We start from the raw sequence: 114,109 nt of genomic DNA on the forward strand, positions 1-114,109 counted from the left end.
CTTCTTTGCACACATGGCTGCTTCTCCTTGATGCGCGGTTGATCCCAGTTAAGGATAACACAACGGTGGGGAAGCAGCCGACACATCCCATTAGCCGTCCTTCATGCAATTTGCGCCGTTGTTCCGCTCCCAGCCCAGTCTTGCCGTCAACCGCTGAGCCACCTACTGCAAGCGGTGCGAATGACCGGTCCATCGCCATGGGCCGACAAGAGTTTACAACTTTGCAAAGTCCGCAGTCTGCGCATAGCCGACCATGATGCGAGACGCCGCGAAGTTCCGTAAACCGCCCACAATGGCTGCTCCGTCACAGCATCTCCTGTTCCGCCTTTCGATACAGCCCCGCCAACGCCTGATGCCGCACCCGAAACTGGCTCCGCCGCTTGAGCGCGGGACCGGCCGACGTTGCGCTCTCGAGCTTCAGCGCCGGATCATAGTAGACGATACCCGTTGAAATCGCCCTAAGAAACAGAAAGAAATCAGTCCCCTCACACATCTCAATGCGGCCGCCATACTGGCATTCGAAAGGAGGCCCCTGCCGGATCGATGGCACGTAGCATGCGCGCGCGTGCTTTCTGTTGCAGTGTGAAATCAGTCCTTCAAAGGCCCATGTCGCCGCTCGCGTTCCGTCAGCATCGATGAGATGAATGCCCCCGTCCATATCGGTAATCTTGCTCTGGGTGGCATCATAGCCGCTGAGAAGAAGGCTCAGCCCGGTCAGCCCGTTCGCCTCTTTTCTGATTGCGCAGGCGCCACCAAAGTTGATCCGGTCGACTTTCCCGGACTGATCAGGGCATTAGGTCGTGCCGCATGCGCTGAGACCAAACATCAGCCCGCTCGACAGCCGGAGTTTTTTCTTTGTGGCTTGCTTTCTTTATGGTTGTCTTACCGCCCTGACATTCATGCATGACGAAAAGGTGAAGAACTCGGGGAATGACTGAGGCGGTCACCGGGACAAAGTCCACATCACCCAATGGGCCAAACCCTCTGTCCGGGCAGCCCCGTAAAACCACAGGTCGGCCACTTTCTCGCCAAATTGGAGCCGCGCCGACAGGGTATTTATCTAAAAAACGTCCGACTGCGCCGTTCAATTACAAACAGGCCGATCAGATCAGGGTATCAATTGGGGTTGCCATGCTTACAGCAAACGAACAGTTATTTCTCGAACTCGTGAATGCCGCCCGGCTCGACCCTCTGGGCGAGGCCGCACGTCAGGGCATCGACCTCAACGAGGGGCTCGCGCCCGGCACCATCGCGCAAACCCCGGTGCAGGCCCTCGCCCCCAATGCGCAGATTCAGCAGGCTGCGACGGATCACGGGCAATGGATGCTCGATACCGATACCTTCTCGCATGACGGCGCAGGCGGCAGCAGCCCGGGCCAGCGGATGGCGGCAGCGGGCTATACCTTCGAAGGATCCTGGAGCTGGGGAGAGAATCTGGCCTTGCTTCGCAGCACCGGCACGATTGATCTGGAGAGCGCGATACGCTCCCAACATGACGGGCTCTACGCAAGCCCCGGCCATCGCGGGAATCTCTTTGCCGAGCATTTTCGCGAAACCGGCGTATCGCAGAAAAGCGGCATCTTCACTCAGGATGGAGAAGACAGAAACGCCTCCGTCATCACCCACAAGTTCGGACTGTCGGGCAGCGACGTCTTCCTCACCGGGGTCATCTATAACGACATCAATTTCGACGCGTTCTACTCCGTCGGCGAAGGACGAGAGGCGTTTCAGGTCTCGGCGGCGGGCACGTCGACCGCCACCTGGGCGGCCGGTGGATACAGCCTCGCCCTTGAGGGCAGCCCCGCCGTCTCTGTGACCCTCGGCAATCCTGGCAACGGCATATCGCTGACGGTCGACATGTCGCAAGGCAACGTGAAGCTTGATCTGGTCAACGGCGAACGCATCCTGACATCGGGAAACGTGGTTCTCGGCGAGGGCGCCCTCGACGTCGAGATGCTGGGCGCGGTTGACAATTCCGTGACCGGCAACGTGCTCGACAACCTGTTTTATGTTGGGCGCGGGGACAATGTGCTGAGCGGCGGTGGCGGCACCGACCGGGTCGTCTTCACTGGCCAACGCTCGGATTTCGACATCACCGAAACGGGCAACGGACAGGTCATCGTCACCGACCTGCGCAGCGGCCCCGAGGGCGACGGCATCAACACGCTGACCGATATCGCATTCCTGGACTTCACCGACCTGACACTGTCGCTCCTGCCCGACCCGGCCGACATCTTGCTGAGCGGGCAACTGATCGCCGGAAACGCTCCCCTGCCCGCCGATATCATGCTGCTTTTCACGCTCTCGGATGGCAGCGAGCAGACCATCGGCACCAATGCGAATGGCGCGTTCGACCTTACACTTCCAGCGGGGCTGACCGGTCATATCGACCTCGCCCCCGGCGCGGCCAGCCCGCAGGCCGCCGATGTGGGCGATGCGCTCGATATACTGCGGCTCGCGGTTGGGCTCGAGCCTTCCTTCGGCCCGGCCACGCCACATGACCTGATCGCGGCGGATGTCGATCTTTCGGGACAGGTCTCGGTCAATGACGCGCTCAGCGTGCTGCGCGCTGCGGTCGGCCTGGAGGTTCAGGGGGCATCGCCAGGCGATTACGTGCTGCTTGATCCGAACCAGTCGTTCGACGGGCTGAATGTGGGCGCTGTCACCTATGATCAGGGCGTCGATCTCAACCATTTTCTGGCCGGGGGCACACTCGACCTGCAGGTTATCACGCTCGGAGATCTGGGCGCGACCAACGCGGTCTGATCCGTCTCCTGCTCAAAGCACCCCGTCGAGATTGCCCGGCAGGATTGCCGTCACCAGGAATTCAAGCGCACCATCGAGTGGCACAGTCAGGTTCACCCCATCCGGCAGCGGCATGCCCCCCGTGACGACCGCCGCAAGATCTGCCTGCGGATCGAGAAACAGCCATTCCGGCGCGGTGTCGACGGGCAGGCCAATGCCCAGCCGCAACACGTCGAGCGCGTCACTCACGCTCGCCACCCCGTCACGATCAAAATCCGCGGCAATCCTGTCGGTCGCCGTCGTCGGCCCGAACCCCGGCTCAAGACCAACCGCGATCCGCAGGATGTTCAACGCATCATCGACACCAAAGGCCGGATCGCCCGTGCTATAGCTGCGCAGAATCTGCAAATGCCCGGTCTCGCCAGCGATCGGCCCAAGATCAAAGCGCCCCGCGCCATCCGCCCGAAACGTAACCGTGTCACCCCCCGCAGGCGTAAACCGGATATCCGCGTCGGCGAGCAGGGGATTGGCCTCTTGCGCGCGCACCGACAGCAGATTCGCCCCGTCAGCCGGGGGGGGCGGATCGGGAACGGGCGCAGGATCGGGTGGGGGTGCGCTCTCGAACAGAAACAGCGGAATCCGGTCCGGCCCCTCAAAGGCAAAGCCAAAGAGGTCCTCTTGCCCGAGCGACGCCCCGTCATGGCTGTCGATCAGCAGGACTTCGTCGCGGAACGTGATCCGTGCGCCCCCCGTGACGCGCGTGACGCTCAACTGATCGGGATTGCGCAACAGCGTGTAATCCGACAGGTCCAGCCGGTCCTGCGACAGGTCGAAATCAGTGATCCGAACCACGCCTCCGCCGGATTGCATGACAAAGAGATCGGCCCCGACCCCGCCGGTCAATGTGCTGCCAGCGGGTCCTGCCACAAGGATGTCATCGCCCGCGCCCCCCGTCAGGGTGGCAGCTGCGCCTTCGGCCACCAGCAGGTCATCGCCCGCCCCGGCAACGAGGGCCCCCGTACCGCGCAGAACCTGCCCGATATTGCCCATCGGCACGCTAAGGTGCGCCAGCCCGGCATCGCCCTGCGTCGCCGCAAAGATCTGAAGAGCGTCCTGCGCATGCACCGCCGTCAGCCGCGTGATCCCGTCAAGCCGGGCGCCATCGGTGCTCGCGATGCTGTCGAGATAGATCAGTCGACCATCCGGCAAGAGCGTCAGCAGGCTCAGCCCGTCATCGCTGCCCCCGGCCACAACAAAGACCTGGCCAGCGACCTGCGTAACCGCGATGTCCTGAAGATCGGCAAACCGGCTGAAACGGCTGTCGATCAGGTGATCGCGGATCTGAAACGCGCCATCCCCCTGCAGTTCCAGCACGCTTAGGGATTGGCTGCCCGCGGCCCCAAGGATGGTGAACTGTGCGCCATGCGCCGCAATCGTCTCGACCGCGGTCGGCGTCGCCACGCCGAAACCCTCCGAGGCCCCGACCGAATCGAGTGACGCAAGGCCGCCGCCTGTTCCGACCCATGCGCTCTCGACGCCATCGGGCGTGGCCCGCGTCAGCATCACGCCCCCCGCGCCCTGCACGAGGCTCAGCGCAAGGTCCTGATCATCAAGTCCGCCCAACTGCGTCAGCCCGGCACCTGCATCCATCTGGTAGAGCCCGCCCCCGGCCAGCGCCAGAACGCCGCCGCCGACCGCATCGGGCAGGTAATCCAGCCGGTCGACCGTCGCCAGTGCGGGATCAACAAGCACGGGCGCGCGCATCGCCTGCAGTGTCCCGTCCGCCGCCAGACCATAAGAAATCAGCCGCCCATCGCCGACGCCAAGCACCAGCATGCCCTGATCCTGCGCCCAGGCAACGGCAATGTCGCGGCTCAGCGTTGCGGTCAGAGACGGCGCAAAGAGCGCGGTGTCGTGCAGGCTCAAGGCCCCTGACGCCCCCAGACGGAAGACACTGAGCCCGCCAGCCGAACCGGTCGCGGCATAGATCAGCGTCTCGCCGTTCACCTCCGCGACCGTCACGGCGCGGATCGCGGTATCCAGCGGCAGCTGGCCCGTAATCACGCGCGCATCGAACTGAAGACGCATCTTGCCCTCCGTACCCAACTAAGACCTGTACCTTGGCCATGGGGGACGGCGCGCAGGGGACGCAAACCTTGTCCAAAGAATGTTTTTTCCCAAAGGATTTAGAAAAATTCGAACGACGGCGGAAAAGCCATAAGGTGCAAGAAAAAAGATTTTTCTCTTGTCAAAGGATCGCTCAGACCCGACAAATGAGCAAAATATCCATCACCCATTCTTCTGCGAGGTTGACGTGACAAATAATTTCCCCAAACCGATTGACGAGCGTTCCACTGTTTCGACCGAGCTTGATAGAAAGGCCTTTGTCCGCGATTGGATCGCGCGACGCCTTAAGGCGGGAAAAATCGCGGGGTCGGGGTTTGTTGGCACGCTCCTGACACTTCCGGTGCTGGCTGCGGCGGAAGCCGGTGATGCGTTCGTCACCGCCTCGCAGATCGAGGGCGTTACCGATGTGGAGGCGATGCCGGATGGCTCTGCCCAACTCAGAATGAGCAATGGCACCACGATCTCGGTGCCCGCCTCCGATGTGCAAGTCGCCGCCAGCGGCGAGGTCCTCGTGAGTGACCGGATCGTGGAAATCGCCGCCGAGGTCATGGCAGGCGGCGGCGGGCTGGGCGGCGGCGCATTGGCCGCAGGTCTGGGCGGCGGCGTCGGACTCGCCGCCGCAGCGCTCGGCGGCGGCGGCGGTGATGGTGGGCCCGCGCCACTGCCGGTGCTCAACAGCGATAGCTTCCAGTCCGAGGTCCTCGGCGTCATCGGTGGCTTCAACAGCGACAACACCGGGATCACCATTCCCGAAGGTGCGGCATCGGTTCAGGTCACGATTACCGATGCGGATGGCAACGAAACCACCCTGCCCGCCGATAGCTTCGACGCGAACGGGAATTGGACCTTCACCCCGCCCGGCAACCTCCCGCAGGGCACCGTCACCGTGACCGTCACATCCCTTGATGGCGCTGGTGAGGAACTGGGCAGCACTTCGCAACAGTTCAACGTCGATACGGTGCCGCCCACCATCGCGATCACCGATGACGGCACCGGCCCGGATGGCGTGCTCAACATCGCCGAACAGGATGCGGGCATCACCATCAGCGGCACCACTGATGCCGAGGATGGGCAGACCGTGACCGTCATGGTCGGCACAGAGGAATTCACCGGAACGGCCTCGGGCGGGACATGGAGCGTCACCGTTCCCGCCGCCAGCCTCGCCGCTCTCGCCGACGGTGCCACCGTGAGCGTCACTGCGAATGTCAACGACGCCGCGGGCAATCCTGCGCCCGAAGCGACCGACAGCTTCAGCACCGATCTGAGCGCCGCGATCACCATCGCCCAGATCAACGGCGAGGATGTCGCCACGGCAGATATCAGCGCCGCCGACCGCGTGGGCGGCTTCGACGTGACCGGTACGGTCACGGGCGTGGAGGACGGCCAGACCGTTACCGTCACGCTCAACGGTCAGGATTTCACCGGCCCGGTCACGGGCGGGGCCTTCACCGTGCCGATCACCGAGGCCTTCCTCGCCACCCTCGGCAACGGCCCGACGACTCTGACCCTATCGGCAAGCGTGACCGACGTGGCGGGCAACACCGCCACCGACACGCCCGCCAATGTTCCCGCCGATTTCACCGGCCCGTCGATCACCATCGACCCGATCGGCACCGCAGATGGCGATGGCGTGCTCAACATCGCCGAGAGCGGCGGATCACTCGAAATCACCGGTTCGACCAACCTCGTGGAGGCGGGCCAGCCGGTCACCGTCACCGTCAACGGCGTCACGCTCGCGGGTCCCGTCACGGTTGGCGTGGGCGGCACATGGACGGCCACGGCGACATCGGGCGAGCTTTCCGGTCTTCCGCTCAACGGCACCGTCGATGTGACGGCCAACGTGTCTGATCTGGTTGGCCTCGCGGCACCAGAGGCGACCGCGCAGGTCGACACCGATCTTGAGGCGCCTACGATAAGCATCGACACCCCGATTGCCGGCGATGACGTGATAAACATCGTCGAGAAGGGCGCGGCGCTTCAGATCTCTGGTACGACGACCGGGGTCGAGGATGGTCAGGAGGTGACGGTCACCCTCGTAAATGGAGCGACAACCGTCACGACGGCAACGGCCACGGTGACCGGTGGCACCTGGTCAACCGATATCCCTGCCTCCGCTCTCAGCGGGTTGAGCGGTGATCTGGCGCTTGATGTGACCGCCGATGTTTCAGACGCGGCTCTCAACCCGGCGCCGCAGGCAAGCGAGCCGCTGGCCACGGACCTTACCCCGCCCACCATCGCCTTCGACGCGATCTCGGGCGATAACCAAATCGGGCTGCTCGACGTGCAGGGCGATCTCGAAATCACCGGCACCACCGACGCCGAGGTGGGCCAGGCAGTCACACTGACCTTCGATGGCGAGGAACTCACCGGCTCCGTAACCGGCCCCGGCGTCTGGTCCGTGACCGTGCCGCAAGCCAACATTCAGGCGATTCAAACCGCTGCGGGTGCGGGTGGGGTTCTCGACAACATTCCCGTCACCGCTACTGTCAGCGATGCCGCCGGCAACCCGGCAACGACCCCGGCCAGCACGACCATCGACGCCGATTTCAACGGGCCGTCGATTGTCATCGACGACATTACCGGCGACAATATCATCAACGCCGCCGAAGCGGGCGGCGACATCACCATCTCGGGCTCAACCAACAACGTGCCCGACGGTCAGACGGTCACGCTCGATGTGGGCGGTGTGCCTCTGAGCGCCACTGTAGCCGGCGGCGTCTGGCAGGTATCGCTGACCCCGGCACAGGCGGCAACCGCGGGCCTCACGGATGGTGCGACGGTCAGCGTCACAGCGGATGTCACCGACGGAGACAGCGTGCCAGCCCCGCAGGCGACGGCACAAGTCATTGCCGATTTCACCGCGCCCACCGTTGCCATAAACGCGATTTCTGGCGATGACATCATCAACATCGCCGACAGCACGCAGCTCCTGACGATCTCGGGCACGACCACGGGCGTGGAAGCCGGTCGGTCGGTTTCAGTGAATGTTCCGAGTCTTGGTGGAGCCTCCGCAGAAGTCGGGGCAGACGGCACATGGAGTGTGAGTTTCGCGGCGACCCTTACCGAACAGTGGGTCACGGCCGTGGGCGACGGGGCAACGCCCGCCATCACCGCCAACGTCACCGATCTGGCCGGCAACCCGGCCCCAGAGGCCTCGCGCCCGGTCACCATCGACGTGAGCGCGCCGACCGTCAGCATCAACCCTCTGCCCCTGGGCATGGATGACGTGATGAACATCGTCGAGCAGGGCACAGATCTCGTGATCTCGGGCACCGCCAGCGACACCGCTGTCGTCAACCTATCCTTCAACGGTTCCGCAATCGCCCCGGTCGCGGTGGTCGGCGGCATCTGGACGACCACCATCGCGGCGGCCGATCTGGCCGGGCTGGCCGATGGCGCGACCATCGACGTAGAGGCGGATGTGACCGACAGTTCGGGCAACACCGCGCAGGATACCGCCTCTTTCGACACAGATTTCACGGCCCCGACCATCGCCATTTCCGATACCGGCGTAGGCCCGGACGACATCCTCAATATCGCCGAGCAGGGCGCCGGGATCACCGTTTCCGGCACCACGACCGGCGTCGAGGACAACCAGACTGTGACCGTGACGCTCAGCGGCACGGCCATGGCACCGCCAATCGTCGGAACGGCCACCGTCACCGGCAATGCCTTTACCGTGACCTTTTCCTCGGGTGCCCTTTCCACCATCGGCGGCTGGCCCTCGGCCACTGTCACCGCAGAGGTGTCGGACGCGGCAGGCAACCCGGCCACCCCGGCAACCGACAGCTTCGCCATTGATGTCGTCGCACCCACCATCGCCTTTGACGATCCGCCGCCGGGAGGCTTCGTCCTCGATGCGGCAGAGCGCGAGACGACGGATGGCGTTGACTTTACCACCTCCGAAACTGCGGATGCGAGTGTCACGCTGACCTTCACCCATAGCGACGGCACCGCCGATATTAACAAGACCGTCGCGCTCAACACGCTCACGCCGGATGCGGGCGTGTTCACACTTCCGCTGACCGCGCAGGAGGTGGACGGGCTGCGCGACCTGAGCGACTATACCGTCGCAATCACCATCACCGACGCGGCGGGCAACCCCACGGCGGCCCCCGACAGCTTTACCTTTTCGACCGATTTCGAGCCGATCATTGCGCTCGACCCGATTGGTGAGGATGGGGCGGTCGATCTGTCCGATACCCTAGGGGCCAGTATCACCGGCACGACCATCGGCGTCGAGACCGGGCAGTTGGTGACCGTGGTCGTCACCGGGACGAATGGTCAAATCCTCAATGACACAGCAACGGTCGGTGCCAATGGCACATGGTCTCTGGCGGTCGATCAGGCAGTTTTTGATCAATTGGAGCCGGGCGAGACCTTTACCGTCAACGCGACCGTGGACAACGCGGCAGGCCGCGCTGCGGTTCCCGCGACGGCCGGTATCGACGCCTATCTGGCAGCGGTCTTCGCCGTCGCAAATACGGCCGAAAGCGGCGCGACACTAACGATGAGCGCCATCGCAGATACCAGTTTGAATTCCAACGATGGCATCACGACGACGATGTCTTTCGACCCGGCACAAGCCGCATACATCACGGGAAGCGACGCCGACAATCTCGACCTCTTCCTCGTAAACGACACGAATGCCGCGACGGGCAGCGTGATTTTCACCGGGGGCACGCTGGCCACGCCCTTAGTCGACGGCGACGTCATTTACAGCTTCGACATGACGGACCAGGGCGCAGGGCCGATTACGCTGAGCTTTGTTGACGAAAACCAAGGCGGCCCGACCGAACTCCTGATCGGCACCGCCGGTGGCGACACTCTGACCGCCGCCAACACCGATTCGGTGATTCAGGCCAAGGGCGGAGATGACAGCATTGATGTCTCGGCCACCGGCACCAATAGCATCGTCTTCGAGTTGGATCAGGCCAGCAACGGCACCGATACCATTACCGGCTTCACCACCGGCGACACATTCCAGGCCGATCAGATCGTTTTCCTCGGTGAGGCCGATTTGCGCGGGGCCGGAGATTTTGTCGAAACCCTCGGGGCGGGTGAAGCACTTGGCGTCAACACCGGATTCGTGATCTTCACGACGGCTCTTGGCGGCACCGACGCGGCCACGATTGAAACCGCCTTCGAGGGCCTTCTCAATGAGACCGCGGGTGATGTTGTGTACTTCCTCGCCGGTGATGGCACGAACGCAGCACTCGCACGGGCGACGGTCAACGGAACGGACGACGCCACGGTCGAAATCCTCTCAAATTTCAACGACATCGGAGATCTGAGCGCGCTCAACGCCGACAATATCATTCTGCCCGATCCGGTCACGTCATCGGTGTGATCAAGCCGCCGGAGGATCGTGTGAAAACAGTAGCGGGCCGGATTGCGCATGCACCGGCCCGTCAGATATTCGCAACCGCCGATATTTGCGGATTGGTAACAAACGAGGGATAAATCGGCAGTCATGAACGCGGTGACACAAACGGGGCAGGTCGCAATCAGCAAAGAGCGCCATGGCGGGCGCTTCTGGAAGCGCTTTGCGTCCTACGCTTTTGCACGCTCGCGGCAGAGCGTGCCCATCGTCCTGGCCGAGCTTGAACCGGCGGCCAGCGCCTTTCCCCTCGTCTTTCGCAGCACCGCAACCGGCCCTGTCGAGCCGCACGCCCTGCTACACCTGACCGCAGGCGAGGCGTCTCCCTTCGTGACACCAGAGGGCTCATGGCGCGGCACCTATGTGCCCTCGGCCCTGCGCGCGCATCCCTTTGCCGCGACGCCGACCGGCGCAGGCGGCGAAATGGCCCTTCTCGTCGATGAGGCCAGCGGGCTGGTCACCGACGACCCCAAAAATGAGCCGTTTTTCGACGAGACCGGCGTGCCCTCGGCGGCGCTCGAACAGGTCATCGCCTTCTTTCGCACCCGCGCGCAATCCGAACTGGCGACGCAGACCGCCTGCGCGGCGCTGCAAACGGCAGGGCTTTTTCGCCCGCTCGATCCGCTGCCCGGCATGACCGAGGCTGACGCCGCCGGGTTTCTCACCATCGACAGCGCTGCGCTCGACGCGATAGACAGCGCCGCCCTGCCCAAACTCTGGCACTCTGGCGCGCTGCGGCTTGCACAGGCGCATCGCGTGTCGCTCTGCCACGCCGGATGGATGGCGCGGGCCTTGCGCGCCGGGGCCGATTTCACGCCGCGCACGACAGGCCCGGCCGCCTCCTCTGGCGCCGATGCCGGTCTCTCCGGGTTTCTCGACGCGCTTGCAGATGCGCAAGATCACGATAGGGAAACACCGTGACCGGACTCCGCAAAACCGCCCTCGTGACCGCGCTCTGCCTGTCACTCGCCGCCTGCGCCGAGCAGCCCGACCTCGCGCCGGTCGCGGCTAGCCTCGAGAGCGGCACGGCCGGGCTTGGCGCGGACCGGGTGCCCAACACCGTGGCACGCGGGGCGTTTGGCCAGCATATCGCCCGCGCGGTCCTGGCCGAGCCCGCGATCACCCGCAGCACCGCCAACATTCGCGCCGCCCGCGCCGAAAAAAGCGCCGCCGATGGTGCCTTCCGCCCCGATTTCAGCGTCGGGGCAAACGCTCAGACCCGGCTGATCCGCAGCAATTCCAGCAGCGACGTCGGGCCGTTCGCGCGCGTGTCGCAACTGGTCTATGACGCCGGCGCAGCGCGCTCAGATCAGACGGCGGCCGAGGCCCGCGTGCTGCAAAGCCGCGCGCAACAGCTCGAAACCGGCGCGCGCGTAACGCTCGATGCGGTCGAGGTCTATAATGGCCTGCTCACCAGCCGTCGCCTGCTCGCCATCGCCGAGAGCAACCTGCGCGTGCTGCGCGATTTTGCCGACCAGATCGAAGAACGCGTGGTGCGCGGCGCGGGCTCAACTGCCGATAGCCTGATCGCGCGCAGCCGCGTCGCCGATGCCGAAACACAGCGCGCCGATGCCCAGGCCCAGCTTGAGCGGGCCGAAGCGGCGTTCCGCCGCCTCTTTGTCAAAATTCCCGCCAAACTGCCGCCGCAGGTGAAGGCCCCGCCCTTGCCCGCAGGCGAGGCCGACGTGCTTGAACAGAGCCCGCGCCTGCGCGCGGCAAACGCTACGCTCAGGGCTGCCGAGGCCGATCTTCTGGCTGCCCGCGCCCGCCGCCAGCCGGGAGTGGAACTGGGGGCCACAGGGCGGCGCGCCTCGGGTGGCGGCAGCGATCTGGCGCTCGACCTCACACTCAATTACAGCCTCGACACCCGTGGCGCACGCCGCGCCGCGATTGAGACGGCGCAGGCCCGCCTTGAGGCCGCACAGGCCGAACGCGACACCTTGTTGCGTGATGTCCGCGAGGCGTTGGCCTTTGTGCGCACCGATCAGACCGCAGGCGAGGCGCGCGTTATTGCCGCCCGACAGGCCGTGGCCAGCAACGCCGCGAGCGTCGATGCCGCGCGCGAGCAGTTCAGCATCGGACGCCGCAGCATGGTCGATCTGCTGGACGCGCAGCGCGACTTTGTGCGTGCCGAGCAAACCCTTATTCGCGCCGAACAGGAACGCTTCCTCACCGATTACGCGGCTCTTGCCCTCACTGGCGACATTCTTGACGTGTTCGACATCACCCTGCCCGAGGTGGCGCAATGAACACACCCACCTCCAGCCCCACGGTGGTCCCGCTTGACCGCGAGGCCCGCAGCCGCCCTGACGAGACTTCCCCGCTCGAGGCCTGCCTGTTGCATGCGGCGGCTGCGCTTGATCGACCGATGACCCTCGCGGCACTACACGCCGTGCAATCGTCCGAGGCGACCGGCACGCTTGGCGTGCGCGAGGCCATCACGGCGGCCGAACGTGCGGGCATACAGGCGGCCTTCGGCGCACGAAAACTGCGCGATTTCGATACCACGCTGACCCCCGCGATCCTGCTGCTGGAGGGCGAGCGCGCGGTCGTGCTGCACGGGGTGGCCAAGGACGGGCAACTCGCCATTCACGATCCCATCCTCGGTGAGGGCATCGGCGAAGTAGCCCGCGACGAGCTGGAAAAGCTTTATACCGGCCACGCGATCCTGCTGCGCCGTGAACACCGAGAGGACATTCTTGCAACCTCTGAGGGGCGGCGCGGCCATTGGTTCTGGTCGGCGCTTGCGGCCAATCGCTGGTCCTATACGCAGGTGCTCCTGGCCGCGGTTCTGGCCAATTTTCTCGGCCTGACCACCTCGATCTTTATCATGGTCGTCTATGACCGTGTGCTGCCCAACGAGGCCACGGAATCGCTGATCGCGCTCACCATCGGGGTGGGCATCGCGCTTTTGTTCGATTTTCTCATCAAGAATCTGCGCGCAGGGTTTATTGACCGGGCCGGGCAACACGCCGACATGGCCATGGGGCGGCGGATCTTCGACCAGCTCCTCGACATGCAGATGCGCGCGCGCAAGGGGTCGGTCGGGGCCCTCGCCAGCACCCTGCGCGAGTTCGAGTCGCTGCGCGATTTCTTCACCTCCGCGACGCTCGTGGCGGTGGTCGATCTGCCCTTCATCCTGCTCTTCATCGGGGTGATCTCGCTTATCGGCGGTCCGCTCGCAATCGTGCCGGCCATCGCCGTGCCAGTGGTGCTGATCGTCGGGCTTGCGGTGCAGCCGATCCTCGCCCGGCTCGCCGAGCAGAGCTTCAAGGACGGACAGTCGAAACAGGGCGTTCTGGTCGAGACCGTCTCGGGGCTGGAAACCATCAAGGCGACCGGGGCCGCGCGCCGCATGCGCGCCCGCTGGGAAGACGCGATCACCCGGCAATCCGAGCATGGCGCGCGCGCCCGCGCGGTCACCCAACTGGCGATGAACGCCACCAGCTTCACCCAGCAAACCGCCCAGGTGATGATCGTTTTCTATGGCGTTTTCCTGATCACGGCCGGAGAGGCGAGCATGGGCGCGCTCATCGCCAGCGTGATCCTGACCGGGCGCGCGCTCGCGCCGCTGGCACAGCTTGCCCAGACCCTCACCCGGCTCAATCAGGCGCGTAGTTCCTATCGCAGCCTCGACGCGCTTATGCGCGCAGACAGCGAACGCCCCGAGGGCCGCCATTGGCTCAGCCGATCAATACTCGACGGGCGCATCCGCTTTGACGATGTGCATTTCAGCTATCCCGATCAGACCGTCGCCGCCCTCAAGGGCGTCAGCTTTACCATCGAGCCGGGCGAAAAGGTTGCCATCCTCGGGCGCATCGGCTCTGGCAAAAGCACCATCGCGCGGCTCCTGCTCGGGCTCTATTCCCCCGACAAGGGCGCGGTGCTGGTGGATGACACCGATATCCGCCAGATCGACCCCGGCGATCTGCGGCGCAATATCGGCTCGGTGCTGCAGGATGTATGGCTGTTCTCCGGCACGGTACGCGAAAACATCGCCATTGGCGCGCGCCGCCCGCGCGACGCCGATATCCTTGAGGCCGCGCGCATCGCGGGCGTTGAGGATTTCGTCGCCCGCCACCCTTCGGGCTATGATCTTATGCTGGCCGAACGCGGCGAGGGGCTCTCGGGCGGGCAGAAACAGGCGATCACGCTGGCGCGCGCATTGGTCGGTCAGCCCCCCGTTCTGCTGCTGGATGAACCCACAAGCGCGATGGATGTGCAGAACGAGCGCGACGTGATCGCCCGCCTCAAGGACGAGGCGCAGGATCGCACGCTGATCGTGATCACGCACCGAACCAGCCTGCTGGATCTCGTGGACCGGGTCATCGTGATCGAGGATGGTCGTGTCGGGGCCGATGGCGACAAGTCGATCCTGAGCCGCGGCGCGCGACAGGCAGCGGGGGCCAAGGATGGCGCGTAACCACGATCTCGACAGGCTGGCACGCGAGATGCGCGGGCGCTCTGCGCTGCGCGGCTCGCTGCTGCTGCTGACCATCCTGGCCTTTCTCACCACGGCGGTGATCTGGGCCGCAAACACCGAGATAGACGACGTCACCCGCGCCGACGGGCGCATCGTGCCCTCGGCCTCGGTGCAGGTCATCGAGGCCGCCGAGCCGGGCGTGCTCAAGGCACTGCACGTCAAGGAGGGCGAGATCGTCGAAAAGGGCGATTTGCTTATGGAGCTTGACGGCTCCCTTCTCGACAGTCAGTTCGATCAGGAGCAGCAGCGCGCCTATGGCCTGATGGCTCGAATAGAGCGTTTGCAGACCGAAATCGACGGGGCCGATCTGGCCTTCAGCCCCGATCTGGTGGCCCGCGCGGTGGATGTCGTCAAATCCGAGACCGCGCTTTATCGCGGGCGGCAGGTCGAGTTGGGCGCCGAGATCGACATTCTTGAACGCCAGCGCTTGCAGCGTCGTCAGGAATACGAGGAAGGGCTGGTTGATCGCCAGACCGCAAAGGAAACGCTGGCCGTGCTGACCGAGGAACGCGACATGATGGAGCCGCTGGTCGAACGCGGCATGGAGCCCGCCACCACGCTTCTGTCACTGCGGCGCTCCGAGGCGGAATGGCGCGGGCGCGAGGTGCGCGCACGAGCCTCACTGACGCGGCTGCAATCGGCACTGGACGAAATCGACGACCGGATCGCCGCCCTGCGCAGCCGCTTTCGCAGCGCGGCCCTGACCGATCTGGCGACCGCGACAGCCGAACTGGCGGCGCTCAAACCCGCCCTGCCCGCGCTTGAGAGCCGGGCGGCGCGCTCGCGCCTCTACGCGCCGGTGCGCGGCATCGTCAACCGCATTCACAGCCCCACCGTCGGCGCCATGGCTCGCCCCGGCGAAGAGCTGATCGAGATCGTGCCGCTTGACGACACGCTGCTCGTCGAGGCCTATGTGCGCCCCGACGACATTGCATTTCTCTATCCTGGCCAGCCCGTCAAGGTGACGATCACCGCCTATGACGCCTCACGCTATGGCAGTCTGTCGGGCGAAGTTCTGCGCATCGGCGCCGATACGGTCACGCGGACTGAGCGCAGCGAGGAAGAGGTCTTTGTCGTGGAAATCCGAACCACCGACACCATCCTTGATGCCGATGGCGTCGAGGTCGAAATCATGCCGGGCATGGTCGCTCAGGCCAATATCCTTGCAGGGCGCAAGACCGTGCTCGACTATATCCTCAAGCCCATCGTCCGGATCAAGGACCGCGCCTTGCGCGACTGAGACCACAGCGCAGGCGGCTCGCCGGTAAACCGCTGTGACTGCGCCACTAAACAGGTGGCGGCGCGAGCGTGCCGCGCAAACACAGGTTGGTTTCGAGCAGAACACTTTCGCTGGCCGGATGACCCGCGACCATATCCACCAAAAGCCGCGCCGCCTGACGGCCCATGTCGCGATGTGGCACATGAACCGTGGTCAGCGGCGGATCGACCACCCGCGCCAACTCGATGTCATCAAACCCGGTGATCGAGACATCGCCGGGCACTGCAAGGCCAAGCTCGCGTGCCATCTGGACCGCGCCAACCGCAAGGACGTCATTGCCGCAAATCACTGCTGTTGGGCGCGGGGTAAGGTCCATCAGACGACGCATGGCCCTCGCGCCGTTTTCAATGCTGTAATGGGTCTCGATCAGATGCGCCGTGGCCGGGTCAAGACCCTGCGCCCGCATCGCATCATGCACCCCGTCCACCCGTGCGCGTGCGCGGTCATTGCCAACGCAATCGGCCGAAATGATCCCGATCTGCTGGTGCCCCTGACGCAAGACCTCTGTCGCCAGCCCCGCCATGGCGCGGCGGTTGTCAAAGCCGATCGACAGACGCGCAACCTCCGGATCATAGGCCCAGGAAATCAAAACCGGAATGCCGCGGTTTTCCAGAAACTGATAGATCGCCGGGCTTCGGTCATGCCCGATCAGCAAAAGCGCATCCGCGCCGCGCGCCACCAGGGTGCGAATCTGTTCTTCCTCGATTTCGGCGCGATAGGATGAACTTGAAACCAAAAGCGTCACGCCGCTTGCGTGCAGCTCTTCCTGAAATGCCTGAATGGCGCGGGCGAAAATAGCGTTTTCCATTGTCGGGATAATCGCCCCGATGGTATTGGTACGCCGCGCCGCAAGGGCGCGCGCGCCGAAATTGGGCGAATAGCCAAGCTCCTGAACCGCCGTCATAACCCGGTCGCGCGTGCTCTCCTGCACCTGATCCGGCGAATTCAGACAGCGCGACACTGTCGCAGTCGACACGCCCGCACGCGTCGCCACATCGGCCAATGTCGGCAGGTTATGTTCACTTTCCTTGGTCTTACGACTCATACGCTCGATCCGTTCTGACGCACCCCATTGACCCGCCCAGTGACGCGGCGGATTATTTCACAATCACGTTGACGACAACATAACAGCTTGCGTGAAATTATGTAAGCGCTTACATTGATATCGAATCGACGGTGGAGCGTCGATGACGGGAGGAATTTTATGTATCTGCTCGTAAGCGCGGCCCTGTTCGCGATTTTCGCACTGAATGTTGCAATCGGTTCGTTCGGCGGCAAGCCGTTCCTTGGCGATGTTGGTGAAATGCTTTTGCTTTTCGCAACATCGCTGACGTTTGTGGCCGCAATACTGAAAAGTGAATCAGTAAGGCGTCAGGGCAAGAAATAATCAAACTACCAATGGGAGGACGATCAATGAAAAAAGAACGCAACGAGCTTGCGTCGGCTGAGCGCCGCAATTTTCTGAAACTGGCCGGAACCGGCAGCTTTACCGCTGCAATGGTTGCCGGGGCGGGCGGTATGCTGTGGTCAACTGAGGCCGTTGCTCAGACCGCCGCCGAAGAAAAAGAGCGGGAACGCGCCGCTGAACACTCGATGACAATTGCCACGGCCTATGTGCTTGGCGCCTCGCGCAGCTATCCGATCATGCAGCTCGACCTGAAAGAGAACATCCAGAACGCCACCAACGGCAAGGTCTATGTCAAACTTGCCCCCGGCGGTCAGCTTGGCGCAGGTGGCGCGCTTGTGCAAAAGGTTCAGGGCGGCACCATTCAGGCGGCCCAGCATTCGCTGTCTAACTTCGCGCCTTTCGCCTCGACCGTTGACCTGATCAACATGCCCTATCTTTGTGGGTCGAACCAGCGTTTCACCAATCTGGTAAACTCGAATTTCTGGAACACCGAAGTGCACCCCAAGGTCGAAGCCGCAGGCTTCAAGGCGCTGTTTTACGTCAACATTGACCCGCGTGTTGTTGCCGTGCGCAAGGGTGGTGCGGGCGCAGTCCTGTCACCGTCAGACCTGAACGGTGTCAAGTTCCGCGTTCCGGGCTCCAAGATGCTGCAGCAATATTACCGCATGGTCGGCGCCAACCCGACACCCGTGGCATGGGGCGAGACGCCTTCGGCGATCAAACAGGGTGTTGCGGATGCGCTGGATCCGTCGGTCGGCGCGCTTTATGTCTTTGGTTTCAAAGATATTCTTAGCCATGTGACCTTTACACAAGCGGTGCCGGACAGCCAGGTCTATTCCTGTAATCTGGAATGGTTCAACTCGATGCCGGCAGACGTGCAAGAGGGGATCATGTGGGGTTCAGAGATGACCGCACACCAGAACCTGTCAAAAGTGCCGTCGGCGCGGGCATATGCCATGGCCGAGCTGGCCAAGGCGGGTGTCGAATTCCACTCGCTGAGCGATGATCAGCTTGCGGAATGGAAAGAGGCTGGTGGTTTCCAGCGGCCTGAATGGGATGAGTACAAAACCGAGCTTGCCGGTTCGATGGATGCCTTCAACAAGATGGTAGAAGCCGCCGGAACCCAAGGCAAATATTACGTCCACGACGCCTGATGTAGAGCGTCTGAAAAGCGACGGTATTGCGTCGGCGCCACATCGGTGCCGACGCTCCCGGACCCAGAAAAAATCGAGACCGGTTTACCTGGCCCGAATATCCCTTCGGCGAACGAAAGGTCATCATGATGAGACTGATAAGAGCCATAGACAAAAACGCTGAACGATGGGCGCTGTTGGTCTTTTACGTGATGTTGGTCGTCACCATGGCGGTCGAGGTGCTCAGGCGCGAGATCTTTTCCTATTCCTCGATCTGGGGCGAAGAGGTGGTGCGCTATTCCTTCATCTACCTCGTCTGGATCGGGGCCTCCATCGCCGTCAAGGACCGCGCGCACATCCGCATTGACGTCCTGCTGCACTACCTTGGGCCGCGGATGAAGGCGCTGGTCTATATCTTTGGCGATCTGGTGATGTTCGGGGTCGCCGTGATCGCGCTTTATTGGTCCCTTGAAACGGTTCATGTCTCGGCCAAGTTCGGCTCGGTCAGCCATGGTTTGCGCGTTTCAATGGTGTGGTTCCTGATGGCGGTACCGGTGGGTTTCGCCCTGATGGTCCTGCGACTGATCCAATCCTTCCTGCGCGACCTGCGCGCCCTTCGAGACGGCAAAGACGTCTACGAAGGTGAAAAAATGTTTGATTGAGGGAAAACTGATGCTCTGGAATACACTCAATCAGACGGTCGAACTGGGCTGGGATTTCTATCTTCCTGTCATCCTTTTCGTGGGCCTTATCGCCCTTGCAGTACCGGTCTGGGCCGCCATCGGCACAGCCGCGATCACCATGCTGGTCATGTCGGGCGACATGCCGCTCAGTGCGGTTGGAGAAAGCCTTTTCACGGGCATTGATGCCTTTGCCCTGACCGCGGTGCCGTTGTTCATCCTGACCGGTGACGTATTGGTGCGCACCGGGCTGTCGCGCAAATTCCTTGATGTGGCCGAGGCGCTTACGCAATTCGCCAAGGGTGGCTTTGGCTCGGCGACCGTTCTCGTCTGCGGCATGTTCGCGGCGATCTCGGGGTCGGACGCGGCAGGGGCCGCCGCCGTGGGCCGGATGACCATCGACCGTCTGGTCGAAAGCGGCTATCCGCGCCCCTATGCCTGTGCGCTGGTGGCGGCAGGGGCCTGTACCGGCATCCTCATTCCGCCCTCGATTGCCTATATCATCATCGGCCTGGTTCTGGGTATTTCCGCCTCGACCCTGTTTCTCGCGGCCCTGATCCCCGGCATTTGCATTCTGGTGTCGATCCTTGTCACCAACATCGTGGTCAACCGTATTTACGGCTATGAGGGCGGCGGCAACGTGTCGATGGGCGAGTATTTCGCCAATCTCGGGCGGTCACTCAAATCCGGCTGGTATGCGTTCATCGTGCCCGGCATCATCTTTTACGGCATCTTCTCGGGCCGCATGACCCCGACCGAGGCAGGCGCAACCGCCGTGGTTGTCACCATCGCGATGGGGCTGATCATGCGGACGCTGAAACTTGCGGATTTTCCCTCGATGCTGTTGAGCTCGGCCAAGGTAAACGGTGTGATCCTTCCGATCATCGCCTTTTCCGCGCCGCTGGCCGAGGCCCTCGCGATCATGGGCGTGCCACAGGGCTTTGTGACCTCGGTTACATCCCTCACGGATGATCCACAAATGCTCATCCTGTTGATGATCCTGATCCTGATCGCCGCAGGCTGCGTTATGGAAACCACACCCAATATCGTGATCCTCGCGCCGATCCTGAAACCGCTGGCCGACAATATCGGCATGAACGAAATTCAGTTCTGCATCATGATGATCACGGCGCTTGGTGTGGGCTTTATCACCCCGCCGCTCGGCCTGAACCTGTTCGTGGTGGCAGGCATAACCGGCGAGTCGATCCTGAAGATCGCGGCCCGCGCCATCCCCTTCGTTTTCTTCATGCTGCTTGTGACCCTGATGATCGCCTATATCCCGGCGATTTCCACAACGCTTCTGCCAGACATCTACAAATAGGACCTGACCAATGACACGAGAATATCTGAAAAAAGCAACGCTCACCTCGAAATCCGATGCCTCGGATGTGAAGGCCACCGTGCGCGCCATTCTGGATGATATCGAGGCGGGCGGCGACAAGACGGCGATGGAATATGCCGCCAAGTTTGACCAATACGACGGCAATGTCGTAATCACCCGCGAAGAGATCGAGGCGGCGGCGGCGCTGGTGCCGGAAAAGCTCAAGCGCGATATCCAGTTTGCCCATAACAACGTGCGCCGCTTTGCCGAAGCGCAGAAAGAGACCCTCAAGGATATCGAGGTCGAAGTGGTTCCCGGCCTGATCGCCGGCCAAAAGAGCATCCCCGTCACCGGTGCCGGCTGTTACGTGCCCGGCGGGCGCTATAGCCATATCGCCAGTGCGATCATGACCGTCACCACCGCAAGCGTCGCCGGGTGCAAGCATATCGTTGCCTGTTCTCCGCCGCGCCCCGGCGTCGGGGTCGCCCCGGCGATCATCTATGCCGCCGATCTTTGCGGTGCGGACACGATTTTGGCCATGGGCGGCGTGCAGGGCGTAGCGGCCATGACCTTCGGCCTGTTCGGCCTGCCCAAGGCGAACATTCTGGTGGGTCCGGGCAATCAGTTCGTCGCCGAGGCCAAGCGCATGTTGTTTGGCCGTGTCGGTATCGACATGATCGCCGGCCCGACGGATAGCCTTATCCTCGCCGATGCGACCGCCGATCCGATGGTCGTGGCCACCGATCTGGTGGGTCAGGCCGAGCATGGCTATAACTCGCCGGTCTGGCTTGTCACCGACAACCGCCCGCTGGCCGAAGAGGTGATGCGCATTATTCCGGGCCTGATCGACGATCTGCCCGAGGTGAACCGCGACAACGCCTTTGCCGCCTGGCGCGATTATGCCGAGGTGATCGTTTGTGCCGACCGCGAAGAGATGGCCGCCACCTCCGACGATTACGCGCCCGAGCACCTGACCGTGCAGGCCGAGGATCTGGAGTGGTGGCTGGAGCGGCTTTCTTGCTACGGCTCGCTGTTTCTGGGCGAAGAGACCACCGTGGCCTTTGGCGACAAGGCCGCAGGCACCAACCACGTTCTGCCCACCTCGGGCGCGGCAAGCTATACCGGCGGTCTGAGCGTGCATAAATACATGAAGATCGTCACCTGGCAGCGCGCCACCCGCGAGGGCGCCAAGCCGGTGGCCGAAGCAACCGCGCGGATTTCGCGGCTGGAAGGCATGGAAGGGCATGCGCGCACGGCGGATATCCGTCTGCACAAATACTTCCCCGGTGAAACCTTTGATCTGACGCCCAATGGCTGAGAATGGCCTTCTTGATGTGACGGGTCGCGTCGCTTTGGTCACGGGCGCAAGCTCGGGGCTGGGGCGGCGCGCGGCCAGCGTGCTTGCGGCCAGCGGCGCCCGCGTCGTCGGCGTGGCACGCCGCGCCGAGGCGCTTGTCGAATGGCAGGCCGAGGTCGGCGACAACGGTGCCGTCATTGCCCATGACCTTGCCGATCGTGACGGGCTGGCCGATCTGGCCCGCGCCGCCGCGCTGCCCTTTGGGGCGCCCGATATCGTGGTGCATGCGGCGGGTATCAACACGCGTCAGGCCGCCGATGATGTCACGCCCGAGGGCTGGGATATGACCCTGTCGCTGAACCTGAGCGCGCCGTTTTTCCTGAGCCAGCATCTTGTGCCCGCGATGAAGCAAAAAGGCTGGGGCCGGATCGTGAACTTTGCCTCGCTGCAATCGTTTCGCGCCTTTCCCGGCGGCATTGCTTACGGCGCAAGCAAGGGCGGCGTCGCCCAGATGACCCGCGCCATGGCCGAGGCCTGGTCGCGCGACGGGATTGTCGTCAACGCCCTCGCCCCCGGCTTTATCCGCACCGAGCTTACGGCGGCGGTGTTCGATGACCCCGAGCGCGCGGCGCGCAACGCGGCGCAAACAGCAATCGGGCGCAATGGCGAGGTGGACGATCTTGACGGGCCTTTGATGTTCTTTTGCTCAGAGGCGTCGAAATACGTGACCGGACAGATCATGATGGTAGACGGAGGTTTTACCGCGAAATGAAGGCTTTGGTTTATACCGCCCCCGAGGGGCTTGAGTATCGCGACATGCAAGACCCCGCGCCGCAAACGGGCGAGGCCTTGATCCGGGTGGATAGCGTCGGCATCTGCGGCTCGGACATGCATGCCTACCTCGGTCATGACGACCGCCGCCCCGCCCCGCTTGTGCTTGGCCACGAGGCGGCGGGCACCGTGTTAAGCGGCGCGATGAGCGGCAAGCGCGTGACCGTGAACCCGCTTGTCACCTGCGGCACCTGTCCGGCCTGTACATCCGGTCGCGACAACCTGTGCAGCACCCGCCAGATCATCTCGATGCCGCCGCGCGAAGGCGCCTTTGCCGCGCTTTTGGCCATGCCGGAACGCAATCTTGTGGTCATGCCCGATCACATCACCACCGATCAGGCCGCTTTGGCCGAACCGATTGCCTGTGGCTGGCATGCGGTGCGTCTTGGGCGGGCCGCTTTGGGCGAGGGCACGCATCGCGCGCTTGTGCTTGGCGGCGGGGCCATCGGGCTTGGTGCGGCGCTTAGCCTTGCCGCGCAGGGCATCACCGACATCACCATGATCGAACCGCACCCGGCGCGGCGCGCCTATCTCAGCATGCAATGCGACCAAAATGTTCTCGCGCCCGACGGGCTTGGTCCGGCGGATCAGTTCGATCTTGTCGTCGACGGGGTCGGCTTTGACGCCACTCGCGCGCAGGCCTCGGCCCACGTGCGACCGGGCGGTGTGATCGTGCATATCGGGCTCGGCTCGGCCACCGGCGGGCTTGATATCCGGCGCATCACCTTGCAGGAAATCACCTTTATCGGCACCTATACCTATACCGCGCAGGATTTCCGCGACACCGCGCAGGCGATGTTCGAGGGCCGCATGGGCGCGCTTGACTGGACCGAAAAGCGCCCGCTCTCTGACGGGGCCGCCGCCTTTGCCGATATTCGCAACGGGCGCACGACGGCCCCGAAAACCATCCTCGTGCCCGAGGCCGCAAAGTAACACCAAGGGCGGAAAAGCCCGGGACGAAAAGGAAGATGTGATGTACAAGAAAATCATCGTCTCACTCTCGCTCGATCACGGGATCAGCGAACCGGCCCTTGAGGCCGCCCAAAAACTGCTCGACGAGGGCGGAGAGATCATCGCCATCCACATTCACGAGCCGCTTAACCCGTCGGTGCGGTCCTATGTCGATGAAGACACCGTCAACGCCGCACTTGAGGCGGCCAAGGGGCGCCTTGCCAAACGGGTTGCAAACTTTCCGGGGGTTGGCACACGCCTTATCACCGGGCATTCGGGCCGCGCGATCACCGATTTCGCCCGCGAGTGGGGGGCTGATTGCATCGTCATCGGCTCTCACAAACCGGGGATAAGCGACTTTCTTCTTGGCTCCACGGCGGCACGCGTTGTGCGCCATGCGCCTTGCTCTGTCCACGTCCTGCGTTAGAAAAGCCTGCCTACCTGTCATCAAAATCCTGAACCCAAGGAGTAACCCCCGTGTCCATCCACACGAAAATCGTCGACGATCTGGTCGCCAATGACATCAGTTTCGTCACCACCGTGCCCTGCAAGCAGCTGGCCGGTGTGATTGATGAAATCGAGCAAAGGTCCGAAATTTACCACATCCCCTCGAACAAAGAGGATGAGGGCATGGGCCTTTGCGCCGGTGCCTTCATGGGTGGCAAACGCCCCGCGATCATCATGCAGAACACCGCGATCGGTGTGACCATCAACACGCTGGCCACCCTGACCCAGTTCTACCGCATGCCCCTGCCGATGCTGATCAGCTATCGCGGTGAATTGCGCGAGCCGGTGGCCTGTCAGGTGGAAATGGCGGTGCATACCAAGGCGCTGCTGAATCAACTCAACATCCCGACCTATCATTTCCACAAGGAATCGGACGCGAACGAATTGGACGCGATCCTGAAATACACATTCATGTGCAACAAACCTGTCGCGATCCTGACCGACGCGTCTTTCTGGGGAGGCTACGGAGACCAATGATCCGCTCTGACGTTCTGCGCGATATCGCGCCTGTAATCCGCGACCATCTTGTTGTCTGCAACATCGGCCTGCCGAGTCAGGAATTGCACCTTCTGGATGATCAGCCGACCAATTTCTACATGCTCGGCACTATGGGCCTCTCGTCCTCGATCGGGCTTGGGCTGGCTCTGGCACAGGATAAAAAGGTCATCTCGATTGATGGTGACGGCTCTGTCCTGACCAACTTTGGCACCCTGCCGACCATCGCCAACAACGTGGCCGACAACTATATCCTGCTGATCATCGACAACGGCAGCTATGGCTCGACCGGCGATCAGCCGACCTATGCCGGCAAGAAGACCTCGCTGACGGCTGTGGCCAAGGCCTGCGGCTGTGAGAACGTGGTCGAATGTCAGGCCAGCGAGACAAAACAGGTGCTGCAAGATGCGCTTGCCTCGAACAAGATGACGGTCATCGTGTGCAAATGCGAAAGCGGCAATATCAAGGTTCCGGTCATCACCATGGACCCGGTCGTGATCCGTGACCGCTTTATGAAGGCCGTTCAGGCCTAGGGCCGCAACACTGAAAGGATCGTTGATGCTGCCCTCTCGCGACATCCATTGTGCCGAAGACGCCCGCCAGATGGCGCGGCGTCGGCTGCCGTGGATGGTGTTTGACTATATCGACGGGGCAGCGGGCGAAGGTCACGGCGAGGCCCTGAACCGGGCCGCGCTGCGCGACCTGCGGCTCAAGCCGCGGGTCCTGTGCAACGTGACCCATCGCGACCTTTCCATGCCGGTGTTCGATCACCCGGCCAAGGTGCCCTTCGGGATCACCCCGATGGGCATGTGCAACCTCTCGACCCCCGGTGCCGATCTGATGCTGGCGCGGATCGCGGCGCGCGACCGGGTGCCCTTGGGGGTCTCGACCGTGGCCTCGACCGCGCTTGAAAAGATGCTTGAGGCCGCCGAGGGCCACGCCTGGTTTCAGCTTTACTTCAGCGGCGACGGCAGCGGCACGATGCAGCTTGTCGAGCGCGCCCGCGCCGCCGGATACGAAACCCTTGTCGTGACCCTCGATGTGCCCGAAGTGGGCCGTCGCCCGCGCGAATTGCGTCATGGGTTCAAGATGCCGTTTCGCATCGGCCCAAGGCAGTTTGTCGATTTCGCCCTGCACCCGCGATGGTCGCTGACCTCGCTGGTCAAGGGGCGGCCGCAGATGGCGAATTTCACCGATGGCGGGTTTGATCGCGCCGCAAGCCGCGCCGCCGCCGATTGGTCCTATCTGCAACGGCTGCGCGCGGCCTGGCCCGGCAAGCTTGTCATCAAGGGCGTTTTGGATGTCGACGACGCCCTGCGCCTGCGCAAGGAGGGGGTGGATGCCATTCAGGTTTCAAGCCATGGTGGCCGCCAGCTTGACGGCGCACCGCCGCCCATTCTGATGCTGGCCAAGATGCGCGCCGCGCTTGGGCCGGACTATCCGCTGTTTTACGATTCCGGCCTGCGCTCGGGCGAGGATATCGTCAAGGCCTATGCCATGGGCGCCAATTTTGCCTTTCTCGGTCGCCCCCTGCTTTATGCGATGGCCGGGCGCGGCGAGCGCGGCTTGAACCAGCTCTGGCAGGTGATGTCTGAGGAAATCAGCCTGACGCTGGCGCAGCTTGGCAAGACCGACATGACCGGGCTAAGAGACTGTGTGGCGCGCTAGACGACAACGCCAAACCGCTTGCATGACGCCCCGAACCGCCCGATACCTTGGCGATGCGATTTTCTTCTTCTGCCCTTGCTGCCGCCTCTGCGCTTTGCGCGGCAATCGGGGTATTCTGGCTTTCGCTCAGCTTTTTTCAATCCGAAGAAGAGGCCAAGGCGCGCGGCCGCCTGTCGCTTTATCGAAGCACTGTTCTGGCCGAGTTGGAGCGGTTTTCGCATCTGACCTATGTGCTTGCGCGCGATACCTATGTGATCGAGACCGGTCTTGGCGCGCCCACTTCGGTGCTTGATAAGCGCCTTGCCGCCTTTGCCGTGCAATCCGGGCTTGATGCGATCTATCTGATGCAGGCCGACGGGACGACCATCTCGGCCTCGAATGCCGACGAGCCGGAAACCTTCGTCGGACAGGATTATTCCTTCCGCCCCTATTATCAGGCGGCGATCACCGGCGTGCAGGGGCGGTTTTACGGGATTGGCGCGACCACCGGATTGCCCGGCTATTTCATTGCCGATGCGGTACGCACCCCTGATGGCGACCTCTCCGGTGTCATCGCGATCAAGCTTGACCTGACCGACCTAGAAGAGGCCTGGCGCGCGGCGGGCGAACAGGTGTTTCTGGCCAATAGCGACGGGGTTGTGTTGCTCTCGTCCAATCCCGACTGGCGCTATCGCACGCTTGGCGACCTCTCCGAGGCTCAGCGCGCCCGGATCGCCGCCAACCGACAATTCCCCGGTCAGCCGCTTGATCCGCTGAACTGGCACCCACGGGGCGATGCGCGCGCGATGATCGACGGCGCCAAACGCATTCACCTTGCCGCCAGCGTGCCGCAGCATGACTGGAAGCTGCATTATTTCGCCGATGACAGCGCCGCTGTCACCCGAAGCTGGCTTGTGACGGGGATGGTGATGATCCTTGCCGGGGCCGGTTTCATGGTCTCACAGGTGCGGCGCACGCAGCGCATTGGCGCCGCCCTGCGCCGGTCCGAGGCCGAAGAGGCGCAGCTGCGCCTTGCCAATGACCGGCTTGCGGTCGAGATCGAGGATCGCCGCACCGCCGAACGCCGCCTCAAGCGCACCCAGGACGAGCTTGAGCGCGCCAGCCGTCTAGCCGCCCTTGGCCAGTTGGCGGCCTCGGTCACCCACGAGCTTGGCCAGCCGATTGCGGCGATGCGCAACCATCTGGCCGCCGCCGAAATCGGCGGCAAGCCCGCACAAAAGGTGATCCCGCAGATTGCCGGCATCGTGGACCGGATGGAAGGCATCACCCGCCAGCTCAAGTTCTTTGCGCGCAGCGATCACGAGGTCTTTCGCGAGGTTGACCTGCGCGATGTCGTCAACGCCGCCCTGTCGCTTTTGACGCCCAATATCGAGGCCACAGAAGTCACGCTTGATCCGCGCCAGCCGCCGGGGCCGATCATGGTGCGCGGCCATCAATTGCGCCTTGAACAGGTGATGACCAACGTCCTGCGCAACGCGGTGGATGCGCTTGAGGAATGCGACGAGCGGGTGTTGCATGTGCGCATGGGCACGACCGAAAATGCCGGCTGGGTCGAGGTGCGCGATACCGGCCACGGCCTTGGCGCGGCCTCGCTTTCGGACCTTCAGGAACCCTTTGTCACCACCCGCGAGAGCGGGCGGGGCATGGGGCTTGGGCTGGCGATATCGGCCAATATCGTCAAGGAACATCACGGCCGGATCAGCGCGCGCAATGCCGAAGGGCGCGGCGCGGTGTTCCGGGTCGAAATACCGATGGCGGACGGCGAAGAGGACAAAGACCAAACATGACACCCCCGGCCCATCCCCGCATCATGATTGTTGAGGACGACAAGGCCATGCGCCTGTCGCTGATTGACCTGCTTGAGGCCGCCGACTGGCAGGTCGAGGCCCTGCCCCGCGCCGCCCGCGTCGCCGAGCGCCTGGCCGAGTTTCAGCCTGATGTGATCCTGTCGGATGTGCGCATGCCGGGGCTTTCGGGGCTTGATTTGCTGGCGAGCCTTGACCCGGAATTGTCTCCGCCGCTGGTTCTGATCTCGGCGCATGGCGATATTGCCATGGCGGTCGAGGCGATGCAGGGCGGCGCCTATAGCTTTGTTGAAAAACCCTACGAGCCGCGCCGTCTTTTGACCATCCTGCAACACGCGCTTGAGCAGCACCGCATGAAGCGCACCACGCAGCGGCTCAAGGAACGGCTGGTCAAGCTGTCTGGGCTGGATCGGGTGTTGCTCGGGCAAACGCCCGAAACCGTGGCCCTGCGCGAAGAGGTGCTTGACCTCGCCCAAAGCGGCGCGGCGGTTCTGTTGCAGGGCGAAACCGGCACCGGCAAGGAGCTTGTGGCGCGCGCGCTCCACGATCTGGGCCCGAATGCCGAGGGGCCGTTTCTTGCGCTCAACTGTGCGGCGCTGTCGCCGGAGGGCTTCGAGGCGGAAATGTTTGGCGTGCATGACGGCGCCAAGGGGCGTCTGCCGGGCGTCGATGGCGGCACGGTCTTTCTTGACGAGGTGTGTTCCTGTCCGCCTGCGGTGCAAGCCAAGCTGTTGCGGGTGATCGAGGATAAAGAGGTCTTGCCGCTTGGCGCCGCGCGGCCCGTGCCGCTAAGCTTTCGGGTGATTTCGGCCACCAATGAAGACCCGGACGAGGCGGTGGCCACCGGGCGGCTGCGTCAGGATCTCTTGTATCGGCTTAACACGACGGTGATCAAACCGCCCACCCTGCGCCAGCGGCGCGACGATGTGATGTTATTGGCGGCGCGGTTTCTGGATGAATTCGCCCGCGTCTATGAAACCCGCGCGCCTGATCTTACGCCCGAGGACACCGCCGCGCTTTTGGCGCATGACTGGCCCGGCAATGTGCGCGAGCTGCGCAATGTTTGTGAACGCCGGGTTCTGGCGGCGCGGCGCGGGGCCGGGTCGATGGCGCAGGCGTTGCACACCGACGCGCTTGGCGACGATGTGCCCGATACCCTGCGCGAGGCGGTCGCCGCCTTTGAGCGCGAATTGATCGGCAAGGCCATCACCGCCCATCAGGGCCGGATGGAGGCCGTGGCAGAGGCGCTTGGCATCGGTCGGCGCACGCTGAATGAGAAGATCGTCAAGCTTGGGCTGGACAAAGAGGCGCTGCTGTAGTGTCTTTGCGGAATTCCGCAGGGTTCGCGCGGGGGGCTGCGCGCTTTTCTTCATAGGCAGGCGCGCGCCGATACAAGATGGTGAGCCCGACAAATTCGCATGCAATCTGGGAGGAATATCATGCACAAACTTCTAAGCCATACCGCCGTGGCCGCGCTTACACTTGCCTTTGCCGGCGAGGCAATGGCGACCGAATGGAACGTTTCGCTCTGGGGCAAGCGCCGTGCCTTTACCGAGCACGTGCACAAGCTGGCCGAGCTGGTCGAGCAAAAGACCAATGGCGAGTTCACCATGAACATCAGCTATGGCGGCCTGTCCAAGAACCGCGAAAACCTTGACGGGATCAGCATCGGCGCCTTCGAGATGGCGCAGTTCTGTGCCGGTTATCACCCCGACAAGAACCGCGCGATCACCGTGCTTGAGCTGCCGTTCCTTGGCGTGCGCAACCTTGCCGAAGAAGTCGCCGTCAGCAACGCCGTGTACGCCCACCCGGCCGTGACCGAGGAAATGGCACAGTGGAACGCCAAGATGCTGATGACAAGCCCGATGCCGCAGTACAACATCGCCGGCACCGGCGAGCCGCGCGATACGCTGGCTGATTTCGACGGGATGCGGGTGCGCGCGACCGGCGGTCTTGGCAAGGCCTTTGCCGCCGTTGGCGCCGTGCCGACATCTGTGACCTCGTCCGAGGCCTATCAGGCGATGCAATCCGGCGTTGTCGACACCGTCGCCTTTGCCCAGCACGCCCACCTGTCGTTTGGCACCATCAACGAGGCGACCTGGTGGACAGAGAACCTCAACCCCGGCACCGTGAACTGCCCGGTGGTTGTGAACATCGACGCCTATGAAGGCCTGTCGGACGCCGAGCGCGAAGCGCTTGACGGCTCGGTTGGCGAAGCGATCGACTATTACCTCGCCAACTATGGTGAGCTGCTCAAGAAATGGGACACTATTCTTGAAGAAAAGAACGTGACCAAGGTCACCATTTCCGACGAGCAGCTCTCTGAGTTCAAAAAGGTTGCCGCTGATCCGATCGCGGCCGCCTGGATTGAGGAAATGAGCGCACAGGGCATGCCCGCCCAAGAGCTTTATGACCTTGTTGGTGCGACGCTTGAAAAGACGCGGGCCAGCAACTGATCTGACCCAAGGCCCCGGAACACCAGTCCGGGGCCTGCTTTTTCCGACGTTTTGACGCCCCCACAACAGGAGCTTAACCGCCATGGCCGGCTCTTTTGCCGTAATGCGCGATTCCAGCCTGCTTAGCCGCCTCGATCGGGCGCTTTATGGATTGGAACGCTTTTTCGCTTTGATCGCCGGCATCTTTGCCTTCGGGCTTATGGTGATTGCCGTTGTTTCGGTGACGGGGCGCAATGGTTTCAATGAACCCCTGCCCGGCTATGTCGACTGGATCGAGGCCTTCATGCCGCTGATCGCCATTCTTGGCGTGTCGTATGTCCAGCGGGACGGAGGCCATATCCGCATGGATATCGTTGTTGCCCAGCTCAAAGGGCGCGCGCTCTGGCTGGCGGAATTCCTGACCACCTTTGCCATTCTCATCCTCATTCTGGCTCTTGTCTGGGGGTCGTGGGCGCATTTTGATCGCAGCTTTGACATGACAAAACCGCTCTGGAGCCGTGACAGCTCGATCGACATCGGCCTGCCGATCTGGCCCTCCAAGCTTGTGGTGCCGGTGGCGTTCTCGGTGATGTCCCTGCGTCTCGTGCTTCAGCTCTGGGGCTTTGGCCGCGCCTTTGTCAGGGGCGACGAAACACCAGTGGCGGTGCCGCTTATCATGTCTGTTGCAGAACAGGCGGCGGCCGAGGCCGAACATATCCAGGGGCGCGACTGATGACACCGATTGAAATTGGCCTTTGGGTCACCGCCGGAATGCTGGTCATGGTCGTGCTCGGCATGCGCGTGGCGTTTGCTGCGGGTCTTGCGGGCGTCGTTGGCCTCGTCTGGATTTTTTGGGACAAGAAGGATTATGAATTTGCACAGCTCGCCTGGGCGCTGACGGTTGGCATCAAGACCGCCGGACAGGTGCCGCATGGCAAGGTTTCGTCACAGGCGCTGTCGCTTATTCCGACCTTTATCCTGATCGGCTATCTCGCCTATTACGCGGGCCTTACCCGTGCGCTGTTCGAGGCCGCCAAACGCTGGATCGCCTGGGTGCCTGGTGGCCTTGCCGTTGCCACGGTCTTTGCCACCGCAGGGTTTGCGGCCGTATCTGGCGCATCGGTGGCAACGGCAGCGGTCTTTGCCCGAATTGCGATCCCGGAAATGCTTGCCGTCGGTTATGACAAGCGTTTCGCCGCAGGCGTCGTGGCGGCAGCCGGTACATTGGCAAGCCTCATTCCGCCCTCGGCAATCCTGGTGATCTACGCCATCATCGTGGAACAGGACGTGGGGATGCTCTTGCTCGCCGGGTTTATTCCGGGGATGTTTTCCGCCTTGGTCTACACGCTTTTGATCATTGGTCTCGCCCTGACGGTCAAAGGTTTTGGCCCGCCGGTTGGCGGCTTTACCTGGCGCCAGCGGTTCGCGTCGCTTCCGCCCGCCTTGCCGATTGTTGCGGTGGTCGTGATCATCATTTTCTTTGTCTACAACCCCTTTGGCGGTGACGCCTGGGGCACACCGACCGAAGGCGGGGCAATCGGTGCCTTCATCGTCTTCGTAATTGCCGCCTATCGCGGCATGCGGTGGCCCGAGCTCAAGGATGCGCTGCTGGAAACCGCCAAGCTATCGGTGATGATCTTTTCGATCATCTGGGGCGTTTTGATCTATGTGCGGTTCCTGGGCTTTGCCGATCTGCCGTCGGCGTTTTCCGACTGGATCACCTCGCTGCATTATTCGCCGATGATGATTCTGATCTGTATCCTGCTGGCCTATGCGGTGCTTGGCATGTTCATGGATGCCATCGGGATGCTGTTGCTGACGCTGCCCGTGGTTTATCCGGCGGTCATGGCGCTGAACGGGGGCGAAGCGGTCACTGCGGCTGACAGTGCCTTTGGCATGAACGGAACGATGTGCGCGGTCTGGTTCGGCATCCTGGTGGTCAAGATGGCAGAGTTCTGCCTGATCACGCCGCCTATCGGCCTCAACTGCTTCGTGGTGGCCGGTGTGCGCGACGATATCAGCGTGCAGGACGTGTTCCGGGGTGTCACGCCGTTCTTTATCGCGGATGCCGTTACCATCGGATTGCTTGTCGCCTTTCCGTGGATCGTTCTATGGCTCCCGTCACAGGCATAATGCTCAGAAATCCTTAAAATTCTAAGTGTTAACAGCCAGGTAACATCCTTTGTGCTAAACCTTAACACGGGTGAGTAACAAAGGTGGTGGATATGAGCGCGCATAGCAATGTGGCGCCAGTCATCATCAAACGGAAAAAGGTCGTCGCTGGCGGCGGGCACCATGGTGGCGCCTGGAAAGTTGCCATAGCATTTTCCTTATAGATTGGCGGTTTCCGCCAGTTTCATGTCCCGCTCCCGTCGTGGAAGCGGCCTAAGCTGTCTTTCTGACACATGCAGCAATCGGTAGGTTTCCGGGCTGCGCCATCCGTTTTTGGATGCACGCTCAGGATGACCTTGAATCCCCTAACGGAACGCTAAAAACCACCCCCTATAAATCCGGCATTTTAGTCAAAAGCGGATCATGCCCGCTTTTCAACCTTGCGCTCGACTTCGCCCAGAATGGTCTGTTTATGGCCAAATTCATCATAGGTTTCCATCGACCGACGCATCCGCCGAAACGCCGCCATACGCGCCGCAACATTGCGAATTCCCTGCAACGCGCCGTCAAGCAACGCCTGATTGCGCGTGACCTTGGCCTGCAATCCCTTGAGGTCGGATGGCACACTGTCGGTCATCGCATTGAGCGCATCAATCAGGCTTTCCTTTTCATCGACAAGCGTCGATATCGCCTGCAGGTCGCCCTTTAACAGGGCCTCGCGTTCGATCTCTAAAAGTTTATCGAGACGATTGGTGATTCGTTGTTCCGCATCATGTGTCATTGGTCTTCTCCATCAGGGATTGATAAAAAACTTCGGCAAGTCCGATTCCCCCATTCCGCACCATTTGCAGGGCAAGCGCCTCGCGGTGAAACGAGGCAAACTGATCCTCGCCCGCGCTGCCGCTAAAGGAATTTTCCTGTTCGCCAAACCCCGCAGATTTAAGCATTTCCGCCAGAAAACTTGCCTCCAGACGTTCTGCGGCGTCTCGCATTGGCGTGCTCTGACCGGGGGCAAACACCGGACGGTTGATTGGCGGGATTGGTAAAGAATCTGTCACGGGATTACCTCGAATTGCGCAAACTAATTCCAATAAGAGCCCAAAGCGGTAAAGAAGCAGTAACCAGCTTTTGACATGCTCGGCACAACGCGGAAGAAATCCCGGAGCCTCAACATGCTGATACCACTGATTGCCAATGGCCCCCTCCAAGGCCCGCCTCCCACGCCAATCGCTGGTCATGGCGCGGCCCAAGACCCTGCCAGCCAAACGGCAAAACAAGACACCAAAGATACCTTTGGCGCGCTCTTTAGCGAAGGTGACATGGCAAAGAAGCCCTCGGCAGTGGCGCAAGAGACGGGCATACCCGTTGATGGCGAAACCCCGGAGGATGAAATCGGACTCGAGGGTAGTGCGGATCAAGACACCGACTTCGAAACCGAGCCTGACGTGGCCCCTGGCCTGATCACAAGCGATCAGGACGACGCCCCAGACCGCACCGAGACCGCCACTTTGGTGGCCCCAAATCGGTTTGATCCAGACACCCAGAACGATCTGGGCAAACAGGTCTCGCAAAACCCAGAGCTCCGAAACGTCAAAGCCAACCAAGATACGAATCTGGAGACTGTGGAAAACATGGTGCCGGATCAGGAAGGGCCCGCGACCCCGGCCGCCCCTGCGGCCAATAGAAATGTGGCCGTTCCAACGACGGGTCCAGCGGAACAGACGCCGATTGAGGGGGCAAAGGCACAGCCTTTGGCCGCAAGCGCCGCGGCAATCATCGCCAAAACCGCAGAAAACAGCACAAACCTGTCCAAACGCGGTCAGGCAAGCGCGCTTGCCGAGATTGCTTCTGCCGAGCGCTCGCTGGATCAAACCGCCAAAACCGACCGCCTGACCATGCCCAGCGCACCGGTACATGCGGCGAATGCTCCGCCCGTCTTGCCCCCGCAACATGCCAAACCGGCGCCATTTCCCAAAAGCCTGACCACCGAGGTCGAGGTCTCAGCTCTGGATGACAAACCTATTGCTTTCGAGGCACGCACCTTGGGGGCAAGCAGCGCCGCAATGGCGGTTCCCACCCAGGCACTTGCCCAACGCGCCGACCTGCCGCAACACATCGCGATGCAGATCGCCGCCGCCGCACAGCGCGGTGGGGCCGGTCGCCCGATCGACATTGTCCTGAATCCCGCAGAACTTGGGCCGGTACGCCTTAGTCTTGCGTCGGCCGACGGGGTGATGAGCGTGACGGTGATCGCCGAGCGCCCGGAAACGCTCGACCTGATGCGCCGACATATTGATACGCTGGCGCAGGAATTCCTGAATATCGGCTATGGAAAAGCGCAGTTTTCCTTTGGCGGCGGCCAGTCCGGCCAAACCGGGCAGAAGCACAGCGATACCAGTCATTCGCCAGCAGGCGGCTCAGGCCCCCAAGCGCCAATTACCGAAACGCCAAATCTTCACCACACCCCGATCCTGATCTCGGATCGCCTTGATATCAGACTTTAGAAAGGGCTCCTTATGGATGTCACCTCTGCCACTCAATCCGCCGCAACCGGCACGGCAAACACCGCACCCAATGCCAACGCCAATGGCCAGAGCGGTGGTGCGCTCAATTCGGATTTCGAAACTTTCCTGAAAATGCTGACCACCCAAATGCGCAATCAGGATCCGCTCAACCCCGTCGACTCTGCGGATTTCGCGGTGCAACTGGCCACCTTTTCGACGGTAGAACAGCAGGTGCAAACCAATGACCTTCTTGGCGGTCTGGGCGCACGCCTGGACACGCTCGGCATGGGACAGCTTTCCGGCTGGATCGGGATGGAGGCGCGCGCCGACGTGCCGGTCAACTTCAAGGGTTCTCCCGTCACCCTCAACGCCGAGGTGGACCCGGCAGCGGATGCCGCCGAACTCGTTGTGACCGACGCGCAGGGCGTGATCGTTCAGCGCCTGGATATCCCGGCGCAAAGCGGGCGCGTTGAATGGTCCGGCCTTGATCCGGCGGGTATTCCGCTGCGCAACGGGACGTATAACGTCTCTGTCCATTCCATGTCACAGGATGCAACCATCGCGCGCCACGATGCCCAGGTCAGCGGCCGCATCACCGAGGCCCGGCTTGACGGGGGCGAAATCAACCTTGTAATGGAAAACGGCCAGACCGTCGCCGCCTCGCAGGTTCTTGGCCTTCGACCGCCCGAATCCTGATCTGTGACTTGCCTGCCGGGGCCGGAGCGCATAGCGTCTGGCAACCTTCGGCCCAAGCAGCAGGATCAGGCAATTGCAGGCCACCCTTTCAGATTGCGCACGTGACGGGCTGGCCGAACTGGTCGCGGCACGCGGCCTGAGCGCCGCAGCGGCACGTTGGGTTGCACTTGACGGCGGGCGCACCAACCAAACCTGGCGCGTGGCGGACGGTACACGCCAAATTGTTGTGAAGCTCTTTGCAAAAGACAGCCAAAACCCACTTTTTCCTAACGATCCAGCACGCGAAATCCGGGCGTTGCGCCACCTTGCGCACCACAACCTTGCGCCACGGCTTGTTGATCACTTTGCTACCCCATTTGGCCAATGCGTCATCTATGAACACCTCAGGGGCCAGACCTGGGAGACCGACCCGGCGCCGGTGGCAAGACTACTGAAACGACTGCATCGTCTTGATGCGCCGACGGGCCTGCGCGCGGCCCCCGATGGCAGTCTCGCCTTGCGCCGTCATGGCGATATGATTCTTGAATTATGTCCAAGATCAGCAGCAGATTGGGCCCGCGACCTCATGCCGAGAACAAAAATTCCACCAATTGGCACCACCTGCCTGTTGCATGGTGATCCGGTCCCCGGAAATATAGTCGGTGAGGGATCTGACTGGCGCTTGATTGACTGGCAATGCCCGGCGGCGGGCGACCCCTGCGAGGATATTGCAATCTTTCTGTCCCCGGCGATGCAATTGGCCTATCGCGGCACAGCCCTTTGCGAGGCTGAGAAAACCGCCTTTCTGGATGCTTATGATGACGTTGATATCATGAAACGGTACAACACTGTTGCCCCTTGGTATCACTGGCGCATGCTGGCCTATTGCCTGTGGCAACAGGCCAAGGGTGACCCAGAGGCAGAGAACCGCGCCATGGCCGAAGCCGAGACCCTTGAGCGTCTCTTAACAGGATCAGACGGATCGGGTTCCCGCTGATTTGTTTGTGGTGGATCAACCGCTGCTGCCCATGGGCAGCAGCGCGCACATTCTACGTATAGAGTGTCAGAGCGAACATCGCTGCGGCCCCGGCAACAGCCCCCAAAAGCGCCCAAAGACCGTTTCGCGGCCAGCCAGAGCTCGCGGACTGCGCATCCGGCATGGATTGGCGAATCAGGGCGTCTTCCACAAGCTTGGGCAGGCGCGGGCCATAGCGCGACAAAACCGCTGCCGTGCGCCCAAGATCGCGCAACACAGCGCGCGGGCCGATGGTGGACTTGACGTAATCCTCGACTACCGGCTTGGCGACCTGCCAGATGTTGATCTGCGGATAAAGCGAGCGGGCAACGCCCTCGACCACAACCATCGTGCGTTGCAGCAGGATAAGCTCGGTCCGGGTTTCCATGCCAAACCGCTCTGTCACTTCAAATAGATAGCTCAGCAGGCTTCCCATAGAAATCTTGCTGGCATCCATGCCGAAGATCGGCTCGCCCACGGCCCGCAACGCGCGTGCAAAGGCATCGACATCGCGATCGGCGGGCACATAACCAGCCTCGAAATGCACCTCGGCGACCCGGCGATAATCGCGGCGGATAAATCCGTAAAGGATCTCGGCATAAACCCGGCGGGTATATTCGTCGATATGCCCCATGATGCCGAAATCATAGGCGATGATATCGCCATTGGCCGCCACCTTAAGGTTGCCCTGATGCATATCGGCGTGAAAATACCCGTCGCGCAGCGCGTGATTGAGGAAAAGCTGAAGCACCCGCTCGCCAAGAACGGCCCGGTCATGCCCGGCCTCATCAAGCGCCGCATTATCCCCAAGCGGAAGCCCATCCGCCCAGGCCATCGTCATGATCCGGCGCGACGACAGGTCCCACTGCACCGCTGGAAGCTGAAAGCCCGCATCATTGCCGGTATTGGCCGCAAATTCTGAGGCTGATGACGCCTCAAGCCGCAAATCAAGCTCGCCCATAACGACACCCTCGAAATGCGCGATCACCTCGGTCGGGCGCAGACGGCGGGCGCCGGGGGCCAGAATCTCGATGGTGCGCGCCGCGAAATAGAAGGCGTCGATATCGCGGCGAAAGGCCCGTTCGATGCCGGGCCGCAGCACCTTGATCGCCACCGCCGTGCCATCCTCGCGCAGGCGTGCCTTGTGGACCTGCGCAATCGAGGCCGCCGCGACGGGCGGGCTAAAATCATCAAACAGCGCCTCGACCGGCTGGCCAAGTTCCTGCGCGATGCTGCGCTTGGCGATCTCGACAGAAAACGGCGGAAGCTTGTCCTGAAGCACCCGCAATTGCTGGGCCAATTCGTCGCCCACAAGATCGGGGCGCGTCGACAGTATCTGACCAAACTTGATATAGGCAGGCCCAAGCGCCGTCAGCGCGCGCGGCGCAGGCGGCGTTTCGGGATCGCCCTTGTAGCCCAACCACTGAAACGGCCAGGCCAGAAACCGCATCGTGCCCCGCACCAATGGCGGTGCCTCGAAGGCATCCATGATAAGCCCCATCGCGCCGGTCCGCTCAAGCGTGGCACCGGTGCGAATAAGCCGCAAAATATTATGGGGTCCGCGCATTCCTAGATTTTCCAGCCCGAATGCAGACAGGCAATCCCAAGGCTGAGATTGCGGTATTTCGCATTCTCGAAGCCCGCATCGCGCACCATCTGAAGGAATGTGTCCTGATCCGGAAACTGGCGGATCGATTCAACGAGATACTGATAACTGCCCCGGTCGTTCGCGATCATCTGACCCAGACGCGGAATGATGTTGAAGGAATAAAGATCATAGACCTTCTGCATCATGTCATTGGGGATCTGGCTGAATTCCAGAACCATCAGCCGTCCACCGGGCCGGAGCACGCGAAACGCCTCGTTCAGGGCCTCTTGCGGGCGGGTGACATTCCGGATGCCAAAGCTGATTGTGTAGGTGTCAAAGGTGTTATCCTCGAACGGCAGGGCCATCGCATCGCCCACCACCCAATCGAGGCTTGCGGCCATCTGTTCGGCCTCGGCGCGTTTGCGCCCCTCGATCAGCATCTGTTCGGTCAGGTCAAGAACGGTCGCATGACCGCTTCCGGCGCGGTCGAGAAACCTAAAAGAGATATCGCCGGTGCCCCCCGCCACATCCAAAAGCTTTTGACCGGCGCGCGGCGCAAGCCAATCCATCATCGCATCCTTCCAGATGCGGTGGATGCCCATGCTCATGGCGTCGTTCATCACGTCATATTTGCTGGCCACATTGCCGAATACACCGCGCACGCGCCCGGCCTTTTCGGCCTCGGGCACGGTTTCAAATCCGAAATGGGTGGTTTTGTCGCTCATGGGTCTTGCCGTTCCTTGCTATGGCTCTTCTTATAGAGCGACGGGGCCGGGTTACAATGCGCCCCTTTTGCAAGATTAGGTCAGATATGCCCGAATTACCCGAGGTCGAGACAGTGCGCCGCGGCCTTGCCCCGGTGATGAAAGGCGCGGTGATCGCGCGCGCCGATATCAACCGCCCCGATCTGCGATGGCCATTCCCGGCGAACATGGCCGCGCGCCTTGCCGGGCAAAAGGTTCTCGGTCTCCGGCGGCGTTCGAAATATATCCTCGCCGATCTGGCCTCTGGTGAGACGCTCCTGATCCATCTCGGCATGTCGGGTCGGATGCTGATTTCGGGCGATCCCCTGGGGAAATTTGTCCACGATCACCCCGTCCCGGAAAAACACGATCATGTCGTGTTTCACATGGACAACGGCGCGCGGATCACCTTCAACGATCCGCGCCGCTTTGGCGCGATGGATCTGATGGACACGGCCACCACAGAGACGCACCCGCTTTTGGCCAAACTGGGGCCAGAGCCATTGGGCAACAGTTTTGACGAAACCTACCTGACCGAGGCCCTCAAGGGGCGCAACACGCCGATCAAATCCGCCCTTCTGGATCAGCGAATCGTTGCGGGCCTCGGCAATATCTATGTCTGCGAAACCCTCTTTCGGGCGGGAATTTCGCCCAAACGACGCGCCGGCATGATTTCCGCAAGCCGCGCCGCACGCCTTGTTCCGATCATCCGCGAGGTGCTTGGCGATGCCATTCTGGCGGGGGGATCATCCCTGCGGGATTTCCGCCAGGCCTATGGCGAACTGGGTTATTTCCAACACAATTTCGATGTTTACGACCGCGAGGGCGAGCCCTGCCGTCGCACCGCATGTACGGGCCATATCACCCGCGTCGTGCAATCGGGGCGATCCAGCTTCTATTGCCCCCTATGCCAAAGATAGGTTGAACCGGCGGCTCACAGTGGTAATGAATCAGGTCTGACGGAAACAAGCGAAAGCAGATTTCATGGCCTATGAGACGATCATCGTCGAAATAGAAGACCACGTAGCCCTCATCAAACTTAACCGGCCGGACGCGCTTAATGCGCTCAACGATCAACTCATGTCAGAGCTGGCCACCGCCCTTGGTGAGGCGCAACAAAACGACAAGGTACGCTGTATCGTGTTGACCGGCTCGGAAAAGGCATTCGCCGCCGGGGCCGATATCAAGATGATGAGCGAGAAAAGCTTTGTCGATGTCTTCACCGAAGACCTGTTCACACCAGACAGCGAGGCGATCACCCGGATTCGCAAGCCGATCATCGCCGCCGTGTCCGGCTATGCCCTTGGCGGCGGCTGCGAGCTTGCGATGATGTGCGATTTCATCATCTGCTCGGACACTGCCAAATTTGGCCAACCCGAGATCAACCTTGGCGTCATCGCCGGTCTTGGCGGCACCCAGCGCCTGACGCGCTTTGTCGGCAAATCCAAGGCGATGGACATGAACCTGACCGGGCGCTTCATGGATGCCGAAGAGGCAGAGCGCTCTGGCCTTGTAAGCCGCGTCGTGCCTGCCAAAAAGCTGATGGAAGAGGCGATGAGTGCCGCGCAGAAGATCGCGGAAAAGTCGATGATCACGGTGATGGCGGCCAAAGAGGCGGTGAACCGGTCCTACGAGACAACGCTGCGCGAAGGTCTTTTGTTCGAGCGCCGCGTGTTCCACTCGCTGTTTGCCACCGAAGACCAGAAAGAGGGCATGGCGGCCTTCACCGAAAAACGCCAGGCCCAGTTCCGCGACAAGTAACGCAGTCGGCTTATCAAGGAAAGCGGGCGGGGGTATATCCCCCGCCCGTTATTGTCTGCGCCGACGCTCAGGTCCCGAATGAGGGCTAGATCAGGCCCGCGTCGCGGAACATCGCCTTTACATCCGCCTCGGGGCGCGCGCCGTAATGGCCGATCACCTCGGCCGCCGCGATACAGCCCATCCGCCCCGAGACCTCAAGCGTCTGGCCCGTCGCCACCCCGTAAAGGAACCCGGCAGCAAACTGATCACCGGCCCCCGTGGCATCCACCGGCACCACTTCCTGCACCGGCACCGACACGCTCTGGTCGCCCTCGACGACAACCACGTCATGACCGGACCGCGTGCACACGATAAGCCCGCTTTCCGCCGCCGCCTGCTCTAGGGCCGCGCCAAGATCTTCGGTCTGATAGAGCGATTTCCACTCGTGCTCGTTGCCGAACACGATGTCGAGCTCGCGCACCAGCTGGCGGAAATCATCGCGGTGCCGATCCACGCAAAACGGGTCAGACAACGAAATCGCCGCCCGTCCACCGCCCGCGCGACAGGCCCGCGCCGCCGCAAGAAACGCCTCTTTGCCCTGCGGTTTGTCGTAAAGATACCCCTCAAGGAACAGCAATTGCGCCCCTCCGGCCACCTCATCGGGCACATCATCCGGGCCAAGATCGGTGGAAATCCCGAGATAGGTATTCATCGAGCGTTCACCATCCGGCGACACGAAGATCATCGAGCGCGAGGTCGGCCCTTCGCCGCCCGCGACCGGCTCGTTCACAAATGTGGTGCCAACATCCGTCAGGCTGGACGCGTAATAGCGGCCCAACTCGTCATCGCGCACCCGCCCGATAAACGCGGTTGAGAGACCAAGCGCACCAAGCCCCGCAATCGTATTGGCCGCCGACCCGCCCGGCATCTGAGTGCGGTTTTCCATCGCGCCATACAAGAACTCGCCGCGCTCTTCGTCAATCAGCTGCATAACGCCTTTGTCGATGCCCATCCGCGACAGAAAGCTGTCGTCGCATTGGCTGATTACATCGACGATAGCGTTTCCAACGCCGACGGCCTGATATTTTGTCATAGGTTTTTATCCTCGAATTCACATAAGTCACGAATGATACAGGTGGCACAAAGCGGCTTGCGCGCCTTGCAGGTATAGCGCCCATGCAGGATCAGCCAGTGATGCGCATGAAGCTGATAATCGGCGGGAATATTGTCTTCGATCGCGCGCTCGACCGCATTCACATCCCGGCCCGGACAAATCCCGGTACGGTTACCGATGCGGAAAATATGGGTGTCCACCGCCTGCGCGGGCATATGCCACCACATGTTCAGAACCACATTGGCGGTCTTGCGCCCGACCCCCGGAAGCGATTGCAGCGCCGCGCGCGAATTGGGCACCACGCCGTCATAGTCTTCGACCAGTATCTTCGACAGCTTCATCACATTCCTGGCCTTGTTGCGATAAAGCCCGATGGTCTTGATATGCTCGATCAGGGCCTCTTCACCCAGATCCAACATCTTTTGCGGCGTATCGACGATCTTGAAGAGATCATGCGTGGCGCGGTTCACACCCACATCGGTGGCCTGCGCCGAAAGCGCCACCGCGACCAAGAGCGTATAGGCGTTGACATGGTCAAGCTCGCCCTTGGGCTCGGGGTCGGCGGCGTGAAACCGGCCAAAGATCTTGCGGATCCTGTGATAATCAAGTTGCGCTACCATGCAGGCCTTTTGCCGCAAGCCCCCGGCCCGCGCAATGGGCGTGACCGGACTTTTGTCCACCATAGGCGCCCTCAATGCGCAATATCCGGGTCGCACGCGGGCGCGATGCTGGCTATCCTGCCTGAAACCGGAGGACTTTCGATGGATGCCAAGACACCCGATCAGGCCTATCATTTTCACGTCATGCGACGGGCCATCGACCTGATTGATCAGGGCGGCGAGGCCCTGCCGCTTGAGCGGCTCGCAGGCGAAATGGGCATGAGCGCCGCGCATTTCCAGCGCCTGTTCTCGGCCTGGGTCGGCGTGTCGCCCAAGCGCTATCAGCAATACCTGACGCTTGGTCACGCCAAGACCCTTCTGGCGCAACGCTTTACCACGCTTGAGGTGGCCGATGCTGCCGGCCTTACCGGCACCGGGCGGCTGCATGACCTTTTCCTGCGGTGGGAGGCGATGAGCCCCGGCGAATTCGCGCGCGGCGGCGAGGGCCTTACGATCTATCACGGCTGGTTCGACAGCCCCTTTGGCGAGGCCCTTGCGATGGGCACCGACAAGGGCCTCTGCGGGCTTGCCTTTACCGAGGAATGCGGGCGCGCCGCGGCCTTTGACGATCTCAAGGCGCGCTGGCCGGGCGCACGGTTCGAACCCGCGCACGAGCGCATCGCGACTTGGGTCAGCGCCGCCTTTGCCGAAAAGGGCGAAACCGCGCTGCACATGATCGGCGCGCCGTTTCAGATCAAGGTCTGGGAGGCGCTGCTTCGGGTGCCCACCGGCCATGTCACCACCTATTCCGAAATCGCACAGTCCATCGGAAGCCCCCGCGCGGTGCGCGCCGTCGGCACGGCGGTGGGGCGCAATCCGGTCAGCTTTCTGATCCCCTGTCACCGGGCGCTGCGCAAATCCGGCGCGCTTGGCGGCTATCACTGGGGCCTGCCGGTCAAGCGCGCGATGCTGGCATGGGAAAGCGCGCGCGCCGAGGGTTAGTTAACGGCGAAATTTGCGCGAAATGCCGCCTGTTTCTCCCCTCAAAGGACTTGGGCATAGGCGTGTTATTGCATATCATTGCCCCAACCCCGACAAATCGGGCAGATTTAACAATAAGGCGACCCTATAATGACCCGAGCACGTAAACCCCTTCTTCTGCTGTCCGGCGCATCCCTTTTGCTGGCGACAGCCTGTACCGATCCGGCGCAGGTTTCGGGCACCGACCCCAACCAAAGAACCAAGGAAGGCGCGGCTTTGGGCGGTGTCCTTGGTGCGGGCCTCGGCGCCCTCGTCAGTGACAATAAAGTCAAAGGCGCCGTCATCGGCGGTGTTATTGGCGCCGCAGGTGGCGCAGTCGTTGGCAGCTCTCTTGACCGCCAGGCGGCCGAATTGCGCCAGCAGTTGGACAATGACGTTCAGATCACCAACACCGGTGACCGTCTGATCCTGACGATGCCGCAGGATATCCTGTTCGATGTCGACAGCACTACGATCTATCCGGGCCTGCGCGGTGATCTTCTTACCGTGGCGCAAAGCCTGAATGATTACCCCAACACCACCGTTCAGGTCGTTGGCCACACCGATAGCGATGGCGACGCCGGTTATAACCAGCGTCTGTCAGAGCGCCGCGCCAATGCGGTCGCCGATGTTCTGCTTGAAGGTGGCGTGCCGTTCTCGCGCGTGCGTACCTTTGGCCGTGGCGAAAATCAGCCGGTCGCATCCAACCTGACAGAAGCGGGCAAGCGCCAGAACCGTCGCGTTGAGATCGTCATCCTGCCGAACGCATAAGACCTAAAGTCGGGTAATCACTTCCCCCCGTTTAGCGGGGAAGTGATTTACACCGAACCGTCGATACCCCCTCTGGGATTTTGGGCAAACCCGGCGTGCGCTTACGCTTGCGGCGGCGCGCAGGCCAACAGCGCGTCAAGGTCAATCGGATCGTTCACCATGGCAAGGTTGCCTTGCGCGTCGCGCGGCCATTCGGCCTCTGGGCGGTCACGGTATAGCTCGACACCGTTGCCATCGGGATCAGAGACATAGATCGCCTCGCTTACCCCATGATCCGCCGCGCCCTCAATCGCGATGCCGGCCTTCACCACACGGCGCAGGGCATCGGCCAACTCTGCGCGATCCGGGTAAAGAAACGCGGTGTGGTATAGCCCGGTGTGCCCCTTGGGCGCAGGTTTCCCGCCAAGGCTTTCCCAAGTGTTCAGGCCAAGGTGATGATGATAGCCACCCGCCGACAGAAACGCCGCGCGGGTGCCGAATTTCTGCTGAAGCTGGAAGCCGAGGACGCCCTGATAAAAGGCGATCGCGCGGTCAAGATCTGCCACCTTAAGGTGGACATGCCCGATGCGGGTCTGGGGGTGAACGGGGGTCATGGTCAGGGGCCTTTCGTTATCTGCCCCTAACCTATGACACTGCGCGCTGAACGCTCAATTCCCGTTATCCGCCCACGATCTGTGCGAAAATGCAAAGGTAGCCTAGATCGCCGCCTTCAGGCTTTCCTCAAGATAGATCTCGCGCAACCGCCCGGCGCGGGGCCCCGGTGTGCCAGCGCCAATTTTGGCGCCGTCAATTTCCACCACCGGCATCACAAAGGCACTGGCCGAGGTGACAAAGGCCTCGTCAGCCGATTTCGCCTCGTCGATGGTAAAGTTGCGTTCCTCGACCTCCATCTGCGCCTCGCGGGCAAAGCGCAGAACGGCGGCGCGGGTGATCCCATGCAGGATATCGCTCGACAGGGCGCGGGTGATGATCTTGTTACCCTTGACGATATAGGCGTTGTTGCTGGTGCCCTCGGTGACAAAGCCGTCTTCAACCATCCAGGCATCATCGCACCCGGCCTTTTTCGCCATCATCTTGCCCATCGACGGATAAAGGAGCTGTACCGTCTTGATGTCGCGCCGACCCCAGCGAATATCCTCGATCGACACGATACGCAGCCCGGTTTTCGCAACCGGGCTATCGGCCAGGCCAGGCTTGGACTGGGTGAACAGCACAAGCGTCGGCTCGGTGGTTTCGGGGTCGGGAAAGGCGAAATCGCGGTCGCCATCGCTGCCGCGGGTCACCTGAAGATAGATCAGACCGTCGTCGATCTCGTTGACGCGCACCAATTCGCGGTGAATGTCCAGCAGGTCGTCAAAGGCTGCGGGCTTTTTCATATCAAGCTCGGTCAGCGAGCGTTCAAGCCGCGCCTGATGGCCGCCAAAATCGATCAACTTGCCACCCAGCACGCTGGTCACCTCATAAACCCCGTCCGCCATAAGAAATCCGCGGTCAAAGATCGACACGGTTGCCTCGGTCTCAGGCAGGTACTGGCCGTTTACATAAACAGTGCGCATGGTGTTATCCCCAAAGCTCGGGCCCGGGCGGGTGCACCCCGGCGGCGTCAAATTTCAAAGCGTTCTCACGGTCTTCGGCCAGAAGAAGCGGCCCGTCAAGGTCTGTCACCATCGCGCCCTGCGCCACAAGCGTCGCCGGGGCCATGGCAAGGCTTGATCCGACCATGCAGCCAACCATCACCTGATAGCCCTGTGCAAGCGCCGCGTCGCGCAGCGCAAGCGCCTCGGTCAGGCCCCCGGTCTTGTCGAGCTTGATGTTCACCACATCGTATTTGCCCTTGAGCGCGGCAAGGCTGGCGCGATCATGACAGGATTCGTCGGCACAAACCGGCACCGGCCGCTCGATCCCGAGAAGCGCGTCATCTTCGCCTGCGGGCAAAGGTTGCTCCACAAGCGCAACACCGAGGCGCAGCAGATGCGGCGCAAGATCGGCATAAACCTCGGCGCTCCAGCCTTCATTGGCGTCAATGATGATCTGTGTCTGCGGCGCGCCAATTCGCACGGCCTCAAGGCGGGGCATGTCATCGGGCGTGCCAAGCTTGATCTTCAAAATCGGGCGATGGGCATTTTGCGCGGCCTGCGCCTGCATCTTTTCGGGACTGTCGAGCGACAGGGTATAAGCCGTGATTTCCGGGCCCGGTTGCGGCAGGCCGACCAATTGCCAGACGCGTTGGCCGGTTCGCTTGGCCTCAATATCCCAAAGCGCGCAATCAACCGCGTTGCGCGCGGCCCCGGCAGGCAAGAGATCATAAAGCGCCGCGCGCGTTACTTGATCGGGCAGGCTCATGATCTCTGCGGTGACGCTCTCAAGGGTTTCACCATAGCGCGCATAGGGCACACATTCACCCCGGCCGGTCACACCGCCGTCGGTGATCCTGACGGTCAGAACCTGCGCTTCGGTCCGCGAGCCTCGGCTGATGGTGAAAACCTGCGCCAGTTTGAACAGGTCGCGGGTTACGTCAATCTGCATGGTCCAGCCCTTTCATCTTTCCAAAAATACTCAAATCCCCTTCCTGCACTCACGCCCATACATATCAAAGGCGCACAAGCGCATCCACAAGCTTGGCCGCGCCAAAGCGATAGGGGTCAGTGGTCGGCAGGCCCATATCAGTCTCTATTTCAGCCAAATAGGCGTGCGCGACCTCTTCGCTCATATGCTGGGTGTTTACCGATATGCCGACCACCTGACAGTCAGGGTTTGCCACGCGCGCAAGCGGAAGCGCCATGTCGCGCAGCGCCTCAAGCGACGGCAGGGTGTACTCGGGCAGACCACGCATGTGGCTGCGCGTGGGTTCATGACACAGGATTAGGGCGTCGGGTTGCCCGCCATGAATAAGCGCCATGGTCACCCCCGAGAACGAGACGTGAAACAAGCTGCCCTGTCCCTCGATAAGATCCCAGTGGTCGTCGTCATTGTCCGGTGTCAGCCATTCCACCGCCCCGGCCATGAAATCGGCCACCACCGCATCAAGCGGTACGCCGTCGCCGGTGATCAGAATGCCGGTCTGGCCGGTCGGGCGGAACGTGGCCTTTAGCCCGCGCGCGATCATGTTACGCTCCATTGCCATGGCGGTGTACATCTTGCCGACCGAGCAATCCGTGCCAACGGGAAGACAGCGTTTGCCGCGACGTGTCTTGCCATCGGCAATCGGATAGCTGAGCGATGGCACGCGCACGTCGTGCAGGGCGCGGCCGGTCGCCTCGGCCACCGCGCGCAGGTCAGGCTCATCCCGCAGCAGGTTGTGCAGACCAGAGGCCAGGTCAAAACCCTCTTCCAGCGCTGTCACCAGCACCTTCTTCCACTCTTTGCTGATCATGCCACCCCGGTTGGCCACGCCGATCACCAGGGTTTCTACCCCCGCCGCCTTCGCCTCGGTCAGGGTCATATCCGCCAGGCCAAGATCAGCGCCACAGCCCGGTAAGCGTAACTGGCCGACGGCGTTTTCCGGTCGCCAGTCACGGATGCCGATGGCCACTTTCGCGGCAAGCATATCGGGCGCATCACCCAGAAACAAAAGATAGGGGGTCTTGATCATGGCGCGTCCTTTTGAGGTTTGGCGATCACAGCAATTTCCTACGAAGGCGGCGCGATTTGCCATTAAAATTTCCAGATAAATAGACTTTGTGCACAAGTTCCTTCGCTGAAAAAGAAAGTTCGTCGAATTTTCTACGCAAGCTGTCTGGCCTCCCGGTTATTCTGGCAAGCAGAAAAGCAGCTTGCGATTGGGCGCGCAATTTCATAACCACTGGCGCGAGAAAAACGCAATTTCCTTAACCACGGAGCCGCCCGATATGAGCTTTCGCTTGCAACCTCCCGCCCCCGCCCGCCCCAACCGCTGTCAGCTGTTCGGCCCCGGATCCAACACCAAGTTGTTCGAGAAAATGGCGGCCAGTGCGGCGGATGTGATAAATATCGACCTTGAGGATTCTGTTGCCCCAAGCGACAAGGATATTGCCCGCAAGAATACAATTGAAGCGATCAACACGGTGGATTGGGGCAAGAAGTACCTGAGCGTGCGGATCAACGGGCTGGATTCACCATTTTGGTATCGCGACGTGGTCGATCTCTTGGAACAGGCCGGCGACCGGCTTGATCAGATCATGATCCCCAAGGTGGGCTGTGCCGCGGATATCTATGCCGTCGATGCGCTTGTCACCTCGATCGAGGCTGCGAAGGGGCGCAAAAAGCCGATCAGCTTTGAGGTGATCATCGAATCCGCTGCCGGCATTTCCCATGTCGAGGAAATTGCCGCCGCCAGCCCGCGCCTTCAGGCGATAAGTCTTGGCGCCGCCGATTTCGCGGCGTCGATGGGTATGTCGACCACCGGGATCGGCGGCACGCAGGAGAACTACTACATGCTCCATGAGGGTCAGCGCCATTGGTCTGACCCCTGGCATTGGGCGCAGACGGCGATTGTTGCGGCCTGCCGGACCCATGGGCTTTTGCCCGTTGACGGACCGTTTGGCGACTTTAGCGATGACGAAGGGTTCCGGGCGCAGGCGCGCCGGTCAGCCACTCTTGGGATGGTCGGGAAATGGGCGATCCACCCCAAGCAAATCGCGCTGTCCAATGAGGTCTTCACACCCTCGGATGAGGCCGTGAACGAGGCGCGCGAAATCCTGCAGGCGATGGAAGAGGCCAAGGCGCGCGGTGAGGGCGCGACCACCTATAAGGGCCGTCTGGTTGATATCGCCAGCATCAAACAGGCCGAAGTGATCGTGAAACAGGCCGAGATGATCGCATCGAAGTAAGTTGCGCGACCGAGCTTTTGACCTATTGACGCGGCGTGCCCTGAGGGGTGCGCCGTCTTTTTTGAGTATTTTTGGAACGGTGAAAGATTAGGTTCTGACCAGCGGCCTGTTCATGTCATCTGTCACAGAACGTCTCTTCGCGTCGTCATGGAAGGGAAAGGAGACGTTCAGATGATGAAAATTGTCGTTTTTGCCCTGGCGGGGTGGTTCGGGCTTGTGGCGGTTTGGTTGCTGATCTCGCCATTGGGGTTTTACACGACTGTACCGGGGGTGGCGGATTCCGGGCCGCTGAACCTGCATTTTGCACGCGATGTCGGACTTGCGTTTTTAGTCTCTGCGGTGGCGCTTTTTGTTGGCGCGCAGCAGGGGAACCGCAGCCTTTCGGTGTTGGGCGCCGGATTTCCGGTACTGCATGGTGTGCTGCATCTTGCGGAGTGGCTGGCGCATGGCGGGCACGCGCATCGCAGTCTGGTTTCAGAGCTTTCCGGGACGTTGCTGCCGGGGCTTTTGGCGCTTGGGGCGGCCTTGGCCCTTTCGGCGACAAAGGGGGAGATTGTGCAATGATAGACACTGTTTTACGTGCATTCCTAGGCCGTGGGTTTGCGAAATTTGGCCGCGAGAAGGCCTATGATATTAGCTATATGCAAGAGGTGGTCACCCTATGGCCGGTGGCGGGGCTGCGCTATATGGTCCTTCCGGCGTTTTCGCGCATGATCGGGCCGACGCCAGAGATTTGGACAGGTGCAATTCTTGCTTCAACGTTAGAGGGCGATTGCGGGAGCTGTGCGCAATTGGTGTGCAACGATGCGGTAGAGATGGGCGTGTCGGCGGCGATGATCGCGGCCTGCCTGCGCCGTGATTTCAAGGCGGCGGGGCCGGTCGGTCTTGGATTTCGCTTTGCCGAGGCGGTGATCGGGGGGACGCCTGACGTCGATGTCCTGCGCCGCGAAATTCGTGACGCGTTTGGCGAGCGGGCAGCGATTGCAGCGGCATTTGCGGCAGCGTCAGGGCGGGTATATCCGGTTCTCAAACGTGGTCTTGGCCATGGCGGCGCCTGTCAGAAGATCGTTCTTGGGGGCTGCGATCATTCGGTCGTAAAGGAGAGTGCATGAGCGAGCGCGCCGATCCTGTTGACCAATTTGAGGCCGAGCGCCCGCGTCTGATCGCGCTAGCCTATCGAATGCTTGGCGAACGGTCCGAGGCGGAGGATGTGGCTCAAGAGGCGTGGTTGCGGTGGTCCCGCGCCACGGTCGCAGGCGCGCCAAGGATTGAAACGCCCGCTGCATGGTTGCGGCAGGTGACCGTGCGACTTGCGATTGATGCCTTGAGACGCGCGCGCCGACGCCGGGAAACCTATGTTGGTCCGTGGCTGCCAGAGCCGCTTATCGACGAGACCAATGATGGCGAGACAAGGCTTGCGCTGGCGCAGGAGTGTGATCTTGCTCTGATGTGGGCGATGGAGCGGTTGACCCCGCAAGAACGCGCGGCGTTTCTTTTGCGTCGTGTGTTTGACGCCGAATACGGCGATATTGCCCGCACGCTTGGCAAATCCGAGGCCAGCTGTCGCCAGATGGTTAGCCGCGCCGCGCATCGCGTACAACAGGAGCGACCCCGCTTTGCCCCCGACCCGGACGCGGCGCGCGCGGCGCTTCTGCAATTCGCCCGTGCTGCAGTGGCACAGGACCACGCCGCAGTTCTAAACCTGCTTGCCCCAGAGGTGACCGCGATCAGTGACGGGGGCGGCAAGGCACGCGCCGCATTGCGACCGCTGCACGGAGCCCAGGAGGTGGCGCAGGTCATTTTGGCCGTGGTTGCGAAACGGGGGCTGGATGGCCCCATGCCCGGTCTGATCAGTGTCAATGGCGCCCCGGCGCTGGCGATTCTAGAGGGTGGAGCGGATGATGTGATCTATAGTCTGACGCTGGATAGCAGCGGTCGCATCGACTGGATCTACATCATGCGCAATCCGGACAAAATGCCCGGCGCAGGGTGCCGGCTCATTTGGCGGCAACCTTGATCACCGCTTCCATCTGGTCAAGCATCTCTTGGGCGAGATGGCATTTAATCTGATGGCCCGGCGCGAAATCGCGCACTGGCGGCACCTCTTTTTCGCAAAGCCCGCCGGGCACCTCTGGTTTCCAGCGACAGCGGGTCTGAAACGGACAGCCAGACGGCGGGTTCATTGCTGACGGAACGTCACCCTCCAGCACGATATGCTTCTTTTCGATACTGGTATCGGCGATGGGCACGGCGGACAAAAGCGCCTCTGTATAGGGGTGATAGGGAGGGGCAAAAACCTGATCCGTGGTGCCTATTTCAACCACATGACCAAGGTACATCACCATCACGCGGTCGCTGAGATAGCGCACGATGCTCAGGTCGTGACTGATGAACAAAAGCGTGGTTTTCTGTTTGCGCTGGATTTCCATCAACAGATCGGTCACCGCCGCCTGAACGCTGACATCCAGCGCCGACACGGGTTCATCCGCCACCACGATCCGCGCGCCCCCGGAAAAGGCGCGGGCGATGCCGACCCGTTGTTTCTGCCCGCCCGAGAGTTGCCTTGGCATACGCTCGGAAAATTCGCGCGGCAGTTTGACCAGATCAAGCAGGCGCATCATTTCATCGCGCCGCTCTTGTTCGGTTTGTCCGACCCCAAAGATTTCCAGCGCGCGCATGATCTGGCGCCCGACTGTCATCGAAGGGTTGAGCGTGTCAAACGGGTTTTGAAAGACCATTTGCACATCGGCCACAGTCTGGGTGTCGCGGTTCTCGATCCGGATCTGTTCGATGTTGCGGTCGTCCAAAAGGATCGCGCCCTCGGTCGCGGTCTCAAGGCCCATCAAGACCTTGGCGAAGGTGGATTTTCCACAGCCTGATTCACCGACGATGGCCAGTGTCTCAGATTCTCGCGCCTCAAAGCTCAGGCTTTCGTTGGCCTTGACGACGCGCGTGCCCGCACTCCCGCCGAACAAGGCGTTGGCCGCCACTTCGTAGTATTTCCTGAGGTTTTCGATCTTCAGAACCACCCGGCCGGGCACGGTCGCCTCGGTTTTGATGCTTCCGGCAAGCGGTGCCTTCCAGTCGATGTCGCGGTAGCGCAGGCAGCGGGTGAAATGCCGGTCATCGCCGTCAATCGGTGCCATCGGAATGGCTGTGCCGTCACATTGTCCAGCCAGAGAATAATCACAGCGTGGCCCGAAATTGCAGCCATCCGGTCGTTCGTGCGGCAGGGGAAAGTTGCCGGGAATAGCCTTGAGGGGGCGATTGTTCTTATTGGCGCCGGGCAAGGGTATCGACCGGAAAAGCGCCTGCGTATAGGGGTGCTGCATCTTGTCGAACACGTCCTTGATGCTGCCGGTTTCGACCGCTTCGCCGGAATACATGACGCAAATCCGGTCACAGGTTTCAAGCACGAGCCCAAGGTTATGGCTGATGAACAGCATGGAGGTGCCATATTTCTTGCCAAGGTCCTTGACCAACTCGACAACCGCCGCCTCGACGGTCACATCAAGGGCTGTGGTCGGCTCGTCCAGGATCAAAAGCGATGGTTTGGACATAAGCGCCATGGCGATCACGATACGTTGTTGCTGCCCACCCGATAACTGATGGGGATAGGATTTCAGAATACGTTCGGGATCGGGTAGCTTGACGTCATTCACCACGTCCAGCGCGCGCGCCCAGGCGTCGTCTTCTGAAATCCCCTCGTGGATCATTGGCACTTCGATAAGTTGTTTACCGATCCGCATGGCCGGGTTCAGGCTTGCCATCGGCTCCTGATAGATCATTGCAATTTCATTGCCGCGAATATCGCGCAGTTCTGCGGCGCTCATCTCGGCAAGGTCGCGCCCCTTGAAGCGAACAGAGCCGCCAACGATCCTGCCATTGACACCCAGATCCTGCATTACGCCAAGCGCCACGGTGGATTTGCCACAGCCGGATTCACCTACAAGACCGACCGCCTCGCCGGGTTGAACGCTAACGGAAAAATCCATCACGGCCGGAATTTCACGCAGCCGCGTGAAAAAGGAAATCGACAGGTTGCTGATCTCAAGGATCGGCCCGTCATATGAATCCTTTGCCATTCTGATCTCCCATTTCAGCGGGGCGATTTTGCCCTCTTTCATCTTTCCCGAAACACTCCGGGGGTCCGGGGGCTGGCCCCCGGTGCTGGTTCCTCAACGCTCAGTCCCGCAGGCTTTCCTCGCGCAACCCATCCGCCAAAAGGTTCAGCCCCAGAACCAGGCTTAGCAATGCAAAGGCGGGGGGCAGCGCCGGATGCAGATACATCGTCAGCAACTTTCGCCCCTCGTTGATTGTACTGCCCCAATCGGGGCTTTCGGGGCTGAGGCCGAGACCGAAAAAACCCAAAGTGCCCAAAAGGATCGTGGTATAGCCAATGCGCAGGCAGAAATCGACAAGAAGCGGCCCGCGCGCATTGGGCAGGATTTCCCAGAGCATGATGTACCATGGCCCCTCGCCACGGGTCTGGGCGGCGGCGACATAGTCGCGGGTTTTGATATCCATGGTCAGGCCGCGCACGATGCGAAACACCGTCGGCGAATTGACAAAAACCACCGCCACGAAAACCACCAAAAGGTTGGGCGGAAACCCGATGATCCCCAGCGGATCAGCATTCCACGCGATCCCGAGATAAAGCCAGAGACCGATCACAAGCGTCACGCCGACGTAAAAATTGCGGCGCGCCGGTTGGGTGTGAAACCGCGAATTCCACAGGATGACCAGAAACACGATGGGAAAAAGGAACAGCACGGCGGCCATATAGACCGGTATCCCGGTCAGCACGATTTCCGGTGTCACCAGCAGGTAAAACAGCAAGATGACCGGAAAGGCCAGAATGAGGTTGGCCAGAAAAGACAGGACCGTATCAAGCTTGCCGCCGTAGTAGCCCGCCGGCAGGCCAAGGGTAATCCCGACCATGAAGGCAAACAGGCTGGCGAAGGGGGCGATCTTGATCACCTCCCAAGCGCCCACGATCATCCGGCTGAACACATCACGGCCAAGGTGATCGCCGCCAAACAGGTAATAGGGATAGGCATCCGGATCGGGGGCCCCCATCAATTTGCTGAACGCGGTGCCGGGCGGTTTGTTCTTCATCGAGGCCGACTGATCCAGAACCCCATGGGTGGTGATCAGATCAAACGCGCCGCCAAAGACGCCGGTAAAGACCCAGAACATCACCATGGCAAAGCCGATCATGCCAATCGGGCTATCAAACAGCTTGCCATAAAGACCCAGCCGACGCTTGAATGTGATCGACAGGGCAAAGGTCACCACAAGGGCGATCCAGACCGGCGTGAACTGTGCCAGCATACGCAGGATAATCTCGCCCCAGCTCAGGGATTCCATGATCGCTGCCTCCGTTAGCTGACGCTGATGCGCGGGTTAAGATAGACATAGCCGATATCGGAGATCAGCTGGGTCACCAGCACGACAATCACTGATATCACCGAGACCCCGAGCAACAGCTCGATATCATTGTTTCCGGCCGCCTGAACCAGAGTCCAGCCAAAGCCTTTGTAGTTGAACAGCGTCTCGACGATCACCACCCCGTTCAAAAGCCAGGGAAATTGCAGCATGATCACCGTAAAGGGCGCGATCAGCGCGTTGCGCAGCGCATGTTTGACCACGATATTGTAAAAGCTGACGCCCTTGAGGCGCGCGGTTCGGATATATTGCGCGGTCATCACCTCGGCCATGCTGGCGCGGGTCATGCGAGCGATATAGCCCATGCCATAAAGGGCGATGGTCAGCACTGGCAGAAAGAAATTCTCGAAGGTGGCGTCGTTCATCGCGCTGGTGGCGGTGCCCTTGAACCACTTCAGCCCGACGGCGGTGCTGGCAAAGACCGCAATGAACAACACGCCCGAGACATATTCCGGCGTGGCCGTGGTGGTAATCGCGACCGTCGACAGCGCGCGGTCGGTGCGAGAGCCTTCGTGCATACCCGCCAGCACCCCAAGCACAAGCGCCGAGGGCACCATCAACAGCATCACCCAAAACATAAGCTTGCCGGTCAGCGCCAGTTTTTCGCCGATGATCTCGAACACATCCTTTTTGAAAACAGTTGAATAGCCCCAATCGCCCTGCAACACGCCACAGCGGCGCGGCGCGTCCTCTGGCGGCATGCCCGGTTCGATACACCGCCCGCGCGCCACTCCTTCGTTATCCTCGATCACATAGCCCGGCAAAACCCCGAGCCATTGGCCGTATTTCACGCCGACAGGTTGCAGATAGCCGTTCTTGCCAAGATAGCTTTCAACCTCGCCATCGCTCATGCGAAAGTTGCCTTGGGTTTTCGCCAGCTTTTCAAGGTTGGGATAAAGGTTTGTCAGAAAGAAGACGATAAACGTCAGGCAGAGCGCCGTCAGGATCATGACCGCGATCCTGCGCAGGATAAACATCGTCATTTTGCGCCCCCCTAGATGACGTTTTTATACAAGTGCTAGTGCAAAGGGGAGTGTTGGTCCAGCGCCGCGTGCGACAGAAAGCGGTCTGTCAGCGCCCCCGGCCCGTGAAGGCCGGGGGCGGTTGGTGGCTTTAGATCAGTGATTTCGGGTCAACCGTGTCCATCCCGAGGGCGGTGCCGACCGCCTCGTAGGTCAGCTGACCGTCGTGCACGTTGAGACCGTTGAGCAGATGCGGATCGTCGGCGCAGGCCTGTTTCCAACCCTTTTTCGCCAGGGCCAGCATGAAGGGCATGGTGGCATTGCCAAGCGCAAGCGTCGAGGTGCGGGCAACCGCGCCGGGCATGTTGGCGACGCAGTAATGCATGATGCCATCGACCTCATAGATCGGGTCATGGTGGGTTGTTGCGCGCGAGGTTTCAAAGCAACCGCCCTGGTCGATCGCCACATCCACAAGAACCGCGCCGGGCTTCATCATCGGAAACTGATCGCGGCGCACAAGCTTGGGGGCCGCAGCACCGGGGATAAGCACCGCGCCGATCACCATATCGGCCAGCGGCAGCAGCTCTTCAAGCAGACCAGCCGAGGAATAGCCGGTTTTGAAGGTGCCACCAAAGACGTCATCAAGATAGCGCAGACGCGGCAGCGACCGGTCAAGCACGGTCACATCCGCGCCCATGCCGGCGGCGATCTTGGCGGCATGGGTGCCAACGACACCACCACCTATGACGATTACGCGGGCCGGGCCGACACCGGGCACGCCACCCATAAGAACGCCGCGACCGCCGTTGGCCTTTTGCAGGGTCCAGGCGCCGACCTGTGGTGCCAGACGGCCCGCAACTTCGGACATCGGCGCCAGAAGCGGCAGACCACCAGAGCGGTCGGTCACGGTTTCATAGGCAATCGCGGTACAGCCCGAGGCCAACAGGTCTTTGGTCTGTTCGGGGTCGGGGGCCAGGTGAAGATAGGTGAACAAAAGCTGGCCCTGGCGCAGCATCTTTCGTTCGACCGGCTGGGGTTCCTTGACCTTGACGATCATATCGGCGGCGGCAAAGATTTCCTCGGCGGTGGCGATGATCCGGGCGCCTGCGGCCTCATAGGCGGCATCGTCAAAACCCGCGCCAATGCCGGCACCGGATTGGATGAACACGTCATGGCCTTGGTTCACGGCCTCTAGTGCGGCGTTGGGGGTGACGCCGACGCGGTATTCCTGCGGCTTGATTTCTGTGGGGCAACCGATCTTCATGGGGCTCTCTCCTCGTTGAGTGTTGAGGCCACACTGTCAAAGGCGGCAAGCAAGAGGGTTGAAATTTCGCTCGTCATTCAGAGTATTTTGTGAAGTATATTCGTTATAAATGGGAAGTATTCGAAAGGTCTTGCGTGGATGTCACTTGATTCGAATGATCGTCGCTTGTTGACGATTCTGCAAAAGCGCGGGCGCATTTCAAATGCCGAGCTTGCCGACGAGATCAACCTGTCGGCAAGTGCCTGTCACAGGCGGGTGCAGCGGCTTGAGGCAGAGGGATATATCAAGGGCTACGTCGCCCTTTTGGATGCGCGCAAGATGGCGGTGCCGGCGACGATTTTCGTCGAAATCACCCTGAACACCCAGGCCGACGAAGTGCTTGAATCCTTTGAAAAAGCGGTGGCGCGTATCCCTGATGTACTGGAATGTCATCTGACCGCCGGCAGTGCCGATTACATCCTCAAGGTCGTCGCCGAGGATACCGAAGACTTTGCCCGTATTCACCGCCAATACCTGACGCGGTTACCCGGTGTGGCAAAGATGCAATCCAGCTTTGCCCTGCGCACGGTGTTCAAAACCACGGCCTTGCCAGTTTAAGTAAAATGCGCGGCTTATTTTACGGAGGCGTTAAGCACGTCTTCAGCCCCCGGATGTGACATTGCCACCCAACGAAAGGTTGGGGCATGGTCAAGACATTCAATGGGCTGGATAATGAATTTGCCGTTTCTACGGGCAGTAATGTCAACAGCAGCCCTAGGCGGTCGAAATTCGATTATCCGCCGACAAGCTCCACCAATTTGACGGTCACGTCACAGGAGGGTGACACCGACCCGAACCTTTTTGAGGTTGGCGAAACCTATACCGTAAGCTGGTCCGTTGCGAGCAGCGGGACGATTTTGGATGCAACCGTGATCCGAAGCGACGACGCGCCCAGCGGTGGTGGCGGTGTTATCGTGTTCGAGGGGTTGGATGAAAACGGCAATCTGGCACAGGTCGTCTGGACGCCAGGTTTTGATCTCGAAACGTGGTACTTCGATAATTTCAACGGGGGGGTGCCACCCGAATTTTACACCTCGGACCAAAACCAGACCTATACCCATGCCTATGTGTGTTTCGCCATGGGTGTCACCATCGGCACGCCATATGGCCCGAAACCGATCGAAACGCTGTCTGCTGGTGATTACGTTTCAACGCGGGATCATGGACGCCGGAAAATCCTTTGGACGGGGCGCAAAACCGTGGTCGGGGTCGGGCGGAATGCGCCGGTCTGTTTTGATCCGGGCGCAATTGGCAATCGTAGGCCTATGCGCCTGTCGCAACAGCATCGGGTGATGGTCGCCTCGCCCATGGCCGAGTTGTTCTTTGGCCATCACGAGGTTTTGGTGCCAGCCAAGGCGCTTGTGAATGGCCGCGACATACGATTAGAGCCCTGCCGCGAGATCACCTATCTGCATCTTCTGCTGGAGCAGCACGAGATCTTGAATACCGGGGGCGGCGCGCCCTGTGAAAGCCTCTTGCTTGGCGATATGGCTGACACCCTGTTGTCAGAAAACCTGCCCGAGATCAGGGGGCTTGGGCCTCTGTGCAATCGCGCCGCGCGCCCCATTCTGACCTATCGAGAGACGCGCTGTATTGTCGGGGCGCGTGTTCCGGCGATGACCGCCAATGCGCTCTGAGGCGCTTGTCTGTTCCGTGACTTTGCATCACTCTGCGGCCCTGAAAGAGGGCAAGTCATGGATTGGGATTACATTATCGTCGGCGCCGGAAGTGCGGGCTGTGTTCTGGCCAACCGGTTGAGCAAGGCCGGGCAAAAGGTGCTCTTGCTAGAGGCAGGCGGGCGCGACAACTATCATTGGGTGCATATCCCGATGGGGTATCTTTACTGCATCGGCAATCCACGCACCGACTGGTGTTTCAAAACCGCGCCCGAGCCGGGGCTGAACGGGCGCAGCCTTTTGTACCCGCGCGGCAAGATTCTTGGCGGCTGCAGCTCGATCAATGGCATGCTGTACCTGCGGGGGCAGGCCGCCGATTACGACGGCTGGCGGCAGATGGGCAATACCGGCTGGGGCTGGGATGATATTCTGCCCTATTTCAAACGCTCCGAGGATCATGTTGACGGCGCGTCCGAGATGCATGGCGCGGGCGGCGAATGGCGGGTGGATAATCAGCGCCTGCACTGGGACGTTCTTGACCACTGGCGCGATGCGGCGCTTGCGGCGGGCCTGCCGCTTAACGATGATTTCAACACCGGCGACAATGAAGGTGTCGGCTATTTCAAGGTAAACCAGCGGGGCGGCTGGCGGATGAACACCGCCAAGGCGTTTTTGCGCGCCGAAAGCGGGCCGGGGTTAAAGGTGGAAACTCAGGCGCATACGCAGCGGGTGTTGATTGACTGTGGTCGCGCCATCGGGGTGGAATACCTGCAAAACGGCACTGTGAAGGAGGCGCGCACCAGGGGCGAGGTGATCCTGAGCGCCGGCGCGGTCGGTAGCCCGCAGATCCTGCACCTGTCCGGAATCGGGCCGGGCGAGGAATTGCGCCAGCATGGGATTGAGGTTCATCACAATGCCCCGGCTATCGGCGGCAATCTTCAGGATCATCTGCAGTTGCGCTGCGCCTGGCGTCTGAGCGGTGCTAAAACCCTGAATACCATGGCCAATTCGATGCTTGGCAAGATGGCTATCGGGTTGGAATACATGCTCAAGCGCTCTGGGCCGATGTCGATGGCGCCAAGTCAGTTAGGCGCTTTCGCGAAATCCCGGCCCGATCTCGCAACGCCAGACCTTGAGTTTCACGTTCAGCCGCTCTCGCTTGAGGCCTTCGGTCAGGGCTTGCATGATTTTCCGGGGATGACCGCCAGCGTGTGCAACCTGCGACCGGAAAGCCGGGGCAGGATATCGCTTGCCTCACCCAACCCGCAGGACGCGCCGGTGATTGCGCCCAGCTACCTGTCGACCGAAGGTGACCGACAGGTGGCGGCGGCCTCGATCCGGGTGGCGCGCGAGATCATGGATCAGACCCCGATGCAGCGCTATGCGCCCGAAGAGATCAAGCCGGGGCCAACCGCGCAAACCGAAGCAGAGCTTATGACGGCGGCGGGCGACATTGGCACCACGATCTTTCATCCGGTCGGCACCGTGCATATGGGCGCACACGACGGCGCGCCGCTTGATCCGCGTCTTCGGTTGCGCGGGATTGGTGGGTTGCGGGTTGTCGATGCAAGCGTGATGCCGACGATCACCAGCGGCAATACCAATTCGCCGACGATCATGATCGCGGAAAAGGCGGCGGATATGATTTTGGCCGATGCCCGCGCCTGAGAATGTCAAAAGCCCCGGTGTTTCCACCGGGGCCCCGACTGGTACGCAGTATCGTGAGTGATGGCGCACAGCAGTCAATCGCAAAAGCAAAATCTGTAACTCGTGACCGAATGACTTTTGTCACACAGCGCGCCGCCGTACATGGGGAAAAAACATGCGTTTGTCCCGTATGGAAAACCTTACTTTTGGGTAAAATTTTGCATGACGCTGCGTAAGGTTCAGGCACAAAAAAGGCCCCGGCATCGCCGCCGGGGCCTTGATCTAGAATAAGACGGTGATCACTCGTCGTCTTTTTCGGCTTTCTCAGGTGTAACCTCTGCGCCGGTTTCCTGATCGACGACCTTCATCGACAGGCGGACCTTGCCGCGATCATCAAAGCCAAGCAGTTTGACCTTAACGTCCTGACCTTCTTTGAGCACATCGCTGGGATGGTTCAGGCGGCGGTTTTCGATCTGGCTAACATGGACCAGACCGTCGCGCTTGCCAAAGAAGTTCACGAAGGCACCGAAATCGACGATCTTGACGACCTTGCCATCGTAAACCTGGCCAACTTCGGGCTCGGCCACGATCGAATAGATCATGTCATAGGCTTTCTTGATCGAATCCGCGTTCGGCGATGCGATCTTGATGATGCCTTCGTCGTTGATATCGACCTTGGCGCCCGACACTTCGACGATCTCGCGGATCACTTTACCGCCCGAGCCGATCACTTCACGGATCTTGTCGGTCGGGACCTGCATGGTTTCGATCCGGGGAGCGTGGATGCTGAAGTCAGCAGCGCCGGAAAGCGCCTTGTCCATTTCGCCCAGGATGTGCATGCGGCCTGCTTTGGCCTGCTCAAGCGCCTGTTTCATGATCTCGGGCGTGATGCCCGCGACCTTGATGTCCATTTGCAAAGAGGTGATGCCCTCGGAGGTGCCGGCAACTTTGAAATCCATGTCGCCAAGGTGATCTTCGTCACCAAGGATGTCCGACAGGATCGCGAAAGATCCGTCATCTTCAAGTACAAGGCCCATCGCCACGCCGGCAACGGATGTCTTGAGCGGAACGCCCGCATCCATCATCGACAAGGAGCCACCACAGACCGACGCCATCGAGCTTGAGCCGTTGGATTCGGTGATCTCTGACACAAGGCGGATGGTGTAGGGGAAATCGGTTGCCGCAGGCAGAACCGCCTGAAGCGCGCGCCATGCAAGTTTACCATGGCCGATTTCACGACGTCCCGGAGGGCCAACGCGCCCGGCTTCGCCCACCGAATAGGGGGGGAAGTTGTAATGCAGCAGGAAGTTCGATTTGAAATTCCCGTGCAGCGCGTCGATGAACTGTTCGTCGTCGCCGGTCCCGAGGGTGGTGACGACAAGACCCTGGGTCTCCCCGCGGGTGAACAGAGCCGAGCCGTGGGTGCGCGGCAACAGGCCGGTTTCACACACGATGTCGCGGATTTCATCCAGACGACGGCCGTCGATCCGGTTGCCGTTCTTCACAACATCACCGCGCAGAACGCTTGATTCCAGCTTTTTGAACGCAGACCCAAGGTTGCCATCCTCAAGCTGTTCTTCGCTCAGCTTGGATTTGATCGCCTCACGTGCGGCAGAAATCGCATGGGTGCGTTCCTGCTTGTCGCGAATGGCGAATGCGGCGCGCATGTCGTCTTCGCCAGCGGCTTTGACGGCCGCGTAGAGGTCGGAGTAATCCGGCGGGCTAAAGTTGAACGGCTCTTTCGCGCAATCTTCGGCGAGCGAGATGATCAGGTCACACACCGGCTGGATCTGCTCATGGGCAAAGGCCACGGCGCCAAGCATTTCTTCTTCGCTCAGCTCGTAAGCCTCGGATTCGACCATCATCACGGCGTCTTTGGTGCCTGCGACGACCAGATCAAGGCGCTGATCGGGGTTGTTGCGCAGGTTGTGCATATCGTCGATCTCGGGGTTGAGGATATATTCCCCATCCGAGAAACCAACGCGACAGCCGGCGATCGGGCCACGGAACGGTGCGCCCGAAATGGTCAGAGCGGCCGAGGTTGCGATCATCGCGACGATATCCGGGTCATTGACCAGATCGTGGCTCAGAACGGTACACATGACGAGGGTTTCGTTTTTGAACCCCGGTACAAACAGCGGGCGGATCGGACGGTCGATCAGGCGCGCGGTCAGCGTCTCTTTTTCCGAAGGGCGTGCTTCGCGCTTGAAAAAGCCGCCGGGCACTTTGCCGGCCGCATAATATTTCTCTTGGTAGTGAACCGTCAGCGGGAAGAAATCCATTCCCGGTTTTTGCTCTTTGGCAAAGGTCACGTTTGCCATAACGCTGGTTTCACCAAGCGTGGCAATGACAGACCCATCGGCCTGACGGGCAATCTTGCCGGTTTCCAGTGTGAGGGTTTCTTCCCCCCACTGCATCGATTTTTTCGTCTCTTTAAACATCACGTTTCCTAAGTTGGCCGTATCGGGCGTATCCCGTCGGGCCCATTTGCATCCGGGGCCACATTGCCCCGCGGCTTTTCTTCATCCTGTTGCCCCCGCAAAGCCAGTTGGGCGCAACAATCGGATCATGTAAAAACCGCGCCCGTTTAGGGGCGCGGCATTTGTCTTAGCGGCGGATACCGAGGCGTTGGATCAGGTCGCGGTAGCGGCCTTCATCCTTGGACTTTACGTAATCCAAAAGCTTGCGGCGCAGGGCGACCATTTTCAAAAGGCCACGACGACCGTGGTTGTCTTTCTTGTGGGTTTTGAAATGCTCGGTCAGCGTGGTGATCCGCGACGTCAGGATTGCAACCTGTACTTCGGGCGAGCCGGTGTCACCTTCTTTGGTTGCGAATTCTTTGATGACGCGTTCTTTTTCTTCTACGGTAATCGACATCGGGGTCTCCTTTTGAGTCAATGTTGCGGGCACAGGCCGGGATGTCGTCCAGCCAGGTCCATTAGAGATCGCCTCGGGGCGGGCCCGAAGGATACGCGCGTATAGGGGAATTTTCGCGAAAAAGAAAGCGCGAATCGCGCTAGGCGGTCACAGGCCGGTTGTCGCACCAAAGCTGCTTTGCGGAAGCAGGGTGATGTGACCAAGCGACAGCCCCCCGGCATTGGCAATCATTGCGATGCGCACGCCGTTCAGCACAATATGCTGGTTCGAGCCGTTTTCTTCATCGGCCTCAAGACTGACCTCTGGGTCGGTGCCATCGCTATCATCAAAAAACACCATGAGAGAGTCTTCGGCGGCAGAGAAATCAAGCACTTCGGCCTGATGATCCTGCGAAAGCCAATCGCCGAGCATGATCGAATCCTCGCCTGCACCTGCGGTTACGATATCATCGCGCCCGGCAATGATAAGGTCATCGCCGCCGCCGCCATTCAGGTAATCACGGCCGTCGATATCATCGGCCTCTTCGGTGGTGTCATCGTCGGCCACACCAATCACCACATCGTCGCCCCAGCCGCCAAAAAGCGTGTCCTGGCCCATGCCGCCATCCAGCGTGTCATCATCCAAATCGCCATGCAGGGCATCATCGCCGTCGTCACCACGCAGGTGGTCGTTGCCTGCACTGCCGACAAGGCTATCGTCGCCGGTGCCGCCCTCAAGATTGTCCGCTCCGTCATGGCCAAAAAGGTCGTCGTCCCCATCGTCGCCATAAAGGTCGTCGTCACCACCACCACCGTGCAACGTATCTTCGCCATGCTCGCCGCGAATGTCGTCGTGACCGAGAGCGCCGAACAGTTGATCGTCGCCTTCACCGCCGATAATACTATCATCGCCGGAATAGCCGTTGATCTGGTCATTTCCGGCGGTGCCCGCGATGGCATTAAATTCATCGTCGCCGCTTAGGATGTCGCCAAGGTGATCATGCTCGGGCTCAATCCCAGTCATATCGGAGGCGGACGAGGCGTGGCCCTCCTGAACGTCAGAGAAGACCTGCTGTACAAGATCAGGCGCCTCGGCATGAGCGCCGCCATCACCCGAATCATCCTCAGATGCGGTTTCGTTGCCAGAATCGTCTTCTTCGTCCTCGATCCGGTCCATGCCGACAAAGGTCGCGGCCCCGACGGCCATCGCTGCGATCAGACTCGCAAGAAAAAACATTTTAAACGCTCACAAGATAGGCGATGCAATTAGGCCATCACGCGACCATCAGAACAATGAAATGTTTTAAAAATGGTTAACGCGCACGAGGCGTCAGCCTTATTTCGCGAGAATGCGGCCCTTTGGCACCACTTCATATCCCGGCTCCTCGGGTTCGTCATCGGTCAGTTCGGCCGGAAAACCGGGTGCGAGAACATCAAGACCGGTCGCCTCTTCAAGCCGCTTGATGATATTGGGCGACAGCTCTCTTTCGCCGAACCGTTCAATACCGTCGTTGAAGATACTGACCATCAGGGGGCTGATTTCAAGCGGCACGCCGGCGCGATCGGCGACTTGCTGAAACAGGCCAATGTCCTTTTTGACAAGATCCATGGTGAAGGAGATATCACGGCTTCCGTTCAGGATGATCTGACCTTCGGTTTCGGCGGAAAAGGACGTGCCCGAGGAAATTACGATCGCCTCGTAAGTCGTTGCCATATCCAGCCCTGCCGCCTTCATCGTCACCATGGCCTCGCATAGCGATAGAAGGTTGGCAGTGGCCAGGTAGTTGGTCATCACCTTGAGGACCGACGCAGTTCCGATGGGGCCGGTATGAAGAACGCGACGGCCAAGCGTCGTCAGCATCGGCAACATCCGATCAAACGTGTCACGGTCACACCCTGCGAAGATCGAGATATTGCCGGTGGCGGCCCGGTGACAGCCGCCCGAAACCGGGCATTCAATCGCCGACGCGCCCTTGGCTTCGACCAAAGCGGCAAGGCGCTTTACCTCTGTTTCATCGGTGGTCGACATTTCGGCCCAGACCTTGCCCTCGCTGATCCCGGCCAGAATGCCATCATCGGCCTCCATCACGGCAGAACAGGCAGCGGGCGACGGCAGGCAGGTGATCACGATATCACAGGTCTCGGCCAATTCTTTTGGGCTGTTGGCACTTTTTGCGCCGCGGGTCACGAAGTCCTGCACCAGAGAGTCGTCAAGATCGCGCACCGTAAGGTCAAACCCGTTGCGCAGAATTGAACCGGCAAGTTTGCCGCCGACATTGCCCAGCCCGATAAATCCGATTTTCATGTATGTTGTCCCTGTTTGCCTGACCTCATCGGGCCCGTTCGCTCAAGCCTTTTGCGATTCGCGCCACAAATGCAAAAGCGAAATGCAGACAGGGCGCAAAAATCTCGGCACTCAGACGCGGCGCAGGGTATCCCCAAGGCTAATCTTGGGCTCAAGCGTGATGCGCACCGGATCGCTCGGACCGGTCGCCTCGGCGCGGGCCGCGATGATCTCGGCGGCCTTGCGCCCGATCTCGAGGCGACAGGCATCCATCGTGGCCAGTTCACGCGGCAACCCCTTGAGAAGCTCCACCCCGTTGAACCCGGCAAGCCCGACCTGACCGGGGATATCGACGCCCTTCTCAAGCAGATAGAGCAATCCGCCCGCGCCGATCATGTCGTTGGAGTAATAGAGGAAATCAATATCCGGGGTGCGCCGCAGAATTTCTTCGGTCATTTCACGCCCCTTCAAAAGGGCCGAGCCGCCTGAATAGAATTCCTGATCGGCAATCTCGATGCCCGCCTTGGCAAGCGCCTCGGTGAACCCCTCAAACCGCTTTCGCGCCCGGTGATCAAGCGGCATCTTGGTGCCCAGAAATCCGATGCGTTTGTACCCGGCCCTGATGATCGCCTGTGCCATCTGTTGCCCGGCACGACGATGGGAAATGCCGACCACTGAATCGATCGGCGTGCCGTCGACATCCATGATTTCGACCACCGGAATACCGCTCGCGCGCAGCATCGCGCGGCTGGCATCGGAATGCTCAAGCCCGGCTATGATCACACCCGAGGGCCGCCACGATAGCATTTCATAGAGAACTTTTTCTTCTTTTTCAGGGCGATACCCGGTCAGCCCCACGACTGGCTGAAGGTTGGTTTCCTCAAGGATCTGGCTAATGCCGGTCATCACCTCTGGGAACACCATGTTTGACATCGACGGGATAATCACTGCCACAAGATTGACCCGATTTGACGCAAGAGCCCCGGCGATCTTGTTGGGCACATAGCCAAGCCGCTTAGCCGCCTCGAGAACCCGTTTGCGGGTGCCGTCCGACACATCACCCTTGTTGCGCAACACCCGGCTCACGGTCATCTCTGACACGCCAGCCGCCTCGGAAACATCACGCAGGGTCAGAGGGTGGTTATCATTCTGGGTCAAAGGCGTTTTCCTGCAAGGTCATCCCCAAGTGTTACCGCGAACAGCCAGCCCTGATCAAGCGGTCAGCGGTCTGACCGCCCAGCCCTGCGCAAATCGGGCGATGACAAATCATTTCCGGAGGGGTAATGAAAACCCCGCGTGGCCCCGTGGCTCAACTGGATAGAGCAGCCCCCTCCTAAGGGGCAGGTTGCAGGTTCGAATCCTGCCGGGGTCGCCATTATCAAAAAGTGTTGCAATACAAGTGGCTTAATACTTAGTGGGAACCGAATGGTGGTGTGAAGTGCACCACTTTGGGACACCACCGGAGCGCCTCAGTGAAGTATATTGAACAACCAAAGGGACCGGGAACAGCCTATCGCTTCAGAATGAAGGTGCCGGTGGGCCTCCGAGGAACCCCAAATCCATGGGCAGACGGCAAACCTTTCGGGACGTGGATCATCAGGCCGATGAGCGGGGAGCGTCACTTGCCCAGCGCTAAGAAGCTGAGAGACATTTATCTCGCCGAGATTAGGAAACTGGAAGTCACATACGCGGCTCGCCAGAGACATAGCTTGGAGAAGGCTGAGCAGTGGGCAGAAGCGATGAAGAGCGCGTCACGGGCTATCGTTCCAGACCGGGATGAAAAGGGCTTCGTGCCTAATGATGAAGAATACCTTGCAAGTTTCGAGGTCGATAGCGCCTTCATTCGCGACCTCATCTACGACGAAGCCGAGAGGGCACCCGAGAGCGACCGCAGGGCATTCCTCAAGGTGGCTACGGCAACAACACTACCGCTGTCCAAGGCGCGCGAGCAGTATCTTGAGGCACGGGAACTGGGCAATCCCTATGGAAACAAGCCGCTTGGCAAGACGTCAGCAAACGAGGTGGTCACTGCGGTAAATTACCTCTGCGCCTTTATGGACAGGACGCCAGACACCCTTTTCCTCGATGAAATTACCCCCGACCTGGTATCGAACTTCCAGCATGAATATCTCCCAGCACAGACGTCCAAGAAGACGGGCAGGCCGCTCACTCCCGCGACCACTGAGAAGTTGATCACCATGCTTCGGGGTCTCTGGCGCTGGGCGCTGGCGAGACGGAAGGTGAAACTGGATGCCAACCCATTCAACCGGCCCGATGACGACGTGCCGAGGGTGAAGAAGCAGAACGAGCCAAAGCGCGACCAGTTCAAGCCTGAGGAGACACGAAAGGTGCTCGCTGCGGTGCCACAAGGTGACCGCATGGGTGATCTATTCCGGTTGGGACTGGTGACCGGAGCGCGAGTTACGGAGATCGCAAAAATGACTGTCGCGGAAACGAAGGAAGATGGGTCGGTATTCCTCATCGCAGGTGGCAAGTCGGAGAATGCGAAGCGCGTGGTTCCCGTTCCCCCCGTGGGGGTGCCGCAAAAGGTGCGAGATCAGGCATGTATCCTTTTTTAGGTTGCCCGGGGAGAGGGTTTCAGCCTTGCAGGGTGTTTAATAGGGTATACCGCAGGGAACATCTCTGAAGATCACCGAAAGACTGTTCACTGGGGTTGACTTTGGCTTGTGAACACATCAAGCATGTGAACAGAAGCTCTGAGAACAGGTGACCCATGTCCAAGACTATCCTCTACAGCCGCGTGTCGACCACTGAACAGACCAGCGATCACCAGCTAGAACAGGCCCGCAAGGCAGGCTTTCAGGTTGACCATGTGGTGACCGATCACGGCACCTCAGGGGTGACTACCAAGCTCGCAGACCGGGACGGCGGCAAACGCCTCTTCGACATGCTCCGCGAAGGTGACACGCTTGTGGTCCGTTGGGTGGACCGTTTGGGGCGCAACTATCAGGACGTCACGGACACCATACGCGAGTTCATCCGCAGGGGCGTGACCATCAAGACAGTCATCAACGGCATGGTGTTCGACGGCACGACCACAGACCCCACCCAGAAGGCCATCAGGGACGCGCTGATAGGCTTTATGGCCGCCATGGCAGAGGCACAGGCAGAAGCCACGAAGGAAGCCCAGAGGGCCGGTATAGAGCACCACAAGGCTGCCTCTCCGGAGAAGTTCAAGGGACGCAAGCCAACCTTCGACCGAGCCAGCTTCGAGAAGGTGAAGGCCATGCTGAATGCTGGTCAGGGTCATTCGGCCATCGCAAAGGCAACGGGCGTCAACCGGAACGCCGTGATCAGGATTGCTCAAGACCCAGCGAAAGCAGAGGCGGCGCTGATGAAGTGGGGCATGTGACCTCCCAACCCACATACTTGGGCTACGCGGCTTTGGGCGTAGGGACTGGGGCGATCATCTGGTTGCCCAGCTTTAGGACACCCTGACCATTCACCCGGTCTATAGCCCTACTGTCACCGATCAAGGAGCACCGGAGGCCGGGTTGCTATCGCCTGCCCTAATAAACCCACAGCATAGCCGTGAGGGGAACCGGGTTACCAATTGAAGGGGAGGTATCGAATAACCCACATACTAGCCCCAACAGCGCGCAACTGCCTCCCTCGGCAATTAACCCACCCCCTAGCAGTAAAGGGCGGCACTGACGGTGCGAACTGATTAACCCCCATCCTAGCCCTAGTGACCCAAGCCGGGCCATTAACCCGCATCTGAGACCCCAAGACAGCCGCCGCAGCGCCTGAACAGCACGACCAGATTTGCTTTCAAGAGCGTGAGCGGAGGGGTGCAATCAATTTTTGAGGAACCTGACTCTTCGCATTGGCGAGTGTCTTCGCGTGGGCAGGAACAACCGTTTTGCCAACTTGTCAAAGATGTCCAGTAATCCGGCTCTACAAAACTACCCCGCAGAAAATACCCCGCAATGCCCTTAAGTTATATAAGGAGGACACGATGACCGACTTTGTCGATCACGACGGCATACCTCTGTTCGTCGATGACTTCATTCACACCACCCACGATGTCGACGGAACATCCATTGATGTCATCAAGACCAATGGGAACCTATGGCTCTCTGGTCCTTCCGTCATGGAGGCGATGGGCTTTCAACCAGACGGCGCTGGAGGTGGTTTTGGTCGTCGGCTCTCTCGCATCGACCACCCCGACATCATAAAAATCATCGATACACCTTTCAGGTTCACCGACGGTCGCCGAAACAAAGGCAGCCTGATAAGCCCTCGGGCAGTTCACCGCTTCGCAGAAGGAAGGGTCAAAGGGTTCAACGCGATCAAAGCTTACGCCTTCTTGCAATGGATGGACGAGACCCTTTGGACCGAAGGTGACGAGGAAACATGGTCACCCAAGCGACCAATTCCTGCAAGCATTGAACCAGTGTTTCGGAAGGTGATCAGGGTCAGAGATAAAAACCAATATAGTGAACTTCTTGACCCGCTTCGTCCAACTGGCCCGTATCAGGGTCTGGGTCACTTTGGTCCTCTTCGTCGTGACGAAATCGAATTTGCGGTGGATGGCTCTGACATCCCCCAGCAAGTGCACCGTGTCGAGTTGGATGACGACCTGCTCATCGACGATGAGGACGACTTTTCGCCTTTGACGTCGTGGCTCATGACCGCTGCCTAGTCCACCTCAAGTTCCAACCTGAAACGCCCTTGATGCCTGCTGGTCTCAAGCAGGCACGAGAGTATGCCGAGTTTGGCGAGACCACAAAACTGACTGCCTAATCGCCATGCCGAACATCCCCAACAGACCGCAAGGAAACTCAACAATGACTAACACAGAGATCACCATTCACACTGATGGCTGCTGCCTTGGAAACCCCGGGAAAGGGGGCTTCGCCGCAGTCGTCCGTCGCTACGAAAATGGCGTCGAGATCAAGAAACGGGTTCTTAGCGACAACGAGCCAGACACCACAAACAATCGGATGGAGTTGATGGCGGCCATCACGGGCTTGCGCCAAATTAAGCGAAAGGAACCAGCCAAGATCACAGTCTTTTCGGACAGCCAGTATGTCGTCCTGGGGATGACCGAACGTCTATCCAAATGGCAGACTAAAGGATGGCGCACAGCAAGCGGCCAGCCCGTCAAGAACAGAGAGCATTGGGAGGAACTTCTGGCTGTCTCCGCAGGGCTGGATGTCCAATGGGAATGGGTCCGTGGTCACAATGGCGACCCTCGCAACGAAGAAGCAGATTTCTTTGCCAATCAGGCGGCTTCCAAACAAGCCCGGTAGCCAGCACAACGTCCGGCCCCATTCGGTTCTTCTGGGTGGGGCTTACCACGGCGTCCTAGTTAATCTGCATCGCCAAGAGCTAACAGTAGCAGACAGGCCAGAATAGGTGAACCAAATAGACTGATAAGCACCCAGATCAGTTGGCTACGGTTTCTTCGCTCTGCCATTCCAGCAGGAAGCAGGATATACAGCCAAACTACTACAAACAGAGCAAGCAGGCCGAATACTATCGAGAATAGACCTTCCATCATCAGTCGCCTGCGTGTAGCGCAACCACACGGTCATTGACAAATTCGAGAGTGTCCCTGTCGAGGCCATACTCACCGTATCTGTAAGTCCAACGGGTGAATTTGCGTCCCCCGGATATGTAGTATTCTTCTTCTTCGTCCGGCAGACCCCACGCGCATGTCGCCGCCAAGTCAGTCATCCCAAGTTCGACGTCGCCGGTTAATGCGCTGTTGTAGTCTTTTCGTGAAATGTCGCCTCTTTCAAGAACCACTGCCAAAAGACGTTTAGCTTTCTCTCGTTCACCCGACGGTGCATCATATTTGAAGTATGAAGCCGCATCACATAAGTCGACCGATGAGACGCTCGACAAATCTGCTTTCGCTCCGATTTCTTCTAATTCCTGGCTGTAGTATGGGTCGGTGCAAGCCGAGGCGCTGAAAGCAATAAGAACAGCCAAGCACATCCGTCGAAAGGTCATTTCTTGAAACATTGCCTCTCTATCCAACACAGCAACTCACCTTCGAGTCCGCTATCATAAGCCACTAAGATATGGAAGCGTATTAGACAGAGCAGAAAACAAAAATAGCAGCCAGAGAAGCAAGGCCTTGGTTGGAGAAATATGCGATTTCTAAGACTAGAAAGTTGCCGCTGGCAGCAACCAACTGCGGACTTACATCGGTAGTTCTCCAAGGACCGAATTACGTGTCTAAGCTGTTCTTCATGCGGACACTAGGCTCTTCGGTGGTTTCGAACATACTATGTAGTGTAAAGTTCACTACCAAGTCAGGACACCACCAAAAATCAAAAATATACCAAAGATATCAGCTACATAAATAGAATTATACGCCACGCGCGTCCCCTCCTGCCGGGGTCACCACGTCTCGCCTCCAACTGAGGTTTATGCCTGAATGCCGATGCCGTCACTGCTTGGTTTTTAGCACAAGATCGCCCGGCAGGCGCCATGCGTCACTTTTTAATCGCCTAAAGCTCAGCCCCAAGCAGCGCCTCAAGGCCGCGGCGATAATCCGGGTAGATCAGTTTTACGCCAAGCTCGTCCTTGATCCGCGCATTGCTGACACGCTTTGATTCTGCGTAAAAGCTGCGCGCCATCGGGCTCATCTCTGCCGCCTCGAAATCCACCTCAGGCGGCATCGGCAGGCCCAGAAGCTCGGCGGCGTGGCCGATGACATCCTGCGGCGGGGCAGGGTCATCATCACACAGGTTGTAAATCGCACTGGGGTTGGGCCGATCAATGGACGCCTCAAGCACCTGCGCGATATCCTCGACGTGAATCCGGCTAAAGACCTGCCCCGGCTTCACGATCCGCCGCGCGGTGCCCTGTCGGACCTTTTCAAACGGGCCGCGACCGGGGCCATAGATGCCGGCCAGCCGGAAGATATGGAGCGGCAGGCCCGGCACAGAGCGCCAGTCGCCCTCGGCATCCACGCGCATTTGCCCGCGCCGGGTGGATGGGGTCAGCGGCGTTGCCTCATCGACCCATCCGCCCTGATGATCACCGTAAACGCCGGTGGTCGAGAGATACCCGGCCCACTCAAGTCGCGGCGCCATTTCCGCGATCTGATCGCGAAAGCGGGCCAACACCGGATCGCCATCCGCGTCAGGCCCGGCCGAGACAAGCAGGTGGCTTGCGGTTTCAAAAGCTGCGCTCAAGTCGCCATCCGGCCACAAGACGGGAGTGATACCCTCGTCCTCAAGGGCGGCAAACTTGGCCTCATTGCGGGTGGTGCCAAAGATCGTCCAGCCCTGTGGCACAAGCCGCGCCGCAAGCGCGCGCGCCGAATAACCGTGACCAAAAGAAAGAAGTGTCTTTTCCATCCTGCTTACATGGCCCGTGAGCGGCCGCTTGGCAAGGCGGCGGGGTTTTGCCGGTGGCCCTTTCGCCCTCTGGCGCGCCCTGCCAAAACGGTGTCACATAGGCGCGATTGCGACCTTGAACCGGAGAGCCCATGCCCGCTTATTCCCGCCGATCAGCGCTTGCGCTAATTGCCTCGGCCAGCTTTGCCGGTTGTTCCCGCCAAGGGCGCCCCGCAGGGCGCGGGCGCGGTGTTGCTTCCGAGCCGCCGCTGTTTCCCAACGAGACGCCAGAGCTGCGCCGGTTGATCAACAAATACGCCGATCTTTACGAGGTGCCGCGATCGCTTGTGCACCGGCTTGCGATCCGCGAAAGCAGGCACCGCCCCGGCGCGCGCAACGGACCCTATTACGGCCTGTTACAGATCCTGCCGCAGACCGCGCGCACCATGGGATTTCGCGGCGCGCCAAACGATCTTCTGGATGCCGAAACCAACCTGAAATACGGCGTCAAATACCTGCGTGGCGCCTATATCGTAGCCGATGGCGATCCCGATGCCGCGATCATGTGGTATGCGCGCGGCTATTATTACGAGGCCAAGCGCAAGGGCCTTCTGGTGCAAACCGGCCTGCGCGCGGGCTAGCGGATCAGGCGGCGTAATCCGAGCCTTCAGCGTCGAGAATCGCCTTGAGTTCATCAAGGTGGCGCTCGGCCTGGCCGGGATAATCGTCAAGCTCCTGCGCGGTTTTCTCGGCGATCTCATCGCTGAGCACCCGAAGCTTTTGCCCGGTCTGAAGCGCGCGAATATAGGTCTCGGCGGCGCGTTCGAAATAATAGAGGCGGTTAAAGGTCTCGGCCACGGTATCGCCGATGATCATCACGCCATGATTGCCCATGATCATGACCTTTTTCCTGGGATCGGTCAGCAGGGCGGCACAACGCTCGCCCTCATCCTCGAAGGCAAGACCGCCATAGCCATCGTCGATCACATAGCGGTTAAAGAAGGTGGCGCAGTTCTGATCAATCGGCGGCAGGCGGCTATCGGCAAGGCTGGCCAATACCGTGGCGTGGATCGAATGCACATGCATCGCACAGCGCGCGTGGGCGCAATGACGATGCAGCCCGCCATGCAGGCCCCAAGCTGTCGGGTCGGGCGCATCCGGCCCGCTCAGGGTTTCGGGATCATTGGCATCCACGACGATAAGATCGCTGGCCTTGATCCGGGCAAAATGCATCTGGTTCGGGTTCATCAGGAACCGCGTGCCTTCATCGTTGATCGACAGGCTGAAATGATTGGCGACCGCCTCGTGCAGGTCAAGCCGCGCGGTCCAGCGAAAGGCGGCGGCGAGATCGACGCGCTCTTGCCAATGGTCCATGTTGGGGCGGATATCGGCAACTGTCATGAGGGGTCTCCCTTTGGAAATTGCGCCAGCGGCAGCGAGGCCACCCAAGCATAGCCATTGTCACACAAAATATAGGATTCGCGCAGACCATGGGGTTTTTCAGAAGCCTCTTGCAGCACATGGGCCCCGCGCGCCTTTGCCCGCTCCACCGCCGCATCAGGATCGGTGTGATAGAGGCGAAATTCGGCGCCTGCTCCGCGTGGCGGGGTTTCGGGCAAGAGACCCAAAAGCGGATTTTGCGAATAGGTGTGATCGCCGTGCAACTGCATGATCTGGCCATGGTAGGTCATGATCGCGAAATCGGCGCTCACGCGATGCGCCTCCATCTGAAAGATGTCCTCAAGGAAGGCCACCTGCGCGGGCACATCGCGCACCAGAATGTTCAGGCCGATCCCCGTGAGGGCGGTGCCGAAGTCTCCTGCGCTGACCGTTTCAAAATCCATGTCGGGGCCTGCCTTGGTTATTCTTCCAGAGGTCAGCTTGATAAGGCGACCGGCCCGTGTCAACGTATGAGATGAAAACTGACTGTACCAAGGATATTCCGTGACGCTTACCCATCAGACCACCGGCGTCACCTCGCCCGACGTTCCCGGCCCCGAGGATTTCAGCGACGCCAAGGCGGCGGTCGACCGGCTTGTTGCGCTTTACCAGACGGCGACGACCTTTCTCTGTCACGAGTTTTCCAAGGCGCTTGGCGGCGATATCCCGTCGGGTCGCATGCGCGCGTTTTACCCGGAGATACGCCTTACGACGACGACATTTGCTAAGATCGACAGCCGCCTGAGCTATGGCCATGTATCCAACCCCGGCACCTATGCCACGACGATCACCCGGCCCGACCTGTTTCGCAATTACCTTGAACAGCAGATCGGGTTGTTGATCGAAAACCACGGTGTTGCGGTCTGTATCACGGTCTCGGACACGCCGATGCCGGTGCATTTCGCGGTCGCCAATGATGCCAGCATCACCGTCCCGCAGGAAGGCGCCGCAGACTTCACCCTGCGCGATGTGTTTGATGTGCCGGACCTGTCGACGACGAACGATCATATCGTCAACGGCACCCATCTGACCCCGGCGGGCGGCGCCGCCCCGCTTGCGCCCTTTACCGCGCAGAGGGTGGATTATTCGCTGGCGCGGCTGGCGCATTACACCGCCACCGACCCCGAGCATTTTCAGAATTACGTGCTGTTCACCAACTATCAGTTCTATGTGTCGGAATTCGAGGCCTACGGCCGCAAGATGCTAGCCGACCCGGACAGCGGATATTGCGCCTTTGTCAGCACCGGCAATGCCGAGATCACCACGCCAGACGGGGTTCTCCCGACGGTCGAGCGGTTGCCGCAGATGCCGACCTATCACCTCAAGCGCGCCGATGGGTCGGGGATCACCCTCGTTAATATCGGCGTCGGGCCGTCCAATGCCAAGACCGCGACCGATCACGTGGCGGTGCTGCGCCCACATGCCTGGGTGATGGTGGGCCATTGCGCGGGCCTGCGCAATTCGCAATCGCTTGGCGATTTCGTGCTGGCGCATGCCTATCTGCGCGAGGATCGGGTGCTTGACGCTGATCTGCCGGCCTGGGTGCCGATCCCGGCGCTGGCGGAAATCCAGATCGCCCTTGAAACGGCAGTAGAGCAAGAGACCGAGCTTGAAGGGTTTGACCTCAAGCGCGTCATGCGCACGGGCACGGTGGCGAGCGTCGACAATCGCAACTGGGAATTACGCGACCAATCCGGCCCGGTGCAGCGCCTGTCACAATCACGCGCCATCGCGCTTGATATGGAAAGCGCCACCATCGCCGCCAACGGTTTTCGCTTTCGCGTGCCCTATGGCACCCTGCTCTGCGTCAGCGACAAACCCCTTCAGGGCGAGCTGAAACTGCCGGGAATGGCCAGTGCATTCTATCAATCACAGGTCTCGCGCCATCTGATGATAGGGATTCGCGCCATGGAATCACTCCGCAAAATGCCCCTCGAACGCATCCATAGCCGCAAATTACGTAGCTTTGAGGAAACAGCATTCCTCTGACCTAGCGGAAATTGGCACAAAATACGCTAAAAACACTTGCTTTTGCCTACCAGTCATTGTGTTTGATCACACCATAGCGTTAAATCACGCGCATGAGGCCCATAGGTAGGGCAGTTGAAGGAGACCATAAAATGGCAAAACCGATGACCAAAACCCAACTCGTCGCTGCTCTGGCTGATGAAATGGGAAGTGACAAGAAAACCGCCACCGGCGCTCTGGATGCGGTGATCGCGATCATCACCAAAGAAGTATCCGCAGGCGGTGCCGTGACCCTTCCGGGCGTTGGCAAAATCTATTGCCGCGAGCGCCCCGAGCGTATGGTGCGCAATCCTGCCACCGGCGAGCAAATGAAGAAAGAGGCCGACAAGGTTGTGAAAATGACCATCGCCAAAGCGCTCAAGGATAGCGTGAACGGCTAGAGCCTGCTTGCACTTGATACAAGTTTCGTAAAAGGGTCGCCCAGGGGCGGCCCTTTTCATTTACGGAGTTGACTGATGGATATTCGCGCGATCGTCATGGGGCTTGCGTTTGCGCTTATGTGGTCCAGCGCGTTTACCTCGGCACGCATCATCGTGGCCGCCGCGCCCCCGCTGACTGCGCTTGGCTTGCGGTTTCTGATTTCCGGCGTGATCGGAATCACGATTGCCCTGATCCTCGGCCAGACCTGGCGGCTGACGCGGGCGCAATGGCGCGCGACGATCGTGTTCGGCGTCTGTCAGAACGCGCTTTATCTTGGCCTCAACTTTGTGGCGATGCAGACCATCGAGGCATCCCTTGCCGCGATCATCGCCTCGACCGTGCCGCTTTTGGTCGGCTTGATCAGCTGGGCGTTCCTGGGCGAGCGGCTTGGCAAGATCGGTATCTTCGGGCTTTTTGCCGGACTCGCCGGGGTGGTGATCATCATGGGCGCACGGCTTCAGGGGGGGATGGACCTTTACGGCGTCAGCCTTTGTGCAATTGCGGTCTTTGCGCTTGCGTTCGCCACCTTGTCGGTGCGCGGCGCGGCCTCGGGGGGAAATTTCCTGATGGTTGTCGGGCTTCAGATGATTGTCGGTGCGGTTCTGGTGGGCACGGTTGGCCTTGCGACCGAGTCGCTCCTGATCGACTGGAGTTGGCAGCTTGTCGCCGCCTTTGCCTATACCACGCTTATTCCCGGCCTTGCCGCCACGCTTGTGTGGTTCCTGCTGGTCGAGCGAATCGGTGCGACGCGGGCGGCGACGTTCCACTTTCTCAACCCGTTTTTCGGCGTGGCCATCGCCGCCATGCTGCTGGGCGAGGCGCTGCGGCTTGGCGATCTGATCGGCGTGCTGGTGATCATGGGCGGCATTCTGGCGGTGCAGCTTTCGCGCCAAGGCCGGATCTAGGCACCCGGAATTTTCAAAAAATTCCGGGCCGTTTTCTTTTAAAGAAAACGATCCTAACCAATCTGACCGTGTGGGCCGTCGCCGACCTGACCACGGTGCAAGAGCAGGTGATCGAGCATCACGCAGGCCATCATCGCTTCGCCCACGGGAACCGCCCGAATGCCGACGCAAGGATCGTGGCGCCCTTTGGTCACCACCTCGATCGGGCTGCCGTCAATGCGGATCGAGCGGCGCGGGCTCAGGATCGACGAGGTCGGCTTGACCGCGAAGCGCACAACCACCTCTTGCCCCGTCGAAATCCCGCCAAGGATGCCGCCGGCGTGGTTTGATCCGTATTCCGGCCCGTTCTCGCCCATGAAAATCTCATCTGCGTTATCGGTGCCGGTCAGGCGCGCGGCGGCCATGCCTTCGCCGATTTCAACACCTTTGACGGCATTGATCGACATCATCGCAGCGGCCAGATCGGTATCGAGCTTGCCATAGATCGGCGCGCCAAGCCCGGCGGGCACGCCGCGCGCCACCACTTCGACCACGGCACCGACCGAGTTGTGAGCCTTGCGCAGCTTTTGCAGATACGCCTCCCATTCGGGGGCGGCGGCGGCGTCGGGAATCCAGAAATCGTTGCCGTCAATCGCGTCCCAGTCAAAGCGGGTGCGGTCGATTTCCATCTCGCCCATGGCGACCATATAGCCCTTGATCTCAAGCCCCGGCACAAGCGACGCCAGAGCCGCGCGCGCAACGCCACCGGCGGCAACGCGCGCGGCGGTTTCACGCGCCGAGCTGCGCCCGCCGCCACGCGGATCGCGCAGGCCGTATTTCTGGTGGTAGGTGATATCGGCGTGACCGGGGCGGAAGGTCTGGGCAATATCACCGTAATCCTTGGAGCGCTGATCGGTGTTCTCGATCATCAGCTGGATCGGCGTACCGGTGCTCTGACCCTCGTAAACGCCCGACAGAATACGAACAGCGTCGGGTTCGTTGCGTTGGGTCATGTTCTTGTTCTGGCCGGGGCGGCGCTTGTCGAGCCAGTGCTGCAACATGGCCTCATCAAGCGCGATCCCAGGAGGGCAGCCATCCACAGTTGCACCAAGGGCCGGCCCATGGCTTTCGCCCCAGGTGGTGAAACGAAACAGGTGACCGAATGTGTTCAGGCTCATGGGCGTTGCTCCTTATAGGTGCTCATCTAGCCCTGCGCGCGCGCCGCCTCAAGCTATTTTGGCGGGCTTTTGTCGCAAACAGGCTATCAGGACGGAGGAAACCGGATAGTCTTTGCAACGTGCCGCTCTCGGCACCGGAATGAAATCAGGGTATCCGGCCGGTCACAATCCAATGGCGCTGGTTGAAGAACCTGCTACCCTTGCGGCTATAATAGTCGGAAAACGACAGCCATATCGGCACCAAAACACCCACATGGAGGAAATCATGACAGACCATAACCCGCAGGGCACCCTGCGCCCGATCGTTGAAAAGATGGCCGAAGACACCCGCGCCGGTAAAATGAACCGCCGCGAATTTATCGCTCTGGCCTCGACCTTTGGCGCGACATCCGCCGCTGCCTATGGCCTCTTGGGGCTTGCCGTGCCGACCGCTGCCCATGCCGAAGAGGGCAAGAAGGGCGGCGTGTTGCGCGTGGCCTCGCGGGTTTTGGAGATCACCGACCCGCGCAAATATGCCTGGACCGAACCAGGCAATATCGCGCGCCAGTTCTGCGAGCCTCTGGTGCGGTGGGATGTCGATTACAGCTTTAAGCCGATGCTGCTTGAAGGCTGGGACGTGAGCGACGATTCCAAGACCTACACCCTGCATGTGCGCAAAGGCGTGACCTGGAACAATGGCGACACGTTTGACGCCGATGATGTGATCCACAACCTCAATCGCTGGTGTGACAAGGCGGCAGAAGGCAATTCGATGGCCTCGCGGATGGCGTCTCTGATTGACGAAGAAACAGGCAAGGCGCTTGACGGCGCGATTGAGCTGGTTGACGATTATACAATTCGCCTGAACCTGCCGCGCCCCGATATCACGCTGATCGCGGGCATGTCGGATTATCCGGCGCTGATCGTACATCGCAGCTTTGGCGATGATGGTGACCTTGCCACCGCCCCGATCGGCACCGGCCCGTTCGAGCTTGTCTCGCTTGAAATTGGCAACTCGGCCGAGGTGAAGCGGCGCGAAAACGGCACATGGTGGGGCGGCGATGTCTATCTGGACGGCGTGCGCTTTGTCGACTTTGGCACCGATAATGCGGCCATTGTTGCGGCATTTGACGGTGGCGAAGTGGATATGAACGACGAATCCACCGCCGATTTTGTCGAAACCTATGACGCGCTTGGTCTGGTCAAGAAATCCAAACCGACCGCCAACACCATCGTCGCCCGGATGCGCGCCGACACGGCCCCGTTTGACAGCAAAGAGTTGCGCAACGCGATCCAGCTTGCGGTGGATAACGAGATTGCCCTGCAACTTGGCATCAACGGCCTTGGCGCCGCAGCGGAAAACCACCATGTCGCGCCGTTCCACCCGGAATATGCCGAGTTGCCGCTGATCAAGGCCGACCCGGCCAAAGCCATCGAAATGGCCCGCGCCGCAGGACATGGCGACACCGAGATCGAGCTTATTTCGATTGACGGTGACTGGCGCACGGTGACCTCGGATGCGATTGGCGCACAGCTTCGCGAGGCCGGGTTTAACATCAAACGCACGGTTATTCCGGGCTCTTCCTTCTGGAACGACTGGACCAAGTACCCCTTCTCGACCACCAACTGGGGCCCCCGCCCGCTTGGGGTTCAGGTGTTGTCGCTGGCCTATAAATCGGGCGAGGCCTGGAATGAATCGGGCCACGAAAATCCAGAATTCGATGCTCTTCTGGATGAGGCCGTCGGTATTTTCGATGCGGACAAACGGCGCGCCTATTCCGCGAAACTTCAGAAAATGTTGCAAGACAGCGGCGCTATCATTCAGCCATTCTGGCGCGATCAGGCCAAACACCACACCGAGGCTGTCAAAAACGCCGAAGTGCATCAGTTCCGCGAAATGCATCTGGAAAAGGTCTGGCTTGACGCCTGATCAACGCGCGATGTGACACCTGTGAAAGGCGGCGCACAAGTGCCGCCTTTTGCATTTTCCGCCGTGTTGCGCGCTACATTCCCGCGTAGTTCGCGATGATCTCGGCGGCCTGATCCGGCGACAGGACCGGCGGCAGAAGCGTCAGAACCTTACCCGCCCCATCCAGCAGATATATATGGCTGCCATGGGCATAGATCGGGCCAAGCTCGGGGTCATCCATGATCTTGGTAAAGCTGATCTGAAAGGCCTTATAGGCCACGCCAAGCGCCTCGGGTGTTCCGGTCAGGCCGATGAAACCTTGCGAAATCTCGACCAGGGCCGGGCCCATCGTGGCGACCGTATCAAGGCTTGGATCAATCGTGATCAAGACCGGGCTGACCGCGATATCGCGCGCCGCAAGAATCTCTGATACATCGGCCATCATCGGCAATGCGGCGCTACAGATGCCGGGACAGTTGGCATAGCCGAAAAATACCAACTGCATCTTGCCGTCCGGCTCCGCCTCCGTGCGCGCGGCGCCGGTATGATCCACAAGCGCAAACGGCCCGCCGATATCCCAGGGCAAGGGCGTGACCGCCGCGCTTTGTTCAGGCAAGTCAGGCGCGGCATGGGTTTCGGTGCCATGCGCCAGAATGCCGCTTGCAGCGAAACAGAGCAAGAGGGCGCATATCAGGGGCGCGCCCCTCATTCGAACCAGTCTTGGATAAACGGTTTTTCGGCCTCTGCCCCGGTCCCGGTATAACCATGCGCGGCGATCTGGGCCTTGATGCGCGGATCACGGCGGAACCACGGGCCTTTACCCTTGGCCTCGGGGTTGGCCTTGGCCCATTCCTTGGTCCAGCGATTGGCGGCGGTCCATTCGGCATCGCCCAGAGTGCGGATTTTCTGAACCAGATAGACATTCATCGCCCCAAGGTCCGCGTCGGTGATCAACAGCCCGTCAACCTCGACCTCCTTGCCGCAAAACGGTGCCAGTTCCAACGCCGCGCCGGTAAAGGCCGCCTGAGCGTTCTTGTTGGGAAAGACCAGCACGGCGTCGGCCTTGCGCAACAGGCCAAGCTGGCGGGTGCCGCCGCCACAGTCAGCCGCGCAATCGCCGGTCATCTCGCAAAGGATATCGACGACTTTCGCCTCGAAGCGCGCCGGGGATTCGCCATACAGGTTCCATGTTTTTGCCTCGGACCCTTCCGAGAAATCCTGCGCCATGGCAGGCGAGGCAAGCATGGCCAGTATCATTATCAAACGTTTCATCCGGTCACTCCTCACTGGGTCGGATCGGGGATGGCAAAGCCGGGGATCGGGCCGTAATCTTCGTGGTTGAGATTGGTGATGCCGTGATCGGTCACCACCTTTTCAACCACGAGATAATTCAACCCGTCACGCTGATAGAGCATGCCATCGGCGGTGATCTCATGACTGGCAAGGTTAAGCTGTGTGTCGCCACCGGCCGAATTTGCATCGCCCTCTATCTTGAGGACCATGTAAACCGTACCATCCTCGGCCAACAGGCCGACCGGGATACCCCCCGCCGAACACCAAAGCGCACAGGTGTGATGTGCGCTTCCGGTCACGGCCTCGGGGCCACCCATGACACCGGAATAGTAACACCAGGTGTCAATGATCTCGCCTTTGATTTGAATGCGTTCGCCTTCTGAAGCCTGTGCGCCGAACGCCCCGGACACCAACAGGCATAGCGACATTGCGATTATCCGCATGGATCCCCCTTGAAACAAAGTTCAGTGAGGGAAGTATTCCATGCGGATAGATATCTGACCAAACACTTTCTTGCGAACCGTGCGTTAGCTCACCTCGGCGCGCAGGGCCTCCATTCGTGTGGCCAGCAATTTGCGCGATGTGTTGTCCTTGAGTTTGCCGTTCTCGTCAAAGGCATTCATTGCCCCGGCAATCAGAACCGAGGTGCCCGGCAACAACCGCGCCTGCAATTGCGTAAGGCAGGACAGCGTCATGAATTGCGCGGTCTCTCCGCCGCTGCGCCCCGCCGCAGCCGACAAAACGACCGTCGGCTTGTCCTTGAAGGCCGCGCCCTCGACCCGACTGATCCAATCCAGCGCGTTTTTCAGAACGCCAGTGATGCCCTTGTTGTACTCGGGCGCGGAAATCACCACCGCGTCGGCATCCTTGATCTGCCGGGCCAGGGTTTGCACGGCTTCGGGCACGCCGCTTTCGGCCTCAAGATCACCGTCATAGAGCGGCAGGTTCAGGTCGCCCTCGGTCACATCCGCCGGGCCAAAGGCCTCTGAGGCCTCGGCCAGAAGCATCCGGTTATAAGAACCTTTACGCAGTGATCCGGAAATCGTCATAAGTTTGAGGTTGGTCATTGGATATCCCTTTCCGCCTAATGAGTTGCTTGAGGCGTAAACTGGGGCGATCAGGGGCCCAAGGCAACTGCGATCCGTCGCACAGGCGCTGTGCATGAGCGTTCAGAGCACAAAAGCGCCCCGACGATGCATGCCGAGGCACCGATGATTTTAGGTTTTGGCAAAGCAGTAAAACAGACCGTCACCGCCGGTGCGATCATGATGGCCCACCATCGCGGTGCCCTTGTCGCTGCTGGTCCAGTCGGTACAGGCATTGCCCTGCAAGGTGCCAATGCGGTCGCGCATTCTCAGCACTTGTCGAAAGGTATGCGGCCCAAACCTTGCCGGTAATACCCGCCGCCTCGGCCAGCTTGGTGCAATAGGCATCGGCGTCTGCAAGCCCGCCAAGGTTCGCGCCTTGGCCGGGATCTTTACTGGTGATGAAAAAGCTCATGTTCGCGTCCCGCGCGGGGGCAAGCGTGGCCCAGGCACAGGCGATACCAGTGGCAATTACAGTTCTCAAAACCATGTCGGTTCCTTTTCTCAAAGTCTGCGCCTTGGCCTCAGTTCAAAATATCCGGGGCTAGGCGGCCATGGTTTCGACCGCCAAACGAGGTCTCTTATAGGCCAGAAGCAGGATTGGACCGGCACGGAAACCGCCCGCCGGGCTTTCATTTTTGCGTGACCCGGATGTCATCTTTCGCGCGATGCACCGCGCCGTCAGAGCAACAAAAACCCCGGCACGCGCGGGGCGTCCGGGGCAAAGTTGGCCATAAATGGCGGGGAGGAAAATCTTACCACTCGTTGGGGCCTTTTTCGGCAAAGGAATGCACGAGGAAATCAATGAAGGCGCGCACCTTGGGCTGGGTAAAGCGACCCGGCGGATAGACCGCGTAAATGCCTTGTGTCTCGGTCGGAAGCTCTGGCATCGCATCAAGGATAAGACCATCGGCCATTGCCTTGGCATAGAGAAAGCTGGGCAGATAGGCGATGCCAAGCCCGGAAATCGCAGCATTCAAAAGCGACTGGCCGTCATTCACCGAAAGGCCACCGGCGGTGCGCACCTGGCGCTTTTCACCCGAGGGCGCGGTCAGTTTCCAGACGGCGCCGCCTGCCTGGCTTGAATAATGCAAGAGCTTGTGTTCGTTCAGGTCGTCGATCTTCTGCGGTTGGCCGTATTTTTCAAGATAGGCCGGACTTGCGATCATCCGCTTTGTGGTCTCGGTCAACTTGCGCGCCCGAAGCGTGCTGTCTTCCAGCTCGCCGATCCGGATCGCCATATCAAAGCCTTCTGAAATAAGCTCTACATAGCGGTTGTTGAGGACCATATTGACGGTAATATCGGGAAATTCATCAAGGAAACTGCCCAAAACCGGGCTGAGGTGATTGACCCCGAAATCGGTTGCCACGGAAATTCGCAGAAGGCCAGACGGGTCGGATTGCATCGAGCTTACCAAGGCGTCGGCCTCGCCAGCATCGTTGAGAACCCTTAGCGCCCGGTCGTAATAGGCAAGGCCAATCTCGGTCGGGCTCACGCGGCGGGTTGTGCGGTTCAAAAGCCGCGCGCCAAGCCGGGCCTCAAGCGAGGACACATGCTTGGACACAGCCGATTTCGAGATACCCATCTTGCGGGCCGCATCTGTAAACCCGCCCTGATCCACCACCGTGGCAAAGGCCTCCATTTCCGTAAGGCGATCCATGCTTGTACCTCTAAATTGCGTCTCAGGCCCTTTTCTGACCGTGAAATCGGGCGCAACTGGGGCATGGGCCAGACAATATCTGGGTTTTGTCAGGATCGTTCAGTGTCTGGAAACGCGGAAACAATGCCCCAATGAGGAGAATACGCGATCGCGCGGCTTACCTATGCTACAGTGGAGACAGGAGGATTAACCATGAAACGCATTCTATCAATGACCGCCGCCGCCTTTATGATGGTGGCCGCGCCCGCGCTTGCCGGCGATACCCCGGCGCCCGAAGGTGCCGCAGTCTACTTTATCAACCTCGCCGATGGCGACACCGTAAGCGCCCCGGTCAAGGTCAACTTTGGCCTCGCGGGCATGGGCGTCGCCCCGGCAGGCACCGAAAAGGAAAAGACCGGCCATCATCACCTGCTCATCGACCGCCCGCCGCTTGGTGACGGCCCCGATGGCGCCGAAGAGCTGACCTATGGCATCCCGGCGGATGATCACCACAAACACTTCGGTGGCGGACAGACCGAGGTCACTCTCGATCTGGCACCGGGGGAGCACACGCTGCAACTGGTCATGGGCGACATGAACCACGTGCCGCATGACCCGCCCGTGGTCTCGGAGGTGATCACCATCACGGTGAAGTAACACCGCTGGCTTGGCCCGCATGCCACATGCGGACCAAGCCGCCGTTAGAGCGCCGCCGCCAGCCGTGTACCCTGATCAATCGCGCGCTTGGCGTCAAGTTCGGCGGCAACATCCGCGCCGCCGATGACATGCACGGCCACGCCCGCCGCCTCCAACGCATCGGCAAGGCTGCGCTCGCTCAGCTGACCGGCGCAGAGAACAATCGTATCGGCCTCGATCAGGGTCGGCTTTTCGCGCGCCTCGCCAAAGCTTATGTGCAGGCCGCTGTTGTCGATCCGCTCGTAATTCACCCCGCCCAGCATCTTGACGTTCTTCATCCGCAAGGCCGCGCGGTGAATCCATCCGGTGGTTTTGCCAAGCCGCTTGCCGGGGGCCTCTGCCTTGCGCTGAAGCAGCGTAACCTCGCGCGCCGGGGGCGTGGGTTGCGGGCCTTGCTCGGCCAGACCGCCGCGTGTGTCGGCCGGGTCACCGACGCCCCATTCAGTGCGCCAAAGAGACAGATCCTCAGTCGGGCTATGGCCGTCATGCACAAGGAACTCGGCCACATCAAAGCCGATGCCACCCGCGCCGATCACCGCCACCCGGCGACCGACCGGCGCCTTGTTGCGCAGCACGTCGATATAAGACAGAACGTTCGGCCCATCCTCACCGGGAATGCCGGGATCGCGCGGGATAACGCCGGTGGCGATGATCACCTCGTCGAACCCGTCAAGATCATGCGCACTTACCGCCTGCCCCAGACGCAGGTTTACGCCCGCCTCGGCGACCATGGTTTCGAACCATTCGACCAGACCGTGAAACTCTTCCTTGCCCGGAATGACCCGCGCCATGTTGAGCTGACCACCAATCCTGTCGGCGCGATCAAACAGCGTTACCTTATGCCCGCGCTCCGCCGCCGTGATCGCCGCCGAAAGCCCGGCAGGCCCCGCGCCGACAACGGCGATGGTTTTGACCTTATCGGTCGGCTTGACCAAAAGCTCGGTTTCAAAACAGGCCTGCGGATTGACCAGACAGGAGCTTATCTTGCCGCTGAAGGTGTGATCAAGACAGGCCTGATTGCACGCAATACAGGGCGCGATAGTCTTGCCCCGCCCCGCCGCCGCCTTGGCGACGAAATCGGGATCGGCCAGAAACGGGCGCGCCATGCTGACCATATCGGCGGCGCCCTCAGCCAGAATATTCTCGCCCACCTCGGGCGTGTTGATCCGGTTCGAGGTGATCACCGGGATGCCCACCTTGCCCATCAGCTTTTGCGTGACCCAGGCAAACCCCGCGCGCGGCACGCTTGTGGCAATCGTCGGAATGCGCGCCTCGTGCCAGCCGATGCCGGTGTTGATGATCGTCGCCCCGGCGCGCTCGATCTCCTGGGCCAATTGCACAACCTCTTCATGGGTGCTTCCGTTGGGGACAAGATCAATCATGCTCAGGCGATAGATGATGATAAAGTCATCGCCCACCGCCGCGCGCGCACGCCGCACCACCTCGATCGGAAGACGCATGCGGTTTTCGTAAGACCCGCCCCAGCGGTCGGTGCGCTTGTTGGTGTGGGTGACAAGAAACTGGTTCAGGAAATAACCCTCGGACCCCATGATCTCGACCCCGTCATACCCCGCTTCGCGGGCGCGGGTGGTGGCGGTGACGATATCGGATATCTGTTTTTCGATACCCGCCTCATCCAGTTCTTTGGGCGCAAAGGGGGAAATCGGCGACTTGATTGGCGAGGCGCTCACGCATTCGGGGCCATAGGCATAGCGCCCGGCATGCAGGATCTGCATCGCGATCCGCCCGTCCGCCTCGTGCACCCGGTCGGTGACGATCCGGTGATTGGCGATATCGGCGTCACTAAACAGACCCGCCGCGCCGGGAAACACCCCGCCTTCGCGGTTGGGCGCCATGCCGCCCGTCACCATCAGACCAACACCGCCGCGCGCACGGATGGCGTAGAATTCGGCAACCCGGTTCCAATCCTTGGTTTCCTCAAGGCCGGTGTGCATCGAGCCCATCAAAACCCGGTTCTTGAGCGTCACATGGCCCAGATCAAGCGGGGCAAGAAGATGTGGATAGTTGGTCATGGCGGGCCTCCCTCAAAGCGCGATCCGAAACGTGGGAGCCAGAGCGCGCAACACGTCGAATTCCGGCGCAGGATGCCGTCTTGGCCGGCACTTGTCACCCCGGACGCTGCGTTATTCTTCGCCCTCGACGCGACCCCGCATCGCCTTGACCTCGCCGCGCACCTTCTTGGCCTTGAGGCGGCGCTTTTTCGACCCCAGAGTCGGGCGCGTCGCCACCCGGCGTTTTGGCTTTTGGGTGGCCTCAAGGATCAGGGCGGCAAGCCGGTCGCGGGCGATTTCGCGGTTGCGGGCCTGGCTTCGGGTTTCGTCGCACTGGATGATCAGAGCCCCCTCTTTCGACCAGCGCCGCCCCGCAAGTCGCCGCAGCCGCGCCTTGACCGGATCAGGCAGGCTTGGCGAGCGCTCGGCCTCGAAGCGAAGCTCGACCGCGCTGCTGACCTTGTTCACGTTCTGCCCGCCGGGGCCAGAGGCGCGCATGAACTGCTCGGTCAGTTCCCAGTCGGCAATCGTGATCTGATCGTTGATTTTCAGCATGCGACTTTCCGGTTTCAGAATGTGTTGATTTCGCATGTTCCAGAAGCTCAAAACCGGTTCCCACTTTTGAGCAACATGCTTTGACGCAAGTTTAAACCGCGAGCGGCCCAAAGCCAATCGAAAGGGCCGCCCCGATCCCGGAACGGCCCTCTAGAAGTTAGCGGAGGTGGGCCGGTTAGGCGCACCAATTCGGATGGCTTTTTCGCCCCGGGGCTGCCCTAGACGATGCTCTCCTGAACTGTTCCGACACCTCGCTCCAATACCTCTGTAGACACTGGACCACCTCCTTTCGCTTGTTGAATTCTTCTTCAGACTGCCACAAATTTTGCGTTTGTCAAAACAAAATGATGTGGTCGGCAAAGGTTTATGCGCAGGATGCTGCGTTATTGTGCCTGCAACACGGCCACACATTGGCGCGGCAGGTCCTGCATCGTCAATTCGCGGCGCGGCTTGGGCTTGGGCGCATTCGGGTCGGGCGGCGGCGGGTTGAGGATGTTGCGGACCCATGCCTGCGCCTCGGCGCAGCCATCGCCGGGCGGCGGCGCCGCCTGCGGCTGACAGCCCGAAACGTTGTCCGGGCAGTTCAGCCGCACATGGAAATGATAGTGATGCCCGTACCACGGCCGCACCTTGCGAAGCCACGCCCGGTCGCCCTTTTCATCGTTGCACATCTTCACCTTGGCACCGGGAAAGATGAATATCCGTGCGGTGCGCGGGTCTTGCGCGGCGGCTTTGACGATCTCATGATGGGCACGCGTCCAGCTGCTGTTGGTATAGGCACCATTGGCGCGGCGCATCGAGATCGACGAGATGTTCTCGCGCTGCGTGCGACTAAGCGAGAGATTATCGGCGGGCTTGAGCCAGATATCGGCATCAAGACCCATCTGATGGCTGCGGTGCCCCGATATCATCGGCCCGCCGCGCGGCTGGCTAATGTCGCCGACATAAAGCCCGCTCCAACCGGGTTGCGCGGCGGCCTTGCGCGACAGCGTCTTGATCATGTCAATGGTTTCCGGGTGGCCCCAGTTGCGGTTCCGGCTCAGGCGCATCGCCTGCCATGTGGGGCCGGTTTCCGGCAGGGTCGTCGCCCCAGCGATACAGCCCTTGGCATAGCCGCCAAGCGGGGCGGGCGATTGCGCCGAGCCATGCCCATGCGCGCCGAAAAGCTGTTTCGCCTGCACCCCGCGCATCGACGCGGGAATGCTCTGGCTTGACAATGTACCGGACGGTTTCGGCTCTGGCGCGGATTGCACGCAGCCCGCCAAAGCCATGACAAGAACGCTTAGTCTGAGATAGCCGCCCATGTTTCCCTGTCCCCTTCGGATTTGACCCAACGTAGCAGGACAAGACCGATCAGGAAAAGGAAAATGACAGGGGAAACCCCAATGCGCGCGCTGCCGCTAAGCGTGGTGACAAGGCCGATCAGGGCTGGCGCCATGAATGCCGTGGCGCGCCCTGATAGCCCGTAAAGGCCGAAATTCTCGGTCGGCGCCGCCGGATCGGTATGGCGCACCATCATCGTGCGGCTGGCGGATTGAAGCATGCCGCCAAAGCCGCCAATAAGCACACCACAGCCAAAGAAAATCATGTCCGGCAGTTTTGATCCCACCCCAAGCGGGATGCCGAAAATCTGGGTCCGGTCCATGCCGACAATTGTCACGCAAACCGCGATCAATGCCCAGATCGCGAGAATGATCACCGGCTTGGGGCCAAAGGCCTTGTCCGCCTTGCCGCCGATCCAGCTAAACAAAGCTGCGGAAATCGCGCCGATGATGCCAAAGATACCCACCGACACGATCGACCAGTTCAGCACAAGGATCGCATAGGTGCCGCCAAACCCATAAAGTCCGTTCAACGCGTCGCGGTAAAACATCGACGAGCCAAGATAGGTGCTAAGGCTGATCCGGTGACGCAGGCCTTTGATGGTCCTGGCAAGCATGCCAAGCGCCGCACCTACGCCGCGCCCCTGACGGGGCGGGCCGACATCCCGCACCCACAGGAAATAGGGCACCATGAAGATCACGAACCAAAGCGCGGTGAACGGCCCGACAAACCGCGTGCCTTCGCGCAGTTCGGGATCAAACCCAAAGGCCGGGGCCAGCCCGATCAGGGTCTTACCGCTCGGTTGTTCGACAAACAGCAACAGCATGATCATCAGCGACAGAACCCCGCCGAGATAGCCAAAGGCAAACCCCGAACCGGACAAATCCCCGACCTCTTCGGTCGTCCCAAGCGAGGGCAGTTGCGAGTTGATGAAGATAAGCGCGTATTCCGCGCCGACAAAGCCAAAGCCAAAGGCCATCAGCCCCCACCACAGGTTCGAGCCATCCGGGTTGGTCCACCACAGCGCCGTCGCGCCCAGCACATACATCGCCGAAAACGCAACAATCCAAGGAAGCCGCTTGCCGGTCGTGTCGGCAAAGGCCCCCATGATCGGCGCACCAAGCCCGATCAGCAACCCGGTCACCGTCAGGCAATAGGACCACATCGTTTGTGCGCGCGCATCGGCCAGACCTTCGCTCAGGCCGGAGGCGATGAAATAATCCGACGCGATCGAGGCAAAGAACGGCCCGAAGATAAAGGTAACCAGCAGGGTGTGATAGGGTTGGCTTGCCCAATCAAAGAAAAACCAGCCCCAGATCCGTTTGCGCGGTGAAATCTCTGCCATGCCCATTCCCTTGCCTTTGGTGGGATATGACAGGCGTTGCGGCGCGCGCGCAAGCTATTCCTCGGGGGCCTGCATCGGGGGCCAGGGGCGCAGGGCGTCGGCCTTGATCCAGGCGGCAACCCAATCGGGGGCCTCTGGCGCGGCTTCCTGATGGTTCATAGTCGCCATCACATCACCGGGCGCGATGATCCCCTCGCGCCCGGTCACGGCAGCACGATAGATGATGTGATTGGCGCAGTCGCCATTCGCCTTCCACATCGACTGTTCGAAATAAAGAAACCGCTCATCCCAGAACACCGCCCGCGAGCGCATCTCGATCTTTTCGAACATGCGGATGCGGCGGCGATAGCGCACGCTTGCCCCGGCAATCGCAAGGCCCCAGCGCTTGCGGCGCAGCGCGCTGATCAACCCGACACGCCCGGCCAGCGGAATGCGCCCCAGATCATAGATCGTCAGGGTGCGCCCGTTGTTCAATTCGCGCCACAGATCAATATCCCAGGGCATGCAGAAATGATGCGACACATGCGTTCCCGTCAGGGGCAGGCGCGGCAGGTTGCGGGTGATGAAAAGCTGCCAGAACAGACGCAGGAAGGGATACATGGGCGCTCTCTTTCGTTTGCGGCCTTGTCAGGCCTGCGCGCGCGCCCGTCAACCACAACGGCGCGTCAGCCTTGCGCTTTGGCCGCATCACGCTTAGGTCATAAGCGTTTCGTGCAAAGGACCCTCTCTATGCAATCGCTTTTCCAGATCCTGATGCTTATCCTCGATATCGTGTGGTTCTTCATCATCGCCCATGTGATCATGAGCTGGCTGATCAATTTCCAGGTGCTCAACCTGCGTCAACAGTTCGTCGCGCAGGTCTGGTACGGGCTCAACCGGTTGCTTGAGCCGATCTATAGCCAGGTGCGCCGGTTCCTTCCGGCCATGTCGGGGATTGATCTTGCGCCGCTGGTAGTGCTGGTCGCGGTCTATGCGCTTCGCATCATCCTGATCAACAACGCGGCGGCGTTCTACTGATCAAGGGTTGTCCCCCGATTCGTAGTATGAAAAGATTCCGGTAAGAGCAGAAAACAAATCTTACAGGATATGCCATGCCCGGCGCTGCCACGCTTTTGCGCGATATTTTCGGCTATGATGCATTCCGCCCCGGGCAGGAAGAGATCGTGGATGCCGTGGCCGACGGTCAGAACGTTCTGGCCATCATGCCCACAGGTGGCGGCAAATCGCTTTGCTTTCAATTACCTGCATTGATGCGCGACGGGGTAACGGTGGTCATCTCGCCGCTGATTGCCCTGATGCGCGATCAGGTGCGTGCGCTGCGCGAAGCAGGGGTCGAGGCCGGCGCGTTGACCTCTGGCAATACCGATGAAGAGACCGCCGAGGTCTGGCAGGCGCTGGAAGACGGGCGGCTCAAGCTGCTTTATATCGCGCCCGAGCGCCTTGCCGCCGGGTCGTCCATGGGGATGCTGCGCCGCATCGGCGTAAGCCTGATCGCCGTGGACGAGGCGCATTGCGTGTCGCAATGGGGGCATGATTTTCGCCCCGACTACCTTCGGATCGGGGCGCTGCGACAGGCGTTGAACGTGCCGCTTGCCGCCTTTACCGCCACCGCCGACGCCGAGACCCGCGAAGAAATCGTGCAGAAGCTGTTTGACGGCCAGCCGCCCCAGACCTTTTTGCACGGCTTTGACCGCCCCAATATCCACCTTGCCTTTGCCGCCAAGGACAACCCCCGCCGCCAGATCCTTGACTTTGCCGAGGCCCGCAAGGGCCAGTCGGGCATTGTCTATTGCGGCACCCGCGCCAAGACCGAAACGCTGGCGCGCGCGCTTGGCGAGGCGGGGCATAACGCCTGTGCCTATCACGGCGGAATGGAGGCCGGGGATCGCCGCCATGTCGAGGGCCGGTTCAACACCGAGGACGGGCTTATCGTGGTGGCGACCGTGGCCTTTGGCATGGGGGTGGACAAGCCCGATATCCGCTGGGTCGCGCATGCCGATCTGCCGAAATCCATTGAGGCCTATTATCAGGAAATCGGCCGCTCTGGCCGCGATGGCGCGCCGGCCGAAACGCTGACGCTGTTTGGCCCCGACGATATCCGCCTGCGCCGCAGCCAGATTGACGAAGGCCTTGCCCCGCCCGAACGCCGGATGGCCGATCACGGGCGGCTCAACGCGCTTTTGGGGCTGGCCGAGGCGCTGGAATGCCGCCGCGCCACACTGTTGCGGTATTTCGGCGAAACCGAATTTACCTGTGGTACTTGCGATCTTTGCGACACCCCCGCCGAGACCTTTGACGGCACCGAGGCGGTGCGCAAGGCGCTGTCGGCGATCCTGCGCACCGAAGAGAGGTTCGGCGCGGGGCATCTGATTGATATCCTGATGGGCAATGCCACCGACAAGATTTGCGCGCGCGGGCATGATGCCCTGCCGACCTTTGGCGTCGGGCGCGATATCGACAAGCGCGGCTGGCAAGGCGTGTTTCGCCAGATGATGGGGCACGACCTTATCCGCCCCGATGTGGAACGCCATGGCGCGCTGTGCATGACCGAGGCCGCCCGCCCGATCCTGCGCGACGAACAAGGCATTACCCTGCGCCGCGACACTCTCGTGAGCAAATCAAACCGCCCGGCGGTGCGCGCGCTTGTCTCGGACGAGGATGCGCCGCTTTTGTCGGCGCTCAAGGCCAAGCGCCGGGGGCTTGCCGAGGCTGCCAAAGTACCCGCCTATGTGGTGTTTAACGACCGCACCCTGATCGAGATGGCCGAGACCCGGCCTTCCTCTCTGGATCAGATGGCGCGAATAAGTGGCGTTGGCGCGAAAAAGCTTGAACGCTACGGCGATGCCTTTCTTGAGGTGATCAATGGCGCCGCCGATCACGTGCACCCGACGCGGCGCAAACTGGCCGGGCGCGATGCGGGCGAGGTTTATGACCGCCTGCTTCAGGCGCAGAGCGATCTGGCGCGCGGCGCGGCGGGAATCGACAAGCCGCTCAGTTGCTCGACCACGCTTTTGGCGCGGGTGGCAAGCGCGCGCCCGAGCACCGAACAGGAAATGGAGCGTATCCTTGGCGACAAGCGCGCCGAACGTTTTGGCACCGCCTTTCTGGACGTTCTGCGCGCGGCGCACTAGATCACACCAAACGCTTGAAAAGGGGATTTTGCGCATGCTGGTTGTTGTCTCACCCGCCAAGAAAATGGATATGGACCCGGTGGACGGTGTCAGCCCGACGCGCCCGGCCTTTCAGGCCGCCGCCGACGAGCTTGCAGAGGTGGCGCGCGGCCTAAGCGTGGGCGACCTTCAAAAGCTGATGAAGATCAGCGAGAATTTGGCGCGCCTGAACGCCGACCGCTTTGGCGATTTCGGCAAGATGGACGAAAAGCCAGCCGCATTGGCCTTTGCCGGCGATACCTATCAGGGGCTTGAGGCGGGATCGCTTGACGCCGATGAAATGGTCTGGGCACAGGACCACCTTCGGATTTTGTCGGGGCTTTACGGGGTGTTGCGCCCTCTGGACGCGATCCAGCCCTATCGCCTTGAAATGGGCAGCCGCTTGAAAACCGATCACGGAAAATCGCTTTATGAGTATTGGGGTGACCGGATTTCCAAGGCCCTAAACGCACAGGCCGAGGCCGTTGACAGCGATATTCTGGTGAATTGCGCCAGCCAGGAATATTTCGGCGCGGTTGATCCGGCGGCACTGAACTTGCGGGTGATTACGCCGGTCTTCATGGAAGAAAAGGCCGGCACGCCCAAAATCGTAAGCTTTTACGCAAAGCGCGCGCGTGGCGCGATGGCCCGCTTCATGATCCAGCACCGCCTAAGCGATCCCCAGGCCCTAAAGGATTTTGACAGCGGCGGATATCGCTATAACGCAGGGCTTTCCAAAGGCGACAATTGGGTGTTTCTGCGCGATTACCCCGAGGCCTGAATATCCTCGGCCACGCCCTCTGGCGGGCGCACGTCGGGCGGGCAGGCGTCGATGACATGGTCGATTATGGTGTCCTTGCGCAGGGGTTTGGTCATGTAATGATCAAGCCCGGCCGCCAAAATCCCACTTTCATCGCCCTCCATCGCATGGGCGGTCATCGCAACGATCGGCACATGGCCGCCGGTTGCGGCCTCGACCTGGCGGATATGCTGGGTCGCCTCCTTGCCATCCATGCCGGGCATCGAGATGTCCATGAACACGATGTCGGGTTTGAAGGATTGAAAGAACGCCAGGGCCTCATGCCCGTTTTCGGCAAACTTGAGGTCGATATCCAGGGATTTGATCATCTTGGAAAACACAAGGCGGTTGGTCTTGTTGTCCTCGGCGGCCAATACCCGCATGGCGCGGCCGGGGGCATCGTCAACCTCTGGCTCTTCGGGCACTTGCGGTTCCGGCACATTGCCCGTCGCCAGAGCGGCAAGCGCGTGGAACAACTCGCGCCGGGGCACGGGTTTTTGCAAAACCGCCTGTAAATGCACCCGACCGGGATCCTGTTCCGCATAGCCGGTGTTGTGACTGAGCAGGACAATCGGCATGGTATGCCCTGCCTCGCGAAGGGCCTCGGCGAGCTCGATACCGTCCATTCGGGGCATGTTGTGATCGGTGATGACCAAATCAATGCCTGGGCCGATTTGCGCGAGGGCCTCGGCGCCACTTTGGCAACAGACCGACTCAATCCCCAGAACCGCAAGTTGGCGCTCCAGAATTGAACGGGTCACCTCTTGTGGTTCGACAATTATCGCGCGATCAAGGCCCTCGGGCAGTCTCAGGCACTCCTCCTGCTCTGCCTCGGCCACAGGCAGCGACACCGAAAATCCGAAGGTCGAGCCTTTGCCATGCTCGGATTCGACCCAGATCTTGCCATCCATCATCCGGATCAGTTTCTGCGAGATGGCCAACCCAAGACCGGTGCCCTCGAACTTGCGGTTGCTTTCATCATCGACCTGATTGAACTCACCAAAAATATGGTCAATTTTCTCAGCTGGAATGCCGATACCGGTATCTTCTATCGCGATATGAATACTGGCATTTTCACCTTCTCGCGACGGCACCCCAGTGACACGCACCAGAACATGCCCTGCCTCTGTAAACTTGACCGCATTGCCCAGAAGGTTGGTCATGATCTGGCGGATACGCCCCGGATCACCGACAAACCGCGTCGGCAGGAACATGTCGTAATCGACCAGAAGCTCGAGCCCCTTGTCGCGGGCATTGGCCTGAAGCAGGGTGATCAGCTCGTGAATACACCGCTCAAGGTCAAACGGTTCTTCATGCAGAACAAGCTTTTCCGCCTCGATTTTCGAGTAATCCAAAACGTCGTTGATGATCACCAAAAGCGCCTCGCCGGAATGCTTGATGGTGCTCGCATAAAGGCGCTGTTCGTCGGTAAGGTCGGTATCGCCCAGCAATTCGGCCATGCCCACGACCCCGTTCATCGGGGTGCGGATTTCATGGCTCATATTGGCAAGGAAGGACGATTTGGCCCGGTTGGCCGTCTCGGCCTTGCGACGCGCCTCTTGAAGCTCTTTTTCATAGCGGATCGTATCGGAGATATTGAGCGCGAGACTAACCATATCGCCGCCATGGCCGCGCTGATCAATCAGCTTGATATACTCACCCGACCAAAGCCGCACCACCTCGGGTTCCGGCGAGGCGGATTGCCAGCGATCCAGCATCTTTTCGCGCCACGCCACCGGGGTCATGTCACCGATGTTCACGATCCCTTCTTCGGTGATGAATTGCAAAATCTCGATATAGCTGACGCCCGGTGCGACCGCCTCGAGCCCGTCAAACACCGCCATCCAGGCCTGATTGGCGGCGATCATGCGGCTGTCATTGTCGAAAAAGGCAAACCCGTCCTGAATCGTTTCGATCGAATGCCACAGGCGACGTTCGGCGATTTCAACCTTTTGATTGGCAACGTGAAGGTCGGATTTGACGCGCTGATTTTCATCACGAACCGTCTGAACCTGCGCACGGGTTTCGACAATCTCGTGGGACAGGGCGCGCGCGTGCTTGCCCAGCTTTCGGTTGGCGGATTGCAACTCCGCCTGTTTCTGTTCCAGCAGCCGTTCGGCGGCCAATCGGGCGCGCCGTTCCTCTGCCAGTTTATTGGCAAGGCTCATGCCTGTCCTCCGCCATGCCGGGATGTTAGGTCGCTACCATCCGACATCGTCGTGAAGAACTGCTTAAAGCCTTGCCAGTTTCGGCGAATTATTCCGCGCGGGTCTTGGGATCAGAGGCGCTCGATTGCGATGGCGATGCCCTGACCACCACCGATGCACATGGTGATAATGGCGCGTTTGCCGCCGGTGCGCTCAAGCTCGTAAAGCGCCTTGATGACAAGAATTGCGCCGGTGGCCCCAACCGGATGGCCAAGCGCGATCGCGCCGCCATTGGGGTTCACAAGCGCAGGATCAAGGCCAAGCCCCTTGTTGACCGCAAGCGCCTGCGCCGCGAAGGCCTCGTTTGATTCCACCAGGTCAAAATCACCGACACTCAGACCGGTTTTCTCAAGCAGCTTTTGCACTGCGGGCACCGGGCCGATGCCCATCACCTCGGGGCGCACACCGGCATGGGCATAGCCAAGCACGCGGGCGCGCGGCTTGAGACCGGCGGCCTCGGCTGCACTGGCGCGCGCCAAGACGACGGCGGCGGCACCGTCATTGATACCGCTGGCATTACCGGCGGTCACGGTGCCGTCTTTCTGGAACACGGTGCGCAGGCCTGCGAGCGCCTCGGCGGTGGTCGCCTTGGGGTGCTCATCGGTGTCGAAGGGCACCATGTCGCGCTTGACGCGAACCTCGACCGGGACGATCTGGGATTTGAAATGCCCCTCGGAAATCGCAACCCCGGCGCGGCGCTGGCTTTCAAGGGCAAAGGCATCCTGATCGGCGCGGCTGATGTCATGCTCGGCGGCGACATTCTCGGCCGTGACGCCCATATGGCCGGTACCAAACGGACAGTTCAGCGCCCCCAGCATCATATCGCGCGTCGTGACATCGCCCATTTTGGCGCCCCAGCGTTGATCGGGGACGATAAAGGGCGAGCGCGACATATTCTCGACCCCGCCGGCAAGGGCGAAATCCGCATCGTTGAGCATCAGGGACTGTACCGCCGACACAATTGCCTGAGCGCCAGAGCCACAGAGGCGGTTGACGTTCATCGCCGGGGCGCTGTCTGGAATGCCGGCATCAATGGCGGCAACGCGGCTCACGTACATATCGCGCGGTTCGGTGTTGATCACATGACCAAAGACCACATGCCCGATCTGTCCGCCCTCGACACCCGAGCGCGCAAGCGCCTCTTTGGCGACAATCGCGCCAAGGGTCGTCGGAGGTGTGCCCGCAAGGGCCCCGCCAAATGTGCCAATTGCCGTACGTGCGCCGTCAAGAATTACGATATCAGTCATGTCAGTCCCTCGGTTTTAAGTTGTCACAACCTTAGCGAGGTTGACCGGGTTATGGCAATGCGGCCCTTTCGCAATTCTGAACAGGGCAGACAGGGAAAACGCGACGCGCCCGCGAGACTATTGGGCAGGCGTGAGGGGGATTCGTCCGGTGTCGGACAAAAGCCAGCAATCGCGGCCCTCGAAGACGGCGGGCCAAAGGCCGCGACCACGACCGGCGCCGCCATCAAGGTCAATTCGGTTGCCGAAATGGGTCGGCATATCAAGGGCGGTGTGGCCATGCACCAAGAGCCAGGGATACTCGCCCTCATAGTCCAGAAAACCGTCCCTGATCCACATGAGATCATCCGGGTCCTGATTCTCAAGCGGCACGCCGGGGCGAATGCCGGCATGCACAAACAAAAGCTCGCCGATCTGATAGGTCAGCGGCAGGCTGGCAAGCCAGTCGATATGCGCGGTCGGAACAGCGGCGCGGGCGGCCTCGAGATTGGGATCGGTTTCGGAGCAAACCACCCCGTAAGATGCAAGCGTGATATCCCCGCCAAGGCGCGGATGCAGCCAGCTCAGGTCGGGGCGAAGGCGCGTGGGGTGGATATCGCCGCGTTCGATGAAATCTATGAACATCTGGTCATGATTGCCGCGCAGCACAGTCCAGTTGCGCCCGTCCGCCTGTGCCTGCATCACCCGGTCGATCACCGCGCGGCTATCGGGGCCGCGGTCGACAAGATCGCCAAGGAATATGATTTCGGCGTCGGGGCCGCCCTCGCCCTCGATCAGCGACAAGGCGGCTTCAAGAAGGGCGTCCTGCCCGTGAACGTCGGGGATGGTATAGATTGGATGTGTCATGCGGGACAAAAGCCCTGTCTTTCCCAAAATGTCCAGTGGGATTTAGGGGGCGCTGCCCCCATCGCCGCAAAGCGACGATCCCCCCGGAGTATTTCTGGAAAGATGAAAGTCACGGAACAAAGAAACAGGCGCCGCCCCGAAAGGCGGCGCAGGTCTGGCGTTAGCCGACGTCGAAGTGCAGCTGGCGAATTTGCTGGAACTTGCCGGTTGCATCGAGCGCCTTGATTGCCTTGTCCGGCACCGGGGCATCGACGTACAACAGCGCGATCGCTTCGCCGCCCGCATCGGCGCGGCCAAGGGTAAAGTTGGCGATGTTGACGCCGTTTTCGCCCATGGTCTGTCCCAGAAGGCCGATGATTCCGGGCACGTCCTCATTGGTGGTATAGAGCATGTGGCGGCCGATTTCGGCGTCGATATTGATGCCCTTGATCTGGATGAACCGCGGTTTGCCGTCGCTGAAGACCGTGCCCCCGATCGAGCGCTCGCGCTTGTCGGTCACCACTGTCACCTTGATATAGCCCTCGAACGCGCCGGATTTATCCTGTTTGGTGGTGCTGATCTTGATGCCGCGTTCCTTGGCCACCACGGGCGCCGAAACCATGTTGACCTCGGGGTTGACCGATTTCATGATCCCCGCCACGGCGGCAGAATTGAGCGCGCCGAGGTTCATCTCGGACACCACACCGTCGTAAAGGATGTTGATCGCCTTAATCGGCTCGTTCGTCATCTGGCCGATGAAATTGCCCAGGTGATCGGCAAGTTTGATCCAGGGGCCCATGACCTTGGCCTCTTCGGCGGTGACCGAGGGCATGTTGAGGGCGTTGGTCACGGCACCGGTCAAAAGGTAGTCCGACATTTGCTCGGCCACTTGCAGGGCGACGTTTTCCTGTGCTTCGGTGGTGGCGGCGCCAAGGTGCGGCGTGCAGACCACATTGGGCAGGCCAAAGAGCGGGTTTTCGGTCGCGGGTTCGTTTGCAAACACGTCAAAGCCCGCTCCGGCAACATGGCCGGATTTCAACAGATCGGCCAGCGCTTCTTCGTCGACAAGGCCACCACGGGCACAGTTGATGATGCGCACGCCCTTCTTGGTTTTCTCAAGGTTTTCGCGGCTCAGGATATTGCGGGTCTGGTCGGTGAGCGGCACATGCAGCGTGATGAAATCCGCGCGCGTGAGCAGTTCGTCAAGCTCTTCGACCTTCTCGACGCCCATCTTGTCGGCTTTTTCCTGGCTCAGGAAGGGATCATAGGCCACGACCTTCATCTTGAGGCCGCGGGCACGATCACAGACGATGCCGCCGATATTGCCGGCGCCGATCACACCAAGGGTCTTGCCGGTAAGCTCGACCCCCATGAATTTGGATTTCTCCCATTTCCCGGCATGGGTCGAGGCCGAGGCCTCGGGGATCTGGCGGGCAACGGCGAACATCATCGCGATGGCATGTTCGGCGGTGGTGATCATGTTGCCGAACGGCGTGTTCATCACGATCACGCCCTTTTTCGACGCGGCCTCTTTGTCAATGTTGTCAGTGCCGATACCGGCACGCGCGATCACCTTGAGGTTGGTGGCGTTTTCGAGAATTTTCGCTGTCACCTTGGTGGCCGAGCGGATGGCAAGACCATCATATTGGCCGATCACCTCGGCCAGTTTATCCTTGTCCTTGCCAAGGTCTGGCTGGAAATCAACCTCAATGCCGCGATCACGGAAAATCTGAACAGCGGTTTCAGACAGTTTGTCGGAGACGAGTACTTTGGGAGCCATTTTTAAGCGTCCTTATGAAAGATTGTCGTGAAAGCGTGGGTTGGCACCCACCCTACGGTCAGCCGGTAGGGTGGGTGAAACCCACGATCATGCGTCGACGGCAAGCGCCGCGATTTCGGCCTGAAACGCCCATTCTATCCAGGGCATCAGAGCCGCGACATCAGAGGTTTCCACCGTGCCGCCACACCAGATTCGGAGCCCGGCGGGCGCATCGCGGTAGGCCCCGACATCAAGGGCGACATTTTCGGCCTCAAGCCGTTTGGCGACGGCTTTGGCGAATGTGGCACCGTCGGTGATGCGGGCATCATTGAAGGTCAGGCAAACCGAGGTGTTTGACAGGGTGGCCGGATCATGGGCCAGAAAATCGACCCAGTCGTGCAGTTCGACAAAGTCGGCCACCGCCTTGGTATTGGCGTTCGCACGACCGATCAAACCCTTGAGGCCACCAACCGAGGCCGCCCAGTCAAGGGCGACGAGGTAATCCTCGACCGCAAGCATCGAGGGGGTGTTGATGGTTTCGCCGACGAAAATGCCCTCGATAAGCTTGCCACCTTTGGTGAGGCGAAAAATCTTGGGCAGGGGCCAGGCCGGGGTATAGCTTTCAAGGCGTTCAACCGCCCGCGGACTCAGGATAAGCATGCCATGCGCCGCTTCGCCGCCCAGCACTTTTTGCCAGCTGAAGGTGGTCACATCAAGCTTGTCCCAGGGCAGATCCTGCGCAAAGGCGGCCGAGGTCGCATCGCAAATGGTAAGGCCCTCGCGGTCGGGTTTGATCCAGTCGCCATTGGGCACGCGCACACCAGAGGTGGTACCGTTCCAGGTAAAGACGACATCCTTGTCGGTATCAACACCGGCCAGATCGACAATCTCGCCATACTCGGCGGTTTTGACCGTCGCGTCGAGTTTAAGCTGTTTCACCACATCGGTGACCCAACCGGCGCCAAAACTTTCCCAGGCGAGCATTTCAACCGGGCGTTCGCCCAGCAGGTTCCACATGGCCATTTCGACCGCGCCCGTATCCGAGGCGGGCACAATGCCGATCCGGTAATCGGCGGGGATGCCGAGGATGTCGCGCGTGCGCTCGATCGCGGCTTTCAGCCTGGCCTTCCCGACGGCGGCACGGTGGCTGCGACCCAGGGGCGCATCAGCGAGATTATCAAGCGAGAATGTGGGGATTTTGGCGCAGGGGCCAGAAGAGAAACGCGGATTTGCCGGCCGCGTTGCCGGAGTATCAATAGCCATGAATGCTACCCTTTCAGATAAGCGCCCCTCGTTGGGGAGGGGTGTCCCGCCTATCGCATTACGGTGCATCAGGGCCTTTCGCAAGTGCAGAAATGACGCTAGAACGCCGCTTGAATGAGAAAATGCGACCTGTCGCGACTACGATCGGAAACTTCGTTAAATGTTCATTGCCACATTGATTGCGCCCAAGGGCGCGCTGGATCCTGCCCTTGTTCACGCCCTGCGCAATGCCTGGGGGGGCGGTGATGCGATCTGGCTTGCGCCCGACGAGGCGGCGGAATTCGCGCTGGAGCAGGTGCCTGACAATCAGTGGGACGTGTGGGGCGATCTGCAAAAGGCGCGTGTCGATCTCGTGGTGCAGCCCGAAACGGGGCGGCGCAAGAAGATGCTGCTGGCGGATATGGACAGCACGATGATCTGTCAGGAATGCATTGACGAGCTGGCTGAGGTCGCGGGCGTCGGCGCGCATGTCAAAGAGATCACCGCGCGGGCGATGAATGGCGAGCTTGATTTCGAAGGCGCGCTGATCGAACGGGTGTCATTGCTCAAGGGGCTGGATGAGGGCGTGATCGCGCAAGTTCTTGAAAGCCGGATCACCTATATGCCCGGTGGCGCCACCCTGCTGGCGACGATGAAGGCACATGGGGCCTATTGCGCGCTGGTCTCTGGCGGGTTCACCGCCTTTACACAGGCGGTCGCCGCCACGCTCGGGTTTGACGAAAACCGCGCCAACATGCTCTTGGTCGAGGGCGGCGTTCTGCTTGGCGATGTGGCGCGGCCCATATTGGGGCGCGAGGCCAAGATACAGGCACTGGAAGAGATCAGCGCGCGGCTTGGCATTGCCGAGGATGATGTTCTAGCGGTCGGCGACGGGGCCAACGACCTCGGCATGCTGGGGCGGGCCGGGTCCGGCGTGGCGCTTCATGCCAAGCCAAGCGTCGCCGCCGAGTGTGACATCCGCATCAATCACGGCGACCTGACCGCGTTGTTGTATCTACAGGGCTACGCGCAGGATGAGTTCGCGGGCGGGCTCTGACAGCCCGCCTCGCGGATCAGACCAGCGCCGCTGAGGGTTTGATCATTCCGATCTCGATCCCGCGCCGGTTTAAAATCGGTGCGTTCATGAATTTGCGGGTGGCCGGGTGATCTGCATCCAGCACGCCGAGCCTGACCAAAAGCGCCGCAATCGCGCATTCGGCACCGCGCGTTCCGCCATCGGTGATCTTAAGGGCTATGCCCATCTTGCGGGTCGGCAGGATGGCGATGAAAAAGGCCTCGGCCCCGGTCTTGAGCGCCACAGGTTCTTTACAGGCGCGCATCAGCTCGGTGCAGGCGCGCCCCTCACCCGCCACAAGCTCGGGATGCGCGACCATGGCCTGCCAAAGCTGGATAGCGGCGGTCTGATTGGCATCGACACCCTCCCGAGCCCCGGCAAACCACGCCATCGCACGCGCCATCCCGTGCAGGCTTGAGGCATGGTTGGGCGCCGAACATCCGTCGATCCCGTAAAACGGCGAGGTCTCGCCCGTTACCGTTTCAAATGCATCCAAAACCGCCTTTTGCACCGGGTGATCGGGGTCAATGTATTCGGCGCTGCCGCCAAGGTGACGGTTCAGCGTCAGGAAGCCCGCATGTTTGCCCGAGCAGTTGTTGTGCACCTGACAGGGCGAAGTATCAGAGCACAGCAGCGCCTTGTGGGCCACCTTGTCATCCGGGTCTTGTGGCCCGCAGCGGAGATTGTCATCGCTCAGCCCAAGATCGGCAAGCCAGCGGTTGACGCGCTCGGTGTGAATTGCCGCCCCGTTATGCGACGCGCATGCCAGCGCAAGCTGCTCTGAGGTAAGGCCATGGACCCTGGCCGCGCCACTTGTGACCAACGGCAGCGCCTGAATCATCTTGGACGAACTGCGCGGCAGAATGGTTGTGGCGGGATCGCCCCAAGCCTCGACAATCTCACCACCCGAAGCGCAAATCACCGCGTGACCCAGATGCACGCTTTCGGCCATCGGGCCGCGCCAGATTTCAGTCATCGGAACAGGTTGGGTCATCAAAGGCCTCCGGCAGATAGGGATCACAGGCGTGTGTGCGAAAATCCGCCAATTGCGTCTTTCACTTCTCGCCTGTTTCAGGCTAATGTTGCAATGTCGAGACGGGACTGGTCGCACATAAAAAGAATTCCGTAAAGGGATGGGCGCGACCTCTGAAATTGAGGCTTAGGACAGCTTGGAGGCTGGACAGATGGTATCACGATTTGCACGCGGCGTGGCCGTGGCATTGGCCGCGATGGTGGCAACGGGCGCAACCGCGCAGGAAACAAGCACCAATCAGGTGGCGGCCAAGACCGCATGGAGCGTGTTTGAAGATAACGACCCGCGCGAATGCTGGGCGGTGTCGGCCCCGACCGAAACGGTCAACACCAAGGATGGCCGCGTCGTCGCCGTGCGCCGTGGTGACATCCTTTTGATGACGTTCTTTCGCCCCGGCGCGGGCGTTCAGGGCCAGATCACCTTTACCGGCGGCTATCCCTTTGCCGGCGGCTCGACCGTCAACATGAATATCGGCGGTACCGAGTTTGAATTGTTCACCGAAGGCGAATGGGCCTGGCCTGCAAGCACGAGCGATGACGCCAAGATCCTGGCCGCGATGAAGCGCGGCGCAGAGGCCGTCCTTAGCGCGCGCTCGTCGCGCGGCACGATCACCAGGGATTCGTTCTCTCTGTCGGGCTATACGGCGGCGGTCGAAGAGGCCGAAAAGCGCTGTAAGTAGTGGCGGACCGGCGGCCCGGAAAACGGGCCGTCAGGATCTCTGCATCTGCTGTTGAAACGTGATCTCGATAAATTCGGCAGGGCGGGTAACAGCGACCAGAACCGTGACCCGCAGGGTGCCTTCGATTATATCCTCAGGCGTCATGGTTTCCCCAAGACCAACCTGAACGCCAAAGGCCTCGGCGGGCACCGCCCCGGCAAGACCGCCCTGCTTCCAGACGCCTGTCAGAAAGTTTTCGATCATCGCGCGGATCGTAAGCCATGTGCTGGCATCGTTGGGTTCAAAGACATAGGCCTTGACGGCAAGTCTGATGGATTGCTCTATCATGATCATGGTGCGGCGCACCGGGACATAGCGCCAGTCAAGCGAGTTGCCATCAAGCGTGCGCGCACCCCAGACAAGCGTGCCTTCGCCCACGAAAGAGCGGATCGCGTTGATGGATTTGCCAGTGGTCGTGACGTTCAGGTCTTCCTGCTGCTCATGGTTGATGGTGACGGTCGGTGAGGTGACGGCATTGACCGAGACATTGGCAGGGGCTTTCCAGACGCCACGCGAATTGTCGACCATGGTATAGAGCCCGGCCATGGCTGCGGCAGGGGGCATGATATTTAAAGCCGCTGCCATTGCGCCTGTGATCTTTACATAAGCCCGAGACATGCCACGAAGGGTTTTGTCGAGCATTTGCTGGCTCATCACGGATGCACTGATCTCGCCGCGCAGTTTACCCTGCATCTCAGAGGTCGGCGCGGCCCCCTCCCCGGCCAGAACAAGAACTGTGCGCAAGAGGGTTGCAAGCCCGTCCTTGTCGGTGACGATCACCGCAAACTGGCCGGTTGTCGCGGCGTCTTTGTCATGGACAAAGCTGACCGCGCCCGCCTCCAGCTCTTGTTGCGTAAAGGAGGTAAGGGCGGTGTCGGTGCCCGTGGCAACCAATGCGCCGGGCATCTGGCCGGTGTCGAGGATTTCAAAGCGCAGATCGGCGGCGGTGCTGATTTCATCGGTCGCGGATATATCCGCAGCACTCACGATCACCTGTCCGCCGAGAGGGACGGTGATGGTAAAGTCACCGACAAGCTCCGGCGCGCCGATCTTGTTGATTTCCGCAATGAAAGCCGCGTTGTCTTCGTGCTCTGCAATCAAGAGCTTGCGCAACTCTGCATGGCTCGCGGGAGAGATGTTTTCGAAAGTGAAATCGCGGTCCTGCCAGATAGTCGTGTTGAGCCAGGGATAATAACCCGCCCCAAAGCCCAGCCAATTATTGCCGATATCATTGCGAAAGGTCGCGACCGGATCGCCAAGGGCACTGCTCTGCGGCAGGTGGCCGGAAGAGATATCGAGGATGGCAAAGCGGTCGCGCATTCTGTCGCCGCAATGGGCCAGCATCGCCTGAAGCACCCGCTTCGCATCGGCACGCGACAGGCGGGTGGTTTCGGGGATCACCAAAAGCGTCGGCTCGGCTTCTTTTTCAAGGCCGGTGATGGCGGCGATCATTCTATCGGCGTCAAAGGGATCACCATAGCCGCCGATAGAAGTGACATAACAGGGCCCGCCTCCGTTCTCGAAAAAGAGACGCATGGCGCCATAAAGGCAATAGGCCGGGTTGCTCTGGATCAGGTCTTGCGTGGACGAAATTGGAACAGGCGGCAAGGCGGGGGCGCTATCAGCACCCGCGTCGCTCAGCGGTGAAGGGTTGGGCAGCGCCGCTGTTGGCTTGATCTCAAAAAGCGGCGTCGGGGCACTGCCGAACACCGCTTGAAACTCGGCCAGCGAGGTGAGGCGCGTCGGGGTGTCATGCAAAGACCCGCTGCCATTCATTGCCGTTTCCGTGTGCCCGATAAAGGCGGGCACAGCGGTGGCGACCTCAACCACGGAATTGGGAAAGGCGTCCTTTTCGACAATGTAAACGCCGGGCGTTTTATACTGACTGGCCATTGCGATATCCGATTTTTGCAAAAAGCTGACGTTCTGAAAACAGGGCCCTGCGGCGGCGCAAGAACTGCCGCCGCGTAGAGATATCTTAGCGCAAAACCTGGCCGTCGGGCCATTCAAGTGCGTAGGTGAGGGTGATTTCCTGCGTCTGTCCGGCCGACAGGTCAAATTCCCAGGCCAGAATTCCACGTTGGCCCTCGACGTCACGTTCGCTCGGCTGGGGATTGGCCGACCAGGTAATTTCCAAATCCTCCTGATCCGATTGCGGAACACGATCCAAGAGGCGCAGCGGCCAGGCCGTATCGGTCAGGTTCTCAACGGTGATTTCAAAGGTCTCGCTCATTTCGTTGGATTTGGAAATGATGCCGCGATCTCCCTCGTTGCGCTCGCGCACAAGCCGCGTCAGGCGCAAGCCCTCGATCGCCCCGAAGGACAGATCGACCTTGCCCCCCGCCGGAACAAGATCAATCCAGCGTTGCCCGACATAGCGGCCATCCAGATAGAATCGCGCCTCTGACGTCGGCAGGATCAATTCACCCGTATCATTGGTCAGCCGCGCTATGACAAAGGCGGTCTGATCCACCATCGGCACGGCCTGCGCCACTACATCGGCGCTGGTGGTGAGCGTGCCAAGCGACAGGCGCACGCGATCCGCGCCGGTGCTGACCGAAACCGGCGCGGGGTAGGTATAGGTGACTGACAGCCCGTCAAATTGTGCATCCGCCTCGATGCGCGCCGGGGCGGGCGCATCCATCATCGGTTCGGCCATCGACATCAGGGCACCCTCGGCGCTTTCAAGCTGGCGCGATTTGGGGCGAACTTCGTTCGGGTCCTCGATGCGCGGAATCCAGGGCCATATCTGGCCGGGTTCGGTCTGGGCCGAGGGGCGAAGCGTGGACAGGGTAAGCGCCACATCGCGCCAGTTCTCGCCGGTGTCCTGACGCACGAAGGCGCCGCGTTCCAGCCGCACATCGCCCGTGTCCCGCGCAAGGTGGATATCATAAAGCGGCTGCCATCCGGCATCGCTGATCGTGTAGGTGACGGTCAAGGAGCCGCTGGCGGGCTGATCCGAGGCGACCGCGACGGCAAGCATTGCGCGCGCTTTATCTTCGGGGACAAGGGCGGCAAGGGCCTGTTTTGCGTCCTCAAGCGCCTTGATCCGGTCCTTGAGGGCGCGCTCGGCGGTGTCGGCGCGGCGGGTGGCCTCGGCGGCGGCCAATTCTGCGGCGAGGGTTTCGGTGCCGATCATCGCCGACAGATCGCGCAGGGCATCAACGCCAAGTGCTGCCACGCCATCGCCCCGGCCAATCTCGGCGAGAAAGGCGATCCGGGCGCGGGCGGCATCCGCCTCAAGCGCGATATCCTCGACTTCGGCGCGGGCCGCGCGCAGCGCATCCTCCAACCGCTCGACCTCGGCGCGGGCCGCAATCAGCGCGGGCGATTCGGTGGTGTCGCGCGGCGGAACATAATCGTTGCGGGTGGTGACCCCGCCCATTTGCGCGCCCGTGACAGCGACCCGGACCGCGGCCAGCGGTGTGTTTTGCGGCAGATCGGCAAGGATCAGGTCATGCTGGCCTTCGGGGATGGAAAACGGCACCTGCCGGATGACGGTCGCCCCCTGCGGGTAAAGCGTAACGGCGCTGACCCGGCTGCTAAGGGCGATCTCTTCGGCATGTAGCGCCGGGGCGAAAAGGACAAACGGAAGGACAAAGGACAGCGCGCGCATGGGGATCACTCCTGAAAACATGAGGCGATCATCCCGCTGGCGCGGCGCAAGTGCAAGCACGGGCTGACCATTCGCGCGGATTTACGCCTTGTTTTCCAGGATACCCCTTCATTCAAGCCATCGCGCGCCGTGCATCGAACATGCAAACGGGCGCACCCGAAGATGCGCCCGATGATGTTGGGATAGAGGGGTTTCGAAACGGCGATTAGCCCTTTTTCAGCACCCGTTGGCCCAGAGTTTCGGCAATCTGCACCGCGTTCAGCGCCGCGCCCTTGCGCAGGTTATCACTCACGCACCACAGGTTGATGCCGTTATCAATCGTCGGATCCTGACGGATGCGGCTGATGAAGGTGGCGAAATCGCCGACGCATTCGATTGGCGTGACATAGCCACCGTCTTCGCGCTTGTCGATCACCATGATGCCCGGTGCCTCGCGCAGGATATCGCGGGCCTCGGCCTCGTCGAGGTGATCCTCGAACTCGATGTTGATTGCCTCGGAATGGCCGACAAACACCGGCACGCGCACACAGGTGGCGGTCACCTTGATCGAGGGATCGACGATCTTCTTCGTCTCGGCGACCATTTTCCATTCTTCTTTGGTCTGGCCGTCCTCAAGGAAGACATCGATATGCGGAATCACGTTGAACGCGATCTGCTTGGTGAATTTACGCGGCGGTTTGCTGTCGGTCGGATTGTAGATCGACTTGGTCTGATCCCACAGCTCATCAATGCCCTCTTTGCCCGACCCTGAAACCGACTGATAGGTCGAGACAACGACACGCTTGATACGCGCGCGGTCATGCAGCGGCTTGAGCGCCACGACCATCTGTGCTGTCGAACAGTTGGGGTTGGCGATGATGTTCTTCTTGGCATAGCCCAGAACCGCCTCGGGGTTCACTTCGGGCACCACCAGCGGCACGTCCGGATCATAGCGATAAAGCGACGAGTTATCGATCACCACACAGCCGGATTTCGCCGCCTTGGGCGCATAGATCTTGGTCGCGTCCGAGCCGATGGCGAACAGAGCGATATCCCAACCGGTGAAATCAAAGGTGTCCAGATCCCTGGTCTTCAAAGTTCGGTCGCCAAAGCTGATTTCGGTACCGAGAGACTTGCGGCTGGCAAGGGCCACGATCTCATCAACAGGAAACTGGCGCTCGGCCAGAATGTTCAGCATTTCGCGGCCCACATTGCCCGTGGCACCGACGACGGCGATTTTGTAACCCATTTTGATCAATCTCCAGGTTCGGGGGTTGCCGGGGGGTCTTATCGCGTCTGTGCAGAAGGTAAAAGGGGGCGGATTCAGTCCATACTGTCGCGGCTGAAGAGGTAGATCGCCAAACCTGCCAGCAAGGCAACCGCGAACAGCAGGAAAATCGCGGTATAGCCCGCAAGCGCGCCACTGGCCGAGGCTGCGCTGTGCAAGGGACCAGAGGCGAATTGCGCCACGCCCACGCCGCCGATACCAAACAGGTTCAAAAGGGTCACACCGCGACCCGCAAGATGGGGCGGGAAAAACGCCCGCCCATGCGCGATGATCACCGGGAAGGAGGCGCCGAAAAAGCCGACGACCGCCAGCATTGCAATCGACAGGGCCAGGTTTTGATCGGGCAGCGCAACCATCACCAAAAGCGCAAGCGCGCTGATCGCGTTGCCGGCAAAGATCACCCACTTGCGGGTGTTGAAAATGCGATCAAGCGGGCCATAACACAGCGTTCCGGCGATCATCGCCACGCCCATCACAAGCGTCGCCTGCCCAACCTGCCCGGTATCAAGCGCAAACACATCGCGCAGATAGGGCCCTGCCCAAAGCCCGCGCAACGCGGCAGAGGGCACATAGGCCACGAACATCAGCGGCAGAATCACCCACAGCACCGGCATCTTCAACAGATCAAGAACCGAGCCACGCGTATCGCCGGTCAGCGCCTCGGGGTCGCGCACCAGTGCCAGGATACCAAGCGCCACAACGCCCGACACACCCGCCAATGCAAACAACGCCGCGCGCCAGCCAAGCGTTTCGGCGGCCCAGGCCATCGGATAAGAGGCGACCAGATTGCCAAGCGATCCGACCCCAAGCATCACCGCCGCAAGGGTCGCGAATTGTGCAGGCGGAAACTGGCGCGCGAATATATAGTAAGACGCCATCAGGACCGGCGAACAGCCAACTCCGATCAACAACATCGCAATGTCAATCTGAAGCGGGCTGGTGGCCATGGCAAACAGGGCCGCGCCACCTGCGCCGCCGATCAGCAAGAGCACTGCTGCCGTGCGCCTTGGCCCGACCCGGTCAAGCGCCCAGCCTACGGGCACCTGCATCACCGCGAATGCCAGGAACCAAAGACCCGAGGCAAAGGCAAGATCATCCGGCGTGGTGCCAATATCGCGCTCAAGAACGCCGCTCAGGACCGCAAGAAAGGCACGAAAGAACTGGCTTAGCACATAGGCCAGACACAACAGAGCAAGACCGGCGCGCATGGGCGTCATCCTAAAAAGGGAAAAATCAGGCCGCGCCGCGCGCGATCAGCACATCAACATGCGCCGCCGCACTCTGGGCAAGCGCCATAAGGTCATAGCCCCCCTCAAGACAGGACACGACCCGCCCGCCACACAGATCGTCCGCCAGATCGCAAAGCCGCCCTGTGACCCAGGCAAAATCATCTTCGGTCAGGCGCAGATCGGCAAGCGGGTCGTCGCGATGCGCGTCAAACCCGGCTGAGATCAGCAACAGCTCCGGCTTAAAGGCGGTGACGGCGGGAAAGACCTTGTCTTCGTATATCTTGCGAAAGCCCTCGCCGCCGGTGCCCGGCGCAAGCGGCAGGTTCAGGATGGTGTCGTGCGGACCGGTATCATCGGCGGTGCCAGTGCCTGGCCAGAGCGGAAACTGGTGCGACGAGACGAAAAACGCGCGCGCGTCATCCTCAAGCAGGTCTTGCGTGCCATTGCCGTGATGCACATCGAAATCGACAATCGCCACGCGCGACAATCCGTGATGATCCAGCGCATGTTTCGCCGCCACGGCGACATTGCCGAACAGACAGAACCCCATGGTGGTTTCGCGCTCGGCATGGTGCCCCGGCGGGCGGGTGGCGACAAAGGCATTCTGCGCCTCGCCCGACATCACAAGGTCAACTGCGCGTACCGCACCGCCCGCCGCACGATGCGCCGCGGCAAGCGTGCCCGGCGACATGTAGGTATCGGCATCAAGCTGTATGATCCCCTCTTTGGGGGCTGCGGCACGGATGGTCTCGATATGACTGTGGGGATGAACGCGCAACAGGTCGTCCTCGGCCACCAATGGGGCAATGACGCGGCGCAAATCCTTGCCTTCGAGCGCGGCCAGAACATGTTCGAGCCGGGCAATCTGTTCGGGGTGGCCTTCAGGCGTTTCATGGCCAAGGCAATCGGGATGGGTAATCAGGGCTGTGGTCATCGCGGGTCTCCGTTTCGGCGTAAAAAGAGCCTGAATTGCGGGGCTTGTCCAGTGCAGGCTTGTGAGGCGGCGCGGCGCGTGCCAATCTGTTAGGCAATGGGCGGCGATACAATAACCATCACACATGAGATTGCGCTTGGCCTCTGGGCACAGGCGCAGCTTTTCCTGACCGGGCTTTTGCGCCCCTGGAACGCCTATCAGGTAGGGATAGCGGTATCGCTCTTCATTGCCGCGCATGTCATGGCACAGGTTTTCGGCCCGATGGCGCGCGAATGGATGCGCCACCGCGAAGGCTGGCCGAAGTGGCGGATGCGCATCCTTGTGATGCTGCACCGGCGCTTACGGCTTATCTTTTTCGTGGCGATGATCTGGCCTCTGGTCTGGGTCATGCGCGAGGTCACCTGGCCCAGCCGGTCCTATATCCTGGCCGCAGTTGGCAATCTGGCCTTTGCCTGGCTTGTGATCGCGATTGCCACCCGGTTGATTGCCAATAATTTCTTGCGCTCGATGGTGCGCTATGCGGGTTGGACATGGGTCACGCTCAGCATCCTGAACCTCACCGACGAGGCGCAGGCCATTCTCGACAGTGCCGCCTTTGAGGTTGGCGAAACGCGGCTGTCGCTCTGGCTTTTGGTGCAGGCGGTGATAGTGATCGGCGTCCTGTTCACCATGGCGCGCTTTACCTCGACCGCCACCGCCGCGCAGGTGCGCAAGAATGACGATATTTCGCCCTCGATGCAGGTGCTTGTCGTCAAGTTCATGCAGGTTCTGCTTTATGGCGCCGCGTTCTTTATCGGGCTGCGCACCGTGGGGGTGGATCTGACCGGGCTTGCCGTGCTTTCGGGTGCCATCGGTGTTGGCCTTGGCTTTGGTCTTCAAAAGGTGGTGTCGAACCTTGTCTCGGGGATCATCATCCTGCTCGACAAGTCGATCAAACCCGGTGATGTCATCAGCCTTGGCGAGACCTTCGGCTGGATCAACAGCCTTGGCGCGCGCTATGTGTCGATCACAACGCGCGACGGGCGCGAATACCTGATCCCGAATGAGGACCTGATCACCGGGCAGGTGGTGAACTGGTCGCATTCCAATGATTTCGTGCGGCTCGATATCTATTTTGGCACGGCCTATAGCGATGACCCCCACAAGGTGCGCAAGATCGCGATCGAGGCGGCAAATGGTGTCGAGCGCGTTCTGAGCAGCAAGCCGGCGGTCTGTCATATCGTGGGGTTCGGCGACAGCAGCGTCGATTACATCCTCCGATTCTGGATTCGCGACCCGACCGGCGGGCTTACGAATATCCGCGGCAATGTCTATCTGGCGCTCTGGGATGCGTTCCAGGAACATGGTATTTCCATCCCCTTCCCACAGCGCGAGGTGCGAATGTTGGGCGATACCGGCGTGGAATTGCCACAGGACGGGTAAATTTGCAGCAGTTTGCCCCGCGCACAGCACTCTGGGGGTTGCCGTTCATTGAAAAATCATCTTTGGATTGCTACTTTGTAACCATAGCCCGGCACCGGGGTTTTGCGGTGTGCAGCAAAGGAGGACTATGTCCTGTCTTTTACGACCTATGCGGCCGAGGCCGCTCAACAGGGGGCGCTTGCCATGGTGCCTGCCATGACCGCGGACAGCGAAACGCAGCTTGCGGCGATTCTTTCCTCACTTTCCGACGACAAGGCCGAAGATATCGTGCAGATCGACCTGCGCGGCAAAACGGCGATTGGCGACTACATGATCGTTTGCTCGGGGCGTTCGTCCCGTCAGGTGGCGGCAATTGCCGAAAAGCTGACGGATCGCCTTAAGCAGGATTTCGGCATTCTGTCGCGGATGGAGGGCAAGGGAACCGGCGATTGGGTGCTGATCGACACAGGTGATGTGATCGTTCACGTGTTCCGCCCCGAAGTGCGTGAATTCTATCAGCTTGAGAAGATGTGGCTGCCCACCGGACAAACCCCGGAGCAGACGGCAGACTCTCAGGTCTGAATGCGGATTCATGTTTGCGCGGTGGGCCGGTTGCGGACCGGCCCGGAACGCGCGCTTATCGACGATTACCTGACCCGGTTTGATCGCACGGGCCGCGCCCTTGGACTTGGCCCTGCGCAATTGCACGAGGTCGAGGATAAAAAGGGCGGCGGCATGGCTGCCGAGGCCGCCCTTCTGGAACGGGTCATCCCCAAAGCATCGGTAATTGTGGCGCTTGACGAGCGCGGCAAATTGCAGAGTTCGCCCGAGTTTGCCGACCAGCTTGGCGCGTGGCGCGACGGCGGGCGGGGCGACGTCGCCTTTGTGATCGGCGGTGCCGATGGCATTGCCCCCGAGTTGCGCGGGCGCGCCGATTTCAAGCTATCGTTCGGGCGTATGGTCTGGCCGCACATGCTGGCGCGGGTGATGCTGTGCGAACAGCTATACCGCGCGGCATCCATTCTGGCGGGCAGCCCCTATCACAGGGCCTGAGACTGCCCGGCAAGCGTTTGATTAACCCGCTTTTTGAACTTCGACCTGATGCGGATAGGGGATCGAGACGCCGTTCTTGTCGAAGGCCTCTTTCACCGACTTG

General features: G+C 60.7%; 105 protein-coding genes, 1 tRNA gene and 1 pseudogene (1 of these 107 cut by a window edge). 56 read left to right on the forward strand and 51 right to left on the reverse strand.

The features are described from left to right. On the reverse strand, positions 1–199 hold a 199-nt coding region (locus tag BUB78_RS20895; RefSeq protein ID WP_220083998.1), incomplete at its 3' end, for a hypothetical protein. A 105-nt stretch (positions 200–304) separates the two neighbouring features. Then, positions 305–763, reverse strand: coding sequence for an MvaI/BcnI family restriction endonuclease (locus BUB78_RS09640; RefSeq protein ID WP_483880233.1), 459 nt, complete (start codon positions 761–763; stop codon positions 305–307). A 368-nt stretch (positions 764–1,131) separates the two neighbouring features. Here BUB78_RS09640 and BUB78_RS09645 point away from each other — a divergent pair, with 368 nt between their 5' ends. Next, on the forward strand, positions 1,132–2,766 hold the full coding sequence (locus BUB78_RS09645) for a CAP domain-containing protein (protein ID WP_073197535.1): 1,635 nt from the start codon (positions 1,132–1,134) through the stop codon (positions 2,764–2,766). A 12-nt stretch (positions 2,767–2,778) separates the two neighbouring features. Here the strand turns inward: BUB78_RS09645 and BUB78_RS09650 are convergent, their stop codons facing one another. Further along, a complete protein-coding gene (locus tag BUB78_RS09650) occupies positions 2,779–4,833 on the reverse strand; it encodes a calcium-binding protein (protein WP_073197537.1) in 2,055 nt (684 codons plus the stop codon). A gap of 226 nt (positions 4,834–5,059) precedes the next feature. On the opposite strand from BUB78_RS09650, the gene BUB78_RS09655 reads away from it, so the two are divergent. From BUB78_RS09655 to BUB78_RS09675, 5 genes are all read left to right on the forward strand, one after another. After that, positions 5,060–10,222 (forward strand): beta strand repeat-containing protein, encoded by a 5,163-nt coding sequence (locus BUB78_RS09655; RefSeq protein ID WP_073197540.1) that lies wholly within the window; start codon positions 5,060–5,062, stop codon positions 10,220–10,222. A 123-nt stretch (positions 10,223–10,345) separates the two neighbouring features. Continuing rightward, complete coding sequence (locus BUB78_RS09660) at positions 10,346–11,173, forward strand: SapC family protein (protein ID WP_073197542.1); 828 nt, start codon at positions 10,346–10,348, stop codon at positions 11,171–11,173. Next, positions 11,170–12,501, forward strand: a complete 1,332-nt coding sequence (locus tag BUB78_RS09665; protein ID WP_073197544.1) for a TolC family protein — start codon at positions 11,170–11,172, stop codon at positions 12,499–12,501. Before BUB78_RS09660 ends, BUB78_RS09665 begins: the two co-directional genes overlap by 4 nt. Further along, on the forward strand, positions 12,498–14,675 hold the full coding sequence (locus tag BUB78_RS09670) for a type I secretion system permease/ATPase (protein ID WP_084732822.1): 2,178 nt from the start codon (positions 12,498–12,500) through the stop codon (positions 14,673–14,675). The genes BUB78_RS09665 and BUB78_RS09670 overlap by 4 nt, the downstream gene beginning before the upstream one ends. Continuing rightward, positions 14,665–15,975: an HlyD family type I secretion periplasmic adaptor subunit gene (locus BUB78_RS09675; RefSeq protein WP_073197546.1), complete on the forward strand. Its 1,311-nt coding sequence runs from the start codon at positions 14,665–14,667 to the stop codon at positions 15,973–15,975. Before BUB78_RS09670 ends, BUB78_RS09675 begins: the two co-directional genes overlap by 11 nt. Positions 15,976–16,021: 46 nt before the next feature. On the opposite strand, the gene BUB78_RS09680 is transcribed toward BUB78_RS09675, so the two are convergent. Continuing rightward, positions 16,022–17,059: a LacI family DNA-binding transcriptional regulator gene (locus BUB78_RS09680; protein WP_073197548.1), complete on the reverse strand. Its 1,038-nt coding sequence runs from the start codon at positions 17,057–17,059 to the stop codon at positions 16,022–16,024. A gap of 159 nt (positions 17,060–17,218) precedes the next feature. On the opposite strand from BUB78_RS09680, the gene BUB78_RS09685 reads away from it, so the two are divergent. The 17 genes and pseudogenes from BUB78_RS09685 to BUB78_RS21135 all read left to right on the forward strand — a co-directional run. After that, entirely contained in the window at positions 17,219–17,401 is a 183-nt protein-coding gene (locus BUB78_RS09685; protein WP_073197551.1) for a hypothetical protein, read from the forward strand. A 26-nt stretch (positions 17,402–17,427) separates the two neighbouring features. Continuing rightward, positions 17,428–18,576 carry a TRAP transporter substrate-binding protein gene (locus BUB78_RS09690; RefSeq protein WP_073197553.1) on the forward strand — a complete coding sequence of 383 codons (1,149 nt, stop codon included), beginning with the start codon at positions 17,428–17,430 and terminating at the stop codon, positions 18,574–18,576. 128 nt (positions 18,577–18,704) lie between these two features. Then, entirely contained in the window at positions 18,705–19,217 is a 513-nt protein-coding gene (locus BUB78_RS09695; protein WP_073197777.1) for a TRAP transporter small permease, read from the forward strand. A 10-nt stretch (positions 19,218–19,227) separates the two neighbouring features. Then, a complete protein-coding gene (locus BUB78_RS09700) occupies positions 19,228–20,556 on the forward strand; it encodes a TRAP transporter large permease (RefSeq protein WP_073197555.1) in 1,329 nt (442 codons plus the stop codon). 10 nt (positions 20,557–20,566) lie between these two features. Further along, the gene (gene hisD, locus BUB78_RS09705; protein ID WP_073197557.1) at positions 20,567–21,874 is read left to right on the forward strand and encodes a histidinol dehydrogenase; all 1,308 of its coding nucleotides are present in this window, start codon (positions 20,567–20,569) and stop codon (positions 21,872–21,874) included. Beyond that, complete coding sequence (locus tag BUB78_RS09710) at positions 21,867–22,625, forward strand: SDR family NAD(P)-dependent oxidoreductase (protein ID WP_073197560.1); 759 nt, start codon at positions 21,867–21,869, stop codon at positions 22,623–22,625. Before hisD ends, BUB78_RS09710 begins: the two co-directional genes overlap by 8 nt. Next, positions 22,622–23,617, forward strand: coding sequence for a zinc-dependent alcohol dehydrogenase (locus tag BUB78_RS09715; RefSeq protein WP_073197562.1), 996 nt, complete (start codon positions 22,622–22,624; stop codon positions 23,615–23,617). The genes BUB78_RS09710 and BUB78_RS09715 overlap by 4 nt, the downstream gene beginning before the upstream one ends. A gap of 40 nt (positions 23,618–23,657) precedes the next feature. After that, entirely contained in the window at positions 23,658–24,062 is a 405-nt protein-coding gene (locus tag BUB78_RS09720) for a universal stress protein (protein WP_073197565.1), read from the forward strand. Positions 24,063–24,112: 50 nt separating this feature from the next. Further along, positions 24,113–24,619 (forward strand): sulfopyruvate decarboxylase subunit alpha, encoded by a 507-nt coding sequence (gene comD / locus BUB78_RS09725; RefSeq protein ID WP_073197566.1) that lies wholly within the window; start codon positions 24,113–24,115, stop codon positions 24,617–24,619. Further along, positions 24,616–25,170 (forward strand): sulfopyruvate decarboxylase subunit beta, encoded by a 555-nt coding sequence (gene comE / locus BUB78_RS09730; protein WP_073197568.1) that lies wholly within the window; start codon positions 24,616–24,618, stop codon positions 25,168–25,170. The genes comD and comE overlap by 4 nt, the downstream gene beginning before the upstream one ends. 25 nt (positions 25,171–25,195) lie before the next feature. Further along, a complete protein-coding gene (locus BUB78_RS09735) occupies positions 25,196–26,305 on the forward strand; it encodes an alpha-hydroxy acid oxidase (RefSeq protein ID WP_425442168.1) in 1,110 nt (369 codons plus the stop codon). A 53-nt stretch (positions 26,306–26,358) separates the two neighbouring features. Next, positions 26,359–28,092, forward strand: a complete 1,734-nt coding sequence (locus BUB78_RS09740; protein ID WP_073197570.1) for a sensor histidine kinase — start codon at positions 26,359–26,361, stop codon at positions 28,090–28,092. Then, on the forward strand, positions 28,089–29,429 hold the full coding sequence (locus tag BUB78_RS09745; protein ID WP_073197572.1) for a sigma-54-dependent transcriptional regulator: 1,341 nt from the start codon (positions 28,089–28,091) through the stop codon (positions 29,427–29,429). The genes BUB78_RS09740 and BUB78_RS09745 overlap by 4 nt, the downstream gene beginning before the upstream one ends. Before the next feature lie 120 nt (positions 29,430–29,549). After that, a complete protein-coding gene (locus tag BUB78_RS09750) occupies positions 29,550–30,566 on the forward strand; it encodes a C4-dicarboxylate TRAP transporter substrate-binding protein (RefSeq protein WP_073197573.1) in 1,017 nt (338 codons plus the stop codon). A gap of 82 nt (positions 30,567–30,648) precedes the next feature. Further along, positions 30,649–31,278: a TRAP transporter small permease subunit gene (locus BUB78_RS09755; RefSeq protein ID WP_073197579.1), complete on the forward strand. Its 630-nt coding sequence runs from the start codon at positions 30,649–30,651 to the stop codon at positions 31,276–31,278. Then, entirely contained in the window at positions 31,278–32,678 is a 1,401-nt protein-coding gene (locus tag BUB78_RS09760) for a TRAP transporter large permease (RefSeq protein ID WP_073197581.1), read from the forward strand. The genes BUB78_RS09755 and BUB78_RS09760 overlap by 1 nt, the downstream gene beginning before the upstream one ends. Positions 32,679–32,770: 92 nt before the next feature. Further along, positions 32,771–32,869: pseudogene (locus BUB78_RS21135) on the forward strand (chemotaxis protein MotB); the annotation flags it as partial. A 209-nt stretch (positions 32,870–33,078) separates the two neighbouring features. On the opposite strand, the gene BUB78_RS09765 reads toward BUB78_RS21135, so the two are convergent. Both BUB78_RS09765 and BUB78_RS21445 read right to left on the reverse strand, forming a co-directional pair. Then, a complete protein-coding gene (locus BUB78_RS09765; protein WP_073197583.1) occupies positions 33,079–33,438 on the reverse strand; it encodes a flagellar protein FlgN in 360 nt (119 codons plus the stop codon). Further along, complete coding sequence (locus BUB78_RS21445; protein ID WP_342742315.1) at positions 33,428–33,895, reverse strand: rod-binding protein; 468 nt, start codon at positions 33,893–33,895, stop codon at positions 33,428–33,430. Before BUB78_RS21445 ends, BUB78_RS09765 begins: the two co-directional genes overlap by 11 nt. Positions 33,896–33,976: 81 nt before the next feature. On the opposite strand from BUB78_RS21445, the gene BUB78_RS09775 reads away from it, so the two are divergent. The 3 genes from BUB78_RS09775 (at position 33,977) to BUB78_RS09785 (ending at position 36,833) form a co-directional block, all read left to right on the forward strand. Next, entirely contained in the window at positions 33,977–35,161 is a 1,185-nt protein-coding gene (locus tag BUB78_RS09775) for a flagellar hook-length control protein FliK (protein ID WP_170865049.1), read from the forward strand. Positions 35,162–35,173: 12 nt separating this feature from the next. After that, entirely contained in the window at positions 35,174–35,857 is a 684-nt protein-coding gene (locus BUB78_RS09780; protein WP_073197587.1) for a flagellar hook capping FlgD N-terminal domain-containing protein, read from the forward strand. A gap of 73 nt (positions 35,858–35,930) precedes the next feature. Further along, on the forward strand, positions 35,931–36,833 hold the full coding sequence (locus BUB78_RS09785; protein ID WP_073197590.1) for a phosphotransferase family protein: 903 nt from the start codon (positions 35,931–35,933) through the stop codon (positions 36,831–36,833). A gap of 52 nt (positions 36,834–36,885) precedes the next feature. On the opposite strand, the gene ubiB is transcribed toward BUB78_RS09785, so the two are convergent. Next, entirely contained in the window at positions 36,886–38,418 is a 1,533-nt protein-coding gene (gene ubiB, locus BUB78_RS09790; protein WP_073197592.1) for a 2-polyprenylphenol 6-hydroxylase, read from the reverse strand. A gap of 2 nt (positions 38,419–38,420) precedes the next feature. Further along, positions 38,421–39,164, reverse strand: a complete 744-nt coding sequence (gene ubiE / locus BUB78_RS09795; RefSeq protein ID WP_073197594.1) for a bifunctional demethylmenaquinone methyltransferase/2-methoxy-6-polyprenyl-1,4-benzoquinol methylase UbiE — start codon at positions 39,162–39,164, stop codon at positions 38,421–38,423. Between the two features lie 86 nt (positions 39,165–39,250). Here ubiE and mutM point away from each other — a divergent pair, with 86 nt between their 5' ends. Further along, positions 39,251–40,102, forward strand: a complete 852-nt coding sequence (gene mutM / locus BUB78_RS09800; RefSeq protein ID WP_073197596.1) for a bifunctional DNA-formamidopyrimidine glycosylase/DNA-(apurinic or apyrimidinic site) lyase — start codon at positions 39,251–39,253, stop codon at positions 40,100–40,102. A 64-nt stretch (positions 40,103–40,166) separates the two neighbouring features. Continuing rightward, complete coding sequence (locus BUB78_RS09805) at positions 40,167–40,943, forward strand: enoyl-CoA hydratase (protein ID WP_073197598.1); 777 nt, start codon at positions 40,167–40,169, stop codon at positions 40,941–40,943. An 85-nt stretch (positions 40,944–41,028) separates the two neighbouring features. Here BUB78_RS09805 and BUB78_RS09810 read toward each other — a convergent pair whose 3' ends face one another. Both BUB78_RS09810 and nth read right to left on the reverse strand, forming a co-directional pair. Next, positions 41,029–42,015: an adenosine kinase gene (locus BUB78_RS09810; RefSeq protein ID WP_073197601.1), complete on the reverse strand. Its 987-nt coding sequence runs from the start codon at positions 42,013–42,015 to the stop codon at positions 41,029–41,031. Beyond that, positions 42,012–42,656: an endonuclease III gene (gene nth, locus BUB78_RS09815; protein ID WP_073197783.1), complete on the reverse strand. Its 645-nt coding sequence runs from the start codon at positions 42,654–42,656 to the stop codon at positions 42,012–42,014. The genes BUB78_RS09810 and nth overlap by 4 nt, the downstream gene beginning before the upstream one ends. 141 nt (positions 42,657–42,797) lie before the next feature. On the opposite strand from nth, the gene BUB78_RS09820 reads away from it, so the two are divergent. After that, entirely contained in the window at positions 42,798–43,637 is an 840-nt protein-coding gene (locus BUB78_RS09820; protein ID WP_073197786.1) for a methylated-DNA--[protein]-cysteine S-methyltransferase, read from the forward strand. 129 nt (positions 43,638–43,766) lie between these two features. After that, positions 43,767–44,426: a YiaD family glycine zipper/OmpA-like lipoprotein gene (locus BUB78_RS09825; protein ID WP_073197603.1), complete on the forward strand. Its 660-nt coding sequence runs from the start codon at positions 43,767–43,769 to the stop codon at positions 44,424–44,426. 101 nt (positions 44,427–44,527) lie between these two features. Here BUB78_RS09825 and BUB78_RS09830 read toward each other — a convergent pair whose 3' ends face one another. The 4 genes from BUB78_RS09830 to dgcN form a co-directional block, all read right to left on the reverse strand. Then, a complete protein-coding gene (locus BUB78_RS09830) occupies positions 44,528–45,019 on the reverse strand; it encodes a VOC family protein (protein ID WP_073197606.1) in 492 nt (163 codons plus the stop codon). A gap of 102 nt (positions 45,020–45,121) precedes the next feature. Next, the gene (locus tag BUB78_RS09835) at positions 45,122–45,982 is read right to left on the reverse strand and encodes a D-amino-acid transaminase (protein WP_073197608.1); all 861 of its coding nucleotides are present in this window, start codon (positions 45,980–45,982) and stop codon (positions 45,122–45,124) included. 4 nt (positions 45,983–45,986) lie between these two features. After that, positions 45,987–46,952 carry an N-acetyl-D-Glu racemase DgcA gene (dgcA, locus tag BUB78_RS09840; RefSeq protein ID WP_073197611.1) on the reverse strand — a complete coding sequence of 322 codons (966 nt, stop codon included), beginning with the start codon at positions 46,950–46,952 and terminating at the stop codon, positions 45,987–45,989. Positions 46,953–47,016: 64 nt separating this feature from the next. Further along, entirely contained in the window at positions 47,017–48,018 is a 1,002-nt protein-coding gene (gene dgcN, locus BUB78_RS09845) for an N-acetyltransferase DgcN (RefSeq protein WP_073197613.1), read from the reverse strand. Between the two features lie 256 nt (positions 48,019–48,274). Between dgcN and BUB78_RS09850 the strand changes: the two genes are divergently transcribed. The 4 genes from BUB78_RS09850 (at position 48,275) to sigJ (ending at position 51,251) form a co-directional block, all read left to right on the forward strand. Next, on the forward strand, positions 48,275–49,234 hold the full coding sequence (locus BUB78_RS09850; RefSeq protein WP_073197615.1) for an L-malyl-CoA/beta-methylmalyl-CoA lyase: 960 nt from the start codon (positions 48,275–48,277) through the stop codon (positions 49,232–49,234). A gap of 171 nt (positions 49,235–49,405) precedes the next feature. Next, on the forward strand, positions 49,406–49,798 hold the full coding sequence (locus BUB78_RS20325) for a hypothetical protein (protein WP_139279304.1): 393 nt from the start codon (positions 49,406–49,408) through the stop codon (positions 49,796–49,798). Further along, the gene (locus BUB78_RS09860) at positions 49,795–50,346 is read left to right on the forward strand and encodes a hypothetical protein (protein WP_073197621.1); all 552 of its coding nucleotides are present in this window, start codon (positions 49,795–49,797) and stop codon (positions 50,344–50,346) included. Before BUB78_RS20325 ends, BUB78_RS09860 begins: the two co-directional genes overlap by 4 nt. Then, on the forward strand, positions 50,343–51,251 hold the full coding sequence (sigJ, locus tag BUB78_RS09865; RefSeq protein WP_073197624.1) for an RNA polymerase sigma factor SigJ: 909 nt from the start codon (positions 50,343–50,345) through the stop codon (positions 51,249–51,251). The genes BUB78_RS09860 and sigJ overlap by 4 nt, the downstream gene beginning before the upstream one ends. Here the strand turns inward: sigJ and BUB78_RS09870 are convergent. From BUB78_RS09870 to ald, 4 genes are all read right to left on the reverse strand, one after another. Next, the gene (locus tag BUB78_RS09870; RefSeq protein WP_073197788.1) at positions 51,232–53,319 is read right to left on the reverse strand and encodes an ABC transporter ATP-binding protein; all 2,088 of its coding nucleotides are present in this window, start codon (positions 53,317–53,319) and stop codon (positions 51,232–51,234) included. The genes sigJ and BUB78_RS09870 overlap by 20 nt on opposite strands. A gap of 100 nt (positions 53,320–53,419) precedes the next feature. Then, entirely contained in the window at positions 53,420–54,604 is a 1,185-nt protein-coding gene (locus tag BUB78_RS09875) for an ABC transporter permease (RefSeq protein WP_073197626.1), read from the reverse strand. 14 nt (positions 54,605–54,618) lie between these two features. Beyond that, positions 54,619–55,665, reverse strand: coding sequence for an ABC transporter permease (locus tag BUB78_RS09880; RefSeq protein ID WP_073197628.1), 1,047 nt, complete (start codon positions 55,663–55,665; stop codon positions 54,619–54,621). A gap of 130 nt (positions 55,666–55,795) precedes the next feature. Continuing rightward, positions 55,796–56,908 carry an alanine dehydrogenase gene (ald, locus tag BUB78_RS09885; protein WP_073197630.1) on the reverse strand — a complete coding sequence of 371 codons (1,113 nt, stop codon included), beginning with the start codon at positions 56,906–56,908 and terminating at the stop codon, positions 55,796–55,798. A 138-nt stretch (positions 56,909–57,046) separates the two neighbouring features. On the opposite strand from ald, the gene BUB78_RS09890 reads away from it, so the two are divergent. The 3 genes from BUB78_RS09890 to BUB78_RS09900 all read left to right on the forward strand — a co-directional run bounded on the left by BUB78_RS09890 (position 57,047) and on the right by BUB78_RS09900 (position 60,231). Next, positions 57,047–57,505 carry an Lrp/AsnC family transcriptional regulator gene (locus BUB78_RS09890; RefSeq protein ID WP_073197632.1) on the forward strand — a complete coding sequence of 153 codons (459 nt, stop codon included), beginning with the start codon at positions 57,047–57,049 and terminating at the stop codon, positions 57,503–57,505. An 86-nt stretch (positions 57,506–57,591) separates the two neighbouring features. Continuing rightward, positions 57,592–58,584 carry a Hint domain-containing protein gene (locus tag BUB78_RS09895; protein WP_073197634.1) on the forward strand — a complete coding sequence of 331 codons (993 nt, stop codon included), beginning with the start codon at positions 57,592–57,594 and terminating at the stop codon, positions 58,582–58,584. Between the two features lie 57 nt (positions 58,585–58,641). Beyond that, positions 58,642–60,231, forward strand: a complete 1,590-nt coding sequence (locus BUB78_RS09900; RefSeq protein WP_073197635.1) for a GMC family oxidoreductase — start codon at positions 58,642–58,644, stop codon at positions 60,229–60,231. Positions 60,232–60,509: 278 nt separating this feature from the next. Here the strand turns inward: BUB78_RS09900 and pnp are convergent, their stop codons facing one another. From pnp to BUB78_RS09925, 5 genes are all read right to left on the reverse strand, one after another. Continuing rightward, positions 60,510–62,651, reverse strand: coding sequence for a polyribonucleotide nucleotidyltransferase (gene pnp / locus BUB78_RS09905; RefSeq protein WP_073197637.1), 2,142 nt, complete (start codon positions 62,649–62,651; stop codon positions 60,510–60,512). 166 nt (positions 62,652–62,817) lie between these two features. Then, positions 62,818–63,087, reverse strand: coding sequence for a 30S ribosomal protein S15 (gene rpsO, locus BUB78_RS09910; RefSeq protein ID WP_073197640.1), 270 nt, complete (start codon positions 63,085–63,087; stop codon positions 62,818–62,820). A 147-nt stretch (positions 63,088–63,234) separates the two neighbouring features. Continuing rightward, complete coding sequence (locus BUB78_RS09915) at positions 63,235–64,302, reverse strand: calcium-binding protein (protein ID WP_073197642.1); 1,068 nt, start codon at positions 64,300–64,302, stop codon at positions 63,235–63,237. A gap of 99 nt (positions 64,303–64,401) precedes the next feature. Continuing rightward, the gene (locus BUB78_RS09920) at positions 64,402–65,370 is read right to left on the reverse strand and encodes an NAD(P)-dependent oxidoreductase (protein WP_073197644.1); all 969 of its coding nucleotides are present in this window, start codon (positions 65,368–65,370) and stop codon (positions 64,402–64,404) included. A 111-nt stretch (positions 65,371–65,481) separates the two neighbouring features. Beyond that, on the reverse strand, positions 65,482–66,507 hold the full coding sequence (locus tag BUB78_RS09925) for a LacI family DNA-binding transcriptional regulator (protein WP_073197646.1): 1,026 nt from the start codon (positions 66,505–66,507) through the stop codon (positions 65,482–65,484). Between the two features lie 140 nt (positions 66,508–66,647). Here BUB78_RS09925 and BUB78_RS09930 point away from each other — a divergent pair. The 5 genes from BUB78_RS09930 (at position 66,648) to rnhA (ending at position 70,625) form a co-directional block, all read left to right on the forward strand. Beyond that, positions 66,648–66,724 (forward strand) — tRNA-Arg (locus BUB78_RS09930). A gap of 97 nt (positions 66,725–66,821) precedes the next feature. Next, entirely contained in the window at positions 66,822–67,928 is a 1,107-nt protein-coding gene (locus tag BUB78_RS09935; RefSeq protein ID WP_139279305.1) for a phage integrase SAM-like domain-containing protein, read from the forward strand. A gap of 155 nt (positions 67,929–68,083) precedes the next feature. Next, the gene (locus tag BUB78_RS09940) at positions 68,084–68,722 is read left to right on the forward strand and encodes a recombinase family protein (protein ID WP_073197651.1); all 639 of its coding nucleotides are present in this window, start codon (positions 68,084–68,086) and stop codon (positions 68,720–68,722) included. 606 nt (positions 68,723–69,328) lie between these two features. Further along, complete coding sequence (locus BUB78_RS09945) at positions 69,329–70,015, forward strand: hypothetical protein (protein WP_073197654.1); 687 nt, start codon at positions 69,329–69,331, stop codon at positions 70,013–70,015. Between the two features lie 145 nt (positions 70,016–70,160). Further along, a complete protein-coding gene (rnhA, locus tag BUB78_RS09950; protein WP_073197656.1) occupies positions 70,161–70,625 on the forward strand; it encodes a ribonuclease HI in 465 nt (154 codons plus the stop codon). Between the two features lie 250 nt (positions 70,626–70,875). Here rnhA and BUB78_RS09960 read toward each other — a convergent pair whose 3' ends face one another. Next, complete coding sequence (locus BUB78_RS09960) at positions 70,876–71,310, reverse strand: hypothetical protein (protein ID WP_220083999.1); 435 nt, start codon at positions 71,308–71,310, stop codon at positions 70,876–70,878. 524 nt (positions 71,311–71,834) lie between these two features. After that, positions 71,835–72,689 (reverse strand): SDR family oxidoreductase, encoded by an 855-nt coding sequence (locus BUB78_RS09965; protein ID WP_073197663.1) that lies wholly within the window; start codon positions 72,687–72,689, stop codon positions 71,835–71,837. Positions 72,690–72,820: 131 nt separating this feature from the next. Here BUB78_RS09965 and BUB78_RS09970 point away from each other — a divergent pair, with 131 nt between their 5' ends. Next, a complete protein-coding gene (locus BUB78_RS09970) occupies positions 72,821–73,309 on the forward strand; it encodes a transglycosylase SLT domain-containing protein (RefSeq protein WP_073197665.1) in 489 nt (162 codons plus the stop codon). Positions 73,310–73,313: 4 nt separating this feature from the next. Here the strand turns inward: BUB78_RS09970 and BUB78_RS09975 are convergent, their stop codons facing one another. Together BUB78_RS09975 and BUB78_RS09980 are read right to left on the reverse strand one after the other, a co-directional pair. Then, a complete protein-coding gene (locus BUB78_RS09975) occupies positions 73,314–74,069 on the reverse strand; it encodes a class II aldolase and adducin N-terminal domain-containing protein (protein WP_073197668.1) in 756 nt (251 codons plus the stop codon). Next, positions 74,066–74,512: a VOC family protein gene (locus BUB78_RS09980; protein WP_073197790.1), complete on the reverse strand. Its 447-nt coding sequence runs from the start codon at positions 74,510–74,512 to the stop codon at positions 74,066–74,068. The genes BUB78_RS09975 and BUB78_RS09980 overlap by 4 nt, the downstream gene beginning before the upstream one ends. Before the next feature lie 100 nt (positions 74,513–74,612). Here BUB78_RS09980 and BUB78_RS09985 point away from each other — a divergent pair, with 100 nt between their 5' ends. From BUB78_RS09985 to BUB78_RS09995, 3 genes are all read left to right on the forward strand, one after another. Then, entirely contained in the window at positions 74,613–76,097 is a 1,485-nt protein-coding gene (locus tag BUB78_RS09985) for an AMP nucleosidase (RefSeq protein WP_073197670.1), read from the forward strand. A gap of 131 nt (positions 76,098–76,228) precedes the next feature. Next, complete coding sequence (locus tag BUB78_RS09990; protein WP_073197672.1) at positions 76,229–76,516, forward strand: HU family DNA-binding protein; 288 nt, start codon at positions 76,229–76,231, stop codon at positions 76,514–76,516. A gap of 75 nt (positions 76,517–76,591) precedes the next feature. Continuing rightward, positions 76,592–77,461, forward strand: coding sequence for a DMT family transporter (locus BUB78_RS09995; protein WP_073197674.1), 870 nt, complete (start codon positions 76,592–76,594; stop codon positions 77,459–77,461). Positions 77,462–77,514: 53 nt separating this feature from the next. Here the strand turns inward: BUB78_RS09995 and aroC are convergent, their stop codons facing one another. Next, positions 77,515–78,618: a chorismate synthase gene (gene aroC, locus BUB78_RS10000; protein WP_073197676.1), complete on the reverse strand. Its 1,104-nt coding sequence runs from the start codon at positions 78,616–78,618 to the stop codon at positions 77,515–77,517. Between the two features lie 265 nt (positions 78,619–78,883). Between aroC and BUB78_RS10005 the strand changes: the two genes are divergently transcribed. Next, a complete protein-coding gene (locus tag BUB78_RS10005; RefSeq protein WP_073197792.1) occupies positions 78,884–80,527 on the forward strand; it encodes an ABC transporter substrate-binding protein in 1,644 nt (547 codons plus the stop codon). A 73-nt stretch (positions 80,528–80,600) separates the two neighbouring features. On the opposite strand, the gene BUB78_RS10010 is transcribed toward BUB78_RS10005, so the two are convergent. From BUB78_RS10010 to BUB78_RS10030, 6 genes are all read right to left on the reverse strand, one after another. Next, positions 80,601–81,215, reverse strand: coding sequence for an SCO family protein (locus BUB78_RS10010; RefSeq protein WP_073197679.1), 615 nt, complete (start codon positions 81,213–81,215; stop codon positions 80,601–80,603). Beyond that, a complete protein-coding gene (locus tag BUB78_RS10015; protein WP_073197681.1) occupies positions 81,212–81,778 on the reverse strand; it encodes a hypothetical protein in 567 nt (188 codons plus the stop codon). Before BUB78_RS10015 ends, BUB78_RS10010 begins: the two co-directional genes overlap by 4 nt. Before the next feature lie 11 nt (positions 81,779–81,789). Next, positions 81,790–82,242, reverse strand: coding sequence for a hypothetical protein (locus BUB78_RS10020; RefSeq protein WP_073197683.1), 453 nt, complete (start codon positions 82,240–82,242; stop codon positions 81,790–81,792). Positions 82,243–82,326: 84 nt separating this feature from the next. Further along, positions 82,327–82,866, reverse strand: coding sequence for an NADPH-dependent FMN reductase (locus tag BUB78_RS10025; protein WP_073197686.1), 540 nt, complete (start codon positions 82,864–82,866; stop codon positions 82,327–82,329). 150 nt (positions 82,867–83,016) lie between these two features. Then, the gene (locus BUB78_RS21395; protein WP_281248863.1) at positions 83,017–83,151 is read right to left on the reverse strand and encodes a hypothetical protein; all 135 of its coding nucleotides are present in this window, start codon (positions 83,149–83,151) and stop codon (positions 83,017–83,019) included. 488 nt (positions 83,152–83,639) lie between these two features. Then, positions 83,640–84,545, reverse strand: coding sequence for a LysR family transcriptional regulator (locus BUB78_RS10030; protein ID WP_073197688.1), 906 nt, complete (start codon positions 84,543–84,545; stop codon positions 83,640–83,642). 192 nt (positions 84,546–84,737) lie between these two features. On the opposite strand from BUB78_RS10030, the gene BUB78_RS10035 reads away from it, so the two are divergent. Continuing rightward, on the forward strand, positions 84,738–85,181 hold the full coding sequence (locus BUB78_RS10035) for a DUF4399 domain-containing protein (protein WP_073197691.1): 444 nt from the start codon (positions 84,738–84,740) through the stop codon (positions 85,179–85,181). Between the two features lie 44 nt (positions 85,182–85,225). On the opposite strand, the gene BUB78_RS10040 is transcribed toward BUB78_RS10035, so the two are convergent. From BUB78_RS10040 to BUB78_RS10060, 5 genes are all read right to left on the reverse strand, one after another. Then, the gene (locus tag BUB78_RS10040) at positions 85,226–87,253 is read right to left on the reverse strand and encodes an NADPH-dependent 2,4-dienoyl-CoA reductase (RefSeq protein WP_073197693.1); all 2,028 of its coding nucleotides are present in this window, start codon (positions 87,251–87,253) and stop codon (positions 85,226–85,228) included. A gap of 111 nt (positions 87,254–87,364) precedes the next feature. Beyond that, on the reverse strand, positions 87,365–87,787 hold the full coding sequence (arfB, locus tag BUB78_RS10045) for an alternative ribosome rescue aminoacyl-tRNA hydrolase ArfB (RefSeq protein ID WP_073197794.1): 423 nt from the start codon (positions 87,785–87,787) through the stop codon (positions 87,365–87,367). 383 nt (positions 87,788–88,170) lie between these two features. Next, a complete protein-coding gene (mepA, locus tag BUB78_RS10050; protein WP_073197695.1) occupies positions 88,171–89,091 on the reverse strand; it encodes a penicillin-insensitive murein endopeptidase in 921 nt (306 codons plus the stop codon). Continuing rightward, positions 89,070–90,455, reverse strand: coding sequence for an MFS transporter (locus BUB78_RS10055; RefSeq protein WP_073197797.1), 1,386 nt, complete (start codon positions 90,453–90,455; stop codon positions 89,070–89,072). The genes mepA and BUB78_RS10055 overlap by 22 nt, the downstream gene beginning before the upstream one ends. 54 nt (positions 90,456–90,509) lie before the next feature. Continuing rightward, entirely contained in the window at positions 90,510–91,055 is a 546-nt protein-coding gene (locus BUB78_RS10060; protein WP_073197698.1) for an acyl-CoA thioesterase, read from the reverse strand. A 129-nt stretch (positions 91,056–91,184) separates the two neighbouring features. On the opposite strand from BUB78_RS10060, the gene BUB78_RS10065 reads away from it, so the two are divergent. The 3 genes from BUB78_RS10065 (at position 91,185) to yaaA (ending at position 94,385) form a co-directional block, all read left to right on the forward strand. Continuing rightward, positions 91,185–91,472, forward strand: a complete 288-nt coding sequence (locus BUB78_RS10065; RefSeq protein WP_073197700.1) for a YggT family protein — start codon at positions 91,185–91,187, stop codon at positions 91,470–91,472. 74 nt (positions 91,473–91,546) lie between these two features. Continuing rightward, a complete protein-coding gene (gene recQ / locus BUB78_RS10070) occupies positions 91,547–93,586 on the forward strand; it encodes a DNA helicase RecQ (protein ID WP_073197702.1) in 2,040 nt (679 codons plus the stop codon). A 34-nt stretch (positions 93,587–93,620) separates the two neighbouring features. Next, on the forward strand, positions 93,621–94,385 hold the full coding sequence (yaaA, locus tag BUB78_RS10075; RefSeq protein ID WP_073197705.1) for a peroxide stress protein YaaA: 765 nt from the start codon (positions 93,621–93,623) through the stop codon (positions 94,383–94,385). On the opposite strand, the gene BUB78_RS10080 is transcribed toward yaaA, so the two are convergent. The 5 genes from BUB78_RS10080 to BUB78_RS10100 form a co-directional block, all read right to left on the reverse strand. Further along, on the reverse strand, positions 94,370–96,571 hold the full coding sequence (locus BUB78_RS10080) for a response regulator (protein WP_073197708.1): 2,202 nt from the start codon (positions 96,569–96,571) through the stop codon (positions 94,370–94,372). The genes yaaA and BUB78_RS10080 overlap by 16 nt on opposite strands. A 110-nt stretch (positions 96,572–96,681) precedes the next feature. Next, positions 96,682–97,857 (reverse strand): acetyl-CoA C-acyltransferase family protein, encoded by a 1,176-nt coding sequence (locus BUB78_RS10085; protein WP_073197710.1) that lies wholly within the window; start codon positions 97,855–97,857, stop codon positions 96,682–96,684. Positions 97,858–97,974: 117 nt separating this feature from the next. Continuing rightward, positions 97,975–98,700, reverse strand: a complete 726-nt coding sequence (locus tag BUB78_RS10090) for a metallophosphoesterase family protein (RefSeq protein ID WP_073197712.1) — start codon at positions 98,698–98,700, stop codon at positions 97,975–97,977. A 160-nt stretch (positions 98,701–98,860) separates the two neighbouring features. Next, the gene (serA, locus tag BUB78_RS10095) at positions 98,861–100,459 is read right to left on the reverse strand and encodes a phosphoglycerate dehydrogenase (protein WP_073197714.1); all 1,599 of its coding nucleotides are present in this window, start codon (positions 100,457–100,459) and stop codon (positions 98,861–98,863) included. An 87-nt stretch (positions 100,460–100,546) separates the two neighbouring features. After that, positions 100,547–101,701, reverse strand: coding sequence for a phosphoserine transaminase (locus BUB78_RS10100; RefSeq protein ID WP_073197716.1), 1,155 nt, complete (start codon positions 101,699–101,701; stop codon positions 100,547–100,549). A 160-nt stretch (positions 101,702–101,861) separates the two neighbouring features. Here BUB78_RS10100 and serB point away from each other — a divergent pair, with 160 nt between their 5' ends. Next, positions 101,862–102,737, forward strand: a complete 876-nt coding sequence (serB, locus tag BUB78_RS10105; RefSeq protein ID WP_073197718.1) for a phosphoserine phosphatase SerB — start codon at positions 101,862–101,864, stop codon at positions 102,735–102,737. Positions 102,738–102,753: 16 nt separating this feature from the next. On the opposite strand, the gene BUB78_RS10110 is transcribed toward serB, so the two are convergent. Continuing rightward, positions 102,754–103,749, reverse strand: a complete 996-nt coding sequence (locus BUB78_RS10110) for an asparaginase (RefSeq protein WP_073197720.1) — start codon at positions 103,747–103,749, stop codon at positions 102,754–102,756. 190 nt (positions 103,750–103,939) lie between these two features. On the opposite strand from BUB78_RS10110, the gene BUB78_RS10115 reads away from it, so the two are divergent. Beyond that, positions 103,940–104,467, forward strand: a complete 528-nt coding sequence (locus BUB78_RS10115; protein WP_170865050.1) for an invasion associated locus B family protein — start codon at positions 103,940–103,942, stop codon at positions 104,465–104,467. 30 nt (positions 104,468–104,497) lie between these two features. Here the strand turns inward: BUB78_RS10115 and BUB78_RS10120 are convergent, their stop codons facing one another. The 5 genes from BUB78_RS10120 to BUB78_RS10140 form a co-directional block, all read right to left on the reverse strand. Beyond that, entirely contained in the window at positions 104,498–106,399 is a 1,902-nt protein-coding gene (locus BUB78_RS10120) for a phage tail sheath C-terminal domain-containing protein (RefSeq protein WP_073197722.1), read from the reverse strand. Between the two features lie 85 nt (positions 106,400–106,484). Next, positions 106,485–108,122 (reverse strand): DUF4139 domain-containing protein, encoded by a 1,638-nt coding sequence (locus BUB78_RS10125; RefSeq protein ID WP_073197801.1) that lies wholly within the window; start codon positions 108,120–108,122, stop codon positions 106,485–106,487. A gap of 205 nt (positions 108,123–108,327) precedes the next feature. Then, a complete protein-coding gene (locus BUB78_RS10130; RefSeq protein ID WP_073197725.1) occupies positions 108,328–109,350 on the reverse strand; it encodes an aspartate-semialdehyde dehydrogenase in 1,023 nt (340 codons plus the stop codon). A 74-nt stretch (positions 109,351–109,424) separates the two neighbouring features. Further along, on the reverse strand, positions 109,425–110,597 hold the full coding sequence (locus BUB78_RS10135) for an MFS transporter (protein ID WP_073197804.1): 1,173 nt from the start codon (positions 110,595–110,597) through the stop codon (positions 109,425–109,427). A gap of 25 nt (positions 110,598–110,622) precedes the next feature. Then, on the reverse strand, positions 110,623–111,552 hold the full coding sequence (locus BUB78_RS10140; protein ID WP_073197728.1) for a histone deacetylase family protein: 930 nt from the start codon (positions 111,550–111,552) through the stop codon (positions 110,623–110,625). A 96-nt stretch (positions 111,553–111,648) separates the two neighbouring features. On the opposite strand from BUB78_RS10140, the gene BUB78_RS10145 reads away from it, so the two are divergent. From BUB78_RS10145 to rlmH, 3 genes are all read left to right on the forward strand, one after another. After that, positions 111,649–112,974 carry a mechanosensitive ion channel family protein gene (locus tag BUB78_RS10145; protein WP_073197730.1) on the forward strand — a complete coding sequence of 442 codons (1,326 nt, stop codon included), beginning with the start codon at positions 111,649–111,651 and terminating at the stop codon, positions 112,972–112,974. A gap of 183 nt (positions 112,975–113,157) precedes the next feature. Then, positions 113,158–113,535 (forward strand): ribosome silencing factor, encoded by a 378-nt coding sequence (rsfS, locus tag BUB78_RS10150; protein ID WP_073197806.1) that lies wholly within the window; start codon positions 113,158–113,160, stop codon positions 113,533–113,535. After that, a complete protein-coding gene (gene rlmH, locus BUB78_RS10155; protein ID WP_073197732.1) occupies positions 113,536–114,006 on the forward strand; it encodes a 23S rRNA (pseudouridine(1915)-N(3))-methyltransferase RlmH in 471 nt (156 codons plus the stop codon). A gap of 21 nt (positions 114,007–114,027) precedes the next feature. Here the strand turns inward: rlmH and BUB78_RS10160 are convergent, their stop codons facing one another. Beyond that, positions 114,028–114,109, reverse strand: partial view of a mechanosensitive ion channel family protein gene (locus BUB78_RS10160; protein ID WP_073197734.1) — the 3' end only. Its footprint extends 725 nt past the window's final position; 82 of the gene's 807 nt are visible here — the last part of the coding sequence; the start codon falls outside the window, past its right edge — the gene reads right to left on this strand; the stop codon is at positions 114,028–114,030.

The sequence above is a fragment of the Roseovarius marisflavi genome, assembly GCF_900142625.1.
Classification (GTDB): domain Bacteria; phylum Pseudomonadota; class Alphaproteobacteria; order Rhodobacterales; family Rhodobacteraceae; genus Roseovarius; species Roseovarius marisflavi.

Excerpts from the sequence above, each read along its gene's own strand:
- ubiE (WP_073197594.1), bottom strand. The coding sequence starts at position 39,164 with ATGAGCGACAAAACCACCCATTTCGGATTTGAAACCGTGCCCGAGGCC.
- dgcA (WP_073197611.1), bottom strand. The coding sequence starts at position 46,952 with ATGCAGATTGACGTAACCCGCGACCTGTTCAAACTGGCGCAGGTTTTC.
- BUB78_RS10055 (WP_073197797.1), bottom strand. The coding sequence starts at position 90,455 with ATGGCAGAGATTTCACCGCGCAAACGGATCTGGGGCTGGTTTTTCTTT.
- BUB78_RS10040 (WP_073197693.1), bottom strand. The coding sequence starts at position 87,253 with ATGACCAACTATCCACATCTTCTTGCCCCGCTTGATCTGGGCCATGTG.
- BUB78_RS09715 (WP_073197562.1), top strand. The coding sequence starts at position 22,622 with ATGAAGGCTTTGGTTTATACCGCCCCCGAGGGGCTTGAGTATCGCGAC.
- BUB78_RS09830 (WP_073197606.1), bottom strand. The coding sequence starts at position 45,019 with ATGACCCCCGTTCACCCCCAGACCCGCATCGGGCATGTCCACCTTAAG.
- BUB78_RS09980 (WP_073197790.1), bottom strand. The coding sequence starts at position 74,512 with ATGGATTTTGAAACGGTCAGCGCAGGAGACTTCGGCACCGCCCTCACG.
- BUB78_RS09755 (WP_073197579.1), top strand. The coding sequence starts at position 30,649 with ATGGCCGGCTCTTTTGCCGTAATGCGCGATTCCAGCCTGCTTAGCCGC.
- BUB78_RS09735 (WP_425442168.1), top strand. The coding sequence starts at position 25,196 with ATGCTGCCCTCTCGCGACATCCATTGTGCCGAAGACGCCCGCCAGATG.
- yaaA (WP_073197705.1), top strand. The coding sequence starts at position 93,621 with ATGCTGGTTGTTGTCTCACCCGCCAAGAAAATGGATATGGACCCGGTG.
- BUB78_RS09680 (WP_073197548.1), bottom strand. The coding sequence starts at position 17,059 with ATGAGTCGTAAGACCAAGGAAAGTGAACATAACCTGCCGACATTGGCC.
- BUB78_RS21445 (WP_342742315.1), bottom strand. The coding sequence starts at position 33,895 with ATGACCAGCGATTGGCGTGGGAGGCGGGCCTTGGAGGGGGCCATTGGC.
- pnp (WP_073197637.1), bottom strand. The coding sequence starts at position 62,651 with ATGTTTAAAGAGACGAAAAAATCGATGCAGTGGGGGGAAGAAACCCTC.
- BUB78_RS09920 (WP_073197644.1), bottom strand. The coding sequence starts at position 65,370 with ATGAAAATCGGATTTATCGGGCTGGGCAATGTCGGCGGCAAACTTGCC.
- dgcN (WP_073197613.1), bottom strand. The coding sequence starts at position 48,018 with ATGATCAAGACCCCCTATCTTTTGTTTCTGGGTGATGCGCCCGATATG.
- BUB78_RS09880 (WP_073197628.1), bottom strand. The coding sequence starts at position 55,665 with ATGACGATGTTTATCCTGCGCAGGATCGCGGTCATGATCCTGACGGCG.
- BUB78_RS09945 (WP_073197654.1), top strand. The coding sequence starts at position 69,329 with ATGACCGACTTTGTCGATCACGACGGCATACCTCTGTTCGTCGATGAC.
- BUB78_RS09765 (WP_073197583.1), bottom strand. The coding sequence starts at position 33,438 with ATGACACATGATGCGGAACAACGAATCACCAATCGTCTCGATAAACTT.
- rlmH (WP_073197732.1), top strand. The coding sequence starts at position 113,536 with ATGCGGATTCATGTTTGCGCGGTGGGCCGGTTGCGGACCGGCCCGGAA.
- BUB78_RS10090 (WP_073197712.1), bottom strand. The coding sequence starts at position 98,700 with ATGACACATCCAATCTATACCATCCCCGACGTTCACGGGCAGGACGCC.
- BUB78_RS09900 (WP_073197635.1), top strand. The coding sequence starts at position 58,642 with ATGGATTGGGATTACATTATCGTCGGCGCCGGAAGTGCGGGCTGTGTT.
- BUB78_RS09745 (WP_073197572.1), top strand. The coding sequence starts at position 28,089 with ATGACACCCCCGGCCCATCCCCGCATCATGATTGTTGAGGACGACAAG.
- BUB78_RS09835 (WP_073197608.1), bottom strand. The coding sequence starts at position 45,982 with ATGCGCACTGTTTATGTAAACGGCCAGTACCTGCCTGAGACCGAGGCA.
- BUB78_RS10020 (WP_073197683.1), bottom strand. The coding sequence starts at position 82,242 with ATGCGGATAATCGCAATGTCGCTATGCCTGTTGGTGTCCGGGGCGTTC.
- mepA (WP_073197695.1), bottom strand. The coding sequence starts at position 89,091 with ATGGGCGGCTATCTCAGACTAAGCGTTCTTGTCATGGCTTTGGCGGGC.
- BUB78_RS10120 (WP_073197722.1), bottom strand. The coding sequence starts at position 106,399 with ATGGCCAGTCAGTATAAAACGCCCGGCGTTTACATTGTCGAAAAGGAC.
- BUB78_RS09675 (WP_073197546.1), top strand. The coding sequence starts at position 14,665 with ATGGCGCGTAACCACGATCTCGACAGGCTGGCACGCGAGATGCGCGGG.
- BUB78_RS10025 (WP_073197686.1), bottom strand. The coding sequence starts at position 82,866 with ATGACCAACCTCAAACTTATGACGATTTCCGGATCACTGCGTAAAGGT.
- BUB78_RS09740 (WP_073197570.1), top strand. The coding sequence starts at position 26,359 with ATGCGATTTTCTTCTTCTGCCCTTGCTGCCGCCTCTGCGCTTTGCGCG.
- BUB78_RS10005 (WP_073197792.1), top strand. The coding sequence starts at position 78,884 with ATGACAGACCATAACCCGCAGGGCACCCTGCGCCCGATCGTTGAAAAG.
- BUB78_RS10100 (WP_073197716.1), bottom strand. The coding sequence starts at position 101,701 with ATGGCTATTGATACTCCGGCAACGCGGCCGGCAAATCCGCGTTTCTCT.
- BUB78_RS10060 (WP_073197698.1), bottom strand. The coding sequence starts at position 91,055 with ATGTATCCCTTCCTGCGTCTGTTCTGGCAGCTTTTCATCACCCGCAAC.
- rpsO (WP_073197640.1), bottom strand. The coding sequence starts at position 63,087 with ATGTCGATTACCGTAGAAGAAAAAGAACGCGTCATCAAAGAATTCGCA.
- serA (WP_073197714.1), bottom strand. The coding sequence starts at position 100,459 with ATGGCTCCCAAAGTACTCGTCTCCGACAAACTGTCTGAAACCGCTGTT.
- BUB78_RS10135 (WP_073197804.1), bottom strand. The coding sequence starts at position 110,597 with ATGCGCGCCGGTCTTGCTCTGTTGTGTCTGGCCTATGTGCTAAGCCAG.
- BUB78_RS09660 (WP_073197542.1), top strand. The coding sequence starts at position 10,346 with ATGAACGCGGTGACACAAACGGGGCAGGTCGCAATCAGCAAAGAGCGC.
- BUB78_RS09895 (WP_073197634.1), top strand. The coding sequence starts at position 57,592 with ATGGTCAAGACATTCAATGGGCTGGATAATGAATTTGCCGTTTCTACG.
- BUB78_RS10015 (WP_073197681.1), bottom strand. The coding sequence starts at position 81,778 with ATGAAACGTTTGATAATGATACTGGCCATGCTTGCCTCGCCTGCCATG.
- BUB78_RS09875 (WP_073197626.1), bottom strand. The coding sequence starts at position 54,604 with ATGGAATCCCTGAGCTGGGGCGAGATTATCCTGCGTATGCTGGCACAG.
- ald (WP_073197630.1), bottom strand. The coding sequence starts at position 56,908 with ATGAAGATCGGTTGCCCCACAGAAATCAAGCCGCAGGAATACCGCGTC.
- BUB78_RS09870 (WP_073197788.1), bottom strand. The coding sequence starts at position 53,319 with ATGGCAAAGGATTCATATGACGGGCCGATCCTTGAGATCAGCAACCTG.
- recQ (WP_073197702.1), top strand. The coding sequence starts at position 91,547 with ATGCCCGGCGCTGCCACGCTTTTGCGCGATATTTTCGGCTATGATGCA.
- BUB78_RS09995 (WP_073197674.1), top strand. The coding sequence starts at position 76,592 with ATGGATATTCGCGCGATCGTCATGGGGCTTGCGTTTGCGCTTATGTGG.
- arfB (WP_073197794.1), bottom strand. The coding sequence starts at position 87,787 with ATGCTGAAAATCAACGATCAGATCACGATTGCCGACTGGGAACTGACC.
- BUB78_RS09810 (WP_073197601.1), bottom strand. The coding sequence starts at position 42,015 with ATGACAAAATATCAGGCCGTCGGCGTTGGAAACGCTATCGTCGATGTA.
- BUB78_RS10085 (WP_073197710.1), bottom strand. The coding sequence starts at position 97,857 with ATGACTGATATCGTAATTCTTGACGGCGCACGTACGGCAATTGGCACA.
- BUB78_RS10125 (WP_073197801.1), bottom strand. The coding sequence starts at position 108,122 with ATGCGCGCGCTGTCCTTTGTCCTTCCGTTTGTCCTTTTCGCCCCGGCG.
- sigJ (WP_073197624.1), top strand. The coding sequence starts at position 50,343 with ATGAGCGAGCGCGCCGATCCTGTTGACCAATTTGAGGCCGAGCGCCCG.
- BUB78_RS10145 (WP_073197730.1), top strand. The coding sequence starts at position 111,649 with ATGGGCGGCGATACAATAACCATCACACATGAGATTGCGCTTGGCCTC.
- rsfS (WP_073197806.1), top strand. The coding sequence starts at position 113,158 with ATGGTGCCTGCCATGACCGCGGACAGCGAAACGCAGCTTGCGGCGATT.
- BUB78_RS09940 (WP_073197651.1), top strand. The coding sequence starts at position 68,084 with ATGTCCAAGACTATCCTCTACAGCCGCGTGTCGACCACTGAACAGACC.
- BUB78_RS10140 (WP_073197728.1), bottom strand. The coding sequence starts at position 111,552 with ATGACCACAGCCCTGATTACCCATCCCGATTGCCTTGGCCATGAAACG.
- BUB78_RS09700 (WP_073197555.1), top strand. The coding sequence starts at position 19,228 with ATGCTCTGGAATACACTCAATCAGACGGTCGAACTGGGCTGGGATTTC.
- BUB78_RS09780 (WP_073197587.1), top strand. The coding sequence starts at position 35,174 with ATGGATGTCACCTCTGCCACTCAATCCGCCGCAACCGGCACGGCAAAC.
- comE (WP_073197568.1), top strand. The coding sequence starts at position 24,616 with ATGATCCGCTCTGACGTTCTGCGCGATATCGCGCCTGTAATCCGCGAC.
- BUB78_RS09970 (WP_073197665.1), top strand. The coding sequence starts at position 72,821 with ATGCCCGCTTATTCCCGCCGATCAGCGCTTGCGCTAATTGCCTCGGCC.
- BUB78_RS09645 (WP_073197535.1), top strand. The coding sequence starts at position 1,132 with ATGCTTACAGCAAACGAACAGTTATTTCTCGAACTCGTGAATGCCGCC.
- BUB78_RS09775 (WP_170865049.1), top strand. The coding sequence starts at position 33,977 with ATGGCAAAGAAGCCCTCGGCAGTGGCGCAAGAGACGGGCATACCCGTT.
- BUB78_RS09750 (WP_073197573.1), top strand. The coding sequence starts at position 29,550 with ATGCACAAACTTCTAAGCCATACCGCCGTGGCCGCGCTTACACTTGCC.
- nth (WP_073197783.1), bottom strand. The coding sequence starts at position 42,656 with ATGGTAGCGCAACTTGATTATCACAGGATCCGCAAGATCTTTGGCCGG.
- BUB78_RS10115 (WP_170865050.1), top strand. The coding sequence starts at position 103,940 with ATGGTATCACGATTTGCACGCGGCGTGGCCGTGGCATTGGCCGCGATG.
- BUB78_RS09890 (WP_073197632.1), top strand. The coding sequence starts at position 57,047 with ATGTCACTTGATTCGAATGATCGTCGCTTGTTGACGATTCTGCAAAAG.
- aroC (WP_073197676.1), bottom strand. The coding sequence starts at position 78,618 with ATGAGCCTGAACACATTCGGTCACCTGTTTCGTTTCACCACCTGGGGC.
- BUB78_RS10010 (WP_073197679.1), bottom strand. The coding sequence starts at position 81,215 with ATGAGGGGCGCGCCCCTGATATGCGCCCTCTTGCTCTGTTTCGCTGCA.
- serB (WP_073197718.1), top strand. The coding sequence starts at position 101,862 with ATGTTCATTGCCACATTGATTGCGCCCAAGGGCGCGCTGGATCCTGCC.
- rnhA (WP_073197656.1), top strand. The coding sequence starts at position 70,161 with ATGACTAACACAGAGATCACCATTCACACTGATGGCTGCTGCCTTGGA.
- BUB78_RS09760 (WP_073197581.1), top strand. The coding sequence starts at position 31,278 with ATGACACCGATTGAAATTGGCCTTTGGGTCACCGCCGGAATGCTGGTC.
- BUB78_RS10035 (WP_073197691.1), top strand. The coding sequence starts at position 84,738 with ATGAAACGCATTCTATCAATGACCGCCGCCGCCTTTATGATGGTGGCC.
- BUB78_RS10110 (WP_073197720.1), bottom strand. The coding sequence starts at position 103,749 with ATGACCCAACCTGTTCCGATGACTGAAATCTGGCGCGGCCCGATGGCC.
- mutM (WP_073197596.1), top strand. The coding sequence starts at position 39,251 with ATGCCCGAATTACCCGAGGTCGAGACAGTGCGCCGCGGCCTTGCCCCG.
- BUB78_RS09915 (WP_073197642.1), bottom strand. The coding sequence starts at position 64,302 with ATGTTTTTTCTTGCGAGTCTGATCGCAGCGATGGCCGTCGGGGCCGCG.
- BUB78_RS09695 (WP_073197777.1), top strand. The coding sequence starts at position 18,705 with ATGAGACTGATAAGAGCCATAGACAAAAACGCTGAACGATGGGCGCTG.
- BUB78_RS09990 (WP_073197672.1), top strand. The coding sequence starts at position 76,229 with ATGGCAAAACCGATGACCAAAACCCAACTCGTCGCTGCTCTGGCTGAT.
- BUB78_RS09690 (WP_073197553.1), top strand. The coding sequence starts at position 17,428 with ATGAAAAAAGAACGCAACGAGCTTGCGTCGGCTGAGCGCCGCAATTTT.
- BUB78_RS21395 (WP_281248863.1), bottom strand. The coding sequence starts at position 83,151 with ATGCGCGACCGCATTGGCACCTTGCAGGGCAATGCCTGTACCGACTGG.
- BUB78_RS10030 (WP_073197688.1), bottom strand. The coding sequence starts at position 84,545 with ATGGATCGCCTTACGGAAATGGAGGCCTTTGCCACGGTGGTGGATCAG.
- BUB78_RS09825 (WP_073197603.1), top strand. The coding sequence starts at position 43,767 with ATGACCCGAGCACGTAAACCCCTTCTTCTGCTGTCCGGCGCATCCCTT.
- BUB78_RS09975 (WP_073197668.1), bottom strand. The coding sequence starts at position 74,069 with ATGACAGTTGCCGATATCCGCCCCAACATGGACCATTGGCAAGAGCGC.
- ubiB (WP_073197592.1), bottom strand. The coding sequence starts at position 38,418 with ATGCGCGGACCCCATAATATTTTGCGGCTTATTCGCACCGGTGCCACG.
- hisD (WP_073197557.1), top strand. The coding sequence starts at position 20,567 with ATGACACGAGAATATCTGAAAAAAGCAACGCTCACCTCGAAATCCGAT.
- BUB78_RS09860 (WP_073197621.1), top strand. The coding sequence starts at position 49,795 with ATGATAGACACTGTTTTACGTGCATTCCTAGGCCGTGGGTTTGCGAAA.
- BUB78_RS10080 (WP_073197708.1), bottom strand. The coding sequence starts at position 96,571 with ATGAGCCTTGCCAATAAACTGGCAGAGGAACGGCGCGCCCGATTGGCC.
- BUB78_RS09650 (WP_073197537.1), bottom strand. The coding sequence starts at position 4,833 with ATGCGTCTTCAGTTCGATGCGCGCGTGATTACGGGCCAGCTGCCGCTG.
- BUB78_RS10065 (WP_073197700.1), top strand. The coding sequence starts at position 91,185 with ATGCAATCGCTTTTCCAGATCCTGATGCTTATCCTCGATATCGTGTGG.
- BUB78_RS09965 (WP_073197663.1), bottom strand. The coding sequence starts at position 72,689 with ATGGAAAAGACACTTCTTTCTTTTGGTCACGGTTATTCGGCGCGCGCG.
- BUB78_RS09805 (WP_073197598.1), top strand. The coding sequence starts at position 40,167 with ATGGCCTATGAGACGATCATCGTCGAAATAGAAGACCACGTAGCCCTC.
- BUB78_RS09710 (WP_073197560.1), top strand. The coding sequence starts at position 21,867 with ATGGCTGAGAATGGCCTTCTTGATGTGACGGGTCGCGTCGCTTTGGTC.
- BUB78_RS09720 (WP_073197565.1), top strand. The coding sequence starts at position 23,658 with ATGTACAAGAAAATCATCGTCTCACTCTCGCTCGATCACGGGATCAGC.
- BUB78_RS09820 (WP_073197786.1), top strand. The coding sequence starts at position 42,798 with ATGGATGCCAAGACACCCGATCAGGCCTATCATTTTCACGTCATGCGA.
- BUB78_RS20325 (WP_139279304.1), top strand. The coding sequence starts at position 49,406 with ATGATGAAAATTGTCGTTTTTGCCCTGGCGGGGTGGTTCGGGCTTGTG.
- BUB78_RS09850 (WP_073197615.1), top strand. The coding sequence starts at position 48,275 with ATGAGCTTTCGCTTGCAACCTCCCGCCCCCGCCCGCCCCAACCGCTGT.
- BUB78_RS09670 (WP_084732822.1), top strand. The coding sequence starts at position 12,498 with ATGAACACACCCACCTCCAGCCCCACGGTGGTCCCGCTTGACCGCGAG.
- BUB78_RS10130 (WP_073197725.1), bottom strand. The coding sequence starts at position 109,350 with ATGGGTTACAAAATCGCCGTCGTCGGTGCCACGGGCAATGTGGGCCGC.
- BUB78_RS09685 (WP_073197551.1), top strand. The coding sequence starts at position 17,219 with ATGTATCTGCTCGTAAGCGCGGCCCTGTTCGCGATTTTCGCACTGAAT.